The sequence below is a fragment of the Pedobacter cryoconitis genome, assembly GCF_014207135.1.
GTDB classification, from domain to species: Bacteria; Bacteroidota; Bacteroidia; order Sphingobacteriales; family Sphingobacteriaceae; genus Pedobacter; species Pedobacter cryoconitis_D.
Genome location: NZ_JACHCC010000011.1, coordinates 115,344 through 230,686, shown reverse-complemented (window position 1 = coordinate 230,686; position 115,343 = coordinate 115,344). Strand labels below are relative to the sequence as shown.

The window sequence follows — 115,343 nt, the reverse complement described above, 5'->3', positions numbered from 1 at the left end:
GCGGGTCCCGTAACTTCGACGGCTGCACAGCTGACACTGGCCAGTCAGGTAATTACACTTGCTCCGTCTTCATTGGCTTCAGGTACTTATCAGACAGCATACAGTCAGACTTTAACGCCTACGGGAGGTGGTGCACCTTATGTTTATTCGATAAGTGCAGGAACTTTGCCAACTGGTTTAACACTTTCTGCTGCAGGGGTTATCTCAGGTACACCGACAGCAGCCGGGACTTCTAATTTTACCGTTTCGGTAACAGGCGCATGTATCAGTTCAGGGTCTCAGGCCTTCTCACTGGTTATCGCACAAAAACCATTAACAGCTACATTCGCAGCTGTTACTAAAGCTTATGATGGAACCGCAAATGCTAACGTAGTTTTTAACCCGCTTAATGCCGCTAGTGGGGTCGTAGGTGCTGATGTAGTTAGTGTAACTTATACTTCGGCGGCATTTAGCGATGCAACTGTAGCGAATAATAAAACAATCAGTTTTGTAGGATTGGGTTTAACAGGTGCCGCAAGTGCGAATTATACGCTGAACACAGTTACAGCTACAGGTAATATCACTCCGGCAGTCATCGTGCCTTCACTGGCAGGAACCATTACCAAAACTTATGACGGAACTACAACAGCGACTTTAGCCGGAGCAAATTATACTTTTACAGGTAAAGTAGGAGTAGAAAATGTAGCCCTGAATAATCCTGTAAGTGGAACTTATGATCTGAAAAACGTAGGTAGCAGGACCGTTACCGTTACAGGGTTAACACTGACCGGGACTGATGCCGCGAATTATACCTTGTCCACTACCAGTGTTACCGCGCCGGGAACGATTACCTCAGCGACTATTGTACCAACACTGGCAGGAACAATCACGAAAACTTATGACGGAACTACAGCGGCCACTTTAGCAGCTGGAAATTATAGCTTTACAGGAAAGGTAGGTACAGAAAATGTAGCGCTGAATAATCCGGTCAGCGGAACTTATGACCTGAAAAATGCAGGTTCCCGCACGGTTACTGTGACAGGTCTGGCTCTTACAGGAACAGATGCTATCAATTATACACTTTCTACGCTCAGCTTAACCGCACCTGGAACAATTACCTCAGCGACTATTACACCGACACTGGCAGGAACAATCACGAAGACTTATGACGGAACTACGACGGCTACTTTAGCGGCTGCGAATTATAGCTTTACTGGTAAGGTAGGTACGGAAAATGTAGCCCTGAATAATCCATCCAGCGGAACTTATGATCTGAAAAATGTAGGTAGTCGTACGGTTACGGTTACTGGTCTGGCACTTATAGGAACAGATGCTATCAATTATACACTTTCTACGCTCAGTTTAACTGCACCGGGTACAATTACCTCAGCGGTTATTGTACCGGTACTTGCCGGAACAATAACTAAAGTTTATGATGGTACTACAACCGCAACCTTAACAGCTGGAAACTACAGCTTCAGTGGTCTGGTAGGGACGGAAAATGTGGCCCTGAATAATCCTGCAGCAGGAACCTACGATCTGAAAACTGCGGGTAGCCGTACAGTAACAGTTACTGGTTTAGCTTTGACAGGAACTGATGCTGCAAATTATACGCTGTCTACCCTCAGTTTAACCGCACCGGGAACTATTACCACTGCAACGATAACACCTGTGTTGGCAGGAACAATTACGAAGGTTTATGATGGGAATGTTACAGCCGTTTTATCGACAGCTAATTTTAACATTCTGGGAGTTATCGGAACAGATGCTGTAACCCTGATTAATCCACCCATTGGAACCTATAATATTAAAGACGCTGGCAGCCGTGTAGTTACTGCTATTGGTTTGTCACTCTCAGGGGTAGATGCAGTCAATTATACACTTTCTACGACCACTGTAACTGCACCGGGTACAATTACTTCAGCGACGATTATACCGGTACTGGCAGGAACCATTACCAAACCTTATGACGGAACAACAGCCGCAACCTTAACAGCTGCAAATTATAGTTTCAGCGGTTTGGTAGGTGTGGAAAATGTAACCCTGAATAATCCGGCAAGTGGAACCTATGATCTGAAAACAGCAGGTAACCGTACAGTAACGGTGACAGGTTTAGCCCTGACCGGAACTGATGCTGTTAACTATACGATTTCAACAACCAGCTTAACGGCGCCGGGAACAATTACCTCGGCAACGATTGTCCCTGTACTGGCAGGAACAATTATGAAGGTTTACGACGGAACTACTACAGCCACCTTATCAGCAGCGAACTATAGCTTTACCGGTAATATCGGTGCTGACCAGGTCGCATTAAATAATCCTGTAACAGGAAATTATAGTCTGAAAACAACAGGTAACCGTACGGTAACTGTGACAGGTTTAGCCCTGACCGGAACTGATGCAGTCAACTATACGATTTCAACGACCAGTTTGACTGCGCCGGGAATAATTACTGCAGCGACTATTACGCCTGTACTGGCAGGAACGATTACTAAAGTTTATGACGGAACAACTGCAGCCACTTTATCAGCAGCTAACTATAGCTTTACTGGTAATATTGGTGCAGACGTTGTAACGCTGAATAATCCAGCTGCCGGGACTTACGATCTGGCAATTGCTGGTAACCGTACTGTAGCCGTAACAGGTTTAGCCCTGACCGGAACAGACGCTGTCAACTATACGCTTTCGACAACCAGTTTAACTGCTCCGGGAACAATTACCGCAGCGACTATTGTACCAGTGCTGGCAGGAACGATTACCAAAGTTTACGACGGGACTACCACAGCTACATTAACTGGAGCCAATTATAGCTTTACAGGTAATATTGGTGCAGATCAGGTAACCCTGAACAATCCTGCAGCAGGAACCTACGATCTGAAAACTGCGGGTAACCGTACAGTAACAGTAGCTGGTTTAGCATTAACAGGAACAGATGCTGCGAATTACACGATTTCAACCACAAGCTTAACGGCTCCGGGAACAATTACCTCGGCAACCATTATCCCTGTGTTGGCAGGAACGATTACTAAAGTTTATGATGGAAACACGGTAGCCACTTTATCAGCAGCTAATTATAGCTTTACAGGTAATATTGGTGCCGATCAGGTAGCCCTGAACGATCCGGCTTCCGGAACTTATGATCTGAAAATTGCGGGTAACCGTACAGTAACGGTAACAGGTTTGACCCTGACCGGAACAGATGCAGCCAACTATTCGATTTCAACAACCAGTTTAACCGCTCCGGGAACTATTACCGCAGCAACTATTATCCCTGTATTGGCTGGAACAATTACTAAAGTATATGATGGAAACACTGCAGCCACTTTATCAGCAGTTAATTATAGCTTTACAGGTAATGTTGGTGCAGATCAGGTAGCCCTGAACGATCCGGCTTCCGGAACCTATGATCTGAAAATTGCAGGTAACCGTACAGTAACGGTAACAGGTTTAGCCCTGACCGGAACTGATGCTGCCAACTATTCGATCTCAGCGACCAGTTTAACTGCTCCTGGAACAATTACTTCAGCAACTATTACTCCTGTACTTGCTGGGACCATCACTAAAGTATATGATGGAAATACTACAGCTACCTTATCAGCAGCTAATTATAGCTTTACAGGTAATGTTGGTGCAGATCAGGTAGCCCTGAACGATCCGGCTTCCGGAACTTACGATCTGAAAATTGCGGGTAACCGTACAGTAACGGTAACAGGTTTAATCCTGACCGGAACTGATGCTGCCAACTATTCGATCTCAGCGACCAGTTTAACTGCTCCTGGAACAATTACTTCAGCAACTATTATCCCAGTGCTTGCCGGTACTATCACTAAAGTTTATGATGGAAACACGACAGCTACCTTATCAGGAGCAAACTACAGTATCTCGGGGAATGTTGGCGGAGATCAGGTAGCCCTGAATGATCCAGCTGCAGGAACTTATGATCTGAAAGACGCGGGTAATCGTACAGTAACGGTAACAGGTTTAGCCCTGACCGGAACTGATGCAGCTAACTACACGATTTCAGCTGCCAGCTTAACAGCGCCGGGAACAATTACTTCTGCAACTATTACCCCAGTGCTTGCCGGTACCATCACAAAAATTTATGACGGAAACACTGCAGCTACGCTATCAGGAGCTAATTATAGCTTTACAGGTAATATCGGTGCCGATCAGGTAGCCCTGAATAATCCATTAGCAGGAACTTATGACCTGAAAATTGTAGGTAACCGTACTGTATCTGTGAGTGGTTTAGCCCTGACAGGAACTGATGCAGCCAACTATTCTATTTCAACGACCAGTTTAACCGCACCTGGAACAATTACCTCAGCAACTATCGTCCCTGTACTTGCCGGAACGATTACTAAAGCTTATGATGGAACTACTACAGCTACCTTATCAGGATCTAATTATAGTATCTCAGGTAATGTCAGTGGAGATCAGGTAGCCTTGAATAACCCTGTGGCAGGAACTTATGATCTGAAAATAGTAGGTAACCGTACTGTATCTGTGAGTGGTTTAGCCCTTACAGGAACTGACGCAACCAACTACACAATTTCGGCCACCAGTTTAACTGCTCCGGGAACAATTACCTCAGCGACTATAGTTCCCGTATTGGCCGGTACCATCACTAAAGTTTATGACGGTACTACCACAGCCACTTTATCAGGAGCGAATTACAGCTTTACAGGTAATATCGGTACTGATCAGGTAGCGCTGAATAACCCTTCTGGCGGAACATACGACCAGAAAAATACTGGCAGTCGTACAGTAACTGTTAACGCTGTAGGATTAACAGGTGCCGACGCGGCCAACTATTCGATTTCAACAACCAGCTTAACCGCACCGGGCACAATTACCTCAGCCAGCATTACACCTTTACTGACCGGAACAATTACTAAAGTTTATGACGGAAGCACAACTGCTTTCTTAAATGCAAGTAATTACAGTTTCAGTGGTCAGGTAGGTTCAGAGAATGTAGCGCTGAATAATCCGGCTCAGGGAGTTTATGACAATGCAAACGTAGCCACAGGAAAATTGGTAACTGTTATCGGCCTGGCACTGACAGGAACAGATGCAGGAAACTATGTCCTGACTACCTCCAGCCTGAACAATAACACCGGCATAATTACAGCTCAGCCATTACTTGTTACAGCAGACAATAAACAGATGATACAAGGTACAACTGTACCTCCACTGACTATAACTTATACTGGTTTTGTCAATGGAGAAACAGCAGCTGTACTGACTACACCAGTCACTGAAACAACTACTGCCACTAACACATCTTTAGCCGGTGATTATCCGATACTGGTTAGTGGTGCGGCAGCGGCCAATTATGCTATCACTTATGCAAACGGTGTACTGACTATAAAACCAGGTATACCAACCAGCATAACTTTCACGCCACAGCCTTTATATCAGAAAAGACCTGTAGGAGCGGTGGCAGGAACATTAAGCAGTACCTCTCTAGATCCGAATGCAACCTTTACTTATACGCTGGTTGGCGGAGCCGGAGATATTGATAATAGTTCATTTGCTATCAGTGGTAACCAGGTCGTTACTGCAAAAGTCCTGAACTTCAAACAACAGGCTGTTTATAGTATTGTAGTCAGAAGTACAACCCAGTATGGATTGACTTTAGATAAACAATTCAATATTTATCTGAATGATGTCAATGAAGTTCCGACACTGAATGCAATAGCTGATCTGACCCAGTGTAATACAACCAGTAAACAAACCATTGCACTAAGCGGTATCACTCCGGGACCAGAGACAACTCAGACCACAACCTTAAGTGTGACTTCTGATAATCCGTCGATGTTCAGTGATCTGAGAGTAAGCCAGGGAGCTAATGGAAATGGAACACTGACTTATTATCTGGCCAACAACTCAGTTTCAGGAACTGCAAGAATTACAGTGACTGTGAAAGATAACGGTGGAACAGCTAATGGTGGAGTAGACACCTATAGCAGAACCTTTGCGCTGAATATCAACCCGGTTCCGGTACTGAGCATTATTTCAGAAGCTGGAACATCACTATCAAAAGGTGTTACGACCAGACTGATCGCCAGCGGAGGAAATACCTATGTATGGGCAAATGCTTCAGGTATCATCGGTGCACAGAACACAGCGATACTCACAGTGAGACCAACACAGACAACTTCATACACAGTAACAGCTACCAATGCATCAGGTTGCAGCAGTACACAGCTGATTACCATTGATGTCCTTGACGATTACCGTACCATTGATGCAACGAATGTTTTAACACCGAACGGAGATGGTGTCAATGATAAATGGGTAGTGAGGAATATTGATGTGTACCCTAACAATGAAGTGAAAATATTTGATCGTGCCGGAAGACAGGTTTATAGTAAAAAGGCATATGATAATAGCTGGGATGGAACAGTGAATGGTAGTCCGCTGAGTGAAGGCACCTACTTTTATGTTATAGATTTTGGAGACGGCCGAAGCAAATTCAAAGGCTTTATAACGCTGGTTAGAAACAATTAAAACAAAGAAAATGAAAAGGAATCTCTCAATATTTGGACTGATAACAGGACTGCTTTTATTCATCTCCAGCCAATCTTACGCACAATTAAATCCATTGGCGGCAATGTATTACCAGAATCAGTACCTGGGTAACCCGGCAATGGCCGGAATAGATACTGGACTGACTTTTAACCTGGCTTATCGTGCACAATGGAATAACATACCTGGCTCTACTGTCACCCAGTCGGGGACAGGTAGCTATGGAATTAATAACAGGGTAGGACTGGGTCTGAATGTCAGTAATGACAAGATAGGTCTGCAGCGCTGGACAAGAGTTGTCGGTACCTATGCCTACCACCTACAGTTAAATGATAGAAATGATCAGCTGCATTTTGGGGTCTCATTTGGTTTCTCGAATGAGAGGCTGAATGAAAACCTGGTGAACGGTGATCCCAATGATGTAGCGATTAGTCAGTATAACCAAAGGGCAACTTATCTGGACGGGGATTTTGGAGTGGCTTATACCGCAAACAGATTAACTTTACAGGCAGCATTGCCCAATCTGAAAAGTGTATTTCATAAAACCGATGTAAACAATGCGATTGACCAGGCTACTTTTTATACGGCAGCAAGTTACCGGCTGACACTGACACCAGGACAAGATGGTTTCGATGTAGAACCCAAAGTTGCTTTACGTGGCGTAAAAGGATATACAGATATCTTTGACGCCGGCGCTAATCTTGTCTTTGCCAATAAACAAGTCAATGTATTTGGTATGTACCATTCTACACAAAGTGCTAGTTTTGGTATGGGGCTACAGTTCCAGGCATTTAACCTGAGTGCCAGTTATACAACCGGAACTGCAGCACTGAGAGGTTATGTAGATGGAAACTTTGAACTCAGTTTAAGGTTCAGAGTGTTCTAGATAAAACCTTAGTTACCCCTGTACATTTACAGACCTGATGATACGATGATAACACAGGTAAGAAATTAATAAGATAGCAAACACCAGTATAGGTGCAAAAGACATCGGAACCATCCCATCTACAGACAGGTGGGCGATTAAAGCCGAGATATACTGAATGCCCAGGGCCACATAAGCCCATTCTTTAAGGCGTGAAGGTAATTTCGGTATAATCAGGATCAATCCGCCAATGAAAGCACCTATACTGGCTTCTATATGGAACCTTGTGGTAACCCCAGATGTCTGGTTCCTTCCAGTGCCATAGGGCTGTTCATGAAAAATATGCCTGGTAAAATAAACAGGGCCAGGAGCACAGTCGTGATCCAGTAAATAATTTTAATACTTTTAATTTTCATCTTTATTTTTTTTGAGGTTAATAATTGCTTATGTGACGGCACATGAAGGGGTTGTAATTGATTGAATTAAAATTAAGACGAAATTTGTTTTCTCAAAATAGGTATTGAAGACAAACTAAGGGGTGATTTGCGACAAGAATATTTAAAACAAAATAGTTACTGTAGTGTTCAGTATTCAAAGAGAATTAATAGATATCTTTGCCGCGTTCCATAATAAAAATATCCCCCGAATGAAAACAGGAAAAATCCTGGCTGCCGTACTTAAATTTTTATTGATCCTAACCATTATTTTTGGCTTGCACGGACGTACAATGGTCAGGTATGCGGATGTTTTTTCGCATCGGGGAGAATCTGTAGAACAAAGTATTTTAAGAACCCCGCTGGTCGGCGCTAAAATCATCCATTGCAGATTACTGTGTTTTACACAGGATTTTCAGTCTGATATTCTTCCTCCGGTAGCCTATAATATTGGGTTGATACCTCCCGCTCTGGTTGTGTTGTCCTATCGGGTATTGTATACCATTAAAAGTCCCAGCGGCCATCATAACCGGCTGCTTCCGCTCAGGGCCCCGCCTTATTGCTAAAATATATCTGATCCGCCGGAATTTTTTTTCCGTTTTATACTATTTTGTATCCATTTTAATTCATTAAGATGTTGATATGAAGTACCTTGTATGTATAAGCGCTTTTTCCCCCTAATAAAATTTCTGAATTACCTATGAACACTCCAAAAATCCATTTAGCCACTATGGCAATCCTTGTTATCCTGTCCTCGTGCGGAAACAAAAAAAACAAAGATAAAACCACCGATCAGGCTAAACCCTATCCTGTAATTACGCTTTCACCCAAAACGGCCAGTATTTATTCAGATTATCCTGCCACTATTCAGGGGATACAAAATATAGAAATACGTCCAAAAATTGATGGATATGTAGCTGACATTTATGTCGATGAGGGAGCTTCTGTGAAAAAAGGACAATTGCTGTTTACGATCAATGCACCCCAGTACGAACAGAATGTAAAAACAACAGAAGCCAATATCAAAATAGCTGTTGCAGATGTGAATGCAGCCAGGATGAATGTAGATAAAGTAAAACCACTCGTAGATGGAGATATTGTGAGTCCGTACCAGCTGGAATCTGCACAATATACCCTTGAATCAAGACAAGGGGCGCTGGCTCAGGCCAAAGCTGCCTTGAATAATGCCAAAACAAATTTGAGTTACACCAAAATTTATAGCCCTGTGGATGGGGTAATCGGTACACTGCCCTATAAAATTGGAAGTTTAGTGAGCAGTACCACTACAAACCCGCTGACTACCGTATCAAATATTGAAAAAATATATGCCTATTTTTCGATCAATGAAAGACAGGGGCTTGACTTTTTCCTGGCTGCCAAAGGAGTAACAATGCAGCAAAAGTTAACTACGCTGCCACCAGTATCGTTAGTGCTGGCTAACGGAAATGTACTTCCTACAACCGGAAAAGTAGAAACGGCAAGTGGTTTAATCAATGCCCAGACAGGGTCTATTAATATGAGGGCAACTTTCCCAAATCATAACGGACTGGTAAGAAGCGGAAGCAGTGCCGTAGTCAGGATCCCGCGGACTATAGACGCGGCCTTACTGGTGCCTCAGAAAGCAACCTACCAGATACAGGGTAAACTTTTTGTCTATATCCTGGATGCTTCCAATAAAGTAAAGTCAGTGGAAATTACAACAGCTGCCAGTTCCGGTGATTCTTTCGTGGTTCAGAAAGGCTTAAAAGCTGGTGACAAAATAGTAGCAGATGGTATCTCCAATCTAAGAGAAGGTCTCGAAATCAAACCTACAAAGGTAAATGCCGATAGCGTTTACAACAATCCTTAAGCTTGGTTATCCTACAAATTAATTAAAGAAGTATCAGCATATGTTAAAGCTATTTATTGAACGTCCGGTATTATCAACCGTGGTATCTATTATTATAGTTACCCTGGGTGTACTTGGCCTTTTATCCCTTCCAATCTCCCAGTATCCTGATATTGCCCCACCAACTGTACAAGTATCCGCCAATTACAGCGGAGCGAATGCAGATGTGGTATTGAAAAGTGTAATTGTTCCCCTTGAACAACAGATCAACGGGGTTGAAAATATGGATTATATTACTTCCACTGCCGGTAATGACGGGTCAGGGAATATTACCGTGAGTTTCAAGATCGGCAGTGACCCGAATATGGCAGCGGTGAATGTACAGAATGCGGTATCCCGTGCTACCCCTTTGCTACCTCAGGAAGTAACTAAAGCAGGGGTAACTGTGCAGAAAAAACAAACCAGTACCTTGTTGATTTTTTCTGTTTACAGTGATAATCCTGCCTACGATCAGACCTTTCTGCAGAACTATGTAGATATTAATATCATTCCTGAAGTCAAAAGGATTCAGGGGGTAGGGGATGCATCGGCTTCCGGGCAGATGGATTATTCGATGCGGATCTGGCTGAACCCACAAGCTATGGCTTCTTATGGACTGGTTCCTTCCGATATTACTGCAGCACTGGCTGATCAGAATATCCAGGCCGCTCCCGGTCAGTTTGGTGAACGTGGTGGACAGGCTTTCCAATATGTAATTAAATACCCGGGTACACTGGTTGACACGGCGCAGTTCGGTGATATTGTTATTCGTTCCAATGTGGGCAGCCGTTTGTTAAGGCTGAAAGATATTGCAAGGATACAATTAGGTGCATTAAGTTATTTCAACAGTACCCGGACCAATGGTCACCCTGCGGTGTCTATCAACGTTGCACAGGTGGCAGGCTCTAATGCCAGAGAGGTGATCCGTGAAACGTTGAAAGTAATGGAAAAATCTTCCAAAACCTTTCCTCCGGGAATACATTATGTCGTCTTGCAGAGTGTCGATGATTTCCTCACGGCCTCTATAGACAAGGTACTGCATACTTTGTTTGAGGCATTTATCCTGGTGTTTGTCGTGGTTTTCGTGTTCCTGCAGGATTTCAGGTCAACATTGATCCCTGCGATTTCAGTGCCCGTTGCTATTGTAGGTACCTTCTTCTTCTTACAGCTATTTGGTTTTACGATCAATCTGCTCACGCTCTTTGCACTCATCCTGGCTATTGGTATTGTTGTAGATGATGCGATTGTAGTCGTCGAGGCCGTTCACGCCAAGCTGGATAGCGGATATACCTCTGCCAGGCAGGCCAGTATCGACGCGCTCGGTGAGATTTCAAGTGCCATTATTTCCATTACCCTGGTCATGTCTGCTGTATTTATCCCGGTGAGTTTCATCGGTGGTTCATCCGGTGTCTTTTATAAACAGTTCGGGTTAACACTGGCCATCGCTATTATCCTTTCTGCGATCAATGCTTTGACATTGAGCCCTGCACTTTGTGCTTTGTTTCTGAAGAGCCATCATGAAAAAGGAAAACAGATGAGCTACCTGGAGAAATTCTATGCTGCTTTTAATGCTTCTTTCGAAAGGATGAGCAACAAGTATGCGAATGCCATCAGTTTCTTCAGTAAACAGAAATGGATACCTTTATCTATCCTTGGATTTTTTATGGTTGCATTGTTCTTCCTTGCGAAAAATACAGCGACTGGATTTGTACCGAATGAAGATCTGGGTGCAGTCAATTGTAATATCACACTTCCTCCCGATGCTTCACTGGAGAGAACAGATGTAGTGACCCGTAAAATAGAAAAACTGGCACATACTATCCCCGAAATCAATAATGTACTGGCAGTTACAGGCCGCGGACAGCTTTCCGGTAGTGGAAGTAATTATGCGACAGTAGTGATGCGGTTAATTCCCTGGGAGCAGCGTAAAAGAGATGTGCAGGCTATTATCGATGAGCTGATTAAAAAGTCAAATAACATCACAGAAGCAGAGGTTAAGTTTTTTGCACCACCAACCATCCAGGGATTTGGAGCCACGAACGGTTTCGCTTTTCAGTTACAGGATCGTACCGGAGGAGATATTGCTACATTTTATAAAACCAGTAAAGACTTTTTGTCTGCCCTTTCAGAGCGTCCGGAAATACAGTTCGCTACGACTTCCTTTAATCCCAACTTCCCACAGTACCTGATGAATATGAATGTGCCGAAGATTAAGGATGCGGGCCTGAATGTGTCAGATGTGACCAATGCTATGCAAGGTTATTACGGAGGGATTTATGCCTCGAACTTTAACCAGTTCGGACAGCAGTTCAGGGTAATGGTACAGTCTTCACCTGAATACAGGATGACCCCAGAAAGTCTGAATGGTGTTTTTGTCCGTACACCAGATGGGCAGATGGTTCCGGTAACTGAGTTTTTTACCCTGACCCAGGCTTACGGACCCCAGGCTATTACCAGGTTTAACTTATTCAATTCGATCAGTATTAACGGTACCCCTAATTCGACCTATAGTTCTGGTCAGGCGATTACGGCCATACAGGAAGTAGCAGCAAAAACACTTCCTGCAGGATATAGTTATGAATATTCAGGGATTACCAGAGAGGAGCTTGCCGGAAACAGCCAGACGATATTTATCTTCCTGTTGTGCCTTGTCTTTGTGTATTTACTGCTGAGCGCTCAGTATGAAAGTTATTTGCTGCCCTTATCCATTCTATTGACGATACCGGTAGGAACAGCCGGAGCTTTTATGTTCGCGCATTTATTCGGGATCAGTAATAATATCTATGTTCAGATTACGCTGGTCATGCTCATCGGGCTGCTAGCTAAAAACGCTATCCTGATTGTCGAGTTTGCTGTAGAAAGAAGACGTTCGGGTATGGATATCACAGAAGCTGCGGTGAAAGGGGCACAGGCAAGGCTTCGTCCGATCCTGATGACTTCATTTGCTTTTATACTTGGGCTGGTCCCCTTAATGCTGGCTACAGGCGCAGGAGCCAATGGTAACCGTTCTATTGGTGTCGGTGCTGTGGGCGGGATGCTTGTCGGAACAATTTTCGGTCTCTTTATTACACCAACTTTATTTATCCTTTTTCAGACACTGCAAGAGAAATTGAAAAGCAAACCCGATCACAAATTATAAATACGAACAGATGAACCGATATTTGAGAATTTATCCACCTCTTGCAGGGCTGATTATAATATTAATAGCCTCCTGTAAAGTAACTCATCCTTATCAGCGACCAGCTTTGGATATGGATGGTTTATACAGAGAAATTGTCACTAAAGATACCACGACCATTGCCGATTTGCACTGGAAAGAGATGTTTACCGATACACTGTTACAAAAGCTAATTGGCGAAGGGATCAGACATAACCTCGACCTGAAAGCTGCTTATTCCCGTATCAGACAATCAGAAGCTTATTTTGAGCAAACCAGGCTGGCCTTTTTTCCTACACTGGGTACTGATGCGAGTGTGACAACCAGCAGTTCTTCAAATCCTGGTATACTGGGGAAAACAGTGATCCCGTATCAGTATCAGGCTGAACTGACCACGAGTTGGGAAGCAGATTTATGGGGTAAACTCAGCAGCGCCAAAAGAGCCAACCTGGCTTCTTTATTACAGGCAGAAGCCAGTGCAAAAGCAGTACAGACTACATTAGTCAGTAATATTGCCACTAATTATTATCGCCTGCTGGCTTTAGATGAGCAACTGGTCATTACCCGCGAGAGTCTGAAAAACTGGCAGACTACTGTTGATATTATGAAAAAGCTGAAAACGGCCGATGTGGTAACAGGAGCGGCAGTTGTACAGAGTGAATCCAGTAAGTTTGCAGTGGCAGTTACTATCCCCGATCTGATGCAATCGATCAGAGAAACAGAAAATGGTTTAAACCTATTGCTGGGCAGGGCGCCTGCACCTATCGAAAGAAGTCAGTTTGCACAGATACATCCGCTTGCTTTGCTGCAGACAGGGGTCCCGGTCCAGTTATTAGCTAACCGGCCAGATGTACAGGCTGCAGAATATAACTTCAAGAATGCATTTGAATTAAGTAATGTAGCAAGGACTTATTTTTATCCTTCACTTACCATTTCTGCATCCGGAGGATATAACAGTTACAGCAGCTTCTTTGGCCCCGGATCCTGGATCAGTAGTTTAACTGCCGGACTTACCCAGCCTATCTTTAACCGCGGAGCGAATAAAACCAGATTGAAAGTTGCGATGGAGCAACAACAGCAGGCTGTACTGAGTTTTCAAAGTGCGGTATTGATTGCCGGCCAGGAGGTTTCCAATGCGATGTATTCTTACCAGAGGGCTTCAGAAAAAAGAATTACCAGGGCCAGTCAGCTCGAAAACCTGGAAAAATCAGTCAAGTATACACAGGCGCTGGTTAGATACGGCTCGGCAAATTATACAGAGGTGCTGACCGCACAGCAAAGTTATCTGGCTGCTCAGCTGAGTCAGGTCAATGACCAGTTACAGCAGTTGCAGGCAGTTGTCCTGTTATACCGCGCATTAGGCGGGGGATGGAAATAGGTTTAATATTTCCATCTCCGGTGTGACCATAACCAGTAGGTTGGGTCACCCTTGATCGTCTGTTGTAATTTACCGGCAAAAATTTTGGTGATTTCCTGATTACTGGTTTCCTTCGGGGATTCGGTAATCAGTGAAAAACCAATTTCCCAGCAGTTATCCGGTTTCCTTTTCAGTTCCAGATAAACTACAACTGCATTGGTGGCTTTCGCTAGTTTTTCAGCACCATTAAACATACTGGTAGACTGGTGCAGGAAGTCAAATTTGACTTGTTCAGTATCGCCGGGAAACTGATCCGCAAGGAAAATGGACAGTTGGGGCTGGTCCTTTTGTTTAAGCAAATATCTCAGGGCCTGGTTCGAGGCTAGCAGCCGCATCCCAAAACGGCCGCGGACATGATGTACCAGTTTATCCATCACCTGACTGGACAGTGGTTTGTAAATCGCATTCACTTTGAAAGGAAGCTGTGCCGGCAAAATGTTCAGGTATTCCCAGTTTCCATAATGGCCTAAAACAGCAATTATATTCCTGTTTTGCTGATGATAATGATGTAAAAGTTCAGGATTAACCAGCGTTACCTTTTTATCCATTGATTCCAGACTGACAGAGAACAGTTTGAGTGTCTCCATAATCATGCAGGCCAGGTGTTTATAGAATTCCTTGGCGATCTGCTGAATTTCTGCATAAGATTTAGCTGGCAATGACCGGGAAAGATTTTGCAGCACTACGTTATAACGATATCTGAAAATCCGGTAAGATATAAAATAGAGAAATTGTCCAAGGGTCACACTAATTAATGGTGATGGGAGCAGGCTGACCAGGTAGATCGGGAGATAAACCAGGTGATAAACCGGGTTGTAAATTTTATTCTTCACAAGATTCATGAACAACTTTTAATAAGTAAATAATGACCGCAATAGCAAGTATCAGGGCTATAGCAAGAAAACTGCTGAACAGAAAACAGAGGGTATGGTTTTGGCCTGTCATAGGATAGCTAAATTAGAGGAGTTATTTTTTTTTCAGAAAAACAATTGACCACCAGAGGTGAGCTGTTGACGAGTTGTGGGTTTAAGATGATGTCCATTTTTAGCGCATTTTATCTTTTGACAACCTTAAATGCATTTACCCTTATGGGATATTAAAATAAAGACCTAGTTTTATTTTTTTTTAAGCTCAGAACGATATGGAATTAGCGACACAAGCGGCAGCAGAAATCAGGCTGTTTATCAAAAATATTGAGGAATGGTTTCGTGGTGACAGCACCAGTGACCAGGCTACGGAAACACTTTTACTGGAAAAATTCCGTCAGGATTTTATCATGGTCACCCCAGGTGGAAAAGCCATGGATTACAAGGCGCTGGCAGCATGGTTGCCTGCCGTATATGGGATTAAACCCGATATCAGGATAGAACTCCATGAGATTGCCACACATTATATCAACGACAATTGCGTGCTGATGACTTACACCGAATCGCAGTACAGGGAAGAGGGGGATAATAAAAGAATTGCCAGTGCCTTATTTGTCAAAGGAGAAGACGGGCTGGCTTACTGGTCACATTTACAGGAAACCTGGTGTCCTTAACACCAGTACTAACCTGGATTTTTATATTGGTCAAAATAGGTATAGTCGGCCTGTAAAGATTTCCAGAAAGTGCGGTGCTGCGGAAAATTTAACAATTCTCTTTTCATATTTTCCTTTGTCATTTTAAAGGGATAAATATGAACAGGGATTTGTGTTTGTCCACTGTTCTGCGCTTCGACTGCCAGAATATAAACTTCCTTTATTTTGTCATTGGTCAGGGGAATACAGCCAACAGTAACCTGATCACCGTGGATGTAAATGTCCGAACCCGGATTATTTGTTCCACTTCTCTCCAGGTCCATAGCATTTGGATAATTAATTCCCAAGGATAAATAAAAACGGCTTTCCGGATTGAACCTGTCAATGAAATAAGAGCCTTCAGGAGTTTGCAGATCACCTTCTTTAGTTTTTGGCCCTAAAACGCCAGAATGTGCACTGAAATCGTAGGTCCTGAACAGACTGTAGGTGGAGTGGATTTTATCTTTGATCCAGATTTCTAATTTCCCTTCCTTTTTATAGGCATTGATGTACACCTGAAAATCATCCTTAAACCCACCCTGAGACAGTTTGTTGTGTAGCTCTGTCCATTTTTCGGCATAGGCATTTTTCACCCTTTCAAAGGTATTCTGCTGCTGTTTAAAGTTATTCTGTGCGGACAAAGACTGTGACATAATCAGTAAAAGGATGGTGTAAATGGCTGTTCTCATATAGGACTGAAAATTACTTTATTTCCTCAACATATGTAAATGTTTGGCAGATTAATTAGCCTGTACTTTGTCTGATAAATATATATAATATGAAACATCTGTTAGTTTTTTTAGCAATTATCCTTTTAGCCGGTTCTACATTTGCGGCAAAAGTAGATACAGTTGCCGTGCCTAGTGCACTGATGAAGAAAGAAGTCCGTTGTATTTTTATTACACCTGGTAAAACGAAAGATACTGCCAGGTTTCCGGTAGTTTATGTATTACATGGTTATAGTGGAAATGCAGTGAGAACCTTTAAACAGGATATTCCCGATTTGAGTGCACAGGCTGATGCCTATAAAATGATTTTTGTCCTTGCTGACGGAGGATTCGACAGCTGGTATTTTGACAGTCCGGTGAATGATCAGCTCCGCTACGAGAGTTTTATCAGTAAAGAACTGGTTAGTTATACCGATAAGCACTATCCTACACTGGCCAGAAGAGAAAAAAGAGCCATTTACGGCTGGAGTATGGGAGGACAGGGGGCACTCTTTACCGCTATCCGTCACAAAGAATTATTTGGGGCAGCAGGCAGTACTTGCGGAGCGGTTGATTTCAGACCGTTTGAAAATGCCTATGGAATTGAGAAAAGTCTGGGTGATTATCCAGGCCATCAGCAAAGCTGGGAAAAGCATACAGCCAGTGATGCGGTATCTTCATTACAAAACAAAGAATTAAAACTGATCATTGACTGTGGGTTGGATGATCCTTTACTGGAAATCAACAGGGCCTTACATCAAAAGCTGATCGGATTGAAGATAGAACACGATTATATCGAACGTCCGGGAGCACATAACACCGCTTACTGGTCGGCTGCTGCTGCTTTTCAATTCTTATTTATCCATAACTATTTCACGCAATCATGAATATCATTAAATCACTAATTGTGCTGACTACGGCAGGGGTTCTGAGTAACCGGTCTGTCGCACAGGAAATTTCTAATCCAAAAGGTCTGTATGACCCTCGTCCTCATGGCTATTCGCATATGGCGACAGTTCCGGCGAACAGCACTCTTGTGTTCGTTGCCGGACAAGCCGGAACTGACGAAAAAGGTGGATTAAGCAAAGATTTTGCAACACAAGCAGGTTTTACTTTAAAGAACCTGGCGATTGCACTTAAAAGTAAAGGGCTGACACTGGCCAATATTGTCAAACTGACTACATTAGTCGTAGATTATGATGCTGAAAAGCACAAAATCCTGATCGCTGAGTCAAAAAAGATCTGGCCTGATGAGAAATTCCCGGTCAATACACTGATACCGGTTTCGCGTTTAGCACTGGATGGGATGTTAATCGAGATCGATGCTATGGCAGTTCTAAAGGATCAGGCTCTTTAATCCTAGGGGAATTATAATTATAAAGCAACAAAAGAAGGATCAGGCAGGTTTCGTATGAAATAATCCGATATTTATCGAGGACAAAACAAGAGGATTGAAAATGGATTCATTTGTTAAAGCACTCAATCAATATGCGCCACTTTCTGCAGCCTGTATAGAAGAAGTCTTAAAGATTGTAAGGGTCAAAACTATAGCTAAGCATGATTACTGGCTCAGGCAGGGAAATATTCCTAAGTCAGTGGCTTTTGTGAAAAAAGGTTTATTCTCTTATTATTATATTACCATTGATGGGAATATTGTAATCAAGAGGTTCTTTGCCGAAAATTCTTTTGTTGCTTCTACCGCGGCCTTAATCAAAAAGGAACCCAGTTTATTTAATGTCTGTGCACTGGAGGATACAGAGATCATAGAATATGATGCCTTTTCTTTCTGGAAACTGATCGAGCGGTTTCCTGATCTGGCTATCTTTCATATCAAATACATAGAGAAGCATTGGATAATAGATAAGGAGGAGATGGAAATCACGCTCAAATATCAGCAGGCAAAAGAACGCTACCAGACTTTTTTAAAGGAATATCCCGGATTGACCTCACGTCTTAAACAACATCACATTGCTTCTTATCTTGGGGTAACGCCAACGCAGCTGAGCCGGATCCGAAAAGAATTATAGGGAAAAAACATTTAATCTTACCTTAGTTCTGTAATAGTATCAAAATAGCATCTTATGTCAAATATTAAACTGATTATCGAAGAAAGAGCGAGTGATATCGGAAATTTTATAGTGGGTAGATTGTTACCTTTCAGGGAAAAAAGAATGGTTGGCCCGTTTTCTTTTATTGATCATATGGGGCCTGTCCAGCTCAACGACCACGAAAACCTGGATGTTCCACCGCACCCGCATATTGGTCTTTCTACACTGACTTATCTTTTTGAAGGTAGTATTATGCATAAAGATAGTTTAGGGAATGAAGTGGAGATCAAACCCGGACAGGTAAACTGGATGACCGCCGGACGCGGCATTGTACATTCGGAACGGACTCCCGGATATTTGCGTCATTCGGAAAAGATGCTGCACGGACTCCAGATCTGGGTGTCGCTTCCAAAGGACAAAGAAGAAATGGCCCCTGAATTTGCACATATCGAGGAAAATGAGATGCCGGTCTGGGAACAGGATGGTGTTGCTTTCAAACTGATTGCAGGAGAGGCATTCGGAAGAAAATCTCCGGTACCGGTTTTTAGTCCCCTTTATTTTATTGAGTTAAAAAGCAAGGACCGCCAGAAGGTGAAAATCGGTGAACAGCTTTACGGAGAGAGTGCCTTATATATCCTGGAAGGAGCTATCGAAAACGATGGGAATATTTATGAACCCAAGCGGATCATGATTGCGAAAGACAGTCAGCTTTGCGAGTTTGAAATGCAGGAGAATACTACAGTTTATATATTTGGCGGGGAGCCATTTCCTGAAGAAAGGTTTATTTACTGGAATTTTGTAGCCTCCAGCAGAGAACGGATTGAGGAAGCTAAAAAACAATGGCTGGAACAATCCTTTCCTCCGGTTCCGGGCGAGACAGAGTTTGTGCCGCTTCCGGAGCAGCGAGCTAAGTAGTGAAACTAATTTAAATCATAATAACAGATCCTTTTGATGAATATAGAGCAGGTTAACGAGGAAAAAAACGGCTATTTTATAGATAAAGAAAATGATAAAGAAGCTGGTCGTATGACCTATGTATGGGCAGGTCCCGGTAAATTTATTATTGACCATACAGAAGTAGAACCTGAATTTTCGGGAAAAGGAGTGGGGAAACAGCTGGTGCTGGAAGCCGTTAAATTTGCAAGGGATAAACAAGTGAAGATACTTCCGCTTTGTCCTTTTGCAAAAAGCGTATTCGATAAAAACCAGGACTTACAGGACGTGTTATTTTAATCATGTCGGATCCATCTGACAAATGAAAAACAATAGATATAAACAGATGAAAACAGAATTTTATATTCAACTATTTAACCGTGACATTGCCAGACTGAATGCAGAGTTGGAAATGTATCCGGACGATGAGTCTTTATGGCTGGTACTGCCAGGAACAATGAATTCGGGAGGAAATCTGATCCAGCATCTGATTGGCAATCTGAAAACTTTTGTAGGTAATCCTTTCGGGCATATCAATTACGAAAGAAACAGGGATGCTGAATTTAATGCCCGGTTATTTACTAAAGACGAACTGGTGAAAGAGTTAAATCAGCTGGCTGCGATCATCACAGCTTCTTTGTCTGCTTTGACAGAGGCGAAATTAGCGGAAGAATATCCTGCCGAAATTAAGGTAGTTCAGGAAGAACAGACGATTGAATATGTACTGGTACATTTGTTTGCACATTTATCTTACCATACTGGTCAGTTGAATTACCACAGACGCTATGTGACCTCAAAATAATTTTAAAACCCGGTATAGCAGACACCCTGTGTTTTACTATACCGGGTAATTTCTAGAATTGATTTTGCTGATCCTGAGTGTTTTTAGGTTCAGATCCGATACTGTCCCTTGTGTTTTTCTGTACTGCGATAGAGGCAAAAAGAGAAAGTAAGAATGACATCGCATAAAATCCTTTTTCACTTAAATCTAGTGTAGCATTCCATAAACCTACGGTTAACAGGAAAATTGATAAAATTGTACAGAACCAGGCTATACCGTAATAGATATTGGTTACAGGGATTCCTTCGAGGCGGTCACGTACACATTTCTGTACTGAAATTGCAGAAAATGTACCGAAAATAAGGATGGTAAAATAGTACCCTTTCTCATTCAGCAGCATTTTAGCATTGAAAAGACCGATATTATAAGCAGCAAATCCTGCCATTAAAGCTACCCAGGAAGCTCCGACAAATGCACTTGATGGTTTTTGATTCATAATTCGTTAACTAGATAATTGTTTGGTTGATATATTCTAAATGGTTTTATTATTCAAACATAATGAAATGTACTTAATAATAATTAAGTGTGCGTTTATTATTTAAATGAGCTGAAAATATAGTCGGGTGTCGTGCGGAGATTCATTAAACGTTTCTCAATAAAAATGTTAATTTTGGTACAGGCATAAAATAGGTACGTATATGAAAATTTTATTAGGTTTAGGAGTTGTGATTCTTCTTGCGGCAGTTGTTTATCTGGTAGGTCCTAAACCTGAAACCCCAGTCTATGTTACAGCTCTCCCTGTTTTGCCGGACAATCTGGTGCAACTGGAAACATTTATCCATGACAGAGAAGCGAAACTTCCGGTTAAAACTGATAATGAGGCCAGGATCGTCTGGGCTGACAGTACACATAAAGAGCAGACAGAATATGCAGTTGTTTACCTTCATGGGTTTACAGCAAGTCAGGGCGAAGGTGAACCGACGCACCGTAATTTTGCCAAAACCTTTGGCTGTAATCTTTACCTGGCCCGTCTGGCTGGTCACGGCCTGAAAGGGAAGGATGCCATGCTCGAATTTACACCTGAAAATCTATGGACCTCTACACTTGAAGCCTATGCTATTGGTAAAAAATTAGGAAAAAAAGTGATCCTGATGGGAACCTCTACCGGTGGAGCACTCGCGATAAAACTGGCGGCAAACTTTCCGGAAATTAAAGGGATTATACTTTATTCACCAAATATTGAAATTAACAACAGCTCTGCCTGGCTGACGAATAAGCCCTGGGGGCTTCAGCTGGTTAGAAAAGTAATGGGTGGAATGTACTCCAAGAAGAGTAATGATACTGATCCTAAAGTATTGCAGTACTGGTACAATCAGTACCGCCTGGAAGCAGTACCACAATTACAGGAATTCATGGAGACCTCCAATACTAAAGAAACTTATGCAAAAGTAAAACAGCCTGTATTAATGTTATATTATTATAAGGATGCTACACACCAGGACGCTACCGTAAAGGTAGATGCGATGCTTAAAATGTTTGATGAGCTGGGTACTTCAGATGCATTTAAGCGAAAAGTAGCTATTCCAAATGCCGGAAATCACGTCATCGCCTCACCATTATTGTCTAAGGATGTGCCTGCTGTAGAAAGGGAAACACTGAGCTTTGCAACGAGTATATTAGGAATGACTCCTGTCAAAAAATCATAGGGTGGTAACATAGGGCATAGTGTTAAAATAACAAACTACTAAATTGTATATTTTATCCTGCTAACTCCGCGTTGATGTAAGTTAAACGGTTGTTGGTGTAGTAAATTTCTTAATCCTGTTTATTATGTAAATATTTATCAGAAATTAGTATTTAACTAAAAGTATGAGAATTTTACTGACCTTGTGTTGTTTGGGGATCTTTATGAGTCTCGGATGTAAACAAACAAATGATCCGTTTGAATTTGACAGAATAGTCAATACGGCTTATTCCAGTTTGTCCAATATTAGCTTACTTGATTCTGCAAGTAAGGAAGCGAAAAAGAAGGAAGAGCTGAAGTTGCGTAATCTTAAAAAAGAGTGCAAAAAACTTGACTCCTGTCATTCTATAAATTTTTCCGGAAAGGTCATGTAGGCCATCCTTGTTATCCCCGGCTATTTTCTTAAATAACTTGTTAAAAAGGGTCTGCCAGACTTAAATGGGCATCATTCGGCTGAACTAATCAGCTACTGGCCGGATTGTCTTCGGGTACTGGTCGGGTCGTGGTGCAGTCATAGTCGTGACTGATCCAGTGGCTGAATAGTCTTGGTCTATTGCAAGTCCATGTATTTCGACTAAAAACATGGACTTGCAATAGACCAAGACTATGTCAGGTAAGGACGAATTATAACGCTAACTACAAGTTGATACGAACTCTGTAGCTCTCCTCAGTTTTGTACTGGTTTTCTTTATGAAACGAGAGAAGTAATTTATAACTTTGCTTTATATGAAACCATCATGATTTTTCAAATCGCACAACGAAATGGAAACAAAATCATGATAGCTTCATCACCGATAAAAACAATATATATTGATGAAAAAGGTATCCCTGATCTTTGGTCCAGGCCTGAAAGCCGGAATAATTTTATTAACTGGTTTATCACTGGCTTCCTGTGGTCATCATGAGTCCTCGGGTAAAGTTAAGCTGGCTCTACCTGATTCGGCTGCTGCCAAAACTGTAGCAAAGAACAGGAAAGATTCGGCACAGTTTTTTGTCGATCTGTCAGGGGCTACTGAAAAAATAAAGAGTGATTCTCTGCTCACTTCAGCTTTGCCAAGTGGTGTTGCTTATCAGGGAAAACCTGTTAAAATCAGGACCTGGAAAGATAAACTGGGTGAAAACCTGCTTTTATTGACCGAAACAGGGGAGTATGCTTCGAAGGATTCTGTGGAGTATCCTGATAACAGGGATGCAGCCTTACATGCTTATCATTATCTGAAACGCGGGGATGTTTATGAGCTGGTGACAAAGGTGAATGATTTCATAACCTCTTGTCCGGTTGATATCTCAACTAATTTTATTCCGGGGGCTTTATTTATCACCGACCTGGATGGTAATGGGATTGCCGAATGCAGTTTCGCTTATCGTCTGACCTGCACAGGAGGGGTTGATAATAAAGAAATGAAACTGATCTTACTGGAAAATAAGAAGAAATATGCAATAAGGGGTACGACAACAGTTTATGCTGGTGAAAAGATCCCTGGAAAGATGAAGGCTGATCAAGGGATACCTCAGCATTTCAGCCGTTTTATGACTGAAATGTGGGGCGCTTTTGAAACTGAACACAATTAATGCTTTACTTAAAAATCTTTTGATATTTTGTTATATATATTGATATCAAAGGAAGTTGCCAAATCATTATCAAGGTATTTAGCAGTTTTTTTTGGTTGATTATTGGTGAGGAATTTTCTTTGATAACGGTCACAGATCTCTTCGTCTAAAGTAATTTCCCTTGCGGTTCTGGTAGAATCAGCTCTGGTGCTTTTAAAGGTGATCTCAGAAACGATAACTCTGTATTTGCGATCTTTAACCTGGATCAGTACATTGGCATAAATCGGGTAGTCTATAACATCCTGACTAAAAGTGAAATACCTGCCTTCAAATTTGCTGTAGTTAACCAGGAAATTAGTAATCCTTCCGCTAAACTGATAAGTTGACTGGTTCTCTGTATTTTTCAATTCAAAGTTTTTAATAGTAGGCAGGAATAACTTGATTTTTGCCGCTAATTCTTCCTTATCTAAATCTGAGGTATATATTTTCTGAAAGCTGACAGTAAAATCTTTTAATATCAATGAGGTGCCTGGAACACTGTCCTGAACCCCATTAGCGAATCTGGTTTCCTGTTTATCAGCCTGCGCAAATGAAATGAGGGGAGTGAAAAATAATAGAAATAACAAATGTTTCATCAGAGTATAATTTTATAATCAAACATAAACATTAAGTTTTCATTTCTGACGAGGATTAAGGTTAAATAATTGTTAGGCCTGCGAACCGTTGTTGAGGTGACTACAAACAAAAAAGGTGCTTCGACTGAAACACCTTTTTTGTTTTATACCTCTGTATAGGGGTCAAGATTATCTTTATACTTGCGTTCCATATCTTCTTTAAAACGTTTCGCTTTATCTACCCATTCCGGGGCTTTGTCCTGCAGGTCATCAACGATAGATTTACCATTGACATCTTTCTTGGTTATATATTTAATTGCACCGTAAACTGCGGCCCCAATTAACGCTGTTTTTAATAATCCCATTTCTTTTTTCTTTATTAATATATCTATGTAACAGTGTATTGCCAGAAATGTTTAAGAAAATTAGATATTCTTTAGCTCTTTTAAACCGAAAAGATTTTCAGCAGGAATGATTACCATTTATGGAATATGATCATTACGGGCATCTCCATAAAAACTTATTTATGAAACTTCGATTGATTTCTCCTCTTTTAATATTGCTGATATTGTACGCTATTGCCGGATATGGTCAGACACCTCAACTTAAAGTTTTAGGTGCAAAGACCGAGGCAGATCAGAAAGCCGTCAGTTTAAAATCATTGCATATTGATGTGCAGGTTTATGGCAATATTGCCACTACAGTAATGACTATGTCCTTTGTAAATCATAGTTCAAGGATATTGGAGGGGGAGCTAACTTTCCCTATGCCGGACGGTGTGAGTATAAGCCGTTATGCGCTGGATATAAATGGTAAAATGAGAACTGCTGTTCCGGTAGAAAAAGCAAGGGCAACCGAAGTTTTTGAAAGTGTGGAACACCGGGTTATTGATCCTGGTTTACTGGAAAAAGTAGAAGGGAATAATTTCCGTACGCGGATTTATCCATTTCCTGCACATGGAGTCAGGACAGTGATGATCAGTTATGAAGAGGAACTTCGTTTCTCAGAAAAGCAGCAACTTAGTTACCGCCTGCCACTGGATTATAAACAGGCCATCCCAGAATTTTCACTAAAAGCGAGCGTACTGGAAAGTAACCAGCAGCCTTTACTGGCCGAGCAACCAGATGGAAGTTTTAATTTTAAAAATAAGGGTACGACCTATACTGCCGAAATGCAGCGTAAAGATTTTTTACCGGCTCACGGGCTCTTGATTAACCTTCCGGAAGCCGGAACACAAACGACAGCGCTGATGCAAAAGGCAGGGCAAAGTTTTTACTTCCTGGCCAATGTCTTTTTAAAGGTACCATCAAGGACACATCATTGGAGCAATCATATCGGGCTGATCTGGGATGTATCCTTAAGTGGCCTGCAAAGAGATACTGCAAAAGAACTGGCACTGCTGGACGGGCTGATCAGGGAGAAAAAGGATTTGACAATTGAACTGGGTTTATTGAATAATAAGTTCAGCAAGGCTGGAGTCTTTGAAATCAGAAATGGGGACTGGAAAATACTTAGAGAAAAATTGTCGGGGCTGGTATATGATGGGGGTACTGATTATAGTAAGATCAGTTCCGGTTTATTGAAAGCTGATGAATACCTTTTCTTTACTGATGGGTTCTCTGGTTTTGGTAATTCTTCTGTCGCATTAACCAAACCCGTTTATACTATTAACTCTGCTTTACGCGCTGATTTTAATAAACTTAAAGAGGTAAGTGCAAAAACCGGAGGAGGGTTTATTAATCTGAATGTTCTTTCTGCTGAACAGGCATTACATCAGTTGTCCAGGGAAGACCTGCAATTTATTGGGATCAAAAATAATCCGCAGATCAAAGAACTTTATCCTGCTTTACCAGTACGGGTAAACGGCTATCTTTCAATTGCAGGACTGGCTTCTTCGGGAAGTGAAGAGCTGATCTTACAATTTGGTTACGGAAGAGAAGTAACCATAGAGCGGAAAGTCCGGCTAAATGCCGAAGAACAACATGCAGGGATAATTGATGTCAGCAGGATCTGGGCACAAAAGAAGCTGGCTGATATGGATGTAAATTATGAACAGCATAAAGAAGAAATCAGCGAACTGGGTAAACAATTTGGCTTGGTCACCCGAAATACGAGCTTACTGGTCCTGGAATCGGTGGATGATTATATCCGTTATGGAATTGAGCCGCCACAGGAACTGAGAGTGGCATATGATCAGGCCATGAAACATCAGTTCCAGATTAAAGAAAATCGTAAAAATGGTTTAATGAAAGAGGCTATAGCCATGGCAGCAGAACTGAAGACCTGGTGGAATACTGTTTTTAAACCTGCAAAATATTTTCCAAAACCTGATGTGGCGGCAGATCTGGAACGCCGGGCTGTTACTACAGCAGCGTCCAGCGATGTCGTTAGGACAACATATGCTGCCGCTACGGTAAGAGCGAACCCAGGATCTGGTGAGGTACTATTTGAAACGGCTATCGCTCCGAATGCTTTAATGGGTAAGGTTGCAGGAGCCACTGTCAACAACGGGTACGTGGAACAAAAAAAGGTTACCATTGCTACCCGTACAGAAATCATTGTTCCGGAATTTAAAAGCGATAAAGAATACATGAAAAAGCTCAAAGGCAGTGTAGAAGAGGCTTATCAGCAATATCTGGCGGTAAGAAAAGAATATCTGACTACACCTTCTTTTTATCTGGATGTTTCGAATTGGTTCTGGCAGCATCAGGATAGCGGCAGAGCATTGATGATCTTAAGTAACCTGACTGAGCTGGATCTGGAAAATGCCGAGATCTATAAGACATTGACTTATAAACTGAGAGAAACCGGAAATACCGAAGCTGAATTGTTTACGAGCAGAAAAGTACTGGAATGGCGTCCGATGGATGCGCAGAGTTACCGGGATTATGCATTGGCACTGGCCGATTGCGGTTATTATCAGCGTGCTTTAGATACTTTGTATACGGTGCTGAATAAAAGTTATAGTATGGAAAATGCATCGAGAGACAGCGGTATTGAAGAAGTTGTACTGACAGAAATGAATAACCTGATTAATCTCCATGGTATAAAATTGAATACTTCTAAAATTGCTCAGCAGGTGAAATTTAACTTTCCGGTAGATGTAAGAGTGGTAATGAACTGGAATAAAAAGGACACGGATATCGATCTGTGGGTAACTGATCCTAACGGAGAAAAATGTTTTTACAGTCATAAACGGACTCTTGCTGGTGGAAGGATCAGTAATGATATTACACAAGGTTATGGTCCGGAGCAGTTTATGCTTAAAAAAGCAATTAAGGGGCGGTACAAAATTGAAGTCAATTATTATGGGGACAGGCAGTTAAGTATCAGCGGCCCGACAACAGTAATGGCCGAAATCTATACGCATTATGGAGGCAGGAACCAGGAGCGGAAAGTGATTGCCCTGCAGCTTTCCGGAGAACAGAACAACGGCGTGTTTATCGGGGAATTTACTTTTTAAGTTTACTGAAAAAGGCCTTGTAAATTATAACTTACAAGGCCTTTGTTGTGTTATTTAAGTGCTTTTAATAATTCATGGGCAACTCCTTCAGAAGAACCCGGGTTCTGTCCGGTGATTAATAAACCGTCTTTTTTTACGTACGGGCCCCAATCTGCACCTTTGCTGTAAATACCACCCAGTCTCTTCAACTCGTCTTCGAGTAAAAACGGAACTACGTTTGTCAGCTGAACAGCTTCTTCTTCAGAATTTGAAAAGCCGGTAACCTGTTTACCTTTTACTAAAGGATCACCATTCTGAGTTTTAACTTTTACCAGCGCAGCAGGGGCGTGGCATACCAGTGCAATTGGTTTCTGCTGCTGATTAAAGGTTTCAATCAACTGGATGGAAGTAGTGTCATTAGCCAGGTCCCACATTGGTCCATGGCCACCCGGATAAAATACAGCATCATAATCAGCTGCGTTGATTTCACTCAGTTTTGTCGTATTGGCCAGTTTCTTTTGCAAAGCAGCATCCTTGTCAAAACGATGGGTTGCTTCAGTCTGGAAATCCGGTAATTCACTTTTAGGATCAATAGGGGGCTGTCCACCTAATGGAGATGCCAGGGTGATATCAGCTCCTGCATCAGCTAATACATAATAAGGCGCTGCAAATTCTTCAACCCAAAAACCGGTTTTTTCACCTGTGTTTCCTAACTCACTGTGTGAGGTTAATACAATTAATACTTTCATTTTTTTAGTTTTAAATTTTTACAATCATTTTGCCTTCGTTTTTACCTTCAAAAAGGTCAAGAAATGCAGCTGGAATATTTTTAAACCCATTGACAATGGTTTCTGTATAGTGTAACTTTTCTTCTTTTACCCATTTGGCCAGTTGGTCAATAGCCTGCGGAGCCTTGTCTGCAAATTGTCCTACAATAAAGCCCTGCATCAATACACTTTTAGTCACCAGGATGGTTTGTAACCGGGGGCCTGTCTGTACTTCGGTTGTATTATAAGTAGAAATCGATCCACATACAGGAACGCGCGCAAATCTGTTCAGATTGGCCATGACAGCATCAGAAATTTCGCCTCCGACATTGTCAAAATAAATATCAACTCCATCGGGACAGGCCGTTGCAATAGCTTCATCCATCTGTTTAGTCGTCTTGTAGTTGATCGCTTCATCAAATCCAAAACGTGTCTTTAGTAAAGTCGTTTTTTCATCGGATCCGGCAATTCCTACAACACGGCAACCCAGTATTTTACCAATCTGACCGACAATACTTCCAACGGCACCCGCAGCACCGGATATAACCAGTGTTTCGCCTGCTTTAGGTTTACCAATCTCTATCAGGCCCAGATAAGCAGTTAACCCGGTCATTCCCAGGACACCCAGAAAGGCACTCAGGGGAGCGATAGCCTGGTCTACTTTAGAAAGGCCTTTTCCATTGGAAACCTGATATTCTTTCCATTGTAAATTACCGGAAACAAAATCTCCCTTGCTGAATCCTGGGATGTCAGAGGTAACCACTTCAGCAATTATACCGGATTGTACAGGCTGATGTAACTGGAAAGGAGGGATGTATGATTTTGCATCATTCATTCTTCCTCTCAGGTAAGGATCAACCGAGACATATAATGTTTTTAACAGGATTTCATGTTGACCTGCCTCCGGCATAGGTTCGGCAATGAATTTAAAATTACTGAGCTGCGGTTTTCCGACAGGTCTGTTATCCAGTGTGATGATATTGTTCATTTGAGGATTGGTTTTGATATTCCCTGGATTTATCATCCATGGAATATAATTAGGTAAATTTTTTTACTTCCTTATTTTCTCTAAAAGATCATTTAATAAATCTGCTTCATTTTCGGTCATAGCCACAGCCATCTGATTGAGGATTGTCCTGCCCTGTATTCTTAGCTTCTCTCCCTCAGCAGTCAGCTTAATATAAACAACACGCTGATCAGAAAGGTTTCGTTCTTTTTTGACTAAACCCTTTTCCATCAGTTTATTTAACAGGCGGGATACGTTTGGCATGCGGTCAATTAGACGTTCCTTGATCAGGTTAACCGTAGCTGTGTTTTCGGGTTGGCCATTCAGGATACTTAAGACATTGAATTGCTGCAATGACAGGTTTGTTGGTTTCAGAGAGACAGCGATTCTGTTTAAAAGCCAGTTTGCAGTAAAAATGATGCTGGTTGCTGCACGCTGTTGAGGTGTGAAAAACTGGTGTTTTAATTCATCTTCTATCTTCATGAAACAAATATATATACCATGGATGATAATTTTTCCGGAGTTCTGGTTTTTGACATTTTATTGATGTTTGGACAGCAGCAATTCAGTATTTTTAATTCCCAAATTAAGGGCTGAAATAATGCGGCAGAATGATTTTAATCTGGATTATGATGGAAATAATGTCAGCATCACCATCAAAAGTAAAGTGAGTATGGTCTGCCGGATTTTTCTGATCGGTTGTATGCTGGTTTTATCGGGGATGGTGATCACTGCAGCAATTTTAGAAATGCCTGCGGTGACTTTTGGTGCTTTAATATTTTTGTTGTTCCTGTTGAGATATGCACTTTGGAGATTATACGGGAAGGAATGCCTGACAATTAACAAGAGAATGATTACCTATAGTCACAGCTGTCTTTATTTTAAAACACAGTTGGTGACCAGGAGAATTGGCAAAAGACTGAGAGTTATACCCTATGAGTTGTACGGACAAAGTAAACCCAAAATGGTGAGTGTCATATTTGAAGCCTGTAATGTCAATGATATCCCCGAAAATATTTATGAATTTTCTCTGCCTGTCCGGGCTGAACAAGCAGAGATGATTAGTTATACTTTAAGTCTTTTATACCTAAATAAACTTAGCTTTGATTTCAGCAGGATGAAGATCTGTATGAATTGATCAGTATCCCTCTTCTGTTAATTTCTTAGCGAATTCCTCGCCGAGTTTTTTCCCCCATTCCATTCCGGCCTGCATAGATTCCTGCGCGATAAAAGGAGTTTTTTCGGCCAGTTTTTTTCCAGTCGGACTCTGATAAAATACAATTATACTTTTGAGGTCATCCAGCGAAAGGTGTTTCTGATAAATTGGTAAAAGTATATCCAGCAGGTCTTCGGAGGCAGACTTCGTAAATGTTTTTCTGAACTCTTCCCAGACCTCTTCTTTAACTTCTGGTTTTTGTGCTTTGAATGCCGTCACCATTTGGTTAATCAAGGCACTATAAGTAGCTGCCGACCCATTTGCAGCCATCATCTTCTTTAGCGTTTCTCTGTAAGCTGTATTGTCCTGGCTGAATGCCAAAACAGAAGTGAATAACATCAGGGAGAGCAGAATAGTTAGTTTTTTTATCATATTTATGAGTTATATTTCGCTAATATAAATATTATGTCCGGAGAATTACCCGCATTGACGAGTTTGAACATTGCTACGTGGCGCCTGGTTTGCCAGCAGCTCGAAGGAACAGCATTTTTTAATGCTGAAGAATTGGTTGAGTGGATGGGGTGTATTCAGGCGCAGGATTATGCAGCTGCCAAATGGGCCATTGGTAACAGGATAACAGATAGTACTGATGCTGCTATTGAAAAGGACTTTAATGCAGGTAAAATTTTAAGGACACATGTCCTACGGCCTACCTGGCATTTTGTTTCCCCGGTGGATATCCGATGGATGCTTCAGCTAACTGCTCCGGGAATAAAAGCACTGAACAGGCCATATCAACGTAAGCTGGAAATAGATGCTGAGGTAACCAGGATTTCTCAAAAGCTGTTGATTAAAGCATTAAGTGATGGCAACCAACTTACCCGAACTGAAATTTCAGCGGTATTTAAAGATGGGAATATTAATACGGATGACATCCGCATGAGTCTTTTACTCATGGATGCAGAGCTGGACGGATTGATTTGCAGTGGTGGCAGAAAAGGGAAACAGTTCACTTATGCACTACTGGAAGAACGTGTTCCATTGTCTTCGGTGCTGGACAGAGACGAGGCTCTTGCTGAACTGGCTAAACGATATTTTATAAGTCGGGGACCTGCAACCCTGGCTGATTTCTGCTGGTGGAGCGGCTTGAATAAAGCGGATGCAAAAAGAAGTGTTGAAATCAATAAAAACGTGCTGGTACAGGAAAAATTTAATGATCAGATTTACTGGTTCTCGTCTGCCGACCTTAGGGCAGGTTGTAGAGGAAAGGTATATCTGTTACCTGCATTTGATGAACTCGGTATTGCCTATAAGGATCGTAAAGAACTTGTCAATCACCACCTGATTAACCAGCAGGGGAATGGTATTTTCAGCCCACTTATCATTACTGACGGACAGATATCGGGTACCTGGAAACGGAATCTGGTCAAAAACAAAGTTCAGGTTGAAATCAGGTTACTTCGCCGGCTGGATAAAATTTCTAAACAGTTGCTGCTGGTACAACTTAAAAAGTATAGTGATTTCTTAGGTATGGAACTGGAATTACCCGGTCCGGATATCTGAATCAATACCCTTGATACATATTTTATGTTTTTTCTGTACGACGTTTAACTTTATGTTAATGTTACATTGATGTGTCCGTAATAATATTATATTTGGTTAGCATAATGAGCTGTCGGGATGTGAGATAAGTGATTAAATCTGCAATAACATTTACCCTGAATAATATATATGAAACCTAACCAACTAATATATATATGCAACCTGAACAACCAAATTCAAGAAGAGACTTCATTAAAAAAGCGGGCTTGGGGCTGGCGGTATTTTCCATTGTCCCGAGGTACGTCCTTGGCGGAAACGGATTTATTGCGCCGAGTGACAAGTTAACCAAAGCTGTTATTGGTGTAGGTGGAATGGGTAGAAACCATTTTGCTTATGATGGCACCCAGGTAGTGGCTATCTGTGATGTCGATCAAAGACACCTTGCCCTGGCGCTGCCAATGCTGGACAAGGGCGTGAAAACTTTTACTGATTACCGGGAACTGATCAGGTTACCGGAAGTGGATATTGTACATATTGCAACCCCTCCGCACTGGCATGGCATCATGGCTGTCGATGCGGCCAATGCAGGTAAAGATATCTGGTGTGAAAAGCCTATGACGCATAGTATAGGTGAAGGAAAGAGGGTTATGGAAGCTGTTCAGCAGCATGGCCGTATATTCAGGCTGAATACCTGGTTCCGGTTTAAAGATGATTTTTATGGAATGGGTACTCCTGTAAAACCTATTAAGAAACTGGTCGATAGTGGGATGTTGGGCTGGCCATTAAAGGTTACAGTGAGTAAACATACTGGCTTTGACTGGAAGTTTTACTGGGTAGGGAAAGACAATCTTCCTGAAGAGAAAGTACCGGCAGAACTGGATTATGAAACCTGGCTTGGACCTGCACAATATAAACCATACAGCAGCCACCGGGTGCATCAGACTTTCCGCGGTTACTGGGACTATGATGGGGGCGGATTAAGTGATATGGGACAACATTATCTTGACCCGGTTCAATATTTTTTAGGCAAGGATGATACCAATCCGGTATCTGTTGAAATAGATGCACCGCAACAGCATCCTGATGCAGTGGGGACCTGGCGCAGAATAACTTATACCTACGCAGATGGTTGTCAGATCATTCTGGATGGAGAAGGAAAAGATAATAATGTAGCCTATATAGAAGGGCCTAAGGGGAAACTGTATCCAGGGTTCAAATCAGATATTCCAGATCTGGAACGGAAACTGGCTTCTTTTCCAGATCCTGCACCGCAGATGACTGATTTTACCCAGGCAGTTAAAACCAGACAACAGTTTGCTTTAAATGAACAAAATGGTCACCGGTCATGCAATATTATCAATATGGGACTGGTTGCTTTACGTTTAGGGCGCTCTTTGAAATTTGATCCTGTTAAACAGGTATTCATAGATGACGAAGCGGCAAACAGGTTGCTCAATCCGGTTTTGCGTGCACCCTGGACTATTTAAATTCATCATTTCTTTTCAATTTTTTTGTTTCATCTCATGATAAAAAGAATATTTTTTATACTGCTGACCGTTGTCCTGCTGCAACTTACTGTTTCGGCCCAGGAAAAGACTGACCAGCGTACAACTACGACACGTATTGCCGATTTATTAGCGCAGTTACCCGCCCGAAATGCAGGGCTGCTGAACAATAGTATGCAAGAGATCTCCAATATGGGAGAAGCTGGTTATGTCAAGATGATCGGCGGGCTGACTGCCGGGTCTAAAGATAATAATGCCTTGCTTGAATATGCTATAGGTGGTTACTCGGCTTATGTCAGTGAAAAGGGCCGGGAGGACTTAAAAAAAATGAGTATTAATGCTTATTGTAAGGCATTAAGTTCCTTATCTGACAATCAGCATAAATCATTTCTGATTAGTCAGCTGGAATTAATAGGTGATGATAGTGCAATTCCATGTCTGACTGGTTTTCTGGCAGATAACCAGTTGGCTGATCCTGCGGCGAGGGCTCTGGTGAAAATTAATACGACAGCGGCCAAAGATGCTTTGCTGACCAGTCTGCCAACAGCAAACGGGACAGCGCAGCTTGCTGTTGTCAATGCGCTTGGAGCGATCCGTTCAAAAGATGCTGTACAGGCAATTACTGTTTTAGCGGAAGGTAATAGTCCGAATCTGATTAAAATCTCTTTAAATGCACTAGCTGATATTGCTGATCCAGCTTCCGAAAAAGTAATTACCGGGGCTGCTGAAAAAAGCGGATATCAATTTGAAAATACGAATGCTACAGCTTCTGCAGTTTTATATGCTGAAAGGTTATTTAAAGATGGAAACATTGTACTTGCAGGTAAAATTGCAGAATCCCTGGTGCAGAAAACTACAGCAGATAATCAGGTACATATCCGTACAGCTGCACTGAAAATTTTGGCAGACAGCCGTAAAGATGAAAGTACGGCTATTTTAATGGAAGCTGTTAATAGTAAAAATAGCCAGTACCGTGCAGCAGCCTTAAAATTTGCTGCTCCCGGTTTGAATACTGCAAATACAGATTTGTGGGTAAATAAAATGGAGAAATCCGATCCGGTAACCAGTACAGAAATAGTTGGTATGCTTGGCGCTAACAAAGCAAAAGATGCATTACCAGCCATACTGAAGCTGTTAACCAGTAAAGATCAGTCACTGAAGTTTGCGGCAATTAACGCAGCTGCGGATATAGGTCAGGATAAAGTACTTGACGATTTATTAAGCATAATGGGCAAAGGGGATGCGGCAACGGTTAATGAAGTTGCCGGGGCTATTCATAGAATGAAGGGAACGGCTATCCCGGCCGGGATAGCGTCTTTTATACCTAAAGCAAATCCGGCTGTTCAGGTTGCTTTAATTAATTTACTGGCTTCCAGGGCTGCGAATAGTCAGTTAAACGTTGTTTATGATTTGCTGAAAAGTAAAAATCAGGAGGTCAGGAGCACAGCTTTCGGTGCTTTGAAATATATGGTGACTGCTGATAATCTGCCCAGGCTATTTACTTTGCTGAACGAAACTGCTGATCCGGCCGCTTTGATAAATTTGCAGGAGGCTGTTATCGCAGCGCAACGTGGAACAACATCGAGAGAACAGCAGATTGCTTTAGTGCTTCAACAGATGAATGCAGCAGCTGCAGATAAGAAATGGCTCTTTTATAAGATTCTGGCTAATCTGGGTGGAAAGGAATCACTGGAAGCGGTTCAACAGGCTTTTAATTCTGGTAATGAGCAAAATAAAAAGGCAGCGCTTGATGCTTTAACCTCCTGGACTGATACCGGGGCCGCCGGTCAGTTGATCCGTGTGGCCAGAGAAACCAGTAACAGTGATTACCAGAATGAGGCTTTGATCGGCTATCTGGGGTTGATCAGGAAAGCAGATTATCCTGCGGAGCAACGTGTATTGTTATTGAGAGAAGCCATGGCACAGGCTAAAACAACCGGACAAAAACAACAGATTTTAAAAGAACTGGAAAAAGCTAAAACCTTTAATTCTTTTGTTTTTGCTGGTAAATATCTGGACGATGCAGATTTACAGGCTGATGCGGCTAATACTGTCATGAACATTGTTCTGGCAGATAAGTCTTATCAGGGTAGTTTAGTCAGAGAGTTGCTGACCAAAACAATGAATGCTTTGAAGGGCAATGATAGTGAATATCAGAAACAGGCTATCCGGAAGTATTTGGCAGAAATGCCTCAGGGTGAAGGTTTCGTCGCCATGTTTAACGGAAAGGATCTGACTGGCTGGCAGGGATTGGTGGAAGATCCGATCAAAAGAGCTAAGATGGACCCAAAAGAATTAGCAGCAGCACAACAGAAAGCGAACCTCGAAATGCTGGACAGCTGGAAGGTTGTGAACGGAGAATTACTGTTTCAGAGTCATGGTAATAACCTGGCGACAATCAAAAAATATGGTGATTTTGAAATGCTGGTAGACTGGAAAATTATCGATGATCACCAGCAAAAAGGTGATGCTGGTATTTATCTCAGAGGTTCTCCGCAGGTACAGATCTGGGATACAGCCCGTATTAAGGATGGTGCGCAGGTTGGTTCGGGAGGTTTGTATAATAATCAGGTTAACGAAAGTAAACCCCTGAAAGTAGCTGATAATAAGCTGGATGAATGGAATACTTTCAGGATTTTAATGAAAGGTGACCGGGTGACGGTTTACCTGAACGGAGAGTTGGTTACAGATAATGTAATCCTGGAAAATTATTGGGACAGGAATCTGCCTATTTTCAGCCAGGAGCAGATTGAGTTGCAGGCACATGGTTCTCCGGTTGCTTATCGGGATATTTATATCAGGGAGATTCCACAGGTAAAACCTTATGAAGTCAGTGCAGCTGAAAAGAAGGAGGGGTTTAAGGCGCTGTTTGATGGAACTAATATGCATAACTGGACAGGTAATACGACTGATTATGTGATTGAAAACGGAAATCTGGTCATCCGTCCGAAACCGGGTAAAGGTTCGGGGGGTAATCTGTTTACGAAAGAGGAGTACAGTAATTTTATATTCCGTTTCGAGTTCAAGCTCACTCCAGGGGCAAATAATGGCCTGGGTATCAGGGCACCATTGGCAGGTGACGCGGCTTATGAGGGGATGGAACTGCAAATTCTGGATAATGAAGCACCTATTTACAAAGACTTACATGTCTATCAGTATCATGGATCTATTTATGGGACGATACCGGCAAAAAGAGGTTTCCTGAAACCTGTTGGCGAGTGGAATTACGAGGAGGTAGTGGTTAAAGGACCTAAAATCAAAGTCATTTTAAATGGTACGGTGATTCTGGATGCTGATATTACTGAAGCGAGAAAAAATGGTACCCCGGATGGACAGCAACATCCCGGTTTGAAACGGGATAGTGGTCATATTGGGTTCCTTGGCCATGGTTCATTGGTAGAGTTCAAAAATATAAGGATCAAAGATTTAGGTAAATAATTAATCGTGTTTGTAAAGAATAAATTTATGACTGAGGAAAAAAAAGATTCGGCTGCGGGAAATTCAAGAAGAGACTTTATCAAAACTTCTGCGATTGCTGCCGCAGCATTTATGATTGTACCAAGACACGTTTTAGGTGGAAATGGATTCCTGGCACCCAGTGACAGGCTGATGGTAGCAGGAGTAGGTGTGGGTGGAAAAGGAGAAAGTAATCTGAGTAATATCTATAAGGGTGGGAAAGCGGACATTGCTTTTCTCTGTGATGTGGATGACAGGAGGGCAGCGGCTTCGGTGAAGAGCTTCCCGAAGGCAAAATATTATAAGGATTACCGGGAGATGCTGGATAAAGAGGGGAAAAATATTGATGGAGTCGTGGTTTCAACGCCAGACCATAATCATGCGATGATCGCTATGGCTGCTATGCAACTGGGTAAACACGTTTATGTAGAGAAACCATTGGCGCATGATATTTACGAAGCAAGAAAGCTGACCGAAGCGGCCAGCCGTTACCGGGTGGTCACACAGATGGGTAACCAGGGAGCATCAGGTGATGGGGTGAGACAATTACAGGAATGGTGTGACGATGGGGTAATTGGTAAAGTTCATACTGTTTATTGCTGGACAGATCGTCCGATCTGGCCGCAGGGAATCCCCTGGCCCTCTACTGGTGGCATCGTTCCGAAAGAACTGAACTGGGATCTCTGGTTGGGAAGTGCACCGAATAAACCTTATATAGAGAAATTGGTTCCCTTTAACTGGAGGGGCTGGTGGGACTTTGGAACAGGCGCTATAGGTGATATGGGCTGTCATTTGGTTGAGCCTCCATTCAGGGTACTGGAATTAAGTACACCAATGGATGTACAGTGTAGCGTGGGGAGTATATATGTAGATGAATTTAAGCGTGGGTACTTTCCGGAAAGCTGTCCTCCTTCAAGTCATGTGATCATGACTTTTGAGAAAACCAGAAAGACAAAAGGTGATTTACAGATACACTGGATGGATGGAGGAATTAAACCTGCCCGTCCTGAAGAGCTGGGTGCCAATGAAAGTTTTGGAACAAACGGGGTATTGTTTGAAGGTACTAAAGGCAAAATGATGTGTGATGTCTATGGTTCAAACCCAAGGCTTTTACCTTTATCAAGAAATAGTGAAGTACATACTAAACAGAAGATAGAAAGAGTACCTGGTGGAGTGGACGGGCATTACTGGCAATGGGTGGAAGCAGCTATTGCGGGTTATGGCAAGATCAGGTTAAGTTCTCCGTTTGATATTGCCGGGCCGCTGACCGAAACGCTGCTGATTGCGAATCTGGCTATCAGGGGTACAGAGGTGCAGAAAGCCAAAGCAGGAGGAAGTGGATTTGATTATCCGGGAAGAGATATTAAATTGCTTTGGGATAAACAGAACTTAAGGGTGACCAATTTTGACGAGGTCAATCAGTTTATCAAAAGAGAATATCGTCAGGGATGGAGTTTAGGTGTATAATCTGATTATAAAATGTCTTTGGAAAATAAGAAAATAAGAGTTCTCGTAGTAGGCTGCGGTAACATGGGGCGTTCCCATGCTACCGCTTACCATACGCTGGATGGATTTGAATTATGCGGGCTGGTTTCGAGGGGAAACAGCAAAATAGCTTTAAATGAAAAGTTGGGCGGTGGTTATCCATTGTTCGATGATTTTGAAGAAGCCCTGAAAATAACCGGGCCGGATGCAGTATGTATCTCTACTTACCCTGATACTCATGAAGCTTTTGCAATCAGTGCGATGGAAAGTGGATGTCATGTATTTCTTGAAAAACCAATTGCTGATTCAGTGGAAGCAGCAAAAAGGGTAGCGGAAGTTGCTGCAAAAACTAAACGAAAGTTGTTGGTAGGTTACATTTTAAGATACCATCCTTCCTGGCAGCAATTCATAAAGCTTTCGGCAGAAATGGGAAAACCGTTGGTGATGCGGATGAATTTAAATCAGCAGAGTCAGGGAGAGAAATGGACAGTACACCGTAACCTGATGAAAAGCCTGAGCCCCATCGTGGATTGTGGTGTTCATTATATTGACGTGATGTGTCAGATGACGCGTGCTAAACCAGTTCAGGTAAGTGCTATCGGCGCCAGACTCACTGAGGATATTCCTGAAGGCAGTTATAATTACGGGCAGTTGCAGATCCGTTTTGATGATGGATCTGTTGGCTGGTATGAAGCCGGATGGGGACCTATGATAAGTGAAACGGCCTTTTTTGTGAAAGATGTGATCGGGCCCCGGGGCGCAGTGTCTATTATAGCCAGAGATGCTGGGACTGCCGGTAAATCTGCTTCTATTGATGCACATACAAAAACGGAATCAATTAAAGTACATTATGCTGAACTGGATACGGATGATCGTTTTGCCAGGGAGGACAGGTGGGTTGATCTGACCGATGAGCCAGATCATCAGGAACTCTGTAACAGGGAACAGCTTTATTTTTTGAGGGCAGTTCTGGAAGATATAGATCTGACGGAACCTACAAATGATGCGATCAGTAGTCTGACTATTGCATTCGCTTGTGATGAATCGGTAAGAACAGGACAGATCGTTAAATTTTCTTAGCAGTACAGGACAGAGATTGAAGGAATTATTCGTTTAAAAACGCTTTATTTGTGCTTTGATTTTGTTTTAATCACATTAATCTTTTCCTCATATGCTTGTCTTCGGTACAGAAATGGAGCTGATAACCTTCATTTTTGTGTTATTCGAAAGTCTGATATTTTTTTTTCAGTTTATCTATTACCTATCGCGGCCACAGGATAAGAAGAGGTTATTATATCTGATTCTCTTGCTGCTCTTATTGTTTTATAATGTCGGAGCAAATCTTTTACCGGATCCAAATATTCCACTGCCGATTATTCTTCAGAATATTATAGCCTATAGTAGTGGTTTTGTCATGGCTGCTTATATCCCCTATTATTTTTATAAGGCATATGATTTGCAAAAACTTCGTTTTCAGGCGAAATATGGAATATTTCTATTCATAGTGTTGCCATTTATAATCTTTTTTGTGATTGGTTATACGCTGGATGGAAATTTAATACATGCGCGTGATCGCGGGTTATTTATTCCGATGCTGTATGGTGGTTATTTTGTTTATGTGATTTTTAAAGAGGTCTATAAGAAACTTCGGGAAAATGTAAACAATGAGAATATTATCAATGCAGTTATTGTCTGCTGCGCTGTTTTACCCTGGTCTATGGTACCGGTAGTTGTTTACCTGGACAGTAGTCAGCTGGTAGAAGTTTTGGTTTGTAATACTGGTTTTTGTATTATGACTATCATCTTTATCAGGCAGTCAATTAAAGACTCTAAGGCAGAGTATAAACTGCTGCTGGAGATGAATAAGGGACAACTGTTACAGGAGGAAAGATATGATCTGAACTGCAAACGGTATAATTTAACGGTACGTGAAACTGGTATCGTGAAATTGATAGATAAAGGACTTAAGTATAAATCTATCGCTGAAGAATTGTTTATTTCTGAAAGAACGGTCTCCAAACATGTACAGAATATCTTTATTAAAGTTGGGGTCTCCAATAAAGTTGAGTTGATCAATAAGCTTAGCGAATAATATCCGTATTCTGTTTAAATGGGCTCTATCCCTAAAATACGTGGTTTCACGTATAAGATTTACTTGTTTTTACGTATTGGGTTTTCCAGGTGATGTGACGAGTTTTGTGAACAGGTGTTTAACCCTTCGGGTGTGTTTTGAAATACAGTATTTGAAGTATAGCTCATGGGAGTGCTGTATTTCAAATTACTGTATTTTTTTACTATTCGCAATAAGAAAATGAATTTAGTATTGGAAAGAGATTAATATGACTGATACCTATCCGGGATTTGATTATCCTGTCCAGCTGTTACGCAAGTTTATTTGTGCCGTTGATATCTTTACAGTTTTGTTGAAAGACGGTGGGATCATTCATCACAGGGCCCCGGATCCTGGCCACTTCAGAAAATGGCTGTTAAAGCACGGTATTGAAGATATCAAATTAGACGATGCTATCTTTTAGATCCTATTCCTGTCATAAAAAAAATAGTTGTCAGTTTTTTGGTTGTCAAGAGGTATTTTTAGATTATGATGACATCATTTGAAAAATTTAGAGATCTCCATAATCAGGAGAATTTGCTTTTAATCGGTAATGTATGGAATGTACAGAGTGCTTTAGTTTATGAACGGGCAGGATTTGAAGCAGTTGCGACTTCGAGTTCAGCAGTCGCACAAAGTTTAGGTTATGAAGATGGTGAGGATATGCCTTTCAATGATTATCTGTTTATAATAGAGAGGATAGTTAAATCTGTTAAGCTACCTGTATCTGTAGATCTGGAAGCTGGTTACGGAGATACTCCGGAAAAAGTTGTTTCCAATATCTTAAAGCTGGTTGATTTAGGGGTCGCAGGAATTAATATCGAAGATTCGCTGGTCAGGGATAACAAACGGACGATTCAGGATGCGGCCGGATTTACAGCAAAACTAAAAGCTATCAAGGATGCATTAAAAGCCAGAAATGCAGAGATTTTTATCAATGTACGTTGTGATACGTATATTCTGGATTTACCAGATGCACATACTGAAGCTAAAAGGAGAATCAAACTGTATGAAACTGCCGATATTGACGGCTTGTTTTTACCTTTTATTATCCGGGAACAGGAGATCAGTGAAATCGCTGGCCTGACTCGTCTTCCGGTCCATGTGATGTGTATGCCGAAACTTCCTGGTTTTGAAAAATTACAAAGTCTTGGGGTAAAACGGGTTAGTATGGGAGGTTACGTTTATCGGAATGTTTACAAGCAGTTGGAAGTCGTGACCAAAGAGATTATTGATAGTCAAAGTTTTGATATCTTGTTTAATTAATGAAACTGCTGAAATATTTTTTATTATTTATCCTTTTTCTGGCTTTTAGTCTGGGTAAGGCTCAAAATAAACAACTCATAAGATTATCTGACGGTAAACTTAAGGTGGACGTTAATCCGGAAACCTTCTCCCTGACAGCTATTGATGAAAAGGGTAAAATCTACGTAATTTCTGCTCCAGGCCCTAAATTGAAAGTCAGCGGCTTAAAACAGGATGCAACGCAGCTGTCCTGGGATTTTTCAAATGGACTGACTGTTTTACTCGGTTTGCACCATGGCTACCTGGATGTTAATATTAAAGCCAGCGATACAACTCATCTGATCTGGCCGCGGGTAGAAACGGCCTTTAAAGCGCTAACCATACCTTTATATCAGGGGAAATATATTCCTGCACAGGACGAAAAATGGCAGGCTCATTTTGCTAAAAACAGCACGATTTCTGGTTCTCAGGATTTGTCTATGCAATTCTTTGCGACAAATTTTGAAGACAAGGCCCTGGTCTATGTCATCAGAAATATGTTTAATAATGAACTTGAATTCTATACGCATGCAGGGAGACTGGCTTTGCAGTTTAAACATGAGTTCCCACTTACAGTAAAGGATAAACAATATGGATTCAGGGTCTATCTGGTTCATAATGACCCGGTATCTATCGCGAAAACGTATAAAACTTATGTAACTGAAAATAATCCGGTAATCACGCTGGAAGAGAAAGCCAGGGACAATGCAAATATCAGAAAGTTATATGGTGCGCCTCATATTTATATCTGGAACAATGAATTTATTGTAGCTGAGGATATCAGGAACTGGAAACAGCTGAAGCTCAAAATCATTCATGATCTGGCTGCCGTCCCCATGAATCCGACAAAATGGATTTTTAAGTTGTTTGGGGAAAATGGAGCAGAAGCTGGTCAGGAATTTCTGGCTGCGCTGGATGAGTTTAAAAAGGACGAATATATTAGCAAGTATCAAAAGGGACTTTTATCCAGAGCATTAAATGAGGCTTTGAAAAGAAAGGACTTTTATAATGTCGCCAGTTGGAAAGACATTGAACTGGATTCTACAACCCGGTCTTTGCTCAGTAAAGGTCAGCGGAATCCGATGGAATTATATCAATTGAACAAGGCTTTGTTATATAACGCCTATGATGGATTGCTAAAACCAGTAAAGGACTGGGGAGGGGCACCAACAACGATGATTGATGAGATGCAGCAGGCAGGTATAAAACATGCCTGGCTGGGATTAAATGATTGGGTAGCAGGTGAGATCCATCCCGAATTTGTAAAGAAGGCAGAAGAAGGCGGTTATCTGATTGGGCCTTACGATTCTTATCATAGTATGCATCAGCCTGGGCACGAAAAATGGCTGACTGCAAAATTTGAGGATACCTCTTTATATGACAATGCTTTTGTGCTGAAGAAAAATGGCCGGCCGGCTACTGGATTTTTAGGTCAGGGAAGAAAGTTAAATCCTGTTTTATCGCTACTGGCAGTGCAGCAAAGGATGGAGGGACTGATGAAAGATACAGCTCATGAATTCAATTCGTGGTTTATAGATTGTGACGGAACAGGAGAAATTCTGGACGATTATACGCCGGGAAGAATGACTGATCAGCAGCAGGACCTGGAAGCCAGACTCAAGCGGATGACCTGGATCAGGGACCAGTATCAATTGGTCATCGGAACCGAGGTAGGGAATGATTTTGCAGCTAATACGATTGCTTTCGGACATGGGATGACTACGCCTGTCATTGCCTGGGATGATGAAGATATGCGAAAAAATAAAGCCTCAGAATATTTTATCGGTGCCTATTATGCCAATGACGGTGGTATTCCCGGGAGGTATGGTTTACAGGCTCCGCTGAAAGAGGAATACCAGTATATTTATTTTGATAATCGTTTCAATTTACCCTTGTATCAACTTGTTTACAATGATGCTGTAATTACCTCTCATCACTGGGAATGGGGAAGTCTGAAGGTTCCGGGAGAGATTAAAAATACGGCACTGAAGGAGATTTTATATAATGTGCCTCCTTTATATCATCTGGATCAGGTGGCCTGGACCAAGTATAGGGAGATTATCTCAAAACAGGTTAAAATATTCGCTCAAACGCATGAAATGGCTGTGAAACTAGAAATGACCGGGTTCGGTTGGTTAACAAATGACCGGTTAGTCCAGCAGACGACCTTTGGAAAAATGCTGGAAGTGACGGCCAATTTTAATAATAGCCCATTTATTTTCAAAGGGCAGACCATTCCTGCACATTCATTACTTATTCATAATCTGCTAACAGATAAATATGAGGGGTATCAGCCTTAAGTGTTTTTTTTATGGAAAAATGCTAAGATAATCTTAAGTTTAGGGACCAAACAATAAACTAATGATCAAAAAGTTCCTTTTAAAACTAAGTTTTATAGTGTTTTTACTGGTTAATTCGGTATTCGCACAATCAAAAATCAATCCTGACTCCATAAAGACAAAAATGCAATGGTTTGCTGATGCAAAACTGGGCATATTTATCCATTGGGGAATATATTCGGTAAAGGGGATCGATGAGAGCTGGAGTTTTTACAATAAAAAGATTAGCCATTCTGATTATATGGCACAGCTAAAAGGGTTTACTGCTTCTAAGTATAATCCGGAAGAGTGGGCAGCCCTGATCAAGGAAAGCGGTGCAAAGTATGCTGTGATGACTACTAAACACCATGATGGAGTAGCACTCTGGAATACTAAACAAAAACATTATAGCATGGTGAAGAATTCACCTGCAAAACGCGATTTGCTGACTCCTTTTTATGCTGCACTGGATAAACAGGGAATCAAAAAAGGGGCCTATTTCTCTTTGATCGACTGGAGTTACCCTGACTATCCGGGTTTTACCAAGGATAGCACACGCTATAAAGTAAGTGACGATCCGGCACGCTGGCAACGTTTCCTGAGCTTTAACCAGGCACAGATAGATGAGGTTAACAAAACTTTTAAGCCTGATTTATGGTGGTTTGACGGAGACTGGGAGCATTCTGCTGAAGAATGGAAAACACCATCTATCAGACAGAATATTTTAAAGATTAAACCAGAGGCTATCCTTAACGGACGTTTACAGGGGTATGGTGATTATGATACACCTGAACAGAATTTCCCAGTGACCAGACCTAAATTTAACTGGTGGGAATTATGTATGACCATTAATAATAACTGGGGATACCAGCCGCAGGACACTGCCTGGAAAACTCCATATGAAATCATTGCGATTTTTGCTGATGCGATCAGTAATGGTGGAAACATGTTGCTGGATATCGGCCCGAAAGAAGATGGCACGATACCGGAACAGGAAGTTCATGTGTTGAAAGAACTGGGGAAATGGAATAAGAAACATGCCGAAGCGATATTCAGCACAGTAGGTGGTTTACCACAAGGTCATTTTTACGGACCTACTACTTTATCTAAAGATTCTACTGTATTGTATTTATTCCTTCCGGGAAAGGTTGCAGGAAATATCATGGTAAAAGGACTGAAAAATACAATCAAAACAATCCGTGTGGTTGGTACCTCCAGGAAACTGGAACCTAAAGTTGTTGGGAAAATATCATGGAGTCCAATACCAGGACTGGTATTTATCAATGTTCCGGAAGATGTGCAGGATGAATATATGACGGTACTTGCACTGGAATTAGATAAACCTCTTAGTCTTTACCAGGGGCAGGGCGGACTGAAATAACTATTTAAAACGGTTTCGGTAGGTACTTGGATTGCAATCCATAATCAGCCGGAAGAATTTATTGAAGTTGGTCAGGTTCTGATAACCGCATTGATAACAGATATAGGCTATAGACAGATTTTTATCCGGCAGTAGTTTGCAGGCATGTGCAATTCTCAGCTCGTTTAAAAATCTGGAAAATGGCTTCCTGGTATGTTTTTTAAAGAAACGGCAAAAGGCATTCGGGCTTAGGTTAACCAGTTGTGCCACATCTTTTAAGAAGATTTCTGAACTGAAGTTTTCCATCAGGAATACATAGAGTGTATGGATCCTTTTATTATCAATTTCATTTAAAGAGGCTTCAAAAGTATTACTGGTCAGGAATTCATATTCACAGGTATCTGTCATGATGTTGAGCATGCTGAGGAAGATAGCCGTTCTTTTTAAGCCGGTGGTGCTTCTTATCTGCTGAATCTGGTCAATCAGCAGTTCTCTGGTGTTCCCCTGAAATTTCAGGCCTCTTTTGATTTGATGAAGGAAATTCTGAAGTAGTAAAGTCGTGGGGTCATCATCGCTTAGGCTCATTAAAAAACTCACAGGAAAATAGACGACTACAGCCTTGGCTCTGAGATCTGTAGCTGACTGATGAAACACGGGATCGTTATGCCAGATATGAGGGAGGTTTGGCCCCATAAGTACTAAATCTCCTGATTTAAAATCAGCAACGCTGTCACCTACAATACGTTTTCCGTAACTTTCTTCAATCCATACGAGTTCACAGAGATCATGAAAATGCAATGGTGAATTGAGAACAGGTTTATCAACTGTTTTAACGTATATGTTCTTTTGCTGGGGAGTTGAAACTCCTATAAACTGAGGTTTCATAGTAAGATGAATCAGGTTGGCTTTATCTGGTTAATGTAACTAAATATCCTTAAAATATGATAAATAGAGTTATTTATGGTAAAAAAGTTTTAATAATAGTCAGTTAGGTTGTAGAATTTATAGGGAATAAAGCTCAATTTTGGGTTCAACCTGATCAAACCTTTATGATAGAATGGAATACTGACGAAGCGCTTTTTAAAATAATCCGGGATGAACTATATACGGCGGTAATCGGCGATATTATGGATAAAATGGGGCTTTTAAACCAATTTCTTCCTCCGCAGATAAAAGCACTCACTAAGGGTATGTTTATTGCCGGAAGAGCGATGACCGTATTATGTACCGATATTCTGGAAGGAGCTGTTAACCAGAATAAGATCCTGGGCAAACCCTTCGGCCTGATGCTGGAAGCATTGGATAACCTGAAGCAGCATGAAGTTTATGTATGCAGCGGGGCATCACCCGAATATGCACTCTGGGGAGAGTTAATGAGTACCAGAGCAATGAAACTGGGGGCTGCCGGTGCAGTGGTTAATGGATATTCCAGGGATACCAAAGGTATTCTGGAACTTGGTTTTCCTACTTTTTCATGGGGTGGATATGCTCAGGATCAGGCACCCAGGGGTAAGGTTATAGATTATAGAGTGCCGATTGAAATTAAAGGGATAAGAATTAATCCGGGTGATATTGTTGTTGGAGATACAGACGGTGTTTGTATCGTACCTGCATCTGCTGAGAAAGAGATCTTTTTATTGGCTATTGAAAAAGCCAGGGGAGAAAAAGTGGTGCAGCAGAAGATTCAGGAAGGGATGAGTGCTGCGGAAGCTTTTGAAAAATATGGAATCCTGTAAAATAAAATTATGATAGTCAGAAATATATATGGTTTTTTAGTCTGTTTGCTGCTGGTTAGTATTCATGTACAGGCACAGCCTTATCATCCAGCCCGTTTATCTCCGCAGCCATCAGTGACAGGATCGGTTAAAACACCTGTAATTTTATTGGATGGAATATGGAGTTTTTCTATCAAAGGAGAAACTCAAAAAAAGGATATTAAGGTTCCTGGAGAGTGGGAAATGCAGGGATTTAAAGTCGCGGAGGGAGAAACTGCTGTTTACAGCCGCGAAATCAGTATTCCGGATGACTGGAAGGGACAAAAGATTAAAATCAGGTTTGATGGAATCAGTTCGCATGCTGTTGTCAGGCTCAACGGCGCAAAGGTGATGGAGCATGAGGGTAGTTTTGTTCCTTTTGAAGGGGATATGACTGCATTGGTTAAACCGGGTAAGAACCTGCTTACTGTTGAAGTACAGGCACTGACCATCAGTGACAAACTAGCCTGTACTTCTCAGTATGCAGCACATACTGTCGGAGGGATTTTGCGTAAGGCATCGATTTTTGTTTTACCGGATATTAACCTGTCTGACATAGCTATAACTACTGTTTTTGATAAGCAGTATAAACACGCGACACTCGGACTGAAAACGGTAGTTGTCAATGAAGGTACAGCCTCAGGTACAGCTATGATCCGTTACCGCTTAAAGGATGCAAAGGGTAAAATTGTACTGGAGAAAACGGTAAGCACTTCTGGTATCAATGCCGGAGGGACAGAACTTCTGCAAACTTCGGTGCCGGTGAAGAACCCTGAACAATGGAATACGGAAAAGCCTTATTTGTATCAGCTGGAAACGGTCTTACTACGCAAAGGGGTTGCTACTGAAAGTGTTTCGCACCGGGTAGGGTTCAGGCAGATCGAAATTAAAGGCAACCATGTTTTGGTTAATGGTTCGGCTATTAAACTACGCGGGGTAAACAGACACTCTGTACATCCATTGACAGGGAGGAGTATTCCAGCAGATCTTGAGCGAAAGGATGCAGTATTGTTCCGTGACGGAAACTGTAATTATATCCGGACTTCGCATTATCCACCTTCGGAAGAGTTTCTGGAAGCTGCTGATGAATTGGGTTTATTTGTTGAAGATGAATCTTCACTGACCTGGATAGAGCATGATGCATCACCAATATGGAAATTATGGAATTATAAGGATGAAAAATTTCTTCCATATATGATCAGTGCAAATCTAGAAAAGATGCAGGCTGGTAAAAACCATCCTTCGGTAATCATCTGGTCTTTAGGAAATGAATCGAGATGGAGCCCCTTATGGGAAAAAGTACTGGCAGTGGTTAAGGCTTTTGATCCGGGCCGGCCAACTTCGTTTCATGATCAGTGCTGGGGCGGTTATAACGATGCCGGGAGTAAAGCTGATATCGCCAATTATCATTATCCGGGAATTAATGGGCCAAAGGCTACAGATACGATGAGCAGACCCACTTTATTTGGAGAGTATGCACATATTTCTGACTATAACAGAAGAGAATTAGTCACAGATCCGGGTGTAAGGGCAGCCTATGGTGCCCCGCTGGTTAAGTTATATGATACGATGTATAATCATCAAGGCTGTCTGGGTGGAGCTATCTGGAGTGGTATAGATGATACTTTCCATATGCCCGACGGCCGGATTGTAGGTTATGGCCCATGGGGACCTGTTGATGGCTGGAGAAGACCTAAACCCGAATACTGGGGGATGAAAAAAGCTTATTCTCCGGTAGTGCTTAAAAATAAGGATAAACTCATGCTGACCGATCGGCAGCTGCGTTTAGAGATAGAGAACCGGTATGACTTTATATCATTGAAAGATATAGTCATAGATTGCAAGGTAGATGGGGTCAAACTAAAGGTCGGTACTGCTATAAATCCGCATTCCAGTGGATATCTGACTATTCCTGTCGATAAAAACAGCAGGGAGGTTGAACTGACTTTCAAAGATCCAAGAGGGTTTATTGTAGATGAAGAGCGGATCACGCTCAGAGATGCTGTGAATGCAGCGGTTAACTATCCTTCAAATCTCTCTTTTACTCAAAATGATGCTGCCTATGTTATACAGGATGGAGATATTACCTATACGCTAAGCAAGCTGACGGGAATAATTACCAGTGTGAAGAAGGGAGGGGATTTGATATTATCGCAGGGACCTGTGTTTTGTGTTGTGCCAATGAATAGTGAAGATGGAGGTAAACCTAATGTTGCAGGAGATACTTACCAGAATAATATTTATCCGCTGAAAAATTATCCGCTTTATACGTTGTTTGCTAAGGAGGTTAAAGCTGTGCAAACAGATACTGCATTGATATTTTCGGTTCAGGCTACTTATACGGATGCTGAGGGGATGATAAAATACTTCTTTCTTAAAAAGGGACTGGTGAAGGTCAATTATAGTATTCACTACAAGGGAACGGATGATAAACCAAGACAGTATGGATTATTGCTGGAACTGCCGCCAGTTTATGATTTATTAGACTGGAAACGTAAAGGAGACTTTACTGCGTATGCACCAGCAGATATTGCGAGAACTGAAGGGCAGGCCAGATTGAATGCACGATGGTTACCGGCAGTAGAGGAGATCGGTAAAGAACCATCAAAGGATTGGAAAGATGATGCCAATGCATTAGGTTCAAATGATTTCCGGTCTACTAAAGAACAGATCTTTAGTGTAGCTTTAACTACTGGGAACGGTTCAGGAATAGAGGTTTTATCGGATGGTAAACAGGCTTCCAGAAGCTGGCTGCAGGATCAGCATATTCAGTTATTGATTGCTGATTATAACAATTCGGGTTCCGAACCATTTTATGGTACACCATTTACTGAAAACAGGATCAATATTAAAAACAAAGAACTGAAGGGAAGTTTAAGCTTCAGGATTAAATAAATAAGGTATGATTAAAAAGTTATTTTTCTGTCTGGTCACTGTACTATTGTTTAAAGAGGTAAGCGCACAACCTTCATCCGGTCATAATCTCCATTTTGATCAGCTGGCTAAACAATGGGATGAAGCTATTCCTTTAGGCAACGGTATGCTGGGGGCTTTGGTCTTGCAGAAAGACGGAAAACTTCATTTCTCACTGGACCGGGCGGACTTATGGGACCAGCGGCCAATGAAAGGGCTTCACCGCAAAGAATTCAGCTATAACTGGATTATTGACCAGGTACACAAAAAGGACTATGGGATTGTGCAGGAATATTTTGATGAACCCTATGACAGGGAACCGGCCCCATCTAAAATTCCTGGAGGAGCACTGGAATTTGATACGCGTAACTGGGGAAAGGTAACTTCGGTGAACCTCTCCTTAAATGACGCTTTATGTGAGGTGAAATGGGTAAATGGGGTTGTTCTGAAGACATTTGTTGCAGCAGATAAATCTTTGGGCTGGTTTAAGTTTGATCATATTCCGGAAAATGTTGACGTCGAACTGGTTGCCCCAAAATATCAGGGGCAGGTTAAGAATTCGGGAGATCCGGTCGGCGGAGATGATTTATCCAGACTGGGTTATCCGAAAGGAACCATTGTTAAAGACGGACATAGTATAACTTATGATCAGTCTGGCTGGGGAGGATTTAGCTACCAGATTAATGTACGCTGGAAAGAAACAGGAAAAACGATGGAAGGCAGCTGGAGTATTTCGTCCAGACATACTACAGATAGGAAGGATATTACAGCTAAAGGGGTAACCGCTAAAGCCGGTAGCTTTACGACGGATTTTGGGACTCATCAAAACTGGTGGAAACAGTTCTGGCAACAATCGGCTATTCAGCTGCCAGATGCTTTACTGGAAAAACAATGGTATCTGGAGCAGTATAAATTTGGCTCGGTTGCCAGAACCGGGGCACCACCTATATCTTTGCAGGCTATCTGGACTGCTGATAATGGAAGACTCCCACCCTGGAAAGGAGATTACCATCATGATCTGAATACGCAGTTAAGTTACTGGCCTGCCTATAGTGGTAATCACCTGAAAGAAGCTATGGGTTATCTGGATTACCTGGAAAAGAATAAGGAGAATTATAAAAGGTATACTAAAACATTTTTTGAAAGTGATGGAATTGCTGTGCCGGGTGTAACCACACTGGATGGTACAGAAATGGGGGGATGGGTACAATATTCTCTCTCTCCGACAGTTTCTGCCTGGTTAGGTCAGCATTATTATCTGCAGTGGCGCTATAGTATGGATCGGGATTTTCTAAAACAGAAGGCCTATCCATGGATAAAAGCTACGGCGAAATTACTGGAGGATATTACGATTTTAAATCAGCAGGGATATCGTCAGTTAAAGATCAGTTCAAGTCCTGAAATTAATGATAATAGTCTGGAAGCCTGGTTCCCTCAGAATACAAATTACGACCTGGCTTTAATGAAGTTTGCCTTTAAAGCTGCTGCTGAGCTGGCAGATGAACTGGGATTGAAACAGGAAAGCCAGCATTGGAAGGGGATTTATGAACAATTTGATAACTACGCCCTTTCTGCAAATCAGGAATTAAAATTTGCCCCAACGATGGCTTATAACCAGTCTCATCGTCATTTTTCAAGTGCAATGGCTATTCATCCCCTGGGATTAATTAAATGGGAAGATGGGGCGCAGGCACAAACAGTTATTAAAAATACGATCCATCTGTTGGATAGTATCGGGCCGGCTTATTGGTGCGGATATTCTTATGCCTGGATGGGAAATATGAAGGCCAGAGCTAAGGATGGAGAGGGGGCAGCCAAAGATCTGGAAATATTTGCTAAAGCATTTTGTTCTGTAAATAGTTTCCATCTGAACGGTGATCAGACCAAAAGCGGGTATTCTAAATTTACCTACCGGCCTTTTACGCTGGAAGGAAACTTTGCTTTTGCGGCTGGATTACAGGAAATGCTGTTACAGAGTTACGCAGGTTTTATTGAAATCATGCCGGCAGTACCATCTGGATGGAAAGATCTGTCTTTTAACCAGCTTCGTGCAGAAGGTGCCGTACTGGTCAGCGCAAAAAGGAAAGATGGTTTAGTCAGAGAAGTCAGACTGGAAGCAGAAAAGGATGGTGAGATTAAGCTGAAATTACCTTTTAAGGAGTATGTGATAAGTTCTAATACCGGTGCAGCAATTAGTGTGAGAGATGGTTTGATGAAGCTGATCTGTAAACCTGGTGCATTGGTCGTTTTAAAAAATAAATAGATGAAGATTACTGAGGTCAAAGTCTGGTTGGTTGAAGGCGTGAAGTACAACTGGACTTTATTGAAAATTTATACGGATACAGGGCATACCGGTGTGGGTGAAGCCACCAACTGGCCGGGTAGCCCGATTGTTTATCATGCGGCTAAACATGCAGGAGAGAGGATTATAGGACTTGATCCAATGCGCACCGATTTTATCTGGACAAAACTTTACCGTGATTTAAACTGGATCGGACCAAATGGAGCCAGTCTGTGTGCAATCAGTGGAATTGATATGGCTTTGCTGGATTTAAAAGGTAAAGTTTTAAAAACACCTTGTTATGAATTGCTTGGCGGAGCCTATAGGAAAGATATCCTGCTTTATGCAAATTACTGGTTTACCGGTGGCGGGCATAATGCAGCTGATTATGCTGCTCAGGCGTTAAAGGTGAAAGAAGCTGGTTTTACTGGATTAAAATTTGACCCTTTTGCACATACGAATTATTTATATGGCGAAGACCTGGCTTCTAACCTTCAGCTTACCGCAGCACAGCAGGATCTGGCTTTTAATGTCAGTAAAGCTGTCAGAGATGCTGTAGGGCCGGATTTTGATATTATGATTGAAACTCATGCGATGCTGAATTTCAGGATTGCAGTAAAAATGGCCCAGCGACTGGCAGAACTGGATATAACCTGGTATGAAGAGCCCGCCGGACCTGAAAGTGCTGATACTTTAAGGGCAATGCGCGAACGTATTCCTTCGAATGTCTCTATCTGTGTCGGAGAAAGGCACTATACCAGGCATGGTATCCGGCCGGTACTGGAAAAAAACATCTGTGATATTATGATGCCGGATATTACCCGCTGCGGCGGGCCTTCGGAAATGAAACGAATGGCTACGATGATGGAAGCTTATAGTGTTTTACTGGCTCCCCATAATCCAAATGGCCCCTTATCTACATTGGCAAGCGCACAGGTATGTGCTGCGGTACCTAACTTCTTCAGACAGGAATTTATGTTCAATGATGTAAGCTGGAGGGATGAAATCATCACTCACCCTATTCAGGATATGATCAGTAATGGTCGTTTACATTTGTCAGAGAGACCGGGTCTTGGGGTAGATTTAATTGAAGAGGAAATGGAGAAACATCCTGGTGTACTTGTACCCAGACCAGGCTTTTACGTGTAAAATTTATAATTATGTCTTTTGAGATTGATTTGAGTGGTAAGGTAGCATTAATTACCGGTGTGACTTCGGGGATTGGTTCCGGAGCTGCAAAAGCTTTTGCCAGGGCCGGTGCAAAAATTGCGGGCTGTGGATTAGAGACAAAAGAGAGTAGTGAAGCGATAGCCTTTCTGGAAGAAATGAAATTAGCCGGTGCAGATGCTGTTTATAGTTGTACAGATCTGACCCGGCCAGATCAGATCAATGCCCTGACTGAAGAAGTGTTAGCCTGTTATGGCCGGATTGATATACTGGTTTCCAATGCTGGTGCTAACGTTTTTGAAGGTGCCGAAAATTGTTCGGAGGAACGATGGATGGAAAATCATCAGCTCAACCTCACTTCACACTGGCGGCTGGCTAAAGCTTGTAAACCTGCTTTGGAAAGACAGGATGGAACTATCATCATCATGTCTTCTAACCATGCTTTCAGTTCAATACCAGGTTGTTTCCCTTATAATATTACAAAAACAGCGCTGACGGGTTTGGTCAGAAGTCTGGCTATAGAGTGGGGGCCAGCCATCCGGACAGTAGGTCTTTCCCCGGGTTTTATCGATACGCCAGGTAATCAGACCTGGTTCAATTCTTTTGATGATCCTCAGCAGGAAAAGGAAAAAACGATTGGTCTTCATCCTGTAAAAAGACTGGGGACGACAACAGAAATTGGGGGCTGGTGTGTTTTTCTGGCTAGTGAATATGCTGCTTTTGCCAGTGGTGTAACTTATCTTATTGATGGTGGAAGAAGTGCCTTGATGCAGGATTAAAAATGAATAGGGTTCAAAACTGGGAAGCAAAGATTATACATAGAGAAAAGTTACTGCTGGGAGAGGCTGCATTCTGGCATCCTGAACTTCAGCGGTTGCTGTATGTAGATATAGAAGGCGAAAAACTAGCCTGGTTTGACCCCGTTTCACGACAGAAACAAGACTATTTACTGGATAAAAAGGTGGGGACAATTGTTCCGGCAGACCGCCATCAGGTTGTTGTCGCTATACAGGGTTCATTAGCGCTGATCGATTTAAGGGATCATATAATTAAAACTTTGATTACGCTGGAAGATGATAAACCAGCAAACAGGTGTAATGATGGTAAGTGTGATGCGCTTGGCCGTCTTTGGTTTGGAACCATGCATATAGAGGCAAAACCAGGAGAGGGTTCGTTATATTGCTACGATGGTCAGCTGACTAAAATGCTTGACCAGATCAGTATTTCTAACGGGGTTTGCTGGTCACCGGACAACACAGTGATGTATCATACCGATTCACTGGACAAAGAGATCAAAGCATTTGATTTTAATCTGACTGATAAAAAAATAGCCAATCCTCGTGTAATCATTAGAATTGAAGAAGAGGGTTGTTTGCCGGATGGAATGTGTGTCGACCTGGAAGGAATGTTGTGGGTTGCCATATGGGGGGGAGGGTGTGTGAACAGGTATAATCCGGTTTCCGGTGAGCTAATTGGTGTAGTGAGGGTCAATGCACCACTAGTTACTTCCTGTGCTTTCGGGGGAAGTAATATGACAGAACTTTATATTACCACAGCCAGTAAATGGCCGGATTCAACTATGGCTGCAAAATATCCGGACAGCGGATCTGTTTTTGTTGTGGAAACGGATATAAAAGGCCTGGCAACGAATTTCTTCCAGTCTTAATTCAGATTAATGTCCTGTCCAGATATTTTGCACTTCTTCTAATGACTTCCCTTTTGTTTCAGGAACGAGTTTAAAAACGACTGCAAATGAAAGCAGACAGCAGCCAGAGAAAAACCAGAACGTAGCTGCGGCACCTGCCGAGCCCAGCAATAGCGGGGTCAACTGCCCAACTATAGTATCAGCAACCCACATGACCATAATACTTAAACCCATGGCTTTGCCCCGAATGCTGGTTGGGAAAATTTCTGAGGCTATGACAAATTTCAGTGGCCCGATAGAGAAAGCGAAACAAGCCAGAAATAAAATAATACTGATAACCAATGCTATGTTATTTGTCGCGCCGCTATAAAAACACCAGCCGGTAAAAAACAGGGAGGCAGTAGCACCCAGAGATCCGATAATATAGAGTGGACGCCTGCCCATCTGGTCAACTTTCCAGACCGCAACGAGGGTAAATACAAAATTAGCCAGGCCAAAAACTATTTGTCCGAGCAGTGCATTACTGATATTGATCCCTGCATCATTCAGAATACGGGGGCCATAATAGATTATTGCATTGATCCCGCTGAATTGTGAAAATAGTGGAAGTAATAATCCGATAAGCAGTGGCCGCCTCATTTCTTTTGTAAAGAGTATCTTATAGGAACCTGAATCTTTTGCAGGTGTTTCTTTGAATTGAAGTATATCCTGTGAGGTTTGAGCTACACCACTGATCTTATTTAATATAGCAATACCTTTTTGCTGCTGACCCTGCTGGATTAACCAGCGTGGACTTTCGGGTACAAAGTATAGTCCAGTGAAAAACAAAAGTGAAGGAATAACACCAAGCCCTAACATCGCTCTCCAGACTTGTTTAATCACCATATAATCTAAAAGGCTACCTAGAGATTGGTGTTGATAGTTTAAAGAGAGGTTGAGTAACCCTGCATTAGTTAGATAGGCTACCAGAATTCCTGCAGTGATAGCGAGCTGATAAAAGGTAACTAATCGCCCTCTTATCGTAGCAGGAGCTATTTCTGAAATATATAAGGGAGCAACTATAGAGGCTACACCAACCCCCATGCCTCCCAGCATCCTGGCTAATATTAATAGGGTATAGCTGTTTGCAGATGCAGTTCCAATGGCAGAAAACAAAAAAAGCAGGGCAGATAGCATCAGCATTTTTTTTCTTCCAAAACGATCACTCAGGTCACCGGCGAAGGCAACACCGATAATACAGCCTACCAGGGCCGAAGAGACAAACCAGCCTTCGGCTGCAGGAGATAAACTGAATTGCTGTTTGACAAAGGGTAATACGCCCGAAATAACGGCCATGTCAAAACCAAAGAGCAATCCGCCCAGGGTAGCAACCAGGGTAATGGCTACCAGATAGATAGTGGGTTTTTCCGGAGATACTCGGATTTCATTTTTTAGGTTCATAATTTCTTAAGGTTGATCAATACAAATTGTCATTATTCCTTTTGCAGGAAGGTTAAAGTGGTTCTCTAATGACTTTATGCGTGTTTCTGAAAGGTTACTTTCCCATATTTTGAGCGATGCCCCGTTTTTAGGATCGATATTTACCTGACTCAGCTGATCGCCGCAATTGACCAGCTGAGCGATAATGGATTTTCCATCATCAGATTTTTTTAATGATTCGATATAGATGTTATCTCCTTTAAATATAAACGGGAGCCCTTTTTCTGTTACTGCATTTGCTGTTGTAACCAGCAGGGGCTGATGATTTTGTAATCCTGTCTGATTGACCTTGTAACTGTTATATGCATTTTCATGAGCCTGGATATAGTAATGGAATGTAACCAGTCCCTGTTGATCGGCCCTGAAATTGGTATGCCATAAATTATTCATCACCCAGGAATAAATAGCTGAAGATTGTGGGGTAAATGATAACCATAAAGGATCATGCGGGAGTCCTCCCAGTAAGTTGGCAGTAGTGATTTTCCCAATTTCAAACAGTGGGGCGTCAGGGCTTGACCAGGTGATGCCATATGAACTGTTGGACAGGTCAACCCATCTCTGCATGGTATACCAGTTTCTGTTGGCATATGGTAGCTGATCGGTCTCAGCAGCTACACTTCCCCATGGAATACTGTATCGCACCTGCGCATCCGGAACATGAAAGGGAAAGGCAAAGTGTACACTTTCTTTTTGCCGGACTGCTTTTTTATCAATTGTATTAATCAGTTCAATCTGATCAAGACCATCAGTAAGCCTGATCTCTCTGGTGATTCCTTCTGTACCGGGTGCTGCTGATCTGATCAGCATACTGACCAGCAGGGGGCCTTTTTCTTTGATGGTGATTATGGGAGCAGAACTGGTCTGAATCTTTTCTATAGAATCGCCAGGCATATACAGGTACTGATTAAGTCCCGCTGCATCCGCTGCAACATAATCTCTTCCGGAAGAAATCCTAATCAGGCTTTTAATATTACCTGTCTGTTTAGCTATGGATATTTTATAGATGCCATTACTCAGCGTTTCTTCTGACAGGGCTGCTGAACCTTTAGAATAACCTTTACCTGGATTGATACTAAAGGTCTTTTTCCCCATCTGAGGAATGTCCGGGGCTAAGAAAGCCAGTTCACCAGTACTTAACCGCTGGGAAGGAATAGGGGTTCCGTTTTCGTCTTTGACCAGATCGCCTGCTTTACTCAGCGATGCGGGTACATAGGCGAGACCTGTCCTCGACCAGGAAAGTGTATTGTAGACATCAACTTTGTTATCCCTGATTGAAGGAGTTGCTAAAGCATTTGCCATTAAAGTATCAACGCCGTTTCCTGCTTTCAGCACATAGGATTGTTTAACAGCCCATTCACTTTTCACTTTTTCGTCATCGGGATTGGATACACTATTAAATGCTCCCCAGGTATGTTCGTTGAATAGTAACAGGTTTGTCCAGCTTTCTTCAAATGCTTTAGCCGGGTAGGCAGATTTATTACGGATGGCCCAAACGGCATCGGCTTGTTTAAGCTGATCTGATCGTCTCCTGCTTAATGCAGTTTCTTTGGCAGCAGAGGATACACCATCGGTCCAGTACTCTGTGTAATCTCCTTCAAATGAAGGGATCGTTGCTGCATACTTCTTTTCAAAATCTGTGAAAAACTGCTTGACTGAGGTGATGATCAATCGGGGAGAGGCATATTTTTCATTCCAGGTTTTAACGGCATCCGGTAGTTCGGGATCTATTGGGGCATTGTCACTCATAGCCCAGGTCAGTATAGACATATCATAAGGAAATCCTTTTTGTGTCAGCTCATCCAGGTAACTGAATAAATAAGGATCGAGAAAGTTCTCGGATGGGTGACCTGTATAAAATGGTTTTGGCTCATTGATCGTAAAGAAATTCGGGATTTTGTTTCCTTTTAGTTGATAACCTAAAGAATAGGGCTGACATTGCCAGAAGAGGAGTTTTTGTTTGCCAGAGGGAGAAAGCCAGTAAAATGGCTTATCCTGCCATTTGGCTAGGTTCCCGATCCGGTCTGAAGCATTGGGGCCTGATAAAAAGTACTTGATGCCAGTTTGCTCAGTCTGCGCTGCCAGGCCCCAGGAAGCGCCTGGAACATCACCCTGGAAAAGGGTATTAATCACAATACCTTGTTCTCTGGCCAGTTTCTGTGACCTGGAGAACATTTGCATCAGTTGTTTTGAATCGGTCAGACTGGTATTGATATTGCCATAAGCACCATCCAGATTGATCCAGCCTTTTTTAACCGCATCCCAGAACCTGTCTTTTTTTTCCTGAGTGGCCTGGGCAAGATAATGATCTACTACCCAGATCGCCTCGGTGGTCCATTTAAAACGAGCTTCGGCTGGGTAATTTTGTGTTTTTGCGGCAAGCGCTATAGATTGGTCTATATTTTCCAGGTGTAACTGGAGAACTTTGGATTGAGTATTTGTATAACCAATATCCACATGAGAATGAGGCAGGATATAGATGCTCCATTCTTTTGCTGGTTCGAGCAGACAGTGTGCTGTATAAGTACGTTTACCGGTTAAAACAGCTATAGTTGCCTGTGTAGTCCTTTGGACAGGAGCTCCAGGTAAAGGAATGTCAAATAATGATATACCGGTTTTACTGATCGGAATTTCCAGGTTTTCCTGCAGTCCGTTAAAAGACACAGTTATTTTTCCACCCAGATAATTCTTTCCGTTTTTGAAGAGTAGTCTGACCATTCTTCTGCTCTGACCCTGATACTTGAGATAGGCAACAGTAGGCTCAAGTTGTATGTCACTAAAAACGGGGCTGATCTGCTGAGCAAAGCTAGTTGAGTAGCTATAGAGGAAGAAAATGAGCAGGAGACTATATTTGGTATTGAATGGTTTCATGTAACAGATTCTTAAATTAGCAACATTCTTCTTTGACAAAAGCCGTCAGTACTTTGGCCTGTCCTTTACCTTGATTAATCAATTGATAATTGATCGCATCTGCAGGAATTATAAAAGTCTCCGCAAAATTGATCTCCTGTTCAAGTTCTCCTGTTTTGACGATGATTGAATCCCCTTCCACCAGGCTTAAGATATGGCATTGGCCCTCTGTATCTGCTTCAACAGTACTTGCAAATTCGAATCGGTGGATTGCATAAAAATGATCAGGATGGGTTGACAGATCAAGGATCTGCCAGTCAGTGCCTTGTTTAATCACAGTCTGTCTGGAAATTAGTGTATCGGTGACTTTTTCTCCTTTTCTTGTGAAATCAAGGTTTGCAAAAGCCCTGTCAATATTCAATGGTCTGGGTTTTCCATTTAAATCAGGACGTAACCAGTCATACATTTTAAAAGTGAAAATATAGGGGGTTGCACTGATTTCCAGCACCAGATTATTCTTGCCGGAACTATGGACAGTACCATTGGGAATTAAAAACAGATCATGTTTTTGACTAGGGAAGGACTGCACATATTCTTCTACTGCAACTGGAATATTGTTTTTAAAGCTATCTTCCAGTACAGTTCTGAATGCTGTGCTGTTTATATTTTCCTGAAATCCCAGATATACTTTTGATCCTTCCTGGCGTTCGAGGATATAATAGGTTTCATCTTGTGTGAAATCTTCTCCGAAGTGTGTCTTGGTATAAGCTACAGTCGGATGACATTGCAGGGATAGTTCTCCACCATCCATGGTATCCAGAAAATCAAACCGGATAGGAAACTGATAACCAAAACGGTTGGCTGCTTTACCCAGAATGGCTTTAGCGTTATTAAAAAGAAGCATGTCAAAAGACACTTCCAGCATTTTGCCATTATTTTCCAGGATGATTCCGTTTTCTGGAGCGATCAGCTCAAATGACCAGGCATAATTTACAGCCTGCTGGTTTAATCCCGCTATGTTTTTCTTCATCCACTGACCACCCCAGACACCAGGTTCAAACCAAGGTCTGGCCCTGAACGAATGTTTCGATATTGTATCTAGTGCGGCGCGGAAAGGTTTGCCTTCTATCCAGCTGATTTCAGTAATCCGCTGTTCATCGACAATAATATCCAGCTTAGCGAGTAATCTTCGTTTATGTTTATTTAAAACCGGCCAGTCTATAAAATAAAATCGTTTATACTGGAGCTTCGGATCATTGGATTTTCTATCTCCGATATTGAGTATTAGTCCGGTTCTGGAACGAAATTGTATTTCATTTTTGGGGACATCTATGTAAATGATTTTTGCATCCAGTTTAGCCAATGCGGCACCACAACCATAGATAATAGTAAACTCATCGTGCTCTGGTCTGATCAGATTTAATTTGTCCTGGTCAAAAAAGTCGCTTAGTTCTCCTTCGTATAATTTACCAAATACGGGGTCTGCCAATTGTAGGTTATCCTGTATTAATACATCGATTTTCTCCGGACTTTTTAAGGCAGTATCAATATTGATCCAGCGGGCAGTTTTGCCATTTTTGATTAGCTGATAATCCAGTTCATGGATAAACAGGTCCCAGTAAACCCCTGAATAACCATCAATAATAATGTGCTGTCCCTGACAGGCTATCCAATGAGCAAGACTGTCAAAGCCATTATTGATGGCTCCTTCAATGTTAAAAGCAGGAAAGATGTCATACTTGCCCTGTTCATTTTTCACTTTCTTGCCTGGAATAATAAATTCCCCGGTGTTACGGAGCTTATTTTTAGCTGTGGTTATCCCGTCTTTTCTGGAATCAGTCATTATTTGGTTGGTGTTATGTTATAATGTCCAAACATATGACAATTCATTTGAATATTCAAAATGAATTTTTATTCAGTCAGAAAAAAATACTAAGACCTGAGTTTAACTGCTATTTCTGCGGCTTTCTACGGTGTAAACAAAGCTTTCAGCCTTGTAATAACCTAGATTGTATTCCATAGCCCGGTCTCCCTGATCGTATACAAACCTCTTTCTGAACAGTATAGGGCTACCATTGTCTATTTCCAGCTTACCGGCAATAAATTTACTGGCTGATATCGCACTGATCTCTTCTTTAGATAAATTAGCAATCACTGAATGCTCCTGTTCAAGCATTTCATACAAGGGTTGTTTGAAATCTTCTTCGCCGGTAAGGCCGATTCTGGGGTGGAAGTAAGAGATGAAATACACAAATGCACCGTCAGATCCACCTCTCAGTCTTTCGAGCTTCAGGATCTTCTTGTCTGTTTTGATATCAAAAAAATTAGCGATTGTTTCTTCGGGATATACCCAGCTTAAATGCATTTCATAGTTCCTCACAGGGATACCTCTGGTCTTCATTTCTTGAGAAAAACTGAGCCAGTTCATTGATTTAGAGCTTATTTTAGAAGTCGCGACCTTTGTGCCATATCCCTTTTTTCTAATCAGTAATTCTTCATAAACCAGTTTATTAATGGCTTGCCTGAGGGTCGTTCTGGAGATGGCGAGCTTTTTGGCCAGGTCAACTTCATTAGGTAGTAGCTTACCGGCCTGATAAGCAGGGTCTTTAATGAGTTCTCTTAGTAACTGTTCAGCCTGGATATGAAGCGGAATATGACTTTTATGATCAATGGAAATATTCATGTTGGAAATAATTATTCAATTATTGATCGCGAAAGTAACCTTTTTGTACATACATACCAAATTTGAATGTAGGTGCGAAATTCTATGGAGCCGAGTGAATTCCAATTCTGTTTTTGTTGAAATTAATAGAGTCGATCAATTAGAGATTAGGAAAGAAAAATTTTGTGTTAGAATTGTTACTTATCTTGTTATAACTTAAATCTCAGTGAAATAGACTAATTTGAAGGATAATGATAAAACGTTTTAATTTAATTGAAAATTGTCTTTCAAAAATTTGGAAATACCTATAATACTTATATGTTTGTACATAATAATTAATCAACCAAATATAAACTGTCACCAATTTTTTCATTGTAAGCCTGTTGGTGGCTTTTATTTATCCTATTTAAATAAAACTGAATGAAAAGATCTTTACTACTTTTTTCTGCTGCTTTTTGTTGTTTATCAATGAATTCTACCGCCCAGGTAGCAAAGCGGTCGGCCATGGCCGAAACCATATTGAAAGACAGTCGCTTAGATACTATACAAAACCGGGCATTGAAGCTGCTTACCGGGTTTTCTGCAGGAACTTCCTATGATGAGGTCTGGATCAGAGACTTTAATACTTTTATCAATGGTTCCCTGAAGGTACAATCCAGGGAAAAAGTGAAAAGCATGCTGTTGATGTTTTTTAAAATCCAGGGAAACGATGGTAATATCGTAGATGGAGTGGTAGATAGTGCAAAAGCTAATGGGGGATATAAATATCGCTATTCTGCGCTGTTACCTGGTTGGGCTGCTCATAAAAATACTGTCGAAACAGATCAGGAATCATCACTGGTACAGGCTGTCAGAAAATATATCTTGGCTACCGGAGATACTTCTATCCTTTCTGAACGTATCGTAGCTAAAACCATTTTGCAAAGAATAGAAGATTCATTCTTTTATCTGCTAAAGGACAGATGGTCATCCGAATATGGTTTGGTGAAAGGGGCTACTACGATAGACTGGGGTGATGTCCAGCCAGAAAAGGGCTGGGGAGTGGCGATCAACGAACATACCAAATGGACCATCGATATCTACGACAATGCGATGTTCGTTATGGCTATTCATGATTTTCTGGACATGAAACCAGCTAATTACCAGACCCAAAAGGATTGGGCATCAGTGGCAGCGGGTATTAAAACGAACGTTCGTAAATACTTGTGGATGAATGATCTTCAAAAATACAGACCGCATTTATATCTTAATGGAAGTCCTTTTTCCAAAGCATTTAATGAAGATCAGATTTTATACTCCGGTGGATCAGTCTGTGCCATTTTAGCTGGTTTCAACACCAGGAAGGAGATAGAAAATATTAATCATCAGCTAGTGGCTGCTGCGGCCAAAGAGAAACACGCAACAATTGGCCTGACTGTTTATCCTCCTTATCCGGAAAAAGAATTTCCAAACATGCTTCCTTACACCTATCAGAATGGTGGAGACTGGACCTGGTTTGGCGGAAGAATGATTAATGCGCTGGTAGCTCATGGTCTGATTAAAGAAGCTTATGCCGAATTACAACCTATGGTAGACCGTGCAATTGCTCACCAGGGATTTTATGAATGGTACAATGTTCAGTCTGGTCAGGCTAAGGGGTCGGGAGATTTCAGAGGTGAGGCTGGGGTATTGTTTGATGCCATCGGATCCTTAAGACAATGGGCAGGTAAAAACTAGTAGATTATAATTCAGCATATACTTCATACAAATAATATCATAAAGGTAATTAGGACAACCTTGTTTTTTTTGAACCAACCAATCAACCAATAAATACCTGAAAACTAAAAACAAACTTTATGAAGAGAACATTTATTTACTCCATTCTGCTCTCGCTGCTGTCTTTACAGGCGATGGCACAACTTAAAATTACCGGAAAGGTGACCGGTTCTAAGGACAATTTACCTATACCGGCCGTTAGTGTGAAGGTCAAGGGCACAGCTATCGGTGCATTGACGGATGTTAATGGAAACTATCAGATACAATTACCAGATGGACAGGCTGTTCTGGTATTTTCCTACACGGGTTATACCCCTCAGGAGAGGAACGCAGCCGGCCGGAGCACGATCAATATCCAGCTGGATGAAAAGGCCGATAACTTAAATGAAGTTGTCGTAATCGGCTATGGTACAGTTAAAAAATCTGATCTTACGGGGGCAGTTGCTACCATTAAAGGGGATCAGCTGATGGATAAACCAGTAGCCAATATCTCTCAGGCTTTGCAGGGGAAAATAGCTGGTGTTGAGGTAAGTCTGAACAGCGCGGCGCCAGGTACGGCAGCGAAAGTACGGGTAAGAGGAATTGGATCTATCAACTCAAATATTGATCCTTTGTATGTAATTGATGGGGTAGCAGGAGTTGATCCGAACTCTATTAACCCAAATGACGTGGCTTCACTCGAGGTACTGAAAGATGCTTCTTCTACAGCAATCTACGGTTCAAGAGGTGCGAATGGGGTAATTATGATTACCACCAAACGCGGAAGAAGAGATGGAACACAGATTAGTTATGAAGCCAATGCTAATGTCAGTGAATTATACAGGCATGTACGTACATTGAACTCTGCTGAGTTCCTGCAGGTTTATAACCAGGCTTATGCAAACGGGCAGAAGTTCGATCCTGCCGGAGGAGTATGGACTCCGCCTGTAGCATTGAATCATGCTAACTTTCCATTATTATTTGACACAAATGATAAACCGCTTTATGATACAAACTGGGAAAAGGAAACCTATAAACCGGCTTTCTCTCAAAATCACCAGTTAAATGTTCAGGGTGGTAATGATAAGACACTTTACAGTTTATCATTAGGATATCTGAACCAGAAAGGATTGGCTCCTACATCTGGATTTAAGCGTTATTCTGTGAAAATGACCCTCGATAATGATGTTAAAAGCTGGCTGAAAATCGGTGGTAATGTCAATCTGATCAAAAGTATACAACGCCTGGTTACAGATGGTAATGGTAGCTTAAATGTAGCCAGAGCAGTAGCAGAGGAAGTGCCTATCGTACCTATAAAATACCCGAATGGTATTTATGCGGGAAATTTTGATATTGCAGGTCTGGAAGGTGCACCAAATCCTATTGATATTGCGAATAACCGGTACACCATTAACAATACTATGCAGATGCTGGGTAATGTTTATGGCTTATTCCATATCACCAGTGATCTGGATTTTAAAACTGATTTCGGTTATAATCTGAGTTCTCAAAAAAACAATTTTTACTCTTCTCAGAATCTGTATCATTTATCAGCCGATCAGGGTGGTGTAGCAAATATCAATGCTTATGATAACTATTACTGGCAGACAGAGAATTATTTAACCTGGAACAAGAAAATAAATGACCGTCAGAAACTAACAGCTTTAATTGGGGTTTCATTACAACAGTCCGGTTATGAAAGAGTTCGTTCTGAGACGCAGAACTTCATAGATGATATCTTTCAGTGGCATTACCAGCAGGCAGGTTCGGTAAGAAGTGCAAATGAATCGCAGGATAGTAAATCTGCACTGAGTTCTTTTTACGCAAGGGCAACCTATAACATAGATGAGAAATACCTTTTTACAGCTACCGGCCGTTATGATGGCTCATCGAGATTTGGTAAAAACAATAAATATGCTTTCTTCCCTTCATTAGGAGCTGCGTGGCGTGTTTCACAGGAAGATTTCCTGAAGAGCAGTAAAACGATCTCCAATCTGAAAATCAGGGCCAGTTATGGTGTTTCTGGTAACCAGGAAATAGGGGATGCACGTTCACTGGCACAAATCCAGCCGAGTACAACAGTTTTAGGAGGAACAGCACAGTCCACTTTATTACCTAGTTATATTGGTAACCCTGATTTGAAATGGGAAAGATCCATTCAGTTTGATGGAGGTGTTGAGCTGGGTATGTTTAATGACCGGGTTAACCTGACTTTAGATTACTATAATCGTGTGACCAAGGATCTGTTGTTACAGACACCTATTCCATGGTCAGCTGGTTTTACCAATGCTTACGTTTATAAAAATGTGGGTTCAGTCCGAAATTCGGGAGTTGAAATCAGCCTGAATACTGTCAACGTTAAAACAAAGGATTTTACCTGGTCTACCAACTTCCTGTTCTCAGCTAATAAAAATAAAGTAATTAAGCTGAATGATGGCAATGCTGATATTTTCCCGGGTCCGAACTTCCTTGGACAGAATTATGTAATCCGCGTCGGTCAACCTATAGGATCTTTTTATGGAATGACACGTCTGGGTACCTATAGTGATTCTGAGGCTGCGCTTGCAGCATCCCATGGATTAAAACCTGGGGACAGAAAGTATTTATACAATGCTGATGGCAGCGTAAACTACAGTATTATAGGTCAGGCTTATCCTAAATGGACCGGTACTTTCAGCAGTACTTTTAAATATAAAAACTGGGATTTATCCTTTGACATCCGTTTCGTTCAGGGTGTAAATACTGCGGCTAACTTCAAACATTCGACAGAAGACAGACAGACTATTGCAAACAGTCTGGCGACCGTTTTAAATGCCTGGACTCCGCAGAACCAGAATACATCAATTTCTCAGGTACGTAATTATAAGTTTGCCCAGGATTCACATTTTGACAGCTGGTGGGTAGAAGATGGTTCTTTCATCCGTGGTCAGAATTTTATAGTAGGCTATAGCTTCCCTGAAGCTATCAATAAAAGACTGAACATAAATCGTTTAAGAGTTTATGCGAATGTTCAGAACCTATTTATTATTACCAAGTACACTGGTTATGATCCGGAAGTAGATACTTTCAATCAGACTTACGGTTCTAATGCCTCATTCTCGCAAAATTTAGATTTCTTTTCTACACCAAGACCTCGTGTATGGAATTTAGGTGTACAACTTACCTTTTAAATTAAATCAAATGAAGACATCACATAATATAATACTCGCCATATTGGTTTTGATGACCTGTTCCTGCAAGAAGTTTCTGGAGGAAAAGCCGACCAATTTTATTACGCCGGAGTCAGACCTTTCGAGTGCGAAAGTAGCAAGGGCTTTTGCCAGTTCAAGTTATCAGTATTTGCAGGGTGTGGTAACGGGCCAGCCATCATCCTATGGAGGGAATACCTGGAACCTGATGGAGTTTATGACAGGAAAAGCAAATAGTGATCTGGGACAGACAGGGGCTGCCAGTTTTCAGAATCTGACTTATGATCCTACTTCATTTTATATTGATACCTGGTGGCAGCAAATGTACCTGGGGATTGGCGCCTGCAATTTAGCCATCGAAAAAATACCACAGATTAATGCAGCGGGATTAAGTGAGGCAGATAAAACCAACCTGATGGCTGAAGCGCGTACGCTGAGAGCGCTGTATTATTTCTATTTAGTAAGGATGTATGGTGCAGTACCTAAAGTTACCCAGATCCCTAAAAACCTGGATCTTAAGATAGCAAGGACACCAGCAAAGGATATCTATGATTCGATCATTATACCCGACCTGCTCGAGGCAGAGAAATCTACTCTGCCATGGCGTGATGGATCTGGAAAAGTATCTATGGGAGCTGTAAAATCAATACTGGCAGACGTTTATTTAACTTATGCTGGTGCAGCGATCAATGGAGGAAATCAATTTTATGCTGAATCAGCTAAACGTTCACTGGCAGTAGTACAGACCGGAGGATATAGCCTGTTTTCTGAATATACAGACATGATTGTGCCGGGAAATAAGAACAATGGTGAATTTATTCTCCAGGTACAATTTGCAGCTGCTGTTCAATCTGCAGCTGCTACTCCTGCTACAAATCCGCTGACCGCACTGACTATCCCAAACTATTCCGGTATTTCTAAATATTCGGATGAATATGGATCTGTATACCCGACAACACAGTTTATCAGTTCTTTTGCCCCGGGTGATAAAAGGGTGGCGGAAAAGCAGTTTTTCTATACCAATTATGCAAATATAAAAACTGGTCAGACTGTTACCTTTAAAGGGCCATATATCTATAAATGGTTTGATGTACAGGCAGTAACCAGTACTGCTAAATCTGATTTGAATTATACAATATATCGTTTGCCGGATGTAGAATTAATGTATGCAGAAGCTTCAAACCGCGCTGAGGGAGGACCGAACAGTACAGCTATTCAATATGTGAACGATATCAGAAGAAGAGCAACCCTGGCACCTATCGGCGCACTATCACAAGCTGCTTTTGAACAGGAAGTCTGGGCACAGCGTAATTTCGAATTGTGTTTTGAGAATAAAATGTGGTTTGATATGATCAGAACCAGAAAAGTACACAATGACGTTACAGGCAACTGGGACAACTTTGTAGGTCACAAAACTGTATTCGGAGCAACATTTGCAGAAAAACAACTGTTGTTTCCTTTACCTAAACAGGAAACAGATGTTAATCCTAACCTGTTACCGAATAATCCAGGTTATTAAGGCTGATTACTATACTTAAATAAAGAACTCCCTGTTAATTCTGATTAGCAGGGAGTTTTTTGATAGAAAGCATACCAGTCCATAAGTTATTTGTTTTGATGGCTTACTTTCAGAATGGAGAATGTTTTCAGCCCGTCCGGCATTTCCCACTGAACTTCCGATCCTGCCCTGTACCCTAATAAAGCAGTTCCGATTGGGGCGAAAACAGACATTTTATTTACTTTCATATTAGCTTCTGCGGGAAGCACAATCTGAAAAGTATACTTCTTTCCTGTCACTACTTCCTGAATTTCAACTTCAGATCCGATGCATACGGCATCGTCTGGTAATTCACTCTCTTTGACCACCATTGCAGAGTCTAATTCTGCCAGCAGCTGGGTTTTATTATAATCGGAAAGATTAGAATCTTTAAGGTGTTTTTTTAAGAGATCGAGTTCTTTTTTAACGATCATTAATTGTACTGTCTTCATATAGATATTTTTAATTTGGTTAATTATTGTTTGTGGTTTAATCTTTTGTACCAGAGTATGTTAATCGCGGATGCAAGAATAGCTGACAGATCGAGCCATTGATTATCAGCGATGAATGCCATAATAACCAGCATCAGGTTTAAACAGAAAATGCATATCAAGCCTAAGCCGATCCAGGATATGGATCTGAATTTTTCAATCATAAAACTTATTAATTCAGTAAAAAAAGAGGTGATTTTCCTGAACGCCCCGAACCAGGATGTGGTTGGGGCCTAATTGATAAAGTCTTTACTGGTCGTTTGAGAGTGAAATCCAAAATGATAATGAACACTTACCATCTGGTTATACATGGCATACGAAGCTTTAATCTCATTGATGTAAGAGATTTCAAGCATAGTATAAATGGTATGGTGTGTATAAAAAGGATTCATTAACAGAATAAATTAAGATTAAAAAAACGGAGGCTTTATGCTGGCCCCAAACCTGTAGTTGGCCGGGACTTACTGAATAAAGTCTTTACTTTTCTTAAGAAAGTATCCTGAGTTAGATTGGATAGGAATAGTGCGGCAACGCAAAACACGGGCAGGTTGCATTAAAGATGCAATTGCCAGTCGAAGTGTATAAACGATGTGCCTGAATAAATCCATTGAAACAAATCTCTGATTTTAAATTTAAAAACCAAATGTTTCCTAAATTAACTGTTGATTCTCTTATGAATGTTACATGAATATGTTTCTTAAAGATATTTTTTTCTTAGAAATATATTCCGCTCTTCTTGCGTAGATTTGCAGTATGAAAGCTGACATTAAAAATCTGGAAGATATCAGGCTGTTTGTAGATAAATTTTATCATAAGGTAGCCCAGGATCAGTTAATTGGTCCTGTATTCGCAGATGCAATTGAAGATTGGGCCCCTCATCTGGAAAAGATGTATCAATTCTGGAATGCAGCTTTATTTGGTGTTCCTGGCTTCCGCGGGAATCCATTTGCCAAACACGCCCCTTTACCAATCAATGCGGCGCATTTTGATCGTTGGCTGAGCCTATTCAACGAAACTATTGATGAGAATTTTGAAGGTGAAATGGCTGAAGATGCTAAAAACAGAGCTGTTCTCATGGCCGAAATGTTTTTGCGTCGTTTACGCGGGATGACAGGAGGAGCAGGGCGAGTAATTATGTAATTCAATGCTAAAACGTTGTTTATTCTTGAAAACAAACGTTTGTGTGGATATTTTATCCCCAGTTTCTCTAATACTTTCAATCTCTTAAAAAGGCATTAATTAACTTGATTTTCCATTTAATTTATATCACACCAGGTAAAAAAGCAGTATTTCCAGGCTTTTGAATGGATAGTTGTGCAAGCGTTTGCGTAGCCCTCATTCTTTTTAATAGTTCTGCATGCCAGTATCTTAGTTTCATAGCCAGAATATATTTTACCTGCTGAACCAGATCCATTCCTGACCAGATTTGCCATGTACAATTGCATCAAATTTGATCAGAGCTGTGATAAGGCTACCCTATGCTGGTACCTGTAAATTGTGTATGAAGAAATTGAATAAAAAAACTTTTTGTCTGCTGCCATTAGTTTTTGGCTTATCCTGTAAACAAAAGGTAAAGGAGGAGAAGCATGTTGCGACGGTACATCATACAACAGATTCTTCGTGCAGTAGTAATTTACCAACCCGCTATGGTGCCAGGATAGTTCATCAGGAGTTAAAACCCGTTTTGAAAACAGATGGGATTTCTTCAGCTAAAATGATCTGGATTCCAACTGGAAATTTTATGATGGGCGCAAGGGACAAAGAGGGAAGGATGGATGAATATCCCGCTCATGAAGTGAAACTGAATGGTTTCTGGATGGATGAAACAGAAGTTACCAATGCACAATTCAGCGCCTTTGTGAAAGCTACGGGATATGTTACAGTCGCTGAACGCAAACCAGACTGGAACGAACTCAAAAAACAATTACCTGAAGGTACGCCGAAACCACCCGATGAAATTCTGGTTCCTGCATCACTCACCTTCACACCTCCTTCACACCCTGTTCCATTAAATAATGCCAGCCTTTGGTGGAGCTGGACACCAGGTGCTGACTGGAGTCATCCTAATGGTCCGGACAGTAATATTAAGGGGAAAGAAAATTATCCTGTAACACAGGTTTCGTGGGAAGATGCCCAGGCTTATGCAAAATGGGCTGGCAAAAGATTACCTACAGAAGCTGAGTGGGAATATGCAGCCCGTGGCGGAATCAAAGATGCTGCCTATTCATGGGGAAATGAACCTATTGAAAAAGGCAAACCAAAAGCGAATACCTGGCAGGGGAGTTTCCCTGATAAAAATACAAACTGGGATCATTTCTATGGTCTGGCACCTGTTGGATCCTTTGCTGCAAACCCTTATGGCCTGTACGATATGTCAGGCAATGTATGGGAATGGGTGGCTGACTGGTATGATGAAAACTATTATCAGACACTCGCCAATAAAATTACGGCTGACCCGAAAGGACCTGTTAAGAGCTTTGACCCCGCAGAGCCATTGATTCCAAAAAGGGTAACACGAGGCGGATCATTTATGTGTAATGAATCCTATTGTAAAGGATACAGAGTGACAGCCCGGATGAAATCATCACCAGATACAGGTCTGCAAAACACAGGATTCAGGTGTGTTTCTTCAAAATCCAGACAAAGAACCTGATTCTTTATACCTAAAAATCAAATAGAAGATGTTTCATTCATTATCAGCTGTTAGAAATACCATATCCTATGGTACACTTTCAGATCAGGAGCTGTCTGGTCTGATACAGGTTGACGATGAGGCTGCATTTAATGAAATTTATAAAAGATATTGGGAAAGGTTATACGTTGTGGCACGTCACAGAACAGATGACACTTATGAGGCCGAAGAGATTGTGCAGGATATTTTCTGTAATCTCTGGAGAAAACGCAACGAGTTTGTATTAACCAAAGGATTCCTGAATTATTTCTCAGTAGCAGTAAAGTTTGAAGTGATTAACCGGCTGGCTAAAAGAAACAGGGAGAACAGGTTAAAGAAAGAAGTCTCGGTATTCAGTTCCCTGGCTGATGAATCTACTGTGGATCAGCTGAATTATAATGAACTGCAAAGCCAGCTGGCTTTAACTATCAAGGTATTGCCCGAAAAGTGCATGCTGGTTTTTAAACTTAAGCACGAAGAGGGGTATAGTCAGAAACAGATTGCTGAAGAACTCAATATAGCTGAAAAGACCGTTGAGGCACACCTGGCCAAAGCAAGAAAAACCATACGGATCAAATTCAGCTATTTATCAGCGATGGCTAAATCACTTCTTTTTTTATGAAATAAATCTGCTACCGGACTAAGGGATTTCCGGAATTGATTTGGCTTTAGTATAAACAGCCATTATGATGAGTTCCATCCCAACCGAAGACCAACTATCAGAACTTGCTGAAAAGTGGCGTAACGGTACAATTACTGAAGAGGAGAAGATTATATTTAATACCTGGTATAATTCTTTTGATGACACTGAACTCGTTATAGAGGAGCAGGGTACTCTGGATAGTCTGGGAGCGGATTTAAACGCAAGAATAAAGACAAGGCTTAGTTTCAGGTCTTCACCACGAAAAAATGTAAAATGGTGGTATCTGGCTGCAGCTGTTCTGTTGATGTCCGGAACAGGAATATATTTCTCATCGGGTTCTATATCGTCCGCTCTGCCAAAAGAAAATAATCAGCTTGCCGGGTCTGTTCAGCCGGGCGGAAATAAAGCGTTCCTAACGCTGTCGAATGGAAAAAAAATCAGTTTAACAGATACGACCAATGGCCAGATTGCTGAGCAGTCTGGTATAAGTATAACCAAAACAGCCAGCGGGCAATTAGTCTATACCGTTAAAAATTCAGCTAAATTAAAAAATGCGGGAAAAACGGAGTTTAATACTATTGAAACACCCCCGGGCGGACAATATCAGATTGATTTGCCGGACGGGACGAAGGTCTGGCTGAATGCCGCTTCTTCTTTAAAATTTCCGACACATTTTGCGGGTACTCAGCGAAGGGTAGAGTTGACCGGAGAGGGGTATTTTGAAGTGTCAAAAGATAAGAAGAAACCTTTTACTGTGGTCACTGCTCAGCAGCAGGTACAGGTATTGGGGACACATTTTAATATCAATGCTTACAAAGATGAAAATGCAACCAGAACTACCTTGCTCGAAGGCAGTGTAAAGGTATTGACCGGCACTCAAAATCAGGCACCAAAGCTACTCAGTCCTGGACAACAGTCGACAGTGGCAAAGAATACATTTAAAGTAGATCATGTAGATACCGATAATGTCATTGCCTGGAAAAATGGTTATTTCACTTTTAACGGAGAAGATCTCGAAGTATCCATGCGCAAATTAAGCCGCTGGTATAATGTAGAAGTTGTTTACGAAGGAAATTTTGATAATATCTCTTTTGGCGGATCTATTTCAAGATCCAGAAGCCTGACCGAAGTCCTTAAAATCTTAGAATTAACCCGGAAAATGAAATTTAAAATTGAGGGAAGGAGGGTTATTGTTATGTCCTGAACTTTTACCACCTCTTAATTCAAATCAAACAAACCAACAAGATTATCAACCAAAACCAAACAAACCAATGCACGAAAAAATAGCTTTTAATTCGTACGGGGATCCCTGTAGGAGTCAAAAAAAATATGGAGCTACTAAGAGTTTATCATTACCCTGATTTTAACTGCAGTGCTCCAGCTCAATGCGATGGCTTTTGCGCAAAACCGGATTACTTTATCACGCAAAAATGCCCCGCTGGAGAAAATCCTGAATGAAATAAAAATGCAAAGTGGCTATGACATATTTTTTATCAGGAAAGATCTTAAGCTGGCCAGACCAGTTAATATAGAGGTTAAAGAAGCAAGTCTTGAAGATGCCCTCAAACAGGTTTTCGCTAACCAGTCTCTCGAATATACGATTACAGCTAAAACAGTTGTAATACAGGAGAAAAAAGCTGTAGTGGAAAAACCATCAGCTGTAAAAGCAAATATTAATATTACAGGTAAAGTTGTCGATGAAAAGGGAGAAGGGATACCTGGTGCTACTATTAAAGTAAAAGGAACCGCTCAAGGTGGTATTACAGATGCAAACGGACAATTCAAACTGGTTAATATAGATGAAAAAGCCATTCTGGTTGTTTCCTATCTGGGTTATATCACTCAGGAAGTCAATGCTGGTTCAGGTGCTCCATTAATCATCAGAATGGCTGTCCAGGCCAGTAATCTGAATGAAGTAGTTGTCGTCGCTTATGGAACGCAGAAAAAGAGCAGTTTAACAGGAGCAATTGCTACGATAAGCCCTAAGAAACTTAGAGAAACCCCAGTGAGTTCTCTGCAAAATGCCTTACAGGGTGTTTCCCCAGGATTAACTATTCTACAGCGTCCTGGCGATGTCAGCCGTGCTTCGGATGGTACTTCAAGCGGAACAGGAGGAGTCTCAATCAGAGGAAGAAGCAGCCTGGCCAGTGCAGGTTCACCGATGTACGTAATTGATGGTATCCCGGCAATCGCTCAGGAATTCGCTTCTTTGAACCCTAATGATATTGCCAGTATCTCAGTTTTAAAAGACGCTTCTTCGGCTGCCCTTTATGGGTCAAGAGCTGCAAACGGCGTAATTATGGTAACCACCAGACGTGGCGGAGGTGACCGGACAATTGTAGAGCTCAATGCAGATTATGGCTTTCAGTCGGCTACTCGTTTACCCAAATACGTTGGCTCTGTGGATTATGCCAATTTATACAATGAAGCTTTGACCAATGCAGGGGGGAAACCAATTTTTACACCTGCTCAGATTCAGGCTTATCAGGATGGTTCTCAGCCAGACCTGTACCCAAATACGAACTGGTATAAAGAAGTGCTGCGTAAAACAGCCCCGGAAAGTAATATCAGTCTGAACATCAACTCACCAGGTAAAACCACCAGCAGTTATTTAGGCTTGAATTATCTTTCACAGGCATCATTAATCCCGAATAAAAATCAGAAAAGAGTTGGTGGTAAGTTAAATACAGAATCGACAATTGTACCCGGTATTCTTAAAGTCGGAACTAATTTATCCTTCACCAGTCAGAATTTTGACCGCAAAGGTGATCTGAGCTGGACTGAATTAAACCGTTCTTTGCCTACCTCTGTACTTCGCCAGAGCAATGGAGAATGGGGCTCTATAGATAATGGAGTTGTCAATGCAAATACTGCAGGCCGTAACCAGTTACGTGCTATACAGGAAGGTGGATGGGGATGGGACAGGGATAATTATCTGCAAACCGCAGCCAATGCAACCTTGACGCCATTGAAAGGGCTAACCGTTAATACTTTGGCCTCTTTTAAATTTACTGATGGCAATTCAACTGCCTTTAATAACACGACAACCCCGATTAATAATTTTTTAACGGGTGTAGCTATTCCTTCGACTGCAAATACAGTAAATGATATGAAGGAATACTATCGTAAAAGACGAGAGTTATTAGTACAGGGAACAGTTGATTACGAACGTTCTTTTGGCAAACATTACGGGAAAATAACCATCGGTGGAAGTCAGGAAAGTAATGTTTACAGAACAGCATTCCTGGGAAGAAAAAATTTCCCTAACAATGATATGACTACAGTGGGGAGCGGATCTTCTAATCCTGAAGATATCAATTCTGATGCTGACGGACAGGCCAATACGAGTGGCCAGGTAGAATGGGCAATGCGTTCTGTATTCGGCCGTTTTAACTACGCTTTCAATGATAAATATCTCTTTGAAGTCAATACAAGGATTGATTATTCATCCCGTTTCAGTCCTGATATCCGCAAAGCAGTATTTCCATCTTTCTCAGCAGGCTGGAATATTTCGAAAGAAAGTTTTATGAAGGATGTCAACTGGGTTAGTAATTTAAAGCTACGTGGTTCATACGGTTCATTGGGTAATCAGGATGTTGTTGCCCCAGGCAACTATTATAACCTGTTAAATACTGGATATGCCTACAGTTTTGAAGGTGTGCCACAAGGTGGAGTATGGCAGAACAACATCCCTAATTACAGCACCACATGGGAAAAAGTATATATGACTGATCTTGGTGTGGATATGAGTTTGTTTAAAGGGAAACTGGATATTACCGCTGATTATTATGTTAAAGATACCAAAGATCTGTTATTAAGAGTTTCTACACTCTCAACTATTGGCGTAAATACAAGTACAACTTCTACAAGCAGCGGTCTTCCTTACGTAAACGGGGCATCTACCCGGAACAAAGGATTTGAACTTGCACTGACACACAATAATAAAATCGGGAATGATTTCACTTACAGTGTAGGTGCAAATTTCTCAGTTATCAAGAATAAAATTACCCAACTGGGAGATGGCAGGGATAATTTCGATGGCACCTATATCCAGAGGGTCGGAGAATCTATCGGTTCATTTTATGGCTACCAGGCTGAAGGACTATTTGTAGATGCTGCTGATGTTAAAAATCATGCCTTCCAGTCTTCAGCAACCGGCCCCGGAGATATTAAATATAAAGATCTGAACGGAGATGGGAAAATAGACGCAAGTGACCGTAAAGTATTAGGAAATGATGTACCCTGGTTTAACTATGGTTTTAACATCAGCGCCAGTTACAAAGGATTTGATTTTAGTGTAATCACTTATGGTGTGGCTAATGTAAAAACGTACTTAAACAATGAAGCTGCTTACCCTTTCTTTAACGGTGCCAATGTCAAGGAACAATGGTTAAACAGATGGACGACTGCAAATCCTAATCCTAATGCTGACTTTCCCCGCATTCTGACTACTGCTGCCGGTGGACAAAATTATACGCCGGTATCTTCTTTCTGGTTATTTAACGGGGCTTATTTCAGAGTCAGAGGAATTACATTGGGTTATACCATTCCGCAGCAGGTCAGCAAGAAATTTGGTATGTCAAGATTGAGAATTTACAGTACGACCAATAATCCATTTACAATTATGGCTGATAAACGTCTGGCCGATTATGATCCTGAATCAGCTTCGGGTCGTGGCGGTTATCCGGGGATCAAAACCCTGTCATTTGGTATTAATGCAAGTTTCTAATCCTAAAATATAAAAAAATGAAAAGATCATCAATATATATACTTACAGGGCTATTGACTTTATGCTCAGTTACTTCCTGTAAAAAAGACTTTCTGGAAAGACCACCTTTAAATCAGCTCTCTGAAAATACTTTCTGGAAAAATGAAAACGATGTTTACCAGACTGTGATGGGTGTTTATGCTAAATTACCGGCAGAAGCAGATGCATTTGGTATTCTTTATAATGATGGGATGTCTGATAATGCACATGCTCAGTATCCCTGGGAAAGTATAGCTACAGACGCTTCTTCGGGCGTGATTACCTCTACTGTGGATGCTACCACAGCGGGTTGGGATTTTACCGGAATCCGCCGGGCAAATTATTTCCTGGATAATGCAGATAAAGTAACAGCCATAGACAAAGCCTTACTTGATCGTTATAAGGCAGAAGTCCGTTTTATCAGGGCCCTTAATTATTTCAATTTACTAAGCCGGTTTGGTGCGGTTCCTTTACTGACACACGTAGTGGCTATCGGAGATGAAAACGTAGCACAGACTTCTAAAGCAGATTTGCTGAAATTTGTACTCGATGAGCTGGATGCAGTGTCTAAGATTTTACCACAGAGCTATGGTGGAGGAAAACCAAACGAAAAAGGCAGGATTACCAAAGGAGCTGCTTTAGCTTTAAAAGCCCGTGCCTATCTGTATGATGGCCAGTGGCAGCAGGCCGCTGATGCAGCCAGCCAGGTGATGGGATTAGGCTATAGTCTGTTTAAAGTGACTGCTGAAACTGATGTACAGGCGAAAGATGATTATAGCCAGTGGGTGAATTTTGCAGATAAAACAGATGAAAGTAAATTCCGTTTGGGTCTTCGTAGTTATGAATCCTTGTTTTATCAGGCCAATAATGGTAATTCAGAAGTTATCCTGGACCGTCAGTATATTAAACAGGTAGACGCGAACACGATCAATACTTTATTGCCTCCGGGAACGATTGGCGGCTGGAGTTCAATCGCGCCAACTCAGGCATTAGTAGACAGTTATGCCAGTTATCAAACAGGAGATGCAGTAAGCCCTACAGATCCGGCACAACGTGCGGCCTGGTACACGGCTAAAGACCCTGCTTTTGCCAATGAATACAAAAATCGTGATCCACGTTTTTATGCCAGTATTTTATTTGAAAATGCGCCCTGGAATGCGATGCAGGATGGATATAAATTTACCTGGGTACAAGGGGCTTCTAATATGTCTCAGACTGGGTATAATTTCCGCAAACTGGTTGATCCTAAGATTTTCCGTGATCAGGTGGATAGTTATTCGAATGTGATTTTAATTCGTTACGCTGAGGTTTTATTAACCTACGCAGAAGCTAAAAATGAAAGCAGCGGACCTGATGGCAGCATTTATGATGCATTGGATGCGATTCGTACACGTGCCGGAATGCCAGTGGTAAACCGTGCAAAATATGCAGATCAAAGTTCATTGAGAGAGCTGATCCGTAACGAACGTAGGGTAGAATTAGCGCTTGAAGGTCAGCGTTATATGGATATCCGCCGATGGAAAACTGCTCCTCAGGTTATGATCACTATTAATAATATCAAAAATACACAGGCACAGCAACGTACCTGGAGTGACAAATTATATTTAATGCCGGTTCCACAGACACAGATTGATTTATCAAAGGGTGTACTGAAGCAAAATCCTGGATACTAATTTACCCGACGGGGTTGTATTTTTATCTGTTCCTGATCCTGCCGGAGTTTCCGGTGGGATTTATTAATGAAAATGGAAGATTAAATTTGGAGATATGAATAGAATAGCTGCGCTTATATTGTTAATCTTTACTTGCTCAGGTTTGAAAGCACAACAAAAACCTAATGTCATTTTTATTCTCGCCGATGACATGGGTTATGGTGACCTGGGAGCTTATGGACAGAAGCTGATTAAAACACCGAATATTGATCTGCTGGCACAAAACGGGATGTTATTCACCCAGTTTTATGCAGGCACCTCTGTCTGTGCGCCTTCACGTTCTTCTTTAATGACCGGGCAGCATACTGGTCATACACCTATACGGGGAAATTATGAAATAGAACCAGAAGGACAGCGGCCATTGCCGGATTCTACAATGACCATCGCTAAAATCTTTAAAAATGCAGGTTATATAACAGGCGATTTTGGTAAATGGGGTTTAGGATTTGTCGGATCTTCCGGAGATCCGTTAAACCAGGGCTTTGACAGGTTTTTTGGTTATAATTGCCAGCGTCAGTCTCATAACTATTTCCCTGATCATTTATGGGACAACGATCAAAAGGTCGTATTACCAAATGATTTTACAGCACTGAATCAATACGCACCAGAGTTGATCCAGAAGCAAGCCTTAAAATTTATAGAGGCCAATCAGACTAAACCCTTTTTTATGTATCTGTCTTATACTTTACCACATGCAGGTCTACAGTTACCTGCGGGCAATGAAGTATTCGAAAAATATAAGGCAGCTTTTAAAGAGCAACCCAGGGCAATTCCTCAAAAATGGGATGGGAAAGGTTATCAGCCGCAAGCTTATCCGCATGCTGCCTATGCAGCTATGGTCACTATTCTCGATACCTATGTTGGTCAGGTCATCGCAAAATTAAAGACACTGGGTTTAGACAAAAACACACTGATTGTTTTTACCAGTGATAACGGGCCTCACCGGGAGGGCGGGAATGATCCTGATTTTTTTAACAGCAGTGGTAGTCTGAGAGGGATTAAAAGATCACTTTACGAAGGAGGGATGCGTGAACCAATGATCGTTAGCTGGCCCGGGGTAATTCAAAAGGGAAAACGCAGTAATCAGACAGGTGCTTTCTGGGATTTCCTGCCTACGTTTGCCGATCTGATTAAACAACCGGTACCTGCTGCTGTTGACGGGATTTCTATTTTACCTACACTGGTTTCAAAAAGAAAACAGCAACAACACGAATATCTTTACTGGGAATTCCATGAAGATGGAGGCAGACAAGCAATCAGAAAAGGAAAATGGAAAGGCGTAAAGAACAAGGCAAATCACGCTGAGTCTGCCAGATGGGAGTTATACAACCTGGAAGCAGACCCGGCTGAAAAAACAGATCTTGCAGCGGGGCAACCTGATCTGATCAGGCAGATGGAGAAAATAGCTGCTCAGGCACACCGGTCTTCGGATGTTCCGGAATGGAACTTTAACAAAAATTAACCACCATAAACACACAAAATACACAGATGAAATCTTCAATTAACTCAAAGCTCTTAGGGTTGGTTGTACTACTTACCGGTACCTCCGCTTTAAAGGCACAAATGCTCCCATCAGAACTTCAGACCCCTGATGTGGTGGCAGTGAACCGGATGCCCATGCGTTCCAGCGCCTATGCTTACGAAAGCGATGCATTGGCAGCTAAAGGACAAAAAGAAAGTTCAGCTTATTTTATCAGCTTAAATGGAACCTGGAAATTTAACTGGGTGCAGGATCCTGCTAAAAGACCATTGGATTTTTATAAAACAGATTATAATGATTCTGGCTGGAAAGACTTTAAAGTACCTGCAAACTGGGAAACAAACGGTTATGGTTTACCAATTTATGTGAATCAGCCTTATGAATTTGCAGGACAAAAAAAAAGAGGGGCGCGTTTAAATCCTCCCTTTGATATCCCCGCAGATAATAATCCCGTAGGTTCATACCGGAAGACGGTTGATATTCCTGCAAACTGGGATGGAAGACAAGTATTCATCCATTTGGGAGCTGTGAAATCAGCTTTTTATATCTGGGTAAACGGTAAAAAAGTAGGTTATAGCGAAGATAGTAAACTGGCTGCTGAGTTTGATCTGACCAAATATGTTAAACCAGGAAAAAATCTGGTGGCTTTAGAAGTATATCGCTGGAGTGATGGTAGTTATCTGGAATGCCAGGATATGTGGCGTATTTCAGGGATAGAACGTGAAGTCTATCTTTATTCAACCCCTAAACTGGACATCCGTGATTTCAGGATAAATGCAGGTTTAACTCAGAATTATACCAATGGTATATTAGATGTGCAGCTGAACGTTGATAATTACAGATTAGATCAGAGGACCATGCACAGCAAGCCAGATAGCTTTTCAGTAGCACTGGATTTAACGGATGCAACAGGAAAGTCAATCTGGAAAGAATCTTCTGCACAACAGGCTGTATTAGGTAATTACCATAAACAGCTGGATTTCAAAAAGGAAATTCCATCGGTTAAACAATGGTCGGCAGAGCTACCTTATCTGTATACCTTAAATATTACACTGAAAAATAGTAAGGGAGCTATAATCCAGGTTATTCCGCAGCATATAGGTTTCCGTAGCGTAGAGATCAGAGGAAGCGACTTTCTGGTTAATGGTAAACGTGTTTTTCTTAAAGGAGTTAACAGACATGAGCATAATGCCAGACAGGGACATACTTTAACACATGCCGATATGCGGAAGGATATGGAGATGATGAAAAAACTCAATATCAATGCAGTTCGTCATTCTCACTATCCGCCAGACCCTTACTGGATGGAGCTTTGTGATCAGTATGGTTTATATGTAGTTGACGAGGCTAATATCGAATCTCATGGTCGTGGTTATGATCTTGAGGTAACCTTTGCCAATGACAAAGCCTGGCGTAATGCCCATTTCGAACGGATCCGCAGGATGTACGAAAGAGACAAAAATCATCCTTCTGTGGTGACCTGGTCCCTGGGTAATGAAGCGGGTAACGGAACCAATATGTATGAGGGATATGAGTGGCTGAAAAAGACTGATACAACACGGCCAGTACAGTATGAGCGGGCAGAAGAAGACTTTAATACGGACATGATAGTTCCACAGTATCCTGATCCCGACTGGCTGATTGCCTACTCTAAAGGAAAAGAGCAACGCCCTTTGATTATGAGTGAGTTTGCACATATTATGGGAAATAGTTTAGGAAACTATAAAGAATACTGGGATGCGATTGAAAATCATCCGAAGTTACAGGGAGGTTTCATCTGGGAATGGATTGACCAGGGACTGGATACCATTAAAAATGGAAAACGGATCCTCGCTTATGGAGGAGACTTTCCACTGGAAGGGCCTGTGAATGAAAATTTCAGTGACAATAATTTTTGTGTTAAAGGGGTAGTTACTGCTTACAGGGAACTGACCCCAATGGCAGTAGAGGTTAAAAAAGTCCAGCAGTTTATCAAAACTACTTATTCGGGCGATCACAGACTGACTATTACCAACAGCTATTTCTTCAGAGATATTAAAAACACGCAATTAAACTGGGAGGTGATAGAAAATGGAAAACAGATTGAGAAGGGTACAGTTACCAGTCTTGCAGCAGGTCCGCGTCAGCAGGTTACAATTGATTTGCCCCTGAAATATAAGACACAGCCTGGTAAGGAGTATTTCCTGAATGTACATTATGTACTTAAAGAAGCTGAACCTTTTTTGGAAAAAGGATATGAAGTAGCTTATGAACAATTTGCATTAAATAAAGTGGAGCAGTCAGAGAAATCTATTGCGAAGGGACAGTTGCAGGTCAGCAAGACTGAAAGTAGCTACCTGGTTTCGGGCAAAGATTTTAAAATAGAGTTTGATGCAAAAGCCGGTGTTTTAAAAAGCTATTTATTACAGCAGGTTCAATTATTACAGGAGGGACCTGTACCTGCCTATTGGAGGGCCCCTACAGATAATGATATTGGTGCTGGTTTTAACAGAAGTCTGCGTAAATGGCGGAATGCTTACCAGGATGCGAAATTACTTTCGGCCAGTCTGGATCAGAACGCCGATGGAAGTTATACCGCTAACTTTAAAAAGGAGTTGTTAAACGGAGAGGCGACACAAGAATCTGCCATTACCGTTTTTGCTGACGGAACTTTAAAAGTAAATAATCATTTCTACGTTGTGAAAGGAAAATATCCGCTTTTATTAAGAATGGGTACCGATCTGGAACTGAAAAAGGAATTTGAACACATCGAGTTTTATGGCAGAGGCCCATGGGAGAATTACTGGGACAGAAAAACAGCTTCTTTAGTAGGCCTGTACAAGCAGCAGGTGAAGGATCAGTATTTTGCTTATGCACGTCCGCAGGAAAGTGGCAATAAGACAGATGTACGCTGGGTGAATTTCACCAATCAGCAAGGGAAGGGCTTGCAGTTCATTTATGAAAAGAATCTGCTAAGTTTTTCAGCTTTACCTTACAGTCTTAATGATTTAGATCCTGAACAGGATAAAAAGCAATATCACTCTGGCGAATTAACCGTGAGAAATAACATTTTTGTACATATGGACGCGCAGCAGTCAGGCGTACAGGGGATTGATTCATGGGGTTCTGAGCCTTTAGAGAAATACCGTATTCCTTTTCTTGAACAGGAGTATAGTTATTGGATTAAACCGATCAAATAGATTCATTTAAGCTGAGTCTCTTTCAGGGGCTCAGCTTAAAAAATCCTGCGCTATAATCTTTTCTATATTTCGCTCAGCAATAGCCGTAATCGTTACAAATGGGTTTACGCCGGTACTTCCGGGTAGTAATGAACCATCACAGGTATAGAGCTTGTGATATCCTTTAAACCTGCCATAAAGATCTGTTGCTTTACCTAATACACAGCCGCCTAAAGGGTGATAACAGATCTTTTCATCAATTCCTTTTTTAAATAACAGTCCGGCGTTTGTACCTCCGTTGGCATGATTTAATTTTTCCATCAGTTGTTTTACAGTGGCGGTAGCAGTTGAACCGAAATTTTCAGGAACCTTCAAAGAAACTTTATTTGTCAATGGATTATAAATAAACTTTCCCCTGTCGGGAATCTTAGTGATAACCAGATAAAGAGAAGTCCAGGTTTCCATTTTCATAGGCATTGGTGAGATCTCGGCAAATAATGGATGATCCTGATTATCCCAGTCATCGATAGCCATAGTAGGAATACATGATTGTTTACTGCCGGTGCCTTGTTTAATAAAGTTCCGGCCTGCCATTACATTTCCATTATTTCCCCAGCCCTCTCCAATTTCATTGTTCAGTTCCGGTAAGGCCCCGGTAGCTTTGGCTTTAACCATTAATTGTGAAGTGCCGATACTTCCGGCACAGACAAACAAATAGTCACAATGGAAATCTTTAACGAAGTCAACATGGCCTCCGGTATTAATCTTGTCAACCACCAGTTTATATCCTGTACCGGTTTTAAAAATAGCATTTACCTGATGAAGTGGTCTGATCTCAACATTTCCTGTTTTTAGGGCAGCTGCCAGATAGGTTTTATCCAGGCTCTGCTTCCCTGCATTATTACCATATACTACCTCGCCATTTAAAGCTGATTGATAAACTTCGTTGCGGCTTTCCTTTTCCATATAACCGAAATCATATACATTAGGTACAAAGGTGGTTTTATAGCCTGCTGCGTGTGCCTGATCCCTGGCTGTGCGTGTAAATTTATAATAGGGGGTCGATTCGAAAAAAGCAGGGGATATGCTGTTTACCTTCAGCATCCGGTTAGCCAGAGGAAAATATTTATCGTACATCTCATTGGCATTCACTGCCGGAAGAATTTGCTCGAAATAAGTTCTTTTGGGCACTACGGCCATTCCTCCGTTAACTAATGAGCCTCCTCCGACGCCTCTGCCAGCATAGACTTTTAAGCCATCAAAATCCATTCTGTCCAGTACACCGGTATATTTTTTGAAGGTGAAAATGTTGGCAAAGGGGAGAATACTTCTGGTTTTTAACCAGGTAGATCGTTTATCAGGAAAAAGCAGTTTGGAAAAAGTATTATAATCTTTTCTGGCGGGCCAGTCCATGCCCATTTCGAGCATTATAACTTTTATTCCTTTTTCTGCCAGGCGTAAGGCTGCAACTGCGGCACCATAACCAGTACCAATAACAATGACACGATGATGTTCATCTTCTTTTTGGGTAGGTAAAGGAAATGCTGATCCAATTTTTGAAGCCGTTAATCCAATACCTAATGCAATGTTGGTTTTTATAAATTGTTTGCGGTCCATCTGATCATTTGTGATTGATCTTAACCTTAAACAAAATTGGTGCCCCATTCATGGAACACTAGTTTGATATAGGTTTGGAATGTCCTGGAACACTCCAAATCTATATCATCTCGACATTAGCCTGATCAGTAGCGTTGGGGTAACTAGCTGATCATTTCTTTCAGTTCAGGCTCAAGTTCGAGATATTTTTTAAGCAGGGTAACCTGATTTTTTGTCCTGTTTAAATTCTGACCTTCGTATTTCTCGCCATAGTAAATATCGTTCTGGAGATAATCAGTCAGAAAACGGATAGCCTGCATATAAATCAGGAATTTGCCAGCATAAATAAAATATTGTTTTTCAGTGGCCGTCAGCACATCACCCATCTCCTTCATATAACCATCATAAATGGCCTTAAAGAAGTCTTTCCGGACATTTATTTTAGCCAGGTCAGTTTCTTCTTCGTTTGCGGAAGATAAGTATGTTCTCATCATATCTCCTACATCACTGATAAAATAGCCAGGCATTACTGTATCCAAATCTATCACACAGATTCCTTTATTTTGCTGATCGAAGAGTACATTGTTGATTTTGGTGTCGTGATGAATTACTCTTTGAGGGATCTCTTTCCGCTCTACTATATTCTGATAAATGGTGACGATATCTCTCTGCGCCATAATAAAGTTGATCAGATCTGTAGATTGCTCTTTTCTTTGAGCAGGAGCGTTTTCAACAGCCGAGATAAACTGGCTAAAGCGTAGGGTCAGATTATGAAAATCGGGAAGGGTAATATGCAGTTGGGTAACATCAAAATCATTGAGTAGTTTAGAAAACCTTCCAAACTGCTTGGCCCCTTCATATGCTTCTTCTTTTTTATTTAATACATTCAGTGAATGTGAATTCTCAACAAACGGAAATAACCTGAAATAACCTTCCGGAGTTTCAATTAAAGAATTGCCGGAAGTACCGGCAATAGGGGAAACAAAAAGGTATTCAGGATGTGTTTTATTCAGGTAAGACTTTAGTCTTGACACATTCTCATCTATATCCATTGGCCTTTTAAAGACAGATTGATTGACCTGCTGTAAAATATAACCATTCGATTTAGTAGTTACTTTCCAGGTATGATTGATTAGACCATCTCCAAATAATTGTACGTCACTTTCAACAGGTTGAATTCCGTACAACGGTAAAATCTTATCAAACATATATTAAGCGAATTTTGTTTTATTTTGTAGAATCAAACTTAATCAATTTCGCTATCAGATTGTTGTGCAAACGTTTGTGTAATTTTATTTATCCTTTCCAATAATTAGTTCTGATTCTACAACTACATTGTAATAAGCCGTTTCTATTTCTGAATCTCCTTTTGGTTTGTTGATCAGGTCCAGTAAGATATCTGCTGCTTTCTTGCCCTGCTTATAAGGAAACTGCTCTACAGAGGCGATAGGAGTGTAGTCCATATAATTGATTAAAGGCAGGTTGGCATAACTTACAAAATCAATATCCTTGTTGATTTCTATATTCAGGGACCGGGCATATCTAATAGCAAATAAAGCTACGTAATCATTAAAAGTTACTATCGCTGTAGGTTTGCGTTTATGATTGAGAAAATTATCCATGGCTTCGATAGTTCCTGCTTCGGTAAGATCGCAATTAAGCATTAAGGATGGATCAAATTTTAGCCTGTGCGAAGTCATAGCTTTGATATAGCCATTTTTTCTTTCTGTACTGGCTACTAAATTGGTAGGACCATTAATCATTCCGATGGTCCGGTGTCCTTTTTTGAGTAGGAAATTTACAGCTTCAAAAGTTCCGGATTCGAGGTTGGAAGCTACAAAATGGATATTTTTAACAGGAGGGATACGATCGAAAAATACGATGGGAATATTTGATTTTTTGAAAGCTTCCAGGTGTTCGTAGGTGTTTGTTGTTTTGGATACCGAGATCAGTAACCCATCTACACGCTGCATCTTCATTTTTTCGATGAGTAGTTTTTCCCTGTCGGCATCATCATGTGACTGGGCAAGCAGTACGGTATAATTCCTTTTGTAGGCTATATCCTCAATTCCGCTGATGGCTGCAGAGAAAAAGGATTCGGCAAGCTCTGGTAAAATAACACCTATGGTATGTGATTTACCTTGTAAAAACTGTATAGCTCGTTGATTTGGTTCGTAATTGAGCTCTTTAGCCATCTTTTTTACACGCATTTTAGTGATCAGACCTATGCTGGAATGGTCATTTAATGCTCTCGAAACAGTAGAAACTGAGATGTCGAGAAGTTTGGCTATTTCTTTTATAGTGGTTGGTTTATCTGACATTTGTATCAAATGTTGCAATTATCTTTTAATATACGGAATTAATGTTACTAAAAAAAAAGCCCCCGGCTTTATTGCGGGGGCTAATTGTTTTATTATCAAATGATATTTGTTCATAATAACTGAACAGAGAATCAAGGTAACTGACTAAAATCAATTACCGGATGAGGAGTACCAGCAGATGGTCTGCTGAAATTTTGCTTTAAAGTAGTCGCATCACTAAAGAAACCACCATTTCTTAAGAAGAACTGGTTGCCGTTTACACCTCCGCCTACATCTTTCCGGTATCCTCTGTTCGCAATATCATCACCGGTAAATTTCATAGCGGTGATTTCTGTCCAGTTGCCCTGGGTATCTACTGCCCACTGGTTGCCATAATTGGCCCGGCGTTCAATATTTCCCATATCCTGATTAAAGTTTTCCAGGAAAGAATATAGACTTTTCAATCTGGTATTTGTAGCAGGACGTTCAAAACTTGCAATCAGTATCCAGTTTCCGTCAGCGGGTTTGAAATAAGAAGTATATACTGTCTTATTGGTTGTCGCATCTGGTTGTGCCCGGGTCAGGAAAGCATAAGTTTTGCCGGCTGTCCAGGGATAAATCAGGTAACTTTGTCCACCGGAACCCTCGTTTCCAAATTCGCCAGTGGTGACACCTGTACCTTTTTTGATCAGTTTAATTTTTTTGTCATCTGGTATAGTGGATGGGTCATCTGTCGGAAATGGACTCCAGAGCGAGAACAAAACTCTGCGCTCGGTAGCCGAATTAACCTGGATACCGAAATAACCTTCTCCAAATCCATTGGACATAAAATATGAACCTACAGGGTCCATGCCAACAGGTACATTAATCTCATTATAAAACCACTCTACGTTATTTTTAATCGCATCAGGCAGGGTATAATTGACATGCACAGAAGGTCCTCTGCGGCCCCAGTAAAACCGCTGGTCGATATTGTCCTTTACATAGGAAAGAGAGTCTGTAACAGGCTGCCCGCTGATGATCAGATCTGAAACGTCACCGAAGTAACTACCGGTTTTAGTCAGTCCCTGTAAATCAACTTTAACATAGCCTTTTGCAGGGATGTTAAAATTGCCAATAGCGACGGTGTCAAAGGCTGCATTTGATGCACTTTTTGTAATTGAACTGGTACCTACCGATACTTTAAATGTGCTCTTTCCCGAAGGCACTTTCATACGCAGGGACAAAGTAACGTTCCCTGGTTTTTCAGTTCTGAAATAAATACTGGTTACAGAAGCTGTACTGGTCCAGTTGGCCAGGCCATTTGCATTAATGACTTCGTTTGCTGCTGCGGTCTTTTTAACCCAGGCGTTTCCACCTAAGGCAATGGCGATTTTTGGCCCTGTAGCGCCTGTACTGCTACTTTCGACAATACTTTTTTTGCAGGCAGTTCCAGTCAGCAGGGCGATTAATGACAGGGATAATACCAGAGTTTTCATAGACTGTTTTTTGGGTTTAGGTTATAGTCAGTCCGATTCATCAATCAGACTGACTATAAAAATTAGGGGTTCTGAACCAGGTTAGGATTTAAAACCATATCGTCTTCCGGAATAAAGAAAATAACACGTGGATCAGTGTAGGCGATTTCCTGTATAGTCTGGCCAGAAGCAAGGTGTGTACCGGGATAATCTCTGTTCATCGTTCTTTTATTTCTGAAAACATCAAATTTGCGTTGTGATTCAAATGCAAATTCAAGACGTCTTTCATCCAGGATCACATCCAGTACACTGGTATAACCCATCATGTTGCCTGAAGAGAATAAAGCGTCCCCTGTCAATCCTGCCCGGCTTCTGATGATATTGACATCGGCTAATGCATCCGCTGGTCTACCTAGTTGGAAAGCACATTCTGCTCTGGTTAAATACATCTCTGCCAACCTTAGTACTACCGGAGAACTCAAGGTTTCATATCCGTCCTGGAAAGAGTATTTATTAATGAAGTATTTTGGATAGCCATTTCTTTTCTGAAGTATAGGGTTACCTTGTGCATCAAGTTTATTTGAACCATCATCATTTTTCTCATACTGAGGAACAACAAATGAATTACGCAGATCCTGAGGGAATTTGTTGACCAGAGCCCTGTAACTCTGAGAAGCATACATCTCTCCGTAACCGATTGCACCACCCCAGTACATCGAACCAATTGCATCATCCAGACGGTCATCTTTTAGCGTGTGTTTAATTGCAAAAATGGTTTCGAAATTCTGTTCCGGTGCGCTGGTGAAATACTTTGGATAATTGGCTGAAGCAGTTAAGGTATAACGACCGGTTTTAATTACCTGGTCAGCATAATCAAATGCATTTTTGTAATCCCCCATGTAAAGGTAAACTCTGCTTAAAAGTGCCATCGCTACTTCTTTTGAAGCAAAGTTATTGTTTTTTGTACTGTTCATTAGTTTGATCGACTTCTGTAAGTCACTTATTACTAAAGCATAAACATCTTTTACTTTTGATCTGGCAGGTAATTCTTTAGTATCACTGTTGGTTTTGATCATCACTCCAAGAGATTCACCATTATCATCAGTATACGGGCGGCCAAATAACTCCACAAGCTCAAAATGGACCATTGCCCTTAAAAAGTAATTTTCACCCAATAATTGATTTTTTACGGCATCCTGGCTTTCTGTTACCTTTTCTATGACTACGTTTGTGCCAAATATAGCCTGGTATGCTTTACGCCAGAAATTATAAACATTACTCTGATTTTTCTGATGCTGATAGTTATAGGCATAAAACAGAGGGTCTGTAGTTGTTCCGCTTAAGGAAACATTATCACTTGGGTATTCAGTGAAAATATGATAGTTACGGACATAATATGGATCCTTAATGTAACTATAGGTACCAATAGTGGCTGCCTGCAGACCTTCCAGTGTGGTCACTACATTCTCATTGGGGATTCCATTATATGGATTAAGTATCAGATCCTTTTTGCATGCTGTAGCGGACACAAGTAATGCCATGGCTACAATTGTTTTATATTTATTAATCATTCTTAATTTCTAATTAGGGTTAAACCTTAAAAACCTATATTAACACCAAATAATATCTTTTTGCTGATTGGGTATTTCGTGCCACTTATACCAGGGCCAGGGTCAGAGCCACCGTACGAATCGGAAACTTCTGGATCCATTCCTGAAAATTTAGTCAGCGTAACCAGATTGTCCCCGCTTACATATACTCTCAGATTGGAAATCTTAAGTTTTTTGGTGATAGATTCTGGGAAGTTGTAACCCAGGGTAATATTACGTAACCTTACATACGAACCATCTTCAAGGAATCTGGATGATGGTTTATTCGATAACTTGTTACCATTAACCACTGCCTTAGGATGGGTTGCTATGTCTCCAGGATTTTCCCATCTGTTCCAGCCATCCTGTAATACCATACTGTTATACTGAGGATAGGCCCCGTCAGCATCAAACACTTCGCGGTTGGAGTTGTAGATTTTGCTACCATACACGAAATTGAAAAATGCATTTAAACTGAAATTCTTATAAGTAAACTCATTTCCCATTCCACCAGTGAATTTTGGGGAAGAAGTGCCAACATATCTTCTTTCGGCCGCATTGTAATTGTTAGTCGTAGTGGTATAACTATTTCCCGCAGCGTCTTTTTTTGTGACGTACCAAAGTGGATCGCCGTTAGCTGGGTCTACACCGGCCCATTCTCTCATATACCATGAATTGACATCACGGCCTACAGCAATGTTTTGATTGGTGAATGCACTGATCGGCTGGTCTTCATACAGGCTGAGTACTTTATTCCTGTTAATCCCAATGTTGAAACTGGTATTCCATTTAAAGTCTCCTATAAGGTTTTTAGTGTTTAACTCTATATCAATACCTCTGTTTCTGACAGAACCGATATTCTGAGGAAATGTATAGAAACCGGAAGCTGCTGAAAGTGGAACATCGATAATCAGATCTCTGTTGGTACGCTGATAAACATCGACATTTAATTCTATTCTGTTCCAAAGACCGATATTGGCCCCTACGTTGATAGTTGTAGGAGTTTCCCAGGTTAAATTAGGGTTACCAATAGCATAAGGTACTCCACCAGGTACATTGGCATACTGAGTTTTAAACAGATAATAGGCAATTGCATTATAATCCACATTTTGTGTATTTCCAGTAACTCCATAACTCGCACGCAGTTTTAAATTAGTAACCACCTGAGATTTGAAGAATTTTTCATTGGAAATCAACCATCCGCCGGCAATGGAATAAAACAAGCCAAACTTATGATTCACACCAAATTTAGAGGAACCATCATTACGTAAGGAAACTGTTCCGAAATAGCGGTTGTCATAATTGTAATCACCCATGAAAAGCTCTGATACTGAACGGCTTTTTGATTTGTTTCCGGATAATAAGGTAGGTGTGGCTGTGGCATCAAGTACACTCAGGCCAGGCTGGATACCGTACCCCGTTCCATCAATTCCATCTAAATAATTCTGTTGAAATTCAAAACCTCCGATTGCCGATAAGTTGTGTTTTCCAAAACTGCGGGCAGCATTGAATAAATTGGATGTCAGAAAGGAATTGGTATAGTTATAGGTATTTCTGAGTGACCCCAGATTTGACTTTCCCTCTGGTGTGCGGGCATCCACTAAAATTTCTTCTCTAGAATTTGAAGTGGTATATCTGTTGGAAGTAGCAAAGTTCAGCCAATCGTTGATTTTATATTCCAGTTTTAAATCACCAGCCAGAGTTTGTGTTCTGATATTATCAAGATTGTAATTCTTTAAGAATACAAAATTGCTATGGTCACGTCCATACCATTGAGAAGCCTGGTCAATATATCTCGCACTTCCGTCAGCATTGTATGGATTATCCCAGGGTACGTTCGTATAAGCCTGGTAAAGTGCGCCGCTCTGATCGTTAGTACTATTACCAAAACCTGCATTGATTCTCGTGGTAATTTTCAGACGGTCAGTGATTTTGTGATCCAGGTTAACCCTAAAATTGACATTGCTCAGTCCGGTATTAATTAATGTACCTTTCTCTTTATAATAATCGGCACCTACGTAAAAGTGGGTCCTTTCATCACCACCTGAAACATTGATGTTCTGGCTATTGGTATAAGCTTGTTTAAAAGCTTCTTTTCTCCAGTCCGTATTATTTACAGGGCTTGTCGGTAAGAAACCTGATAAATAAGCTGCATTAGTTAATGGAAGCTCTTTACTGGTCAAATAAGCATCAATCTGTTGTTGCGTAGGATTAGGAGTCGTTGCAGAAAGCTGTTTGATATAGTTAGTCCTTTTTGCATTGTAATCATTGGTATACAGATAGGTGCTGTAGTCAAGCAGTTGCTGACCATTCATCAGTTTAAAATTTCCCTGAGAAGCATTGTTGATCCCATAAGATCCGCTATAGTTAACCTTGGTTTTACCACTTTTCCCTTGTTTGGTTGTGATGACGATAACTCCATTTGCTGCTTTTGAACCATAAAGACCTGTGGCACCTGCATCTTTCAATACTGTAATAGATTCAATATCTCTTGGATTGGCAGTACCACCAATGACACCATCAACTACAGTAAGGGGTTCTGCACCGGCACTAAAAGTACCAGTACCCCTGATCCGGATGCTCGTCGATGCACCTGGTTGTCCAGATGAAGAAGATACAACCACACCAGATGCTTTTCCCTGTAAAAGATTGGCAGTACTGTTACTGGTTACGTCCAGTAATTGCTTTGAGGTAACCGTCGAAACAGAACTCACGATTTGTGATTTACTCTTCGAGGTATAACCCATTACAACTACTTCGTCCATTAGTTTTGCATCAGGAGTAAGATTTACGTTGATTACGCTTTTTCCCCCTACAGGAACATCCTGCTGTACATAACCTAGATAAGTAAATTCCAGAATTACATCGTTGTTTGCTTTAATTACGAATTTTCCATCGCTGTTCGTAATAGTACCATTTGCTGTTTTTTTTACTTTAACAGATACCCCTGGCAGTGGGAGGCCTTGTTCATCGACAACTTTTCCGGTGATCGGCGACTGGGCATAGGCAGCGCCAGAGCATAGTGTAAGTAATACGATAGCTATTGCCTTGGTGAATTGATTGAAGGAAAGCTGCTTTAGCTTACCGATGGGTGGCATAACCCAATTAAAAACCAGATTGGTTAGTGTGTAGACTTTAGTCATGCGTGATAAGATTTGTTTGGTTAGTGTACTTGTGGATAAGAAATATCTGGCCTTTCCATCAAGTATTTTTGAAAGATAGAGAGCAAATAGTAGCGTACAGAATTTACAGGGGTCTAAATCAACGCAAACGTTTGATATGTTTTATATAGGCTTTAAAGGGAGAGAAGCTAAAAAGGTGCCGTTTTTTTTATCCTGATGATGGTAAAAAACGTTAATTCTGTAAAAAGACCTGGTAAAGTGTAATAATTGGCTCATTTTCATTTTGGTTTTTGATAAAACATCGTTTTGTGATGCCAGATATAGGCAAATAATGGCCCCGTTCTAATTCAGACAAACGTTTGCGTGATAATTACACGATATAGCTTAATTGCTTGGAGAGAAAATTTATACCTTGTATTCACGAAACCTGACCTGAGATTATAACCAATGGATAGAAGAGAAATCTTTAATATTCTTTTTAAAGGAAGTGCTGCCCAGGAACCCATAACTCCAGAGCCGGATCCTGTGCTGGAAACACCTGTCCATTTAAAAACAGATCAGTTGTCCAGGGTTTATAAAGAGTGGACAGATTTAACCGGAGAAGATAAACTGGATCTCTCTACTTCGCATGCCTTTACCATTACACTGGATCTGGATTGTCCGGATAATCAGGAAACCTGTTTAACACTGGGGATTCAGCATGATAAAACCAATAACATCAGGATTGGTTTGAAAGCTGATGGTTATCTATTTATCAATGACCTGGTCGATGAAAGAATCATAGACAGGGCTAAATTATTTGGTGGGTTTCAACTGATTTTAGCAGTTAACCCTTTGGGGCCGGGAATGAGTTTCGCGAAACTGAAAATTATGGACAGAGCTGGTCTGACCCTTTCGGCTTTAAAATCAAAACAGTACGCTACTGAAGACTGGGACGGAGGGATGATTTTAGCAGAACAGCCATTCAATTTTTTACGCATAGAAGGATTACACACACACAATTGAAATATAAATATAGCTAACCAATAATCTGAACAAAAACAATTATGAACAGAAGAGAATTTGTAACATCAACGACACTTACTGCTGCTGCGTTGACAATCCTGCCAGATAAAACGCTTTTTGCAAACTATGCAGGCGAGAAGCTTAAAATAGCGATGATGGGTGTTGGGTTGCGCGGACAAAATCACCTGGCTTTACTTTTAAAACGGGATGACGTTGAATTAGTTGCGATCTGTGATGTAGATCCAAGAATGCTGGATATGGCAAAGGCAATGATCACTAAAAGTGGTAAGCCAATGCCTAAGATATATACAGGTGATAACAATGCCTGGAAAAAAATGCTTCAGTTAAAAGATCTCAAATCTGTATTGATTGCTACTCCATGGGAATGGCACAAACCGATGATTATAGGATCTATTGAAGCGGGTATAAAATATGTAGCTACTGAAGTTGTATTAGGTATCAACCTTCAGGATCACTGGGATGTGGTTCATGCTGCGGAAAAATATGATGCGCAGGTAATGATGCTCGAAAATGTTTGTTACAGAAGAGATGTCCTGGCTGTTTTAAATATGGTAAGACAAGGCATTTTCGGCGAGATCCTCCACTTACAGGGAGGGTATCAGCATGACCTGAGAGAAGTGAAGTTCAATGATGGGGTAAAACCTTATGGTGGAGGCGTAGAGTTCAATGAAAAAGGGTTCTCGGAAGCCAGATGGAGAACTAACCATTCTGTACACCGTAACGGAGAATTATATCCGACTCATGGTATCGGGCCAGTTGCTCAGTGTATTAATATCAACAGAGGAAACAGGTTCCTTAAACTGAATTCATTTGCGACAAAATCAAGAGGTTTGCATAAATATATTGTAGACCATGCAGGTGAGAGCCATCCAAATGCAAAAGTTAATTTCAGACTGGGAGATATTGTAACTACAACTATTGATTGTGCGAATGGAGAAACCATTATTCTTCAACATGATACTAACTCTCCAAGACCATATTCTTTAGGTTTCCGCGTTCAGGGTACGAATGGTTTATGGATGGATATCAACAACAGTATCTATGTAGAAGGAAAAAGTAAACCACATCAGTGGGACAGTGCAAAAGAATGGCTGGAGAAATATGATCACCCACTATGGAAGAAATATAGCAGTGATGCAGAAGGTGCTGGACACGGGGGAATGGACTTCTTCGTTTTACATGCCTTTATTGAATCTGCGAAACGAGGAACACCAACTCCTCTGGATGTTTACGATGCAGCTGCATGGAGCGCAATTACACCTTTAAGTGAGCAATCCATTGAATTAGGAAATGAAACTATAGATTTCCCTGATTTCACTGGAGGAAAATGGATGAACAGGCAGGCTGTGTTTGCACTGAATGATGATTATTAATTTATAACATACAGTTTAAAAGAACCGGTTATCCTTTCAGGGTAACCGGTCTTGTTTTTCTGAAGAAGCTTAAACTTATCCTGATGATATCAAACCATAAAATGAAACAGGGCTTATTGGTACTGGCTTTAAGCTGGAGTACTGCGGCCTATGCCCAGCAAAAGCAAAGTTATGTAACAATCAGTGCAACTGATTCTGAACATGATATTATCCGGAAAGCTGCTAATCTGACACCTTCAGACAGACAATTACGCTGGCAGGAACTGGAGGTAACAGGTTTTCTTCATTTTGGGATGAATACTTTTACCAACAGAGAATGGGGTGATGGAAAAGAGGATCCGAAATTATTTAATCCAACCCGGCTGGATGCTGCCCAATGGGTACGTACCTGTAAGGAGGCTGGGATTAAACAGGTGATTATTACAGCTAAACATCATGACGGTTTTTGTCTGTGGCCAAGTAAATACACGGAACATTCCGTGAAAAATAGTCCATGGAAAAACGGGAAGGGAGATGTAGTCAGAGAAATTGCTGATGCCTGTCATCAGCAGGGGGTAGGGTTTGGAATTTATCTTTCCCCATGGGATAGAAATAATCCTGATTACGGTGATACTGAAAAATACAATGCTTACTTTTTAAACCAGCTGACTGAACTGCTTGGAAATTATGGCAAGGTGGATGAGGTTTGGTTTGACGGAGCAAACGGAGAAGGACCAAATGGTAAAAAACCAGTTTATCATTTTGATGCCTGGTATAATCTGATCCGTAAAATGCAGCCCGGCGCCGTTATTGCAGTAATGGGACCAGATGTACGTTGGGTGGGAACTGAAAGTGGTTATGGCCGTTTAACAGAGTGGAGCACTGTGCCTATGAACGGGCTCGCCAATCAAAGTATAGCCGATAACTCGCAAAAGGACATCATTTTTGCTCCAAAGGGAGATATGACCGGAGATGATCTGGGGAGCAGGGACAAAATCCGCGATGCGAAAACATTAGTCTGGTATCCCAGTGAAACTGATGTATCTATCCGTCCGGGATGGTTTTATCATGAGACAGAAGATCTTAAAGTTAAATCACCTGAGAAATTAACTGATATCTATTATAGCTCTGTAGGTCGTAATTCAGTATTACTGCTTAATATTCCGCCGGATCAGAGAGGTCTGATCAATGAACATGACCAGAAAAACCTGATGGCATGGAAAAGAACGCTTGACCAGACGTTTAAGAATAACCTGGCCAAAGGAGCAAAGATCAGTTCTTCTAACGGAATAAATACAGGAGCCTTGCTCAATGGAAACCTGAAAAATTACTGGACAACAAAAGCGAATGATACAACAGGGTTGATTGAATTGACATTACCAAAGCCACAACTTTTTGATGTTCTGCTACTCAAAGAGAATATCACTGTTGGTCAGCGTATCGAAAAATTCAGTCTGGAATACTTTAATGGTAAAAGCTGGGAGGTAATAACCGATGGAACTACAGTTGGTGCCAAACGTCTGATTCGTTTTAAACCTGTGCTGGCGCAGAAGGTCAGACTGAAAATAATTGCTTCGAGGCTAAATCCAACATTAACAGCTTTAGGACTCTATAAACAGCCCGGCTAAACCCGATTATTTGTATTTTCTGATAACATTTCTATATTTGTATAAACGGAAATGGTGTCTTCCGATTTAACCGCCCTAAAAAGCTGATGGCGCCTACAAACATTAACCTGATGAACAATACAGTTCATTGGTACAGGATATTTGTAGGTATATATGAAAATTTTCAATCATTTAATTCGCTGGACACTTCTGATTCTCCCTGTTGCTATGACCATAGGAACAGTTGTAGCCTTCTTTTTATGGTCACTCAGTGCTGTCATCCATCTCCGTTTTGAATATAAATGGCTGCTTTTTCTATTGCCTTTTGCCGGAATTTTAATCCATTTGATTTATCAGTCTATCGGGAAGTCTTCTGAAAAAGGGAACAATCTGATTATGGAAGAAATCCATGAATCAGGTGGAGGTGTGCCATGGCGTATGGCCCCCGTAATTCTGATCACTACGTTGATTACCCATTTGTTCGGCGGTTCGGCAGGTAGAGAAGGTACAGCTGTACAGATAGGAGGTAGTATTGCTTCTTTGTTTGGAAAATGGTTTAAATTGAATGAGAACGATACTAAAATGATACTCACTGCAGGTATTGCTGCAGGATTTGGGGCTGTCTTTGGTACACCGGTTACCGGAGCTATTTTTGCCATGGAGGTCCTTACTTTAGGAAGGATTAAATACGATGCTTTGTTTCCTGCATTGGTTGCAAGTGTTATTGGTAACCTGACTGTAGCGGCATGGCAAATTCATCATACAGCTTATCATATTGATATCTTACCCAGAGCACCATACTTTTTGTCTGACTATTTGCCGCTGGATCTTTTTCTGCTCAGTAAGGTGATTGCTGCTTCAGTTGTTTTTGGCCTGGCCAGTTATTTGTTTTCTGTGACGGTTCACCGCATCAAAGAATTATTTTTATTTCTGTTTAAAGTGAAATGGATGATCCCACTGACTGGTGGACTAATTATTATAGCACTTACCTATCTTATCGGTAAGCCCGATTACCTGAGTTTGGGAGTCGATGCGGAGTACCCGGGCGCGGTAACGATTCCATCGGCTTTTATTCATGGGGGGGCAGATACATGGAGCTGGCTATGGAAAATAATCTATACCGGATTAACCTTAGGAACCGGTTTTAAAGGAGGTGAAGTCACTCCTTTGTTTTATATAGGAGCAACACTGGGTAACACACTTTCCGGACTATTGAATGCGCCTGTAAGTCTGTTCGCTGCTTTAGGATTTATTGCCGTTTTTGCAGGGGCGACCAATACACCACTGGCCTGTACGATGATGGGTATTGAACTCTTCGGTAGTGAATATACTTTGTTTTTTGCTATAGCCTGTTTCACATCTTATTTCTTTAGTGGTCAGACTGGTATTTACAGTGCGCAAAGAATTGCTGTCCCGAAAATTTTTGATCATCAGTTTAAGTTTGGTGAACCTGATCCTGTCAATTCCAGGACTAGTCAAAGCTCCTTAAAACAAAAGTTGTCCCGGTACAAAATCTATTTCAAAAAATAGGTAACAAAATCATTATTTATTCGATTTAGCTTATTATTTTGCTGATATTACTTTAGGTAATCTCTCATTACTTTTAGTATTTATGAACGCGCTCCAGTTAACCTCATCTTTGATATAGAAATTTTAAACTATGTCAGAGCATAACCTTAATGAAACAGAAAAAGCACTGGTTTATACGGCAAGATCGGTAGTTGTGGCTTCCTTACTTTTTATGGTTTGTAGCGCGATACTGATCAGTACTTTTATATGGAGGGAAGAGACAGAACCAAAGCGGCAAGAGGAGACTCATACAGTTATTTCATCTGCTACGAAATCCTCCGCTCAGGAGAATTGGGCAGCTCCTGAAGAAAATACTATACCGGCAGGAAAAGAGGGAGAGGCAATCCGTTATGGAAAAGAGCTGATTGTCAATACAGCCAGATATTTTGGGCCAAATGGCTCAGTTGCGACCATTTCTAACGGGATGAATTGTCAGAATTGTCATCTTCAGGGAGGAACAAAAACTTTCGGGAATAATTATTCAGTTTTCTTTGCCAGTTATCCGAAAAAAAGTAACAGATCGGGTACTGTTGTACCTGCCTCAAGCAGGATTGCTGAGTGTTTTGAACGGAGCCTGGCTGGGAAAGCTCCTGATCCTTCGGGGAAAGAAGTACAGGCTATGCTGGCTTATTTAAAATGGCTGGGTTCGGGGTTGAAAAAAGGGAACCCGGTTTTTGGAACGGGCTGCGGGAAATTAAAGTATCTGGACAGACCGGCTGATCCTGCTAAGGGGAAGATCTTATATGCTTCAAAATGTGTTTCCTGTCATGGTAAGAACGGAGACGGTTTGCGTGCTGCGGATCAGAAAAGTTATACCTATCCACCGTTGTGGGGGAAACATAGTTATAATGATGCTGCAGGAATGTACAGACTCGCTAATTTTTCTGGTTTTGTAAAAAACAATATGCCATACGGAGCGACTTATGAAGATCCGCAGCTAAGTGATGAGGAAGCATGGGACCTGGCAGCTTTTGTCAATTCACAACCCAGGCCACATAAAGATCAGCAAAAAGATTATCCGGATCTGTCTAAAAAACCTATAGATGCACCATTCGGGCCATATGGTGATCAATTTATTGCACAACAACATAAATATGGCCCGTTTAAACCCATAGCGGACTATTATAAATCAAAGAAAAAAAAATAGAAACATGAAGAAGATGATCCTGATTTGCAGCCTGCTTGTAGTAATGGCTGGCGTAAAAACAAGTTTTGCACAGACAAAACCGGCAGTATATACCGGTGCAAAAGCTGTCCTGAAACATTACAAGGCCGTTTACATGCTGAATAGCGGTGATGAAAAGAAAATTGGTGGTACACTGAGGAATATGAAAAATGCGCTTGATGACCCTCGCCTTAAGGGGAAACTGGAGCTGGAATTGGTTGCCTTTGGAGATGGGGTCGCCGTTTATGATAAAAACGGAGTTTTTGAGAAAACATTAAAAGAATTGCAGGACAGGGGTGTTTTACTGGTACAATGCGAGAACACACTGAAGGAAAGACATATTGAAAAAAGTACTTTGTACGATTTTATCAATTATGCACCCAGTGGTAACGGAGAGATTATTATCCTTCAGCAGCAGGGCTGGGCAATTGTACATCCTTAAAAAAGTATAAAAAGACGAAAAACAATAATATAAACAGATGAAATTAAACTATATAATTTTTGGTATTGCTGCGATGTTTTGTCTTTCTGAAGCAGCTATAGCTCAGGAACACCGTTTTGATCCTCCCTGGAATACTCCTCCTGAAAGTGCATTGCAGTTTACAGTGCCAGGTGTTGATAATGTCCCGGATTTGTTTGGGGATATTAATGATCCGCAGCTGGTTGTGTTTTTTGCGGGTAATCAGTTCATGTGCATTGACGATCTGATTGCTGCTTTTAAAAAGGCTTATCCTCAATATCAGCGGGTATTTGCTGAAACTCTGCCTCCTGGCATACTGGCCAGACAGATTGAAACAGGAAGTATAGTGATTGGAAATCTCAGGATCACATTAAAACCGGATGTTTACACTGCCGGTAAAAACCGGATTGACCAGACACCGGAATGGTTCAGTCAAACGGCCTTATATGCAAGAAACAAATTGGCGATCCTGGTGCAGAAAGGTAATCCGAAGAAAGTTAAAGGGTTAAAAGATTTGGGAAGTAAAGATCTAAGGATAAGTATGCCGAACCCTGATTTCGAAGGTATTGGTAAACGTATTGAGGAAGCCTATGTTAAGGCGGGTGGTGAACAATTAAAGACAGCGGTAATGAAAACCAAAGTGAAAGACCAGTCTACCTATCTTACGCAAATCCATCACCGTCAGTCACCGATGCGGATTTTATATAATCAGAGTGACGCTGCTCCGGTATGGTACAGTGAAGCTTATTATCAGAAAATGATCAATCATCCTGTCGAAATGATTGAAATCCCGGAAAAGGAAAATATTCATGCACAATATATTGCCGGGGAGCTGAAAAATGCACCGCATCCACAGGCAGCTAAGGACTTTATGAAGTTCCTGGTTAGTGCAGAAGCGAATGCTGTTTACAAGAAGTACGGATTTGATCTGCCTTAATATTAGGTTTTACTCATACAGGTAATTGGTTCAGATCACATTCGTGTTTTCTTCAATTCCGTTCGAATGTTGTTCGAACAAAATCCGAACAATCTCCGAACAAAGTCCGAACCAAAGTACATTCAGACCCCTGGTCTTATTCTTCAAAACAAGTGCCCGGATCCGGGCACTTGTTTTGAATTAAAGCTGTTTCAGTAAAGTGGATACTGCTGCTCGTTTTTTGTAGTCTTTATCGAAATGAACAAAAGATATCTTTCCGGTATGGTCTATGATATAGGTTGCCGGAACGGGTAGGACATGATCTGAGTTTCCATTGTTTTTATTCAGATCTACACCATATCCTTTGTATTTAGTAACTAAACCCTCATCCATGACAAATTTTACATTATAGGCTGTCATGATTTTATACCCTTTGTCTTGTATGATAGAAAAGGAAGCATGGGTTTTCTCAATAGTTTTAGTAATATTCTCTCCGGTTTCGGGAGTGACACCAATGACATACGCTCCTTTGGCCGTAAGCAGTTGAAGAGAGTCCTGTAATTGTTTGATATGCAGATTGCAATAGGGACACCACTGTCCGCGGTAAAAAAATAAAACTACAGATTTATGCGATTTCAGTAATTGTTTAAGATCAATAGTTTTGCCTGCATTGTCTCTGGCCGAAAACTGAGGGGCTTTATCACCTGTTTTTTTTCCGGTTTGTGCAGCCAGGCTGAGGGTAAATAGTATTGTAGTGATGAGGAGTACAAATTGTTTCATTATTTATGTTTTAAAAATATCCCGGAGACCTGAGCCTCCAGGATATTTCGTTGAATATCTTACATTTTGGAAGGTGCCATCTTATCCACCTTTTTTGTGTTCATTTTGCTTTTTGACATTTTAGAAGGGGCCATTTTATCCATCTTTTTTGAACTCATTTTACCTTTTGACATTTTACTCATTTTAGATGATGCCATTTTTGTAGTGTCTTTTTGTAATGGGTGTTCAGCTGCTTTGGTCTGAGTAGTGATTGCAAAACAAAAGGTGATGACTGCGGCCATTATGCCTTTTTTTAGGTTTGATCTTAGATTCTGAGTTTTCATGATTTTAAATTTTGTGAATGTTTCTCCCTTAGTCGCAGACCATGGACAGACCTTACAATAAATTCTAATTTTTATTCAACTCATTTTCTATGCGTTCCTGTAACTCTTTTTTATAGGTCTCATCCAGTCCTCTTTCTGTAGGCTTTGCTGTATGAAAAAGCTCATGTACCATCAGGTTTATACTGATGCTCTGTTTTTGAAATAACCTGCAAAAAGAACAGCCAGTCAGGTGAATTCTTAATTCTACTTTTTCTTGAAAGGTAAGGGGGGACAGCTGTTTCTTTTCAATCAGAAAAGTAGCTTTCCTGCAGTTATATATAATGTTTTTTAGCGCGCTCATATCAGTTTCTTTAAATCCAGTTTTTTTGCAGACAGGCTCTCAGGTTTAGTTTTGCCCGGTGGATAATTACCCAGAAATTTGAAGGGGTCACTTTCAGTTCGCTGCAAATAAAATCTGTGGACTCATCGTCCATATGTTTCATCGTAAAAACGGATAACCAGAGCCCAGGAAGTTTCTGCATACATCTTTTCAAGATAGAATTGAATTCTTTAGCGTTCAAAGCATCCGTTGTATCTTCTATTCCAAATGGCTGAGGCCTGTGTGCTTTCTTCCAGTGACCATCATCTGGATCGAAAAAATCCTGGTCATTTTGTTCTGCACCGCTGTCTATGGTGATATTCTTCAGACCAGAAGACTTTTTGCGGTAGATGTCTATAATCTTGTTTTTTAAAATAGCAGTTAACCAGGTACGCTCAGTACTTCTCCCTTCAAAGCGGTCTATTCTTTCCAGTGCTGCCAGAAAAGTTTCCTGGACAAGATCTCTTGCCTGCTCTTCTTCGTTAATCCTTGTAATTGCATAGTTGTAAAGGTAGTCTGCATGATGAGTTACCCATAGGTGCGGATCAATAGTATGCGTTTCGGACGATGAAGATTCTGTATGTTTTTGACTGGACATAGAAGATGATAAATTATAGTAGTCGGGCAATTAGACTGTTCCTTACAATTTGTTTAAATTTATTGTAAGGATTTACTATACAAGCCGACAAATAAGGAAATCTTATCATGAAAGTAATCAAAATATTTTTTATAGTCGGCTGTCTGGGTACTGCTATACTATTATCGGGTGCAATTGCAATTGCCAGTTTTCGCAAGACAGCTGTCGGGAATAATGATAAAGGATTTGCATTAATTGAACTTTTTACTTCTGAAGGTTGTTCAAGCTGTCCTCCAGCCGATGAACTGGTCGCCAGAATACAACGGGAGGAGACAGGTCAGCCAGTTTATATCTTAGCTTTTCATGTTGATTACTGGAACCGTCTGGGCTGGAAAGACGTATATAGTAATGCGGATTATTCCAAAAGACAAAATCAATATGCCAGCTGGCTGAACCTGAGATCTGTATATACACCTCAGATAGTGGTGAACGGACAGCAGGAGTTTGTCGGATCGGAAGAAACCACTTTACGAAACGCGATTAAGAGCAGTTTACGAAAGATCTCTGCAGCAAAATTAATACTGGATCAGGTGGATACAAGTGGCAGACAATTCAGGTTACACTACCAGGCAAACGGAGCAGACGGGCATACGGATTTGCTGCTGGCTCTTGTACAGCATTCGGCACAGACGAGAGTTAAAAGCGGAGAAAACGGTGGTCATCTATTGTCACATATTCAAATAGTACGTCAGCTCAAACAGATTCCTCTTAACGGTAAGAACAGCGGGACAGCCAGTCTGGATATTCCACAGCATACGGATGCTGCAAAATATGGATTGATTGCCTTTTTACAGCATGATACTGACGGTGAAATTATTGCAGCAACAAGATACAAATGAAAGTGATTCATGAAAAGCATCCTTTAGCGATGCGCTGGACTCATTGGGTGAATTTTCCTATCCTCCTGGTTATGATCTGGAGCGGAATGTTAATTTACTGGGCAAATGATGCCTATAAAATTGAGATATTTGGGTATACCTTTATTCATTTCTTTCCAGACTGGTTCTATAAGTTGCTGCATATCCCAGCCCGGTTGGCAGAAGGAATGGCCTTCCATTTCTTGTTTATGTGGTTTTTTACCTTAAATGGAATCTTTTACTTGTTGTATACACTGATCTCTGGAGAATGGAGACAGCTGGTTCCCAACCGCCACTCTTTTAAAGAAGCCTGGCAGGTACTTTTACATGATCTCCATATCAGGAAATTCAGTCCTCCGCAGAAAAAATATAATGCAGCTCAGCGGATTGCCTATACTGCTATTATTATCATGGGTTTTGGTTCTGTAATCACTGGTCTTGCTATCTACAAACCAGTGCAGTTATACTGGTTGACCTGGATATGTGGAGGTTATCATTTTGCAAGGATTATTCATTTTGTACTGACTCTTGGTTATGTCCTGTTTTTTATGATCCATGTGATGCAGGTTGTGCTTGCCGGGTGGAATAACTTCAGGTCCGTGATCTCTGGTTTTGAAGTGAAGGAATTAGAACCTGTGCCTGTACCTGCAATTAAAAAGGTACAGCCGAAGCCAAAGAAAATAGTAAAGAAACCTCAGGTAACTGATAAAACAAAAAAATCAGATGAAAACGACCGCAAATAAACCTCAGCCAGTTGAACTGAGCATAGAGAAGAAAATCAAACGGCGTAATTTTATATCATTCGCTACCTTTTTTGTAGCTGGCGGGGCAGCTTTCGGTGGCTGGAAATGGCTTTATAATTCGCCGGAAGAAAAGGCCGGAATTACAGGCGGGGCACGTCAGCCATTGCGAAGGGCACTGAATAAAACTGAGTTGTTTTTCAGGAGAATCTTTAGCAATGACCATGTGGTCAAAACCTATCCAAAAGAGAGAGCCGCCAGGGTGGTTAGAGTAAATAGTGACATTGGATTAACGGATGAGAGTTTTGATGTATCCAGATGGCAGTTATCCTTAGTTAAAAAGAAAGGAGAGGTGTTGAAGATCAATATCGAAGACCTGAAGGCCTTACCGAAAACTGAAATTGTCTATGATTTTAAATGTGTGGAAGGTTGGGACCAGATACAGCATTGGGCGGGTCTGAGGTTTATTGATTTTATTGATTATTATCAATTACACGACCAGGCTAAGATGGGATATGTCGGGATGGAAACACCGGACGGAGAATATTATATAGGACTGGATATGGAAAGTGCTTTACATCCTCAGACTATACTCGCTTATGAGATGAATGATAAGCCGATAACTGAAGAACATGGCGCACCCTTAAGATTAATCATTCCTGTTAAATATGGAATAAAAAACCTGAAAAGAATTGGGATGATCAATTTCAGTAACCAGCGTCCACGTGATTACTGGGCCGAGCAGGGGTATGATTATTACTCTGGTCTGTAAATGGCTTTACGAGAGCTGTCTAAAATTTGATGTCTTTAAGGGATGTGTTTATTTTAATAATAATATCATCGAGTTCTGTAGCTGATTTACTTAACATCATCAGCATTTCAGCATGTGAGGGGGGAGTATCCGGGTCTGCATTCATGAGTTCTGTTAAACCTAATATATTACTTAAAGGCCGGCGGATCTCATGTGAATTATTCCATGCGATCTCTTTCAGCATTTTATTTTTTCGTAATAATCGTTTTTCGTAATCCTTTCTGATGGTAATATCTCTGAGCGCACCTACCATTTTTTCGGTTTTCCCATTTTTGTCCACCAATATAAATGCCTGATTGTATACTTCCTTATAGGTTCCGTCTGCACACTGGAGTCTGTATTCGCAATGCCACGAGTTTCTCAGCTCCTTAAATGCTAACTCCACGGAACTGACTACGCGCTCTTTATCTTCAGGATGGATTTTACCCAGTATCCAGTCCCCTGTATTTACTCTTAACAATTCTGTATAACCAAAGATCTCTGAAAAGCCACTCATCCATTTGATCCCATCTGTATAAGGGCAATATTCCCAGATCACATCATTGGTTACGCTGGTCACAGTTTCATAAATATTGAGCAACTCCTTGATCTTTTCTTCGGCCCTGATATGATGCTCAACATCAATTGCTATAACAGTAAAGGCGGGAATGCCATTGTAAACAGTACTGTGATGAGAGATTAGCTGATGAAAAAGTTCGCCATTCTTTTTCCTGTGCAGCCATACTCCGGTTTCGTGACCTTCGTTATGTTCCGTCAACAGGTAATCTCTTAATTTGAAACTCTCCTCAGCTGGCCGGATGTCCATCACAGTCATTTCCATTAACTCCTTATGGCTGTAACCATATTTTTTAGTCATGATTTTATTCATTTTCAGGAAGCGGTAATTCCTTTTATCAAAAACATAAATAGCGGCTGGTGTACCCTCAAAAAGTTGCTGATAATTCTTTTCTACTTTTGATAAGCTAACGCGGTACATTTCTATCAGCAGAAAGAGTATCAGTGCAGAAATAAACAGGAAAAAGATATTTTTATATGCATAAAGCCAGCTTAAATCTTTTTCAGGGGTCATGCGGTCAAGTTGCCCGATCCACTTGGCTCCCATAATCAGCCAGGCGGCACCAAGAATCAGGTAAATCAGGATAATTATTACTGTACGTTTACGCATAATCTGCTAAAGGTAAATCATTCCATCCGGAAAATAAGTCAGTTAAACAGCTTTTAATTTTTCCTGCAAGCTTAATTGTTGTGTAATTTTTTAATTAATCGGTAATTAATGTAATTGTAGAGGATGTGTAGTCTGAGCTGCTAATAAAACCGAAATATTAGGGTACAAAGAATTACTTTTGCTAACTGTTATGAGAAATAAGATACGGAGACATGTGAGAAGGGCCAGGTATGTGCTTTATAAAGAAACGCTGATTGATGTCAGGGAACATATCTGGACATTTATTGGTTCATTTTTAGGGATAGGCATCATCGGGTTTATCAATAGTAAGTACTTTACAGCTTATGATAATCTTTTTATGATCGGTTCATTCGGGGCTTCTTCAGTATTAATCTATGGTATTATTAACAGCCCTTTGGCCCAACCGAGGAACCTGATCGGGGGACATGTCCTTTCTGCCCTGGTAGGCGTAACGATGCATAAGTTAATTCCAGGTGAAGTCTGGTTAAGTTCAGCACTTGCTGTTTCTGTTTCTATTGTGGTTATGCAGATTACCAAAACACTTCATCCTCCGGGAGGGGCAACTGCACTGATTGCGACAACAGGTTCGGCGAAAATTAATGCACTGGGTTATTTTTACGCCTTTAGCCCGATATTTACCGGTGTTATGATCCTGTTCCTTGTGGCTGTGGTCTGCAATAATGCAACACCACACCGTCAGTATCCCACTAACAAAAACTGGTATAAATTCTGGCAGAGAAAATACAGAAAACCTCAAACCAGGCAGATTAAATCTTAGTCCAGGATTACTGGAGGATATCTTTCAGCTCTTTGCTGATTCTTTTGATGTTATTAAGGGAAGTTTTGGTGTTTAATTTTTTATCCAGGTTGATCCTGAGTTCTCCAGGTGTCGATTTGATATTAAACTCGCTTTTGTCAGCCAGTGTCACTCTGATTTCGGATGGGTGCCCAGGTTTGAAAATAGCAGTTTGAGGTACATATTGTGAGAGATATTGTTCAACCTTAGGGGTTTTATCTTCATTATAGCTGGCAGTCATCTCATAATTGGTATCTGTTTCATTAACTGTGATTTTGAGACGGTCTCCATGACCTTTACAGCTTGAAAAGATTAAGCTTATAGCTAAGGAAAGGATTAAAACTGAGGAGGTAAATATATTCTTTTTCATGTGGTCTGAGGTTAAATTTTATTGTTATTCAGTAGGTTAGATTGTCAGATTCTCTGAATGTTACATTAAATTGTAATTGCTGTTTTAATTGTCTGTAATTTGAAGACAGGTTATTTAATCCAATGATCATGTACGAGGAGCTTTTAAATCATATCAAAAGATATGTACAACTAAAACCCCAGGAAGAGCAAATGCTCTGCGAAAGGCTGGAACTCAAAAAACTAAAAAAGAAAGAGATTCTGCTTGAACCAGGGAAAATGTGCCAGGGGAATTACTTTGTGTTGAAGGGATGTGTGCGCCAGTTTTTTATCAATAGTAAACTCAATGAGCAGACTATACATTTTGGTATTGAGACCTGGTGGATTGCTGATCAGGATAGTTTATTGAACAATCAACCCTCTACTTGTTATATACAAGCCATAGAGGAGACACAGATGCTACTGTTGAATGAACAAAACAGGGTAATCCTGTTTAAAGAAATACCGGCGCTGGAGAGTTATTTCAGGATCATGATGCAAAAGGCATTTGTAGCGGCACAACGCAGGATAGGATTTATTTTTAACCAGAATGAGGAGACCCGTTACCGGAATTTTACCAGTCTTTTTCCTGAATTTGTACAGCGTGTACCGCAATATATGCTGGCTTCCTATTTAGGGTTTACCCCCCAGTTCATGAGCCGGATGCGTGCGAAAAAGATTTGATCAGGTTTTGTATTTCTTAACCACAGTTCATTTTTTTGAGGTATATTATTACGCACATTTGTCTTAACAAAAACTAATTATATGAGCAACAGGATTAAAATAAATGAAGTACAGCCAGCTGCATACAGAGCTATGTTAGCATTTGACAAGTATATTGAAAGTACCAGTCTGACTATAAAACACAAAGATCTGATTAAAATCAGGGCATCACAGCTTAACAGATGCGCCTTTTGTATCAACATGCATACGATAGATGCACGTAAAGCAGGTGAAACAGAACAAAGAATATATGCACTGAATGCATGGCGCGATACTCCGTTTTTTGATGAGCAGGAGCGTGCTTTACTGGCACTTACTGAAGAGGTAACTCAAATCAGCGGGCATGTTTCTGACGAAACTTATAAAAATGCAGCCGGTCTTTTTGGAGAGGCTTATCTGGCTGATATCATCATGGCTATCATCGTTATCAATGGTTGGAACAGAATAGGTATTTCTACTGCACTGGAACCCTCTTTATAACCTTTTTTGATTGAATAAGGGCACTGGCAGGAGATATAATGTCTTCCTGTCGCCTTTATTTTATTATCTTTAATAATGCGTTTAATCCTGTTTGTACCATTTCTTCTGATTGCTGCTGCCTCCTGCGGACAGCGAAATGCTTTGGTTTATCGTGCAAAAGATAAAGAAGTTATGGCAGATACGGTACTGCGGGCTTCATTAACTAAGCAGCTGCAGGCTATTTATGAGGATGACCAGAAATACAGGCAGCAGGTGGAAGGTATCTCTATCCGGTATGGTATGGCTTCAAAGGAAATGAATGACCTTGCACGAAAGATGGACGAAATGGATTCTGTTAACCTGGTTAAAGTAGAATCTGTTCTGGATCAATACGGATGGCTTGGTCAGCGTACCATAGGAGAGGACGGTAATGCTGCATTATATCTTGTGGTACAGCATGCAGACCGGCAGACTAGAGAGAAATATCTTCCATTAATAAGAGATGCCGTCAGACATCAGCGGGCATTACCTTCGGATTTAGCCCGTATGGAAGACAGAATCTTACTGGGTCAGGATAAAAAACAGCGTTATGGAACACAACTGGGGTTCGACAGAAAAACAGGGAAGTATTTTTTGTTCCCACTGGAAGATCCGGATCATGTAGAACAGAGGCGGGCTAAAATGGGACTGAATAGTTTATCAGCCTATCTGGGGCAGTTTGGTATAGTTAAAATACCTCTCCCAGATTAACAAAAAGCCCATGTGAATGATCTGTACCAATACCATAGTCAATACCCAGATTGGTATTGGAATGTTTATTGATCTTAATACGGATACCTGCTCCTGCTGCGGGATTAAAATTGTTGATATTGGTTGTCGTTACGCTATGCGGATAACTCTGAACGTTTGCAAAAACCACACCTCCTATTAAACCATTACGGGTAACTCCAAACCGGTACTCACTTTCAAGATAGAGCATATTTCTGCCTCTGAACCTGTCAATAGCATAACCACGACCAGTATTGTTATAAGTATCATTACCAACGCTTGGCAAATCAAGGTATGGAGGTTTGCCATTCAGGGTTAACCAGGTGTAACTCCAGAAAGCAAGAACGTTGTTTGAGTACTTGGACAGTTTAAAATATTTACGGATATCAATCTGTACTGAACTCCATTTGGAATCGCTACCCAGACTTTTAAGGTTCTGCCGGAACACCACGTTGGCATAAGTACCTCCAAGCGCATTCACAGGATTGGTGCGCGAATCGTATAACATATCCATTGTGAAGCCTGAAGAGCGTGAGCTCGGAGATTCACCATAACGTTTAAAGGCTGAAATTGTATTACCCGGGGTACTGGTCTCAGTAATACTCGAATGGTAGTCGAGACTGTAGCCTAATCCGGCATAAAAATTTGTAGTCACTTTCTTTAAAATAGTCTGATAAAATCTCAGGTAATCATAATCCAGATCATCAGCATTTGACATTTTGGATGCACTGCCCAAGCCATAAGTGACATCGGGATATTTGGTCAGCCGCAGATCCGTGACAAATTTAAACTGATCATCCCAGGCCCAGATATTTGACTGAGTCATGAACGTTTTTTGCTCATGCGAATCATAAAAGGCCTGAAGATTGACTACGGAAACATTCTTATCGTGATCTTTTTGCGTATAAAATGTAGTAACTGAACTCGCTCCGGCAGTAAAACCTGTAGAATAAGTATAACCTACAGTCGGGACAATGGATATGTTTAGTTTTTTTGAGGTACTTACATGACCAGCATTCTTTTTTTTGTTAAAAATGGCACGTAATACATCCCCCATATCTCTCATTTTTGAAGAGTCTATCTTGGTAGTATCACTGTAAGCCAGTGTATCTCTACCAGTACGTATAGCTGAAAAAGAGAATGAGCTATAAGAAATTAGCAAAACAATTAGTAAAGTACGGATACTCAACATAAATGGAAGAAATTTAGCATCTGGCGGTTATATTAATTTTAAAAGGGTCTTTGGGTTTAAGCAAAGCTAAAACTTTAATAGATAACCTGTAAGCTGTCAGATGTTAAAATTTAGTTATTTATTTAACATTACCGGATCTGTTAACCTGAAATACTTAAATAATAATCCAGATCCTGATCTAAATCTATGTAGGGTTTAAGATTGGGAATGTTCGAAAATAACGATAATAGTTCGGCTTCATCAACAAATGGGATATAATCGATTTGTATACCGGAGTGAGATTTACAGCGGCCCTGAATAACAGGGTAACCATAATTGGACGAATAACTAAATTGTGGTTTCATATGATTATTTAAGGAAAGGTGTATAATTTATCTGATTGTAAATTTAATCACAATTGCAGCGCCAGGTGTGCAAGAATCAAACAGATAATTGCAAAATTCAAACAGGTATAAATGTCTCTGCGCTTCCAGAAATAACCAGCAAAAAGAAGATGATGTAATTCAAACAATTGGTTTTGTCTGAATGTTCTTTGGGTAAGATTATTTTAATTATCAGATGGAACAGACAACTCACACCCAACAATTAATCAATACTGCAAAAGCAATGGTAAGGGACTTTAAGGGCCTCGTTGCAATAGATGAAAGTGTTGCCACTTTAAATAAACGTTTTGAGAAGGCAGGGATACCGCAGACAGAAGAATACAGACGAGCTTACAGAGAGGTCCTGACGACAACTCCGGGGATAGGAGATGAGATTAACGGAGCGATCTTATTTGATGAAACTGTTCATCAGCAAACAGCTGATGGCATTCCTTTTCTGGAAGTTTTGAACAAGGCAGGTATTATTCCTGGAATCAAGCTGGATGAGGGAACGGAAGACCTGGCTGGTTTTCCAGGGGAGAAGGTAACCAGGGGGCTGGATGATCTGGCAGACAGGTTAAAAGGGTATGCTGATCTGGGACTGAAGTTTGCGAAATGGAGAGCTGTAATTCTGATTGATGGGGCCTTGCCGACAACAGCCTGTATAGTAAGTAATACCCATGCTCTGGCACGTTATGCAGCAGCATGTCAGCGTGCTGGTATAGTACCGATAGTGGAGCCTGAGGTGATCATGGATGGTAATCATACTATAGAACGTTGTGCTGAAGTTACAGAAAGTGTACTGCGGTCTTTATTTGAACAGCTATATCTTTTAAAAGTAGAACTGGGTGGTTTAATTTTAAAACCGAATATGATTCTGCCGGGCGCAGCTCATGCGCAAAAATCTGATCCGGAGACAGTAGCGAAATTTACCGTCAGCTGTTTACGTAATGCTGTTCCTGCTACGGTAGCCGGGATTGCTTTTCTTTCGGGTGGGCAGGATGCTGTAACAGCTTCCAAAAATCTGAATGCGATTAACCTGAATTATAAAACAGAATTGCCATGGCCGGTTACATTTTCTTTTTCGCGGGCCTTACATCAGCCTGCATTGGAAATATGGAAGGGTAAAGCAGAAAATGTGAAGGCCGCACAGGATTCTTTTCTTCAGCTTGCCAAAGCAAATACTGCTGCAAGGAGAGGAGAATTTAAAATATAACTATTTGTAAATAAGTGTGTAATGTTACCGTAGATAATATTCCACAGTTTGAATTGTATATTCTACGTGTATAGCCATCATCAGATGCCCCGGAATAAATAATTTATTCCGGGGCATTTTGATTTATTATGGATGTATTGGTATGTGTTAATTACTTAATCTGGATTTTAAAGCTGTCGGTTTTAACTTCTCCGGGATCCAGCGTACTCAGCTCATTGGAAATTAATCTGCCGTAAGCATCAAATACGACTAGCCGGATAGTTTGTTGTTTTTGGGCATTTATAGTCGTTTTTAACTCGAAATCAGAGATATAACTGAACTTTACGTCTTCATTGTTGATGATGTCTACTGCATAGTTATCTTTCAATACAGTATAATTAAGTACGCAATCTGCACATTCTACTCTGATTACTCCGGCTTTAGAGAAGAGAACATTTGATAAAGGATCAAGGGCAGAATCTTTCTTACAGCCAGTGAATAGCAGTGACAGACAAAAGACGAAGAGGAGCATTCTTAGCGTATTCATAAGGTACAGAAGGCATTAATAATGCCAACTGTATTTGCCCTTTTAAATCAGTAATAAAACCTGTTGTTTTTATTTGAAATGTGCCTTAAACAGCGCCTCCAGATGTGCCGGATAGAGCGGTTTTTTTAATAATTTAATGACATAGGGATTAGCTTCTGCTTTATGGATATCTCCAAAATCAAGTGTTGAGGAGAGCATGGCAACTACACAATTCTCTTTCAGTTTGGAGGGGAAACGCTTGTAGTTTTCCAGGAACTCGAAACCATCCATTTCAGGCATCTGAATGTCCAGAAGAATTAAATTGGGTAGTTTGTCAGGCTGATCAGAATGTGTATTGAAATAACTGAGCGCTTCTTCTCCCGACTGACACTGAATGATCTCGTCGAATAATTTAGAGATAAAGATGATTTTAGAGTTAATCTTCAGATCAATAATATTATCATCGATCAGCATCACTTTTATGCTTTTCTCCGGTTTATTTGGCATTGGGTATCGTTATTTTAAATGTAGTACCATGGTTTAAAGAAGAGCTGACAGATATTTTTCCATCAATCTTATTTAATGCTTCTTTGACTATAAATAACCCCAATCCGCTTCCCTTATTGTTTTTAGCTTTGAAAAATTGAGTGAATATTTTTTCAAGGTGTTCATTAAGGATACCCAGCCCATTGTCTGTAATTGATATTTCGGCCGAGAGCAGATTAGCCTCGATAGTAATATCAACTACTTTATGGTGCCCGCTGTCTTTCTGATATTTAATTGCATTAGAGATCAGGTTACCTAATATCACCTCAATCCTGAAGGAGTCACCCATAAATGGATGGGTCTGATTAATATTGAGGTTAAATTGAGTATCACGGTCACTATAAGCATACAGATCAATCATTTCATCAACCAGCTTCTCGAAGTTGATATCTGATTTATCGGATACATTTTTATTGTTTTTATAATATTGAAGTGTCTTCTGTATATAGTAATCCAGTTTATTTGAGCAGGATTCTATTAATTCCCAGTATTCTCCGCTGGAGTTATACAGGCCTTCCATTTTTACAAGGTTGACGATCCCGATCACCGAAACCAGGGGTGCTCTCAATTCATGTGAAATACTATAAATGAATCTGTTCAGCTCATCATTTGTCTTTTCAAGTTCTTTGATCTTGTTTCTCAGATCAATCTTAGATCTGTAGGCATCGTGTGCATTTTTGATGGAATTATGTAATTCCAGGTCATTCCATGGTTTAGTGATATATCTGTAAATATCTCCGTGGTTGATTGCATCCGCTAAAGCCGCAATGTCAGTATAACCGGTTAAGAGTATACGTATAGGATCTGGGTAG

The 115,343-nt window shown here is 41.1% G+C and carries 96 protein-coding genes and 1 riboswitch (2 of these 97 cut by a window edge); of the genes, 60 read left to right on the top strand and 36 right to left on the bottom strand.

Translation table 11 applies throughout. The features are described from left to right. Window positions 1-6,492 carry the 3' portion of a YDG domain-containing protein gene (locus HDF25_RS20500; protein ID WP_184628249.1) on the top strand. 1,104 nt of this gene lie to the left of the window's left edge, so the window shows 6,492 of its 7,596 coding nt (coding positions 1,105-7,596); its start codon lies off the left edge, out of view; its stop codon occupies window positions 6,490-6,492. Between the two features lie 10 nt (window positions 6,493-6,502). After that, complete coding sequence (locus HDF25_RS20495; protein ID WP_184628247.1) at window positions 6,503-7,396, top strand: PorP/SprF family type IX secretion system membrane protein; 894 nt, start codon at window positions 6,503-6,505, stop codon at window positions 7,394-7,396. Window positions 7,397-7,408: 12 nt separating this feature from the next. Here HDF25_RS20495 and HDF25_RS25900 read toward each other — a convergent pair whose 3' ends face one another. Then, on the bottom strand, window positions 7,409-7,618 hold the full coding sequence (locus tag HDF25_RS25900) for a hypothetical protein (RefSeq protein ID WP_411267936.1): 210 nt from the start codon (window positions 7,616-7,618) through the stop codon (window positions 7,409-7,411). A gap of 29 nt (window positions 7,619-7,647) precedes the next feature. Beyond that, on the bottom strand, window positions 7,648-7,791 hold the full coding sequence (locus tag HDF25_RS25895; protein WP_260409420.1) for a hypothetical protein: 144 nt from the start codon (window positions 7,789-7,791) through the stop codon (window positions 7,648-7,650). 230 nt (window positions 7,792-8,021) lie between these two features. Between HDF25_RS25895 and HDF25_RS20485 the strand changes: the two genes are divergently transcribed. The 4 genes from HDF25_RS20485 to HDF25_RS20470 all read left to right on the top strand — a co-directional run bounded on the left by HDF25_RS20485 (window position 8,022) and on the right by HDF25_RS20470 (window position 14,211). Continuing rightward, window positions 8,022-8,375, top strand: coding sequence for a hypothetical protein (locus tag HDF25_RS20485; protein ID WP_184628245.1), 354 nt, complete (start codon window positions 8,022-8,024; stop codon window positions 8,373-8,375). A gap of 134 nt (window positions 8,376-8,509) precedes the next feature. Then, window positions 8,510-9,658, top strand: a complete 1,149-nt coding sequence (locus HDF25_RS20480; protein ID WP_260409419.1) for an efflux RND transporter periplasmic adaptor subunit — start codon at window positions 8,510-8,512, stop codon at window positions 9,656-9,658. 40 nt (window positions 9,659-9,698) lie between these two features. Next, the gene (locus HDF25_RS20475) at window positions 9,699-12,815 is read left to right on the top strand and encodes an efflux RND transporter permease subunit (protein ID WP_184628243.1); all 3,117 of its coding nucleotides are present in this window, start codon (window positions 9,699-9,701) and stop codon (window positions 12,813-12,815) included. Between the two features lie 10 nt (window positions 12,816-12,825). Continuing rightward, a complete protein-coding gene (locus HDF25_RS20470) occupies window positions 12,826-14,211 on the top strand; it encodes a TolC family protein (protein WP_184628241.1) in 1,386 nt (461 codons plus the stop codon). A gap of 2 nt (window positions 14,212-14,213) precedes the next feature. Here the strand turns inward: HDF25_RS20470 and HDF25_RS20465 are convergent, their stop codons facing one another. Continuing rightward, window positions 14,214-15,092: a lysophospholipid acyltransferase family protein gene (locus HDF25_RS20465; RefSeq protein ID WP_184628239.1), complete on the bottom strand. Its 879-nt coding sequence runs from the start codon at window positions 15,090-15,092 to the stop codon at window positions 14,214-14,216. Window positions 15,093-15,391: 299 nt separating this feature from the next. Between HDF25_RS20465 and HDF25_RS20460 the strand changes: the two genes are divergently transcribed. Continuing rightward, window positions 15,392-15,790: a DUF4440 domain-containing protein gene (locus HDF25_RS20460; protein WP_184628237.1), complete on the top strand. Its 399-nt coding sequence runs from the start codon at window positions 15,392-15,394 to the stop codon at window positions 15,788-15,790. Window positions 15,791-15,798: 8 nt separating this feature from the next. Here the strand turns inward: HDF25_RS20460 and HDF25_RS20455 are convergent, their stop codons facing one another. Next, entirely contained in the window at window positions 15,799-16,497 is a 699-nt protein-coding gene (locus tag HDF25_RS20455) for a murein L,D-transpeptidase family protein (protein ID WP_184628235.1), read from the bottom strand. 89 nt (window positions 16,498-16,586) lie between these two features. On the opposite strand from HDF25_RS20455, the gene HDF25_RS20450 reads away from it, so the two are divergent. From HDF25_RS20450 to HDF25_RS20425, 6 genes are all read left to right on the top strand, one after another. Then, on the top strand, window positions 16,587-17,402 hold the full coding sequence (locus HDF25_RS20450; protein ID WP_184628233.1) for an alpha/beta hydrolase: 816 nt from the start codon (window positions 16,587-16,589) through the stop codon (window positions 17,400-17,402). Beyond that, window positions 17,399-17,872: a RidA family protein gene (locus tag HDF25_RS20445; protein ID WP_184628231.1), complete on the top strand. Its 474-nt coding sequence runs from the start codon at window positions 17,399-17,401 to the stop codon at window positions 17,870-17,872. The genes HDF25_RS20450 and HDF25_RS20445 overlap by 4 nt, the downstream gene beginning before the upstream one ends. A 100-nt stretch (window positions 17,873-17,972) precedes the next feature. Continuing rightward, on the top strand, window positions 17,973-18,542 hold the full coding sequence (locus HDF25_RS20440) for a Crp/Fnr family transcriptional regulator (protein ID WP_184628229.1): 570 nt from the start codon (window positions 17,973-17,975) through the stop codon (window positions 18,540-18,542). 54 nt (window positions 18,543-18,596) lie between these two features. Continuing rightward, the gene (locus HDF25_RS20435; RefSeq protein ID WP_184628227.1) at window positions 18,597-19,478 is read left to right on the top strand and encodes a pirin family protein; all 882 of its coding nucleotides are present in this window, start codon (window positions 18,597-18,599) and stop codon (window positions 19,476-19,478) included. A gap of 36 nt (window positions 19,479-19,514) precedes the next feature. Beyond that, complete coding sequence (locus HDF25_RS20430) at window positions 19,515-19,796, top strand: GNAT family N-acetyltransferase (RefSeq protein ID WP_184628225.1); 282 nt, start codon at window positions 19,515-19,517, stop codon at window positions 19,794-19,796. Between the two features lie 46 nt (window positions 19,797-19,842). Continuing rightward, entirely contained in the window at window positions 19,843-20,298 is a 456-nt protein-coding gene (locus tag HDF25_RS20425; RefSeq protein WP_184628223.1) for a DinB family protein, read from the top strand. A gap of 52 nt (window positions 20,299-20,350) precedes the next feature. On the opposite strand, the gene yiaA is transcribed toward HDF25_RS20425, so the two are convergent. Beyond that, complete coding sequence (gene yiaA, locus HDF25_RS20420) at window positions 20,351-20,773, bottom strand: inner membrane protein YiaA (protein WP_184628221.1); 423 nt, start codon at window positions 20,771-20,773, stop codon at window positions 20,351-20,353. 202 nt (window positions 20,774-20,975) lie between these two features. Between yiaA and HDF25_RS20415 the strand changes: the two genes are divergently transcribed. The 3 genes from HDF25_RS20415 (at window position 20,976) to HDF25_RS20405 (ending at window position 23,593) form a co-directional block, all read left to right on the top strand. Next, the gene (locus HDF25_RS20415; protein WP_184628219.1) at window positions 20,976-21,983 is read left to right on the top strand and encodes an alpha/beta hydrolase; all 1,008 of its coding nucleotides are present in this window, start codon (window positions 20,976-20,978) and stop codon (window positions 21,981-21,983) included. A gap of 163 nt (window positions 21,984-22,146) precedes the next feature. Further along, complete coding sequence (locus HDF25_RS20410; protein ID WP_184628217.1) at window positions 22,147-22,395, top strand: hypothetical protein; 249 nt, start codon at window positions 22,147-22,149, stop codon at window positions 22,393-22,395. 439 nt (window positions 22,396-22,834) lie between these two features. Then, window positions 22,835-23,593, top strand: coding sequence for a M949_RS01915 family surface polysaccharide biosynthesis protein (locus tag HDF25_RS20405; RefSeq protein WP_184628215.1), 759 nt, complete (start codon window positions 22,835-22,837; stop codon window positions 23,591-23,593). Between the two features lie 8 nt (window positions 23,594-23,601). Here HDF25_RS20405 and HDF25_RS20400 read toward each other — a convergent pair whose 3' ends face one another. Both HDF25_RS20400 and HDF25_RS20395 read right to left on the bottom strand, forming a co-directional pair. Next, window positions 23,602-24,207 (bottom strand): hypothetical protein, encoded by a 606-nt coding sequence (locus HDF25_RS20400; RefSeq protein ID WP_184628213.1) that lies wholly within the window; start codon window positions 24,205-24,207, stop codon window positions 23,602-23,604. A 143-nt stretch (window positions 24,208-24,350) separates the two neighbouring features. After that, window positions 24,351-24,551 (bottom strand): YtxH domain-containing protein, encoded by a 201-nt coding sequence (locus HDF25_RS20395; RefSeq protein ID WP_184628211.1) that lies wholly within the window; start codon window positions 24,549-24,551, stop codon window positions 24,351-24,353. Window positions 24,552-24,712: 161 nt separating this feature from the next. Between HDF25_RS20395 and HDF25_RS20390 the strand changes: the two genes are divergently transcribed. Next, the gene (locus tag HDF25_RS20390) at window positions 24,713-27,649 is read left to right on the top strand and encodes a VIT domain-containing protein (protein WP_184628209.1); all 2,937 of its coding nucleotides are present in this window, start codon (window positions 24,713-24,715) and stop codon (window positions 27,647-27,649) included. 50 nt (window positions 27,650-27,699) lie between these two features. Here HDF25_RS20390 and HDF25_RS20385 read toward each other — a convergent pair whose 3' ends face one another. The 3 genes from HDF25_RS20385 to HDF25_RS20375 form a co-directional block, all read right to left on the bottom strand. After that, a complete protein-coding gene (locus HDF25_RS20385) occupies window positions 27,700-28,377 on the bottom strand; it encodes a type 1 glutamine amidotransferase domain-containing protein (protein WP_184628207.1) in 678 nt (225 codons plus the stop codon). A 10-nt stretch (window positions 28,378-28,387) separates the two neighbouring features. Beyond that, entirely contained in the window at window positions 28,388-29,383 is a 996-nt protein-coding gene (locus tag HDF25_RS20380) for an NADP-dependent oxidoreductase (protein ID WP_184628205.1), read from the bottom strand. A 63-nt stretch (window positions 29,384-29,446) separates the two neighbouring features. Then, complete coding sequence (locus HDF25_RS20375; RefSeq protein WP_184628203.1) at window positions 29,447-29,884, bottom strand: MarR family winged helix-turn-helix transcriptional regulator; 438 nt, start codon at window positions 29,882-29,884, stop codon at window positions 29,447-29,449. A gap of 118 nt (window positions 29,885-30,002) precedes the next feature. On the opposite strand from HDF25_RS20375, the gene HDF25_RS20370 reads away from it, so the two are divergent. Next, window positions 30,003-30,539, top strand: a complete 537-nt coding sequence (locus tag HDF25_RS20370) for a hypothetical protein (protein ID WP_184628200.1) — start codon at window positions 30,003-30,005, stop codon at window positions 30,537-30,539. Here the strand turns inward: HDF25_RS20370 and HDF25_RS20365 are convergent, their stop codons facing one another. After that, window positions 30,540-30,989, bottom strand: coding sequence for a DUF2059 domain-containing protein (locus HDF25_RS20365; RefSeq protein WP_184628198.1), 450 nt, complete (start codon window positions 30,987-30,989; stop codon window positions 30,540-30,542). It lies immediately after the preceding gene. Window positions 30,990-31,022: 33 nt separating this feature from the next. On the opposite strand from HDF25_RS20365, the gene HDF25_RS20360 reads away from it, so the two are divergent. The 10 genes from HDF25_RS20360 (at window position 31,023) to HDF25_RS20315 (ending at window position 45,638) form a co-directional block, all read left to right on the top strand. After that, window positions 31,023-32,120 (top strand): winged helix DNA-binding domain-containing protein, encoded by a 1,098-nt coding sequence (locus HDF25_RS20360; RefSeq protein WP_184628196.1) that lies wholly within the window; start codon window positions 31,023-31,025, stop codon window positions 32,118-32,120. 194 nt (window positions 32,121-32,314) lie between these two features. Beyond that, window positions 32,315-33,586, top strand: coding sequence for a Gfo/Idh/MocA family oxidoreductase (locus HDF25_RS20355; protein ID WP_184628194.1), 1,272 nt, complete (start codon window positions 32,315-32,317; stop codon window positions 33,584-33,586). A gap of 36 nt (window positions 33,587-33,622) precedes the next feature. Then, entirely contained in the window at window positions 33,623-37,042 is a 3,420-nt protein-coding gene (locus HDF25_RS20350; protein WP_184628192.1) for a DUF1080 domain-containing protein, read from the top strand. Window positions 37,043-37,069: 27 nt separating this feature from the next. After that, a complete protein-coding gene (locus HDF25_RS20345) occupies window positions 37,070-38,527 on the top strand; it encodes a Gfo/Idh/MocA family protein (protein ID WP_184628190.1) in 1,458 nt (485 codons plus the stop codon). A 12-nt stretch (window positions 38,528-38,539) separates the two neighbouring features. Then, entirely contained in the window at window positions 38,540-39,625 is a 1,086-nt protein-coding gene (locus HDF25_RS20340; RefSeq protein ID WP_184628188.1) for a Gfo/Idh/MocA family oxidoreductase, read from the top strand. 91 nt (window positions 39,626-39,716) lie between these two features. Next, a complete protein-coding gene (locus HDF25_RS20335; protein WP_184628186.1) occupies window positions 39,717-40,637 on the top strand; it encodes a response regulator transcription factor in 921 nt (306 codons plus the stop codon). 247 nt (window positions 40,638-40,884) lie between these two features. Further along, window positions 40,885-41,079, top strand: a complete 195-nt coding sequence (locus HDF25_RS20330; protein ID WP_184628184.1) for a hypothetical protein — start codon at window positions 40,885-40,887, stop codon at window positions 41,077-41,079. A 65-nt stretch (window positions 41,080-41,144) separates the two neighbouring features. Then, the gene (locus tag HDF25_RS20325) at window positions 41,145-41,921 is read left to right on the top strand and encodes an isocitrate lyase/phosphoenolpyruvate mutase family protein (protein WP_221450977.1); all 777 of its coding nucleotides are present in this window, start codon (window positions 41,145-41,147) and stop codon (window positions 41,919-41,921) included. After that, a complete protein-coding gene (locus HDF25_RS20320) occupies window positions 41,921-44,239 on the top strand; it encodes a glycoside hydrolase (RefSeq protein ID WP_184628182.1) in 2,319 nt (772 codons plus the stop codon). The genes HDF25_RS20325 and HDF25_RS20320 overlap by 1 nt, the downstream gene beginning before the upstream one ends. Window positions 44,240-44,300: 61 nt before the next feature. Continuing rightward, complete coding sequence (locus HDF25_RS20315; RefSeq protein WP_184628180.1) at window positions 44,301-45,638, top strand: alpha-L-fucosidase; 1,338 nt, start codon at window positions 44,301-44,303, stop codon at window positions 45,636-45,638. Here HDF25_RS20315 and HDF25_RS20310 read toward each other — a convergent pair whose 3' ends face one another. Beyond that, window positions 45,639-46,502 (bottom strand): AraC family transcriptional regulator, encoded by an 864-nt coding sequence (locus tag HDF25_RS20310; RefSeq protein WP_184628178.1) that lies wholly within the window; start codon window positions 46,500-46,502, stop codon window positions 45,639-45,641. A gap of 164 nt (window positions 46,503-46,666) precedes the next feature. Here HDF25_RS20310 and HDF25_RS20305 point away from each other — a divergent pair, with 164 nt between their 5' ends. Genes HDF25_RS20305 through HDF25_RS20280 form a run of 6 tightly spaced genes read left to right on the top strand, consistent with a single transcriptional unit; the run spans window position 46,667 to window position 55,398 of the window. Further along, window positions 46,667-47,353, top strand: coding sequence for an RraA family protein (locus tag HDF25_RS20305; RefSeq protein WP_184628176.1), 687 nt, complete (start codon window positions 46,667-46,669; stop codon window positions 47,351-47,353). Between the two features lie 9 nt (window positions 47,354-47,362). Further along, a complete protein-coding gene (locus tag HDF25_RS20300; RefSeq protein WP_184628174.1) occupies window positions 47,363-50,266 on the top strand; it encodes a glycoside hydrolase family 2 protein in 2,904 nt (967 codons plus the stop codon). 7 nt (window positions 50,267-50,273) lie between these two features. Continuing rightward, window positions 50,274-52,547 (top strand): glycosyl hydrolase family 95 catalytic domain-containing protein, encoded by a 2,274-nt coding sequence (locus HDF25_RS20295; protein ID WP_184628172.1) that lies wholly within the window; start codon window positions 50,274-50,276, stop codon window positions 52,545-52,547. Continuing rightward, window positions 52,548-53,714, top strand: coding sequence for a mandelate racemase/muconate lactonizing enzyme family protein (locus HDF25_RS20290; RefSeq protein ID WP_184628170.1), 1,167 nt, complete (start codon window positions 52,548-52,550; stop codon window positions 53,712-53,714). Window positions 53,715-53,725: 11 nt separating this feature from the next. After that, on the top strand, window positions 53,726-54,511 hold the full coding sequence (locus HDF25_RS20285; RefSeq protein WP_184628168.1) for an SDR family NAD(P)-dependent oxidoreductase: 786 nt from the start codon (window positions 53,726-53,728) through the stop codon (window positions 54,509-54,511). Window positions 54,512-54,513: 2 nt separating this feature from the next. Further along, window positions 54,514-55,398, top strand: coding sequence for an SMP-30/gluconolactonase/LRE family protein (locus HDF25_RS20280; protein ID WP_184628166.1), 885 nt, complete (start codon window positions 54,514-54,516; stop codon window positions 55,396-55,398). 6 nt (window positions 55,399-55,404) lie between these two features. On the opposite strand, the gene HDF25_RS20275 is transcribed toward HDF25_RS20280, so the two are convergent. The 4 genes from HDF25_RS20275 to HDF25_RS20260 all read right to left on the bottom strand — a co-directional run bounded on the left by HDF25_RS20275 (window position 55,405) and on the right by HDF25_RS20260 (window position 62,386). Next, window positions 55,405-56,817 (bottom strand): sugar porter family MFS transporter, encoded by a 1,413-nt coding sequence (locus HDF25_RS20275; RefSeq protein WP_184628164.1) that lies wholly within the window; start codon window positions 56,815-56,817, stop codon window positions 55,405-55,407. A gap of 6 nt (window positions 56,818-56,823) precedes the next feature. Further along, entirely contained in the window at window positions 56,824-59,724 is a 2,901-nt protein-coding gene (locus tag HDF25_RS20270; protein ID WP_184628162.1) for a glycoside hydrolase family 38 C-terminal domain-containing protein, read from the bottom strand. A gap of 16 nt (window positions 59,725-59,740) precedes the next feature. Beyond that, window positions 59,741-61,546 (bottom strand): class I mannose-6-phosphate isomerase, encoded by a 1,806-nt coding sequence (locus tag HDF25_RS20265; RefSeq protein ID WP_221450976.1) that lies wholly within the window; start codon window positions 61,544-61,546, stop codon window positions 59,741-59,743. 102 nt (window positions 61,547-61,648) lie between these two features. Continuing rightward, a complete protein-coding gene (locus tag HDF25_RS20260) occupies window positions 61,649-62,386 on the bottom strand; it encodes a GntR family transcriptional regulator (RefSeq protein ID WP_184628160.1) in 738 nt (245 codons plus the stop codon). 399 nt (window positions 62,387-62,785) lie between these two features. On the opposite strand from HDF25_RS20260, the gene HDF25_RS20255 reads away from it, so the two are divergent. The 3 genes from HDF25_RS20255 to HDF25_RS20245 all read left to right on the top strand — a co-directional run bounded on the left by HDF25_RS20255 (window position 62,786) and on the right by HDF25_RS20245 (window position 68,806). Continuing rightward, the gene (locus tag HDF25_RS20255; RefSeq protein WP_184628158.1) at window positions 62,786-64,081 is read left to right on the top strand and encodes a hypothetical protein; all 1,296 of its coding nucleotides are present in this window, start codon (window positions 62,786-62,788) and stop codon (window positions 64,079-64,081) included. Between the two features lie 119 nt (window positions 64,082-64,200). Further along, the gene (locus HDF25_RS20250) at window positions 64,201-67,269 is read left to right on the top strand and encodes a SusC/RagA family TonB-linked outer membrane protein (protein ID WP_184628156.1); all 3,069 of its coding nucleotides are present in this window, start codon (window positions 64,201-64,203) and stop codon (window positions 67,267-67,269) included. 10 nt (window positions 67,270-67,279) lie between these two features. Then, complete coding sequence (locus HDF25_RS20245; RefSeq protein WP_221450975.1) at window positions 67,280-68,806, top strand: RagB/SusD family nutrient uptake outer membrane protein; 1,527 nt, start codon at window positions 67,280-67,282, stop codon at window positions 68,804-68,806. 86 nt (window positions 68,807-68,892) lie between these two features. On the opposite strand, the gene HDF25_RS20240 is transcribed toward HDF25_RS20245, so the two are convergent. Together HDF25_RS20240 and HDF25_RS20235 are read right to left on the bottom strand one after the other, a co-directional pair. Next, complete coding sequence (locus tag HDF25_RS20240; protein WP_184628154.1) at window positions 68,893-69,276, bottom strand: GreA/GreB family elongation factor; 384 nt, start codon at window positions 69,274-69,276, stop codon at window positions 68,893-68,895. 272 nt (window positions 69,277-69,548) lie between these two features. Then, the gene (locus HDF25_RS20235) at window positions 69,549-69,707 is read right to left on the bottom strand and encodes a hypothetical protein (RefSeq protein ID WP_184628152.1); all 159 of its coding nucleotides are present in this window, start codon (window positions 69,705-69,707) and stop codon (window positions 69,549-69,551) included. A gap of 361 nt (window positions 69,708-70,068) precedes the next feature. Here HDF25_RS20235 and HDF25_RS20230 point away from each other — a divergent pair, with 361 nt between their 5' ends. Next, window positions 70,069-70,455, top strand: a complete 387-nt coding sequence (locus HDF25_RS20230; protein ID WP_184628150.1) for a group III truncated hemoglobin — start codon at window positions 70,069-70,071, stop codon at window positions 70,453-70,455. A gap of 121 nt (window positions 70,456-70,576) precedes the next feature. On the opposite strand, the gene HDF25_RS20225 is transcribed toward HDF25_RS20230, so the two are convergent. Beyond that, window positions 70,577-70,729 carry a hypothetical protein gene (locus HDF25_RS20225; RefSeq protein WP_184628148.1) on the bottom strand — a complete coding sequence of 51 codons (153 nt, stop codon included), beginning with the start codon at window positions 70,727-70,729 and terminating at the stop codon, window positions 70,577-70,579. 87 nt (window positions 70,730-70,816) lie between these two features. Between HDF25_RS20225 and HDF25_RS20220 the strand changes: the two genes are divergently transcribed. The 7 genes from HDF25_RS20220 to HDF25_RS20190 all read left to right on the top strand — a co-directional run bounded on the left by HDF25_RS20220 (window position 70,817) and on the right by HDF25_RS20190 (window position 83,747). Next, complete coding sequence (locus tag HDF25_RS20220) at window positions 70,817-71,968, top strand: formylglycine-generating enzyme family protein (protein ID WP_184628146.1); 1,152 nt, start codon at window positions 70,817-70,819, stop codon at window positions 71,966-71,968. A gap of 28 nt (window positions 71,969-71,996) precedes the next feature. Then, a complete protein-coding gene (locus tag HDF25_RS20215) occupies window positions 71,997-72,608 on the top strand; it encodes an RNA polymerase sigma factor (RefSeq protein WP_184628144.1) in 612 nt (203 codons plus the stop codon). A 64-nt stretch (window positions 72,609-72,672) separates the two neighbouring features. Continuing rightward, window positions 72,673-73,833, top strand: a complete 1,161-nt coding sequence (locus HDF25_RS20210; RefSeq protein WP_260409418.1) for a FecR family protein — start codon at window positions 72,673-72,675, stop codon at window positions 73,831-73,833. Between the two features lie 168 nt (window positions 73,834-74,001). Then, window positions 74,002-77,358 carry a TonB-dependent receptor gene (locus HDF25_RS20205; RefSeq protein ID WP_184628142.1) on the top strand — a complete coding sequence of 1,119 codons (3,357 nt, stop codon included), beginning with the start codon at window positions 74,002-74,004 and terminating at the stop codon, window positions 77,356-77,358. 17 nt (window positions 77,359-77,375) lie between these two features. Further along, entirely contained in the window at window positions 77,376-79,049 is a 1,674-nt protein-coding gene (locus HDF25_RS20200) for a RagB/SusD family nutrient uptake outer membrane protein (RefSeq protein ID WP_184628140.1), read from the top strand. A 94-nt stretch (window positions 79,050-79,143) separates the two neighbouring features. Next, on the top strand, window positions 79,144-80,550 hold the full coding sequence (locus HDF25_RS20195) for an arylsulfatase (protein WP_184628138.1): 1,407 nt from the start codon (window positions 79,144-79,146) through the stop codon (window positions 80,548-80,550). Window positions 80,551-80,576: 26 nt separating this feature from the next. After that, window positions 80,577-83,747, top strand: coding sequence for a glycoside hydrolase family 2 TIM barrel-domain containing protein (locus HDF25_RS20190; protein WP_184628136.1), 3,171 nt, complete (start codon window positions 80,577-80,579; stop codon window positions 83,745-83,747). 30 nt (window positions 83,748-83,777) lie between these two features. Here the strand turns inward: HDF25_RS20190 and HDF25_RS20185 are convergent, their stop codons facing one another. The 6 genes from HDF25_RS20185 to HDF25_RS20160 form a co-directional block, all read right to left on the bottom strand. Continuing rightward, window positions 83,778-85,343, bottom strand: a complete 1,566-nt coding sequence (locus HDF25_RS20185; RefSeq protein WP_184628134.1) for a GMC oxidoreductase — start codon at window positions 85,341-85,343, stop codon at window positions 83,778-83,780. A gap of 143 nt (window positions 85,344-85,486) precedes the next feature. Next, window positions 85,487-86,530, bottom strand: coding sequence for a phosphotransferase enzyme family protein (locus tag HDF25_RS20180; protein ID WP_184628132.1), 1,044 nt, complete (start codon window positions 86,528-86,530; stop codon window positions 85,487-85,489). An 84-nt stretch (window positions 86,531-86,614) separates the two neighbouring features. After that, complete coding sequence (locus HDF25_RS20175; RefSeq protein ID WP_184628130.1) at window positions 86,615-87,643, bottom strand: LacI family DNA-binding transcriptional regulator; 1,029 nt, start codon at window positions 87,641-87,643, stop codon at window positions 86,615-86,617. A gap of 131 nt (window positions 87,644-87,774) precedes the next feature. Then, window positions 87,775-89,100: a DUF3472 domain-containing protein gene (locus HDF25_RS20170; RefSeq protein WP_184628127.1), complete on the bottom strand. Its 1,326-nt coding sequence runs from the start codon at window positions 89,098-89,100 to the stop codon at window positions 87,775-87,777. A gap of 62 nt (window positions 89,101-89,162) precedes the next feature. Then, complete coding sequence (locus HDF25_RS20165) at window positions 89,163-90,620, bottom strand: RagB/SusD family nutrient uptake outer membrane protein (protein ID WP_221450974.1); 1,458 nt, start codon at window positions 90,618-90,620, stop codon at window positions 89,163-89,165. A 56-nt stretch (window positions 90,621-90,676) separates the two neighbouring features. Continuing rightward, complete coding sequence (locus HDF25_RS20160; RefSeq protein WP_184628124.1) at window positions 90,677-93,811, bottom strand: SusC/RagA family TonB-linked outer membrane protein; 3,135 nt, start codon at window positions 93,809-93,811, stop codon at window positions 90,677-90,679. 426 nt (window positions 93,812-94,237) lie between these two features. Between HDF25_RS20160 and HDF25_RS20155 the strand changes: the two genes are divergently transcribed. From HDF25_RS20155 to HDF25_RS20125, 7 genes are all read left to right on the top strand, one after another. After that, window positions 94,238-94,795: a hypothetical protein gene (locus tag HDF25_RS20155; RefSeq protein WP_184628122.1), complete on the top strand. Its 558-nt coding sequence runs from the start codon at window positions 94,238-94,240 to the stop codon at window positions 94,793-94,795. A gap of 41 nt (window positions 94,796-94,836) precedes the next feature. Next, window positions 94,837-96,189 carry a Gfo/Idh/MocA family protein gene (locus HDF25_RS20150; protein ID WP_184628120.1) on the top strand — a complete coding sequence of 451 codons (1,353 nt, stop codon included), beginning with the start codon at window positions 94,837-94,839 and terminating at the stop codon, window positions 96,187-96,189. Between the two features lie 83 nt (window positions 96,190-96,272). Continuing rightward, complete coding sequence (locus tag HDF25_RS20145; RefSeq protein WP_260409417.1) at window positions 96,273-97,796, top strand: alpha-L-fucosidase; 1,524 nt, start codon at window positions 96,273-96,275, stop codon at window positions 97,794-97,796. Between the two features lie 38 nt (window positions 97,797-97,834). Then, window positions 97,835-97,899, top strand: a riboswitch (Fluoride riboswitch). A gap of 50 nt (window positions 97,900-97,949) precedes the next feature. Beyond that, window positions 97,950-99,305: a voltage-gated chloride channel family protein gene (locus HDF25_RS20140; RefSeq protein WP_184628118.1), complete on the top strand. Its 1,356-nt coding sequence runs from the start codon at window positions 97,950-97,952 to the stop codon at window positions 99,303-99,305. Window positions 99,306-99,435: 130 nt separating this feature from the next. Then, on the top strand, window positions 99,436-100,491 hold the full coding sequence (locus HDF25_RS20135) for a c-type cytochrome (protein ID WP_184628116.1): 1,056 nt from the start codon (window positions 99,436-99,438) through the stop codon (window positions 100,489-100,491). 4 nt (window positions 100,492-100,495) lie between these two features. Continuing rightward, window positions 100,496-100,951, top strand: coding sequence for a DsrE family protein (locus tag HDF25_RS20130; protein WP_184628114.1), 456 nt, complete (start codon window positions 100,496-100,498; stop codon window positions 100,949-100,951). Window positions 100,952-100,988: 37 nt separating this feature from the next. Then, window positions 100,989-101,906: a molybdate ABC transporter substrate-binding protein gene (locus HDF25_RS20125; protein ID WP_184628112.1), complete on the top strand. Its 918-nt coding sequence runs from the start codon at window positions 100,989-100,991 to the stop codon at window positions 101,904-101,906. Window positions 101,907-102,086: 180 nt separating this feature from the next. Here the strand turns inward: HDF25_RS20125 and HDF25_RS20120 are convergent, their stop codons facing one another. The 4 genes from HDF25_RS20120 to HDF25_RS20105 form a co-directional block, all read right to left on the bottom strand. Then, window positions 102,087-102,665, bottom strand: a complete 579-nt coding sequence (locus tag HDF25_RS20120; protein WP_184628110.1) for a peroxiredoxin-like family protein — start codon at window positions 102,663-102,665, stop codon at window positions 102,087-102,089. Between the two features lie 59 nt (window positions 102,666-102,724). Then, the gene (locus tag HDF25_RS20115; protein WP_184628108.1) at window positions 102,725-102,946 is read right to left on the bottom strand and encodes a hypothetical protein; all 222 of its coding nucleotides are present in this window, start codon (window positions 102,944-102,946) and stop codon (window positions 102,725-102,727) included. A 106-nt stretch (window positions 102,947-103,052) separates the two neighbouring features. Next, the gene (locus tag HDF25_RS20110) at window positions 103,053-103,328 is read right to left on the bottom strand and encodes a hypothetical protein (protein ID WP_184628106.1); all 276 of its coding nucleotides are present in this window, start codon (window positions 103,326-103,328) and stop codon (window positions 103,053-103,055) included. 10 nt (window positions 103,329-103,338) lie between these two features. Next, window positions 103,339-103,944, bottom strand: coding sequence for a sigma-70 family RNA polymerase sigma factor (locus HDF25_RS20105; protein WP_184628105.1), 606 nt, complete (start codon window positions 103,942-103,944; stop codon window positions 103,339-103,341). A 107-nt stretch (window positions 103,945-104,051) separates the two neighbouring features. Here HDF25_RS20105 and HDF25_RS20100 point away from each other — a divergent pair, with 107 nt between their 5' ends. The 3 genes from HDF25_RS20100 to HDF25_RS20090 are packed head-to-tail and all read left to right on the top strand — an operon-like array spanning window position 104,052 to window position 106,352. Further along, a complete protein-coding gene (locus HDF25_RS20100) occupies window positions 104,052-104,822 on the top strand; it encodes a DUF1223 domain-containing protein (RefSeq protein WP_184628103.1) in 771 nt (256 codons plus the stop codon). After that, the gene (locus tag HDF25_RS20095; protein ID WP_184628101.1) at window positions 104,819-105,583 is read left to right on the top strand and encodes a cytochrome b/b6 domain-containing protein; all 765 of its coding nucleotides are present in this window, start codon (window positions 104,819-104,821) and stop codon (window positions 105,581-105,583) included. Before HDF25_RS20100 ends, HDF25_RS20095 begins: the two co-directional genes overlap by 4 nt. Next, a complete protein-coding gene (locus tag HDF25_RS20090) occupies window positions 105,564-106,352 on the top strand; it encodes a molybdopterin-dependent oxidoreductase (RefSeq protein ID WP_184628099.1) in 789 nt (262 codons plus the stop codon). Before HDF25_RS20095 ends, HDF25_RS20090 begins: the two co-directional genes overlap by 20 nt. Window positions 106,353-106,371: 19 nt before the next feature. Here the strand turns inward: HDF25_RS20090 and HDF25_RS20085 are convergent, their stop codons facing one another. Then, window positions 106,372-107,556 carry a PAS domain S-box protein gene (locus HDF25_RS20085; protein ID WP_184628097.1) on the bottom strand — a complete coding sequence of 395 codons (1,185 nt, stop codon included), beginning with the start codon at window positions 107,554-107,556 and terminating at the stop codon, window positions 106,372-106,374. A gap of 190 nt (window positions 107,557-107,746) precedes the next feature. Here HDF25_RS20085 and HDF25_RS20080 point away from each other — a divergent pair, with 190 nt between their 5' ends. Continuing rightward, window positions 107,747-108,355, top strand: coding sequence for an HPP family protein (locus tag HDF25_RS20080; RefSeq protein WP_184628095.1), 609 nt, complete (start codon window positions 107,747-107,749; stop codon window positions 108,353-108,355). Window positions 108,356-108,362: 7 nt separating this feature from the next. Here HDF25_RS20080 and HDF25_RS20075 read toward each other — a convergent pair whose 3' ends face one another. Next, the gene (locus HDF25_RS20075) at window positions 108,363-108,743 is read right to left on the bottom strand and encodes a hypothetical protein (RefSeq protein ID WP_184628094.1); all 381 of its coding nucleotides are present in this window, start codon (window positions 108,741-108,743) and stop codon (window positions 108,363-108,365) included. 128 nt (window positions 108,744-108,871) lie between these two features. Between HDF25_RS20075 and HDF25_RS20070 the strand changes: the two genes are divergently transcribed. From HDF25_RS20070 to HDF25_RS20060, 3 genes are all read left to right on the top strand, one after another. Further along, window positions 108,872-109,444: a Crp/Fnr family transcriptional regulator gene (locus tag HDF25_RS20070; RefSeq protein WP_184628093.1), complete on the top strand. Its 573-nt coding sequence runs from the start codon at window positions 108,872-108,874 to the stop codon at window positions 109,442-109,444. Between the two features lie 81 nt (window positions 109,445-109,525). Continuing rightward, window positions 109,526-109,963, top strand: coding sequence for a carboxymuconolactone decarboxylase family protein (locus HDF25_RS20065; protein ID WP_184628092.1), 438 nt, complete (start codon window positions 109,526-109,528; stop codon window positions 109,961-109,963). Window positions 109,964-110,038: 75 nt separating this feature from the next. Beyond that, a complete protein-coding gene (locus tag HDF25_RS20060; RefSeq protein ID WP_184628091.1) occupies window positions 110,039-110,692 on the top strand; it encodes a DUF6624 domain-containing protein in 654 nt (217 codons plus the stop codon). Here HDF25_RS20060 and HDF25_RS20055 read toward each other — a convergent pair. Beyond that, window positions 110,670-111,902: a BamA/TamA family outer membrane protein gene (locus HDF25_RS20055; RefSeq protein WP_184628089.1), complete on the bottom strand. Its 1,233-nt coding sequence runs from the start codon at window positions 111,900-111,902 to the stop codon at window positions 110,670-110,672. The genes HDF25_RS20060 and HDF25_RS20055 overlap by 23 nt on opposite strands. Before the next feature lie 140 nt (window positions 111,903-112,042). Then, the gene (locus tag HDF25_RS20050) at window positions 112,043-112,246 is read right to left on the bottom strand and encodes a hypothetical protein (protein WP_184628087.1); all 204 of its coding nucleotides are present in this window, start codon (window positions 112,244-112,246) and stop codon (window positions 112,043-112,045) included. A gap of 214 nt (window positions 112,247-112,460) precedes the next feature. On the opposite strand from HDF25_RS20050, the gene HDF25_RS20045 reads away from it, so the two are divergent. Continuing rightward, a complete protein-coding gene (locus HDF25_RS20045) occupies window positions 112,461-113,480 on the top strand; it encodes a class I fructose-bisphosphate aldolase (RefSeq protein WP_184628085.1) in 1,020 nt (339 codons plus the stop codon). Between the two features lie 151 nt (window positions 113,481-113,631). Here HDF25_RS20045 and HDF25_RS20040 read toward each other — a convergent pair whose 3' ends face one another. The 3 genes from HDF25_RS20040 to HDF25_RS20030 all read right to left on the bottom strand — a co-directional run. Then, on the bottom strand, window positions 113,632-114,006 hold the full coding sequence (locus tag HDF25_RS20040; RefSeq protein WP_184628084.1) for a hypothetical protein: 375 nt from the start codon (window positions 114,004-114,006) through the stop codon (window positions 113,632-113,634). Between the two features lie 69 nt (window positions 114,007-114,075). Continuing rightward, complete coding sequence (locus HDF25_RS20035; protein ID WP_184628083.1) at window positions 114,076-114,492, bottom strand: response regulator; 417 nt, start codon at window positions 114,490-114,492, stop codon at window positions 114,076-114,078. Continuing rightward, window positions 114,482-115,343, bottom strand: the 3' portion of a protein-coding gene (locus tag HDF25_RS20030) for a hybrid sensor histidine kinase/response regulator (RefSeq protein WP_184628082.1). 218 nt of this gene lie beyond the right edge of the window; only the last 862 of its 1,080 coding nucleotides appear in the window; the start codon falls outside the window, past its right edge — the gene reads right to left on this strand; it ends in the stop codon at window positions 114,482-114,484. The genes HDF25_RS20035 and HDF25_RS20030 overlap by 11 nt, the downstream gene beginning before the upstream one ends.

Coding starts and splice junctions, on each gene's coding strand:
- HDF25_RS20480 (WP_260409419.1), top strand. CDS start 8,510: ATGAACACTCCAAAAATCCATTTAGCCACTATGGCAATCCTTGTTATC.
- HDF25_RS20435 (WP_184628227.1), top strand. CDS start 18,597: ATGTCAAATATTAAACTGATTATCGAAGAAAGAGCGAGTGATATCGGA.
- HDF25_RS20260 (WP_184628160.1), bottom strand. CDS start 62,386: ATGAATATTTCCATTGATCATAAAAGTCATATTCCGCTTCATATCCAG.
- HDF25_RS20130 (WP_184628114.1), top strand. CDS start 100,496: ATGAAGAAGATGATCCTGATTTGCAGCCTGCTTGTAGTAATGGCTGGC.
- HDF25_RS20115 (WP_184628108.1), bottom strand. CDS start 102,946: ATGGCCGCAGTCATCACCTTTTGTTTTGCAATCACTACTCAGACCAAA.
- HDF25_RS20405 (WP_184628215.1), top strand. CDS start 22,835: ATGAAAAAGGTATCCCTGATCTTTGGTCCAGGCCTGAAAGCCGGAATA.
- HDF25_RS20235 (WP_184628152.1), bottom strand. CDS start 69,707: ATGAATCCTTTTTATACACACCATACCATTTATACTATGCTTGAAATC.
- HDF25_RS20165 (WP_221450974.1), bottom strand. CDS start 90,620: ATGGCATTACTTGTGTCCGCTACAGCATGCAAAAAGGATCTGATACTT.
- HDF25_RS20485 (WP_184628245.1), top strand. CDS start 8,022: ATGAAAACAGGAAAAATCCTGGCTGCCGTACTTAAATTTTTATTGATC.
- HDF25_RS20240 (WP_184628154.1), bottom strand. CDS start 69,276: ATGAAGACAGTACAATTAATGATCGTTAAAAAAGAACTCGATCTCTTA.
- HDF25_RS20410 (WP_184628217.1), top strand. CDS start 22,147: ATGAGAATTTTACTGACCTTGTGTTGTTTGGGGATCTTTATGAGTCTC.
- HDF25_RS20075 (WP_184628094.1), bottom strand. CDS start 108,743: ATGAAAAAGAATATATTTACCTCCTCAGTTTTAATCCTTTCCTTAGCT.
- HDF25_RS20385 (WP_184628207.1), bottom strand. CDS start 28,377: ATGAAAGTATTAATTGTATTAACCTCACACAGTGAGTTAGGAAACACA.
- HDF25_RS20050 (WP_184628087.1), bottom strand. CDS start 112,246: ATGAAACCACAATTTAGTTATTCGTCCAATTATGGTTACCCTGTTATT.
- HDF25_RS20375 (WP_184628203.1), bottom strand. CDS start 29,884: ATGAAGATAGAAGATGAATTAAAACACCAGTTTTTCACACCTCAACAG.
- HDF25_RS20270 (WP_184628162.1), bottom strand. CDS start 59,724: ATGAAACCATTCAATACCAAATATAGTCTCCTGCTCATTTTCTTCCTC.
- HDF25_RS20335 (WP_184628186.1), top strand. CDS start 39,717: ATGCTTGTCTTCGGTACAGAAATGGAGCTGATAACCTTCATTTTTGTG.
- HDF25_RS20400 (WP_184628213.1), bottom strand. CDS start 24,207: ATGAAACATTTGTTATTTCTATTATTTTTCACTCCCCTCATTTCATTT.
- HDF25_RS20175 (WP_184628130.1), bottom strand. CDS start 87,643: ATGTCAGATAAACCAACCACTATAAAAGAAATAGCCAAACTTCTCGAC.
- HDF25_RS20430 (WP_184628225.1), top strand. CDS start 19,515: ATGAATATAGAGCAGGTTAACGAGGAAAAAAACGGCTATTTTATAGAT.
- HDF25_RS20340 (WP_184628188.1), top strand. CDS start 38,540: ATGTCTTTGGAAAATAAGAAAATAAGAGTTCTCGTAGTAGGCTGCGGT.
- HDF25_RS20285 (WP_184628168.1), top strand. CDS start 53,726: ATGTCTTTTGAGATTGATTTGAGTGGTAAGGTAGCATTAATTACCGGT.
- HDF25_RS20370 (WP_184628200.1), top strand. CDS start 30,003: ATGCGGCAGAATGATTTTAATCTGGATTATGATGGAAATAATGTCAGC.
- HDF25_RS20150 (WP_184628120.1), top strand. CDS start 94,837: ATGAACAGAAGAGAATTTGTAACATCAACGACACTTACTGCTGCTGCG.
- HDF25_RS20095 (WP_184628101.1), top strand. CDS start 104,819: ATGAAAGTGATTCATGAAAAGCATCCTTTAGCGATGCGCTGGACTCAT.
- HDF25_RS20325 (WP_221450977.1), top strand. CDS start 41,145: ATGATGACATCATTTGAAAAATTTAGAGATCTCCATAATCAGGAGAAT.
- HDF25_RS20245 (WP_221450975.1), top strand. CDS start 67,280: ATGAAGACATCACATAATATAATACTCGCCATATTGGTTTTGATGACC.
- HDF25_RS20445 (WP_184628231.1), top strand. CDS start 17,399: ATGAATATCATTAAATCACTAATTGTGCTGACTACGGCAGGGGTTCTG.
- HDF25_RS20380 (WP_184628205.1), bottom strand. CDS start 29,383: ATGAACAATATCATCACACTGGATAACAGACCTGTCGGAAAACCGCAG.
- HDF25_RS20345 (WP_184628190.1), top strand. CDS start 37,070: ATGACTGAGGAAAAAAAAGATTCGGCTGCGGGAAATTCAAGAAGAGAC.
- HDF25_RS20440 (WP_184628229.1), top strand. CDS start 17,973: ATGGATTCATTTGTTAAAGCACTCAATCAATATGCGCCACTTTCTGCA.
- yiaA (WP_184628221.1), bottom strand. CDS start 20,773: ATGAATCAAAAACCATCAAGTGCATTTGTCGGAGCTTCCTGGGTAGCT.
- HDF25_RS20145 (WP_260409417.1), top strand. CDS start 96,273: ATGATATCAAACCATAAAATGAAACAGGGCTTATTGGTACTGGCTTTA.
- HDF25_RS20230 (WP_184628150.1), top strand. CDS start 70,069: ATGAAAGCTGACATTAAAAATCTGGAAGATATCAGGCTGTTTGTAGAT.
- HDF25_RS20470 (WP_184628241.1), top strand. CDS start 12,826: ATGAACCGATATTTGAGAATTTATCCACCTCTTGCAGGGCTGATTATA.
- HDF25_RS20290 (WP_184628170.1), top strand. CDS start 52,548: ATGAAGATTACTGAGGTCAAAGTCTGGTTGGTTGAAGGCGTGAAGTAC.
- HDF25_RS20320 (WP_184628182.1), top strand. CDS start 41,921: ATGAAACTGCTGAAATATTTTTTATTATTTATCCTTTTTCTGGCTTTT.
- HDF25_RS20180 (WP_184628132.1), bottom strand. CDS start 86,530: ATGTTTGATAAGATTTTACCGTTGTACGGAATTCAACCTGTTGAAAGT.
- HDF25_RS20255 (WP_184628158.1), top strand. CDS start 62,786: ATGAAAAGATCTTTACTACTTTTTTCTGCTGCTTTTTGTTGTTTATCA.
- HDF25_RS20295 (WP_184628172.1), top strand. CDS start 50,274: ATGATTAAAAAGTTATTTTTCTGTCTGGTCACTGTACTATTGTTTAAA.
- HDF25_RS20455 (WP_184628235.1), bottom strand. CDS start 16,497: ATGAGAACAGCCATTTACACCATCCTTTTACTGATTATGTCACAGTCT.
- HDF25_RS20110 (WP_184628106.1), bottom strand. CDS start 103,328: ATGAGCGCGCTAAAAAACATTATATATAACTGCAGGAAAGCTACTTTT.
- HDF25_RS20085 (WP_184628097.1), bottom strand. CDS start 107,556: ATGCGTAAACGTACAGTAATAATTATCCTGATTTACCTGATTCTTGGT.
- HDF25_RS20390 (WP_184628209.1), top strand. CDS start 24,713: ATGAAACTTCGATTGATTTCTCCTCTTTTAATATTGCTGATATTGTAC.
- HDF25_RS20350 (WP_184628192.1), top strand. CDS start 33,623: ATGATAAAAAGAATATTTTTTATACTGCTGACCGTTGTCCTGCTGCAA.
- HDF25_RS20425 (WP_184628223.1), top strand. CDS start 19,843: ATGAAAACAGAATTTTATATTCAACTATTTAACCGTGACATTGCCAGA.
- HDF25_RS20310 (WP_184628178.1), bottom strand. CDS start 46,502: ATGAAACCTCAGTTTATAGGAGTTTCAACTCCCCAGCAAAAGAACATA.
- HDF25_RS20395 (WP_184628211.1), bottom strand. CDS start 24,551: ATGGGATTATTAAAAACAGCGTTAATTGGGGCCGCAGTTTACGGTGCA.
- HDF25_RS20300 (WP_184628174.1), top strand. CDS start 47,363: ATGATAGTCAGAAATATATATGGTTTTTTAGTCTGTTTGCTGCTGGTT.
- HDF25_RS20155 (WP_184628122.1), top strand. CDS start 94,238: ATGGATAGAAGAGAAATCTTTAATATTCTTTTTAAAGGAAGTGCTGCC.
- HDF25_RS20035 (WP_184628083.1), bottom strand. CDS start 114,492: ATGCCAAATAAACCGGAGAAAAGCATAAAAGTGATGCTGATCGATGAT.
- HDF25_RS20200 (WP_184628140.1), top strand. CDS start 77,376: ATGAAAAGATCATCAATATATATACTTACAGGGCTATTGACTTTATGC.
- HDF25_RS20120 (WP_184628110.1), bottom strand. CDS start 102,665: ATGAAACAATTTGTACTCCTCATCACTACAATACTATTTACCCTCAGC.
- HDF25_RS20060 (WP_184628091.1), top strand. CDS start 110,039: ATGCGTTTAATCCTGTTTGTACCATTTCTTCTGATTGCTGCTGCCTCC.
- HDF25_RS20315 (WP_184628180.1), top strand. CDS start 44,301: ATGATCAAAAAGTTCCTTTTAAAACTAAGTTTTATAGTGTTTTTACTG.
- HDF25_RS20055 (WP_184628089.1), bottom strand. CDS start 111,902: ATGTTGAGTATCCGTACTTTACTAATTGTTTTGCTAATTTCTTATAGC.
- HDF25_RS20125 (WP_184628112.1), top strand. CDS start 100,989: ATGAAATTAAACTATATAATTTTTGGTATTGCTGCGATGTTTTGTCTT.
- HDF25_RS20475 (WP_184628243.1), top strand. CDS start 9,699: ATGTTAAAGCTATTTATTGAACGTCCGGTATTATCAACCGTGGTATCT.
- HDF25_RS20305 (WP_184628176.1), top strand. CDS start 46,667: ATGATAGAATGGAATACTGACGAAGCGCTTTTTAAAATAATCCGGGAT.
- HDF25_RS20105 (WP_184628105.1), bottom strand. CDS start 103,944: ATGTCCAGTCAAAAACATACAGAATCTTCATCGTCCGAAACGCATACT.
- HDF25_RS20215 (WP_184628144.1), top strand. CDS start 71,997: ATGTTTCATTCATTATCAGCTGTTAGAAATACCATATCCTATGGTACA.
- HDF25_RS20275 (WP_184628164.1), bottom strand. CDS start 56,817: ATGAACCTAAAAAATGAAATCCGAGTATCTCCGGAAAAACCCACTATC.
- HDF25_RS20225 (WP_184628148.1), bottom strand. CDS start 70,729: ATGGATCTGGTTCAGCAGGTAAAATATATTCTGGCTATGAAACTAAGA.
- HDF25_RS20250 (WP_184628156.1), top strand. CDS start 64,201: ATGAAGAGAACATTTATTTACTCCATTCTGCTCTCGCTGCTGTCTTTA.
- HDF25_RS20190 (WP_184628136.1), top strand. CDS start 80,577: ATGAAATCTTCAATTAACTCAAAGCTCTTAGGGTTGGTTGTACTACTT.
- HDF25_RS20355 (WP_184628194.1), top strand. CDS start 32,315: ATGCAACCTGAACAACCAAATTCAAGAAGAGACTTCATTAAAAAAGCG.
- HDF25_RS20065 (WP_184628092.1), top strand. CDS start 109,526: ATGAGCAACAGGATTAAAATAAATGAAGTACAGCCAGCTGCATACAGA.
- HDF25_RS20265 (WP_221450976.1), bottom strand. CDS start 61,546: ATGACTGATTCCAGAAAAGACGGGATAACCACAGCTAAAAATAAGCTC.
- HDF25_RS20045 (WP_184628085.1), top strand. CDS start 112,461: ATGGAACAGACAACTCACACCCAACAATTAATCAATACTGCAAAAGCA.
- HDF25_RS20100 (WP_184628103.1), top strand. CDS start 104,052: ATGAAAGTAATCAAAATATTTTTTATAGTCGGCTGTCTGGGTACTGCT.
- HDF25_RS20195 (WP_184628138.1), top strand. CDS start 79,144: ATGAATAGAATAGCTGCGCTTATATTGTTAATCTTTACTTGCTCAGGT.
- HDF25_RS20090 (WP_184628099.1), top strand. CDS start 105,564: ATGAAAACGACCGCAAATAAACCTCAGCCAGTTGAACTGAGCATAGAG.
- HDF25_RS20210 (WP_260409418.1), top strand. CDS start 72,673: ATGATGAGTTCCATCCCAACCGAAGACCAACTATCAGAACTTGCTGAA.
- HDF25_RS20080 (WP_184628095.1), top strand. CDS start 107,747: ATGAGAAATAAGATACGGAGACATGTGAGAAGGGCCAGGTATGTGCTT.
- HDF25_RS20040 (WP_184628084.1), bottom strand. CDS start 114,006: ATGAATACGCTAAGAATGCTCCTCTTCGTCTTTTGTCTGTCACTGCTA.
- HDF25_RS20460 (WP_184628237.1), top strand. CDS start 15,392: ATGGAATTAGCGACACAAGCGGCAGCAGAAATCAGGCTGTTTATCAAA.
- HDF25_RS20365 (WP_184628198.1), bottom strand. CDS start 30,989: ATGATAAAAAAACTAACTATTCTGCTCTCCCTGATGTTATTCACTTCT.
- HDF25_RS20330 (WP_184628184.1), top strand. CDS start 40,885: ATGACTGATACCTATCCGGGATTTGATTATCCTGTCCAGCTGTTACGC.
- HDF25_RS20170 (WP_184628127.1), bottom strand. CDS start 89,100: ATGAAAACTCTGGTATTATCCCTGTCATTAATCGCCCTGCTGACTGGA.
- HDF25_RS25895 (WP_260409420.1), bottom strand. CDS start 7,791: ATGAAAATTAAAAGTATTAAAATTATTTACTGGATCACGACTGTGCTC.
- HDF25_RS20280 (WP_184628166.1), top strand. CDS start 54,514: ATGAATAGGGTTCAAAACTGGGAAGCAAAGATTATACATAGAGAAAAG.
- HDF25_RS20495 (WP_184628247.1), top strand. CDS start 6,503: ATGAAAAGGAATCTCTCAATATTTGGACTGATAACAGGACTGCTTTTA.
- HDF25_RS20140 (WP_184628118.1), top strand. CDS start 97,950: ATGAAAATTTTCAATCATTTAATTCGCTGGACACTTCTGATTCTCCCT.
- HDF25_RS20465 (WP_184628239.1), bottom strand. CDS start 15,092: ATGAATCTTGTGAAGAATAAAATTTACAACCCGGTTTATCACCTGGTT.
- HDF25_RS20220 (WP_184628146.1), top strand. CDS start 70,817: ATGAAGAAATTGAATAAAAAAACTTTTTGTCTGCTGCCATTAGTTTTT.
- HDF25_RS20135 (WP_184628116.1), top strand. CDS start 99,436: ATGTCAGAGCATAACCTTAATGAAACAGAAAAAGCACTGGTTTATACG.
- HDF25_RS20160 (WP_184628124.1), bottom strand. CDS start 93,811: ATGACTAAAGTCTACACACTAACCAATCTGGTTTTTAATTGGGTTATG.
- HDF25_RS20415 (WP_184628219.1), top strand. CDS start 20,976: ATGAAAATTTTATTAGGTTTAGGAGTTGTGATTCTTCTTGCGGCAGTT.
- HDF25_RS20070 (WP_184628093.1), top strand. CDS start 108,872: ATGTACGAGGAGCTTTTAAATCATATCAAAAGATATGTACAACTAAAA.
- HDF25_RS20450 (WP_184628233.1), top strand. CDS start 16,587: ATGAAACATCTGTTAGTTTTTTTAGCAATTATCCTTTTAGCCGGTTCT.
- HDF25_RS20185 (WP_184628134.1), bottom strand. CDS start 85,343: ATGGACCGCAAACAATTTATAAAAACCAACATTGCATTAGGTATTGGA.
- HDF25_RS20360 (WP_184628196.1), top strand. CDS start 31,023: ATGTCCGGAGAATTACCCGCATTGACGAGTTTGAACATTGCTACGTGG.